Genomic DNA, 113,320 nt, shown 5'->3' with positions numbered 1-113,320 from the left:
CGGCGGCAAGCCCGCCGTCTACGGTCATTTCCCCGCGCCCGAGGGGGCGCCGACGGTGCTGCTCTACGCCCACTACGACGTGCAGCCTACCGGCGAGCGCTCCGCCTGGACCGCCGAGCCCTTTCGGGCGACCGAGCGCGACGGGCGGCTCTTCGGCCGAGGCACGGCCGACGACAAGGGTGGGCTGGCCGTGCACCTGGCGGCGCTGCGTGCTTTTGAAGGCAGGCCGCCAGTGGGCGTCAAGGTCTTCGTCGAAGGCGAGGAGGAGATCGGCTCGCCCTCGATGCCTGCTCTGCTGGACACTTTCGCCGACGAGCTGTCGGCCGACGTCTTCGTGATCGCCGACTCGGTGAACTGGGAGGTGGGCAAGCCGTCGCTGACCACCTCGCTGCGGGGCACCGTCGACGCCGAGGTTACCGTCTCCACGTTGGCCACCGGCCTGCACTCGGGCCAATTCGGCGGCGTGGTGCCCGACGCGCTCACGGCGCTCTGCCGATTGCTGGCCACCCTGCACGACGAGAACGGCGACGTGGCCGTCGCGGGACTGCTGGGCAGCGACGACGTGTCCGTCGAGTACCCGGAGGACCGGCTGCGCGAGGAGACCGGCGTCCTGGACGGCGTCGAGTGGATCGGCACCGGCAGCCTTGCCGCCCGGATGTGGACCAAGCCGGCGGCCACCGTGCTCGCCATCGACGCCACCCCCGTGCGCGATGCCTCCAACACGCTGTCCCCGACGGCGCGTGCGAAGGTGAGCCTGCGGCTGGCTCCTGGCGACGACGCCGATCGGGCGGCGGTCGCGCTGGCCAGGCACCTGCGGGAGCACGCCGAGTGGGGCGTGCGCGTCGACGTGGTGCCCGGTCAAGCCGCGTCGGGCAGCGAGATCGCGATGACCGACGAACGCGCGGCCGCCTCGGTCGCCGCCTTCGACGAGGCCTTCGGCGTGACGCCGGTGCAGATCGGCTGCGGCGGATCGATCCCGATCGTGGCCGAGTTCGCGGCCCGCAATCCTGGCGCGTTGGTGCTTGTCACCGCGGTGGTCGACCCCACGTCGAGGATGCACGGCATCGACGAGTCGCTCGACCTTGGCGATCTGGCCAAGGCCGCTGCCGCCGAGGCCCTGTTGCTGGAGAACCTCTCGCAGCTGTAGCAGGAGGCGGACGCTAGTCGTGGAGGGTGAGATCCTGCTCGATGAGGCCCGCGATCCGCTCGACGGCGTCGGCGTTCGTTGACGTGACGGTGACCCGCGCACCGCACTCCGCGCCCAGCATCATGATGAGCAGGGCGGAGTTGGCGTTGACGCTTTCGTCGGTGCCGGCGAGCGAGAGCAGGACCGGTTCCTCGTACGCGGAGGCTTCCGATGCGATGGTCTGGGCGGGGGCCGCATGCAGTCCGATCCGAGATCCGACCACGACCGTCTTGCTCACCAACGCTGGCTCCTTCCGTGCGGGTTTCGCCACCCCGGCGCTGCACTGACACCGTGCGAAACCTGATCGCACGTCATCCTACAGAGTCATCCCAAGTCACACGCGGATAGGGCCAACCATCGGACCTTCCGGACAGCAAGGGCGTCGCAGGCCATCGGCGGAACCTCTTCGCCATGGGCGGCTTTCTGCCTCTATGCTGTGGGGGTGCTGCGACCCGACGGACGTTTGACCCTCGACCCCGGCTCCGACCGCGGCCCGCAGGATGAATGCGGTGTCTTCGGGGTATGGGCTCCCGACGAGGATGTTGCCCAACTCACCTACTTCGGCCTCTTCGCGCTGCAGCATCGCGGTCAGGAGTCCGCGGGCATGGCGGTCAGCAATGGTTCCCGGATCATGGTGTTCAAGGACATGGGCCTGGTGTCGCAGGTCTTCGACGAGGCCACGCTGAGTTCGCTGCCAGGCAAGCTGGCCATCGGGCACACCCGCTACTCGACGACGGGCGCCTCCGTCTGGCAGAACGCGCAGCCCACCTTCCGCTCGCTGTCCGACGGCACCGGTCTGGCGCTGGCGCACAACGGCAACCTGACGAACACCGCGGAGCTCGAGGAGTGGCTGCACGAGCTCGCGCCCAGCCAGCTGGTGCCCGCCAAGACCACCATGGACTCCACCAACGACACCTCGTTGGTCACCGCCATCATGACGTCCTTCAACAGCGTCGATATCGAGGACGTCGCGATGCAGGTGCTGCCGCGCCTGCGCGGGGCCTTCTGCCTCACCTTCATGACCGAGAACACGCTCTTCGCGGCGCGGGATCCGCAGGGCATCCGTCCGCTGGTGCTGGGGCGGCTGCAGGGCGGCTGGGTGGTGGCTTCCGAGAGCGCGGCGCTGGACATCGTCGGCGCCAGCTTCGTGCGCGAGATCGAGCCGGGGGAGTTCGTCGCCATCGACGAGCGGGGTCTGCGCACCAAGCGCTTCGCCGAGGCCAAGCCCAAGGGCTGCATCTTCGAGTACGTCTATCTCGCTCGGCCCGATACCACCATCGCGGGGCGCGGTGTCCATGCCACCCGAGTGCAGATCGGCCGCAAGCTCGCCGAGGAGCATCCCGTCGATGCCGACCTGGTGATCCCGGTGCCCGAGTCGGGTACCCCGTCGGCGGTGGGCTACGCGCAGGGCTCCGGCATCCCCTTCGGTCTCGGGCTGGTGAAGAACGCCTACGTCGGGCGCACCTTCATCCAGCCCTCGCAGACCATCCGGCAGCTGGGCATCCGATTGAAGCTCAACCCGCTGCGCGAGGTGATCGAGGGCAAGCGCCTGGTGGTGGTGGACGATTCGATCGTGCGCGGCAACACCCAGCGCGCACTGGTGCGGATGCTGCGCGAGGCCGGCGCCAAGGAGATCCACGTGCGGATCTCGTCGCCGCCGGTGGAGTGGCCGTGCTTCTACGGCATCGACTTCGCCACCCGCGCCGAGCTGATCGCGCCCGGGCTGTCGGTGGAGGAGATCCGACGCTCGCTCGGCGCCGACACCTTGGGCTACATCTCGCTGGACGGCCTCACCGAGGCCACCACCATCCCGGCCGACCAGCTGTGCCGCGCATGCTTCGACGGTAAGTACCCGATCGGAGTGCCGCCCGAGCAGGCCAAGCTATTGCAACTGGAGGAACGATGACCGCAGCCAAGTCCGCCTACGCCGCGGCCGGCGTCGATATCGAGGCGGGCGATCGTGCCGTCGAGTTGATGAAGGCCTCCGTCGCGCGTAGCCGCCGCCCCGAGGTGCTCGGCGGTTTGGGCGGCTTCGCCGGTTTCTTCGACGCCTCCGCCTTCAAGAACTACGAGCATCCGGTGCTCGCCACCTCCACCGACGGCGTGGGCACCAAGGTGGCCATCGCGCAGGCCCTGGACAAGCACGACACCATCGGCTTCGACCTGATCGGCATGCTCGTCGACGACCTGGTGGTGTGCGGCGCCGAGCCCCTCTTCGTCACCGACTACATCGCCACCGGAAAGGTGGTGCCCGAGCGGATCGCGGCGATCGTCGGCGGTATCGCCGAGGCGTGCATCGCCGCCGGCTGCTCGCTGGTGGGCGGCGAGACCGCCGAACACCCCGGCCTGCTCGGCCCCGACGAGTACGACATCGCCGGCGCGACGACGGGCATCGTCGAGCGCTCGAAGATCCTCGGTCCCGAGCGGGTTCGCCCCGGCGACGCGGTGATCGCCATGAAGTCTTCGGGCCTGCACTCCAACGGCTACTCGCTGGTGCGCCACGTGCTGCTGAACCAGGCCGGCTGGGCCCTGGACCGGCACGTCGACGAGCTGGGCCGCACCCTGGGCGAGGAGCTTCTCGAGCCCACCAAGGTGTACGCCCTCGACGTGCTCGACCTGATCGCCAAGGCCGAGGTGCACGCCATGAGCCACATCACCGGCGGGGGGCTGGAGAACAACCTTGCCCGCGTGATCCCCGACGGCATGACGGCCGTGCTGCAGCGCTCCTCCTGGACGCCGCCCGCGATCTTCCAGCTGGTGCAGCAGGTGGGTGGCCTCTCTCAGGCCGACGTCGACGCCACGCTCAACATGGGTGTCGGCATGGTCGCGATCCTGCCGCAGGACGAGGTTCCTGCTGCTCTCGCTGCCCTCCAGGCCCGAGGCGTCTGGAGTTGGATGCTCGGCGAGATCGAGGCCTCCGACGGCCCCGGCTCCGCTCGCCTCGTCTAGTCAGTTCTTCTCCCGTACCCGAGCGCGTGTTCGAGGTGCGGGCAGCGGAAGGTGCCGGCCGGATCGACGCGGTCGACGAGGTCGAGGAAGTCCGGCACTCGACGATAGGCCGCGGCTTGGTCGAAGACGTCGCTGCAGAGCTTTCCCCAGTGGGCGCGAGGGGAGAACGGGGCGAGTGCCGCCTCGATCTCGGGTAGGACGCGGACCACGTCGTCGGGGCGCTTCTGCCACGTGAAGTGGATGCCGAGACACGCTCCGCCTTCGCCGCCGCTCAGCCAGAGGTGATCCCCGGTGAAGGTGCGGAACTCGCTGACGTGCAGCACCGGGTCGATGCGATCGGCCAGTGCGCGTATGGCGCGCAGCGCCTCGACGGCCTGGTCGCGGGGCACGAAGTACTCGGACTGGAGCTCGTCGCCGCCGGCGCTGGGGGCCCGATCGAACCGGAAGTGCGCCAGGCGGGTCGCCCAGCTTCCGCGGGTGCCGATCGGGGTGAGGTTGTCGTCGGGCGAACCGCCGTCGGGGAGGGCCCCGACGCGCGGAGCCTGGAGCGCAGCGCCGAACCGGCTGGCGGTCGGCGTCGCGTCGTCGTTTCGGCACTTGAGCCACAGGGTCGAGAGGGTCGGCTCGCTCCAGCGACCCAGCACGCTGACGCTGTAGGCGGCGCTCATGACGTCGTCGAACTCGTCGAGGAAGCGGTCCCAGAGGAGGTCGGTGTAGATGTGCTGGGTGATGTCGTAGGTGGGTTCGATGGCCAGCTCGAGGCGAGTCGTGATCCCCAGCGCGCCGAGCGCCACCACGCTGCCCTCGAAGTCCGGCTCGCCAGCACGCACCCAGCTGAGGTCACCGTCGGGCCCGATCCGTTCAATCCCCCGAACAGCGGTGGCGAGGACGCCGTTGCCGTCGCCGGAGCCGTGGGTGCCCGTCGCGATGGCTCCGGCCACCGAGATATGCGGCAGCGATCCTAGGTTGTGCAGTGCCCAGCCCTGCTCCTGCAGGAAGCCTGCAACGGCGCCGTAAGGGACGGCTCCCGGCACCGTCACCGTCCGGGCCTGCTCGTCCAGCGAGAAGGGGAGGTCGACGGCGTGCATCGAGATGAGCGCGTCGGAATCGGCGATGGGGTTGAACGAGTGCCCGGTCCCCAGCGCGCGAATCCGACGCGCCCCGGCCACCATCGCCTGCGCGTCCTCCAGAGTGCGCGGCACAAGGACGTCGTGCGGGGTGAATGTGACGTTGCCCGCCCAGTTGGTCACTGCCATCCGCTCATCCTCCCACCCCGCCCCCGCCACCAATCCGACAATCCGACAATCCAGGAAAATCGGCCAATGGCCGATTTTGCGGTGTCTAGCGCCGAAAATGGGCCAACGCCCCAACAACCGTCGCCGGAGAGGGCGAGACGGTGGTCGATTTTCCGTTGTCTGTTGCCGAAAATCGGCCGTTGGCCGATTTTGCGGTTTCTCCGGCTGATCGGCGGCGGGACGCAGAGTCTGGGGAAGTACGACGAAAGCGCCCCTGCCGGGATGGCAGGGGCGCTTCGGTTGTCGTCTCAGAGCGCGTCGATGATCGCGTTCAGGGTTGCCGACGGGCGCATCACGGCGCTGGCCTTGGCGTCGTCCGGGCGGTAGTAGCCGCCGAGATCGGCAGGGGAGCCCTGCACGCCGAGCAGCTCGGCGACGATGGTCTCCTCACCCTCGGCCAGCGCCGCCGCGACGGGGGCGAAGGCCGTGGCCAGCTCCGCGTCGTCGGTCTGCGCCGCCAACTCCTGGGCCCAGTAGGTGGCCAGGTAGTAGTGCGAGCCGCGGTTGTCGATGCCGCCGAGGCGACGGGTCGGCGACTTGTCGTTGTCGAGGAACGTGCCAGTGGCGCGGTCGAGCGTCGTGGCGAGGACGGCGGCGCGGGCGTTGTCCTCGGTCTGCGCCAGGTGCTCGAACGACGCGGCCAGCGCCAGGAACTCACCCAGCGAGTCCCAGCGCAGGTAGTTCTCGGCCACCAGCTGCTGCACGTGCTTCGGGGCCGAGCCGCCGGCGCCGGTCTCGAACAGGCCACCGCCTGCCATCAGCGGAACCACCGACAGCATCTTGGCCGACGTGCCCAGCTCGAGGATCGGGAACAGGTCAGTCAGGTAGTCGCGCAGCACGTTGCCCGTCACCGAGATGGTGTTCTCACCGCGGCGGATGCGATCCACCGACAGCTTCGCGGCCTCGACGGGGCTGAGGATCTTGATGTCCAGGCCCTCGATGTCGTGCTCCCGGACGTAGGTGCCGACCAGCTGCGCGATGTTGCGGTCGTGCGCGCGCTCCGGGTCGAGCCAGAACACGGCCGGCCAGCCGGTGATCCGGGCGCGGGTGACGGCCAGCTTCACCCAGTCGCGGATGGGCGCATCCTTGGTCTGGCAGGCGCGCCAGATGTCGCCGGCGCTCACCTCGTGGCTCATCAACACATCGCCCGCGGCGTTGGTAACCTCGACGACGCCGTCGGCCTCGATCACGAAGGTCTTGTCGTGCGAGCCGTATTCCTCGGCCTTCTGCGCCATCAGGCCTACGTTCGGGACGGTGCCCATGGTGCGCGGATCGAAGGCGCCGTTGGCGATGCAGTCCTCGATCACGGCCTGGTAGACGCCGGCGTACGACGAGTCGGGGATGACAGCCAGGGTGTCGGCCTCTTCGCCGTCGGGGCCCCACATGTGGCCCGACTGGCGGATCATGGCCGGCATCGACGCGTCGACGATCACGTCGGACGGCACGTGCAGGTTGGTGATGCCCTTGTCGGAATTCACCATCGCCAGCGCCGGGCCGTCGGCCAGGCCCTTGTCGAAGGCGGCGCGGATCTCCGCGCCGTTGCCCAAGGCGTCGAGGCCGGCGAGGATCGCGCCCAGGCCGTCGTTGGGGGAGAGGCCCGCGGCGGCGAGGTCGTCGCCGAAGGTGGCGAACACCTCGGGGAAGAACGCCTTGATGACGTGGCCGAAGAGCACCGGGTCGGACACCTTCATCATGGTGGCCTTCAGATGCACGGAGAACAGCACGCCCGACTCCTTGGCGCGGGCGACCTGCTCGGCCAGGAACGCGTCCAGGGCAGCGGCGCGCATGACGGTGCCGTCGACGACCTCACCCTCCAGCACCTTCAGCCCGTCCTTCAGCACGGTCTCGGTGCCGTCGGCGGCGCGGTGCACGATCCGAAGCGTGTCGGCGGCGGGCATCACCACGGACTGCTCGTTGTGCCGGAAGTCGTCGGCGTCCATGGTGGCGACGGCGGTCTTCGACTCTGCCGACCACGCGCCCATGCGGTGTGGGTTCTTCTTGGCGTAGTTCTTCACCGACTCCGGTGCGCGACGATCCGAGTTGCCCTCGCGCAGCACCGGGTTCACGGCCGAGCCCTTGACGCGGTCATAGCGTGCGCGGATGTCGCGCTCCTCGTCGGTCTGCGGATCCTCCGGGTAGTCGGGCACCGCGATGCCTTGCGCCTGGAGCTCGGCGACGGCGGCCTTGAGCTGCGGCACCGAGGCGGAGATGTTCGGCAGCTTGATGATGTTCGCCTCGGGGGTCTTGGCGAGTTCACCCAACTCCGTCAGCGCGTCGGAGGCCTGCTGTTCGACGGGCAGTCGATCCGGGAACTGGGCGACGATGCGAGCGGCCAGCGAGATGTCTCGTGAGTCGATCTCGACCCCGGCCTGCCGTGCGAATGCCTCGATGATCGGCTTCAGTGAGTAGGTGGCCAGGAGTGGTGCCTCGTCCGTGAGGGTGTAGATGATGGTGCCCATGTGCCGGGTTCTCCTCCAAGGTCTCGGGTGGGCACTACTCTAGTGGTCGGCTGCACATGACGTGGGGCAGGCGACGCCCGGTGGGCGCGGTTGGCCAAAGTGCGTTCATTGGGTAGCCTGTGCGTCACGAAGAACTGACAGATTTCCGCGGCAACCCGCGAGGACAGAAGCAAGGGGGTCGACCCGATATGGGACGCGGCCGTGCAAAGGCAAAGCAGACGAGGGTCGCACGCGACCTGAAGTACCGCTCCGTAGACACCGATTTCGCCTCACTCGAGCGCGAGCTGCGTGGTTACAGCAGCGACAGCAGCAACGATGAGGTTCCCGACGCTTACTCAGACCCGGGTGATCCTTACGCGGATGACGACGACTCCTTTACAGGTGACGACACGCGTCCCTGACGTCCGGCGCTGAGGCAAGGGCGATGGTCGAGTGGCTCCCAGACGCGGAGCTCGCAGGATACGAACTCACCACTATTCCGCTGCCGGACGAACCCACCTATGACTTCGAGCCCGCCGGCTCGCTAGTAGCGACGGTCGTGCGCAGGAATTCCCCGACGGGGCCTCGTGCACTGCTTTATGTGCACGGCTGGAACGACTATTTCTTCCAGACTCATCTGGCAGATTCTGTCGCGCGTGATGGTTTCGACTTCTATGCCCTCGAATTGCGCCGTTATGGTCGCTCTTTGCGAGGTGGTCAGCTGGCCGGATATGTCGCTGCTCTCGAAGACTATTTCGCGGAGTTCGACGCCGCATACGAGTTGCTTCGAGATCAGGGCTATCGGGAGATCGTCTTGATGGGGCATTCGACGGGTGGTCTCGCTGCCGTTTTATACGCCCATGAGCGTCCGGGGGCCTTTTCGGCCGTCGTGCTCAACGCGCCCTGGATCGAGATGCAGGGCTCTCCGGTCCTCCGACCGGCGGCGCAGCCTGTGTTCAACGCGATGAGCGCCGTGGCGTCCACCAGGACGCTCGTCATGAGCGATGGCGGCTTCTACGCGCGCACGATCTCCGCGGCCTTGGAGGGGGAGTGGGACTACAACCCGAAGTTCAAAGGCGATCCCGCCTTCGGCATCAGGATCGGGTGGTTGAAGGCCATCATGGCTGGTCAAACCCGGGTTGAGCACGGACTGTCCGTCGATTGCCCAGTGCTCGTGCTGACGGCTGAGCGCAGTGATTTCTCGCGTAAGTGGCACGAGGGACTCAGGACGGCCGACGTCGTGCTGGACGTCGAGCGGATCGCGTCGCGTGTGCATCGTCTGGGCCACCACGTCACGCTAGTGCGCATCCCGGACGCCGTGCACGACATCGTCTTGTCGGCCGCTCCCGCACGCGCGATGTTCTTCGACGAGGTGAGTAGATTCCTCGGTGCCTACAGCAGGGTTCCTGAGCCGCGGGAAGAGCGGGAGGAAGAGCCCGAAGCGATCGAAAAGGTAACCGAATAAACAAAAGCCCCACCGTGGTGGGGCTTTGATTTTGCTTTTGTGGCCAGGGCCGGGGTCGAACCGGCGACCTCTCACTTTTCAGGCGAGCGCTCGTACCAACTGAGCTACCTGGCCGACCGAGTGGCTTTCACCACTCTAGCGACCCCGACGGGACTCGAACCCGCGACCTCCGCCGTGACAGGGCGGCGCGCTAACCAACTGCGCCACGGGGCCAATTTCTTGGCCTGTCGGGCGAACCCGACTCGGTAAACCTTACTGGCAGATTGGGCTGATGTAAAATCCGCCGTTCTCTGCCGATTTACCGGCATTCTTCGGTCAAGAAGAATGAGTCGTCCGAAGACGTCTCGCATCCCCAACGGGATTCGAACCCGTGCTGCCGCCGTGAAAGGGCGGAGTCCTAGGCCGCTAGACGATGGGGACTAGCTCGGAAAAGTTTAGGGGGCGAGCGGGGTGCTGTGCAAGCCAGCGGGCCGGCACCTTGCGGGTACCGGCCCGTGCGGGCGTGCGGGAGATGGCTCAGTAGGTGTTGATGTGGACGTGGTCCTTGTGGTTGGCGGTATCGCCGCCGCGGCTGGCCATGTGGCGCCAGCCTTCGCTGTTGCGCGCGACGCTCCAGATCTTCTGGTCCCAGATGATGTAGCTGACGCCGAACTCCTTGGCGTTGTCGCGGAAGAACTGGGCGATCTCGTCGCCGACGCGATTGTCCTTGCGGTAGTTGGGGATCATCACGTCGATGGCGCGGCCGGCCGGGTGATCGGGGGTGACGTCGCGGCGCCAGCCGTACATCGTCCTGATCGCGGGGTAGTTGTCCCAGACGTACCAGGCGATGCGCTTGGCGTCGTCGTTCACCTTGTCGAGGCCGCTGGAGTAGCCCTTATTGATGTTGGCGCGATCGGTGGTGGACGACGGACCCTTGACCAGGCCACCGCCCGCCGCTGGGGGAGTGGTCGTCGGCTTGGTGGTGCTGGTGTAACGCGAGGTGACCCAGCGGCGTGCACCGTTGTGGATGATCTCCGCGCGTCCGTTCTCGATGGTGCCCGTGACCTGGATCTTCGATCCTCGCGGGATCTCGGTCGAGTGGGACAAGCCGCTGCTCTTCGCCCACACGTTGAGATCGGCGGTGGCGTATCGGGTGGACGTCTTGGGCTGCGACGACGGGGCCTCCGGCGTGCTGTCCTCTTCGACCGCCGTCAGGTAGCGGTTGTTGACCCAGTGGACGTTGCCTTCCCAGATCACCTGGGCCATGCCGTTCTCGACCTTGCCGGTGAGGTCCAGGATGGTGTTGCGGGGCACGTCTCCGAGGGATTGGAAGGAACTCGTCGACGTGGTGCGAATCATGAGGGCGGTGGTCGCCTTGCCCTTGCTCGTGACCTTGGGAAGCGTGGCAGGATTCGATGGCTTGCTCTCAGAGAGGTAGGAGCTGGCGACCCAGTGTTCCTTGTCTCGCCACAGGATCTGGGTGAAGTTCCCGCTGATCTTGCCGGTGAGCGTCAGGGCGGTGCCCTTGGCGGCCGTGCCCACCTTGCTGTAGCTCGTGCCCGGGCCGGTTCGAACGTTCAGTGTGCCGGTGGTGTAGGCGGTGCCCGTCGCGCCGGAGTCCTGCACGGGCGCCGAGGTTGTCTTCCCGCTGAGGTACTTGCCGAAGACGTAGGCCTTCTGCCCCTGGTAGGTGACCTCGGTCCAGCCGTCGTCCGAGGTGCGGCCAGCCGTCACTTCCTCGCCCGAGCTCAGGATGGTGAGGCTCTTGGCTGATGTGGAGGGTTCGCTTCTCACGTGCACGCGGGTGGTCGCCGTCATGGTGGTGTCGGCATCGGCGAGTGGTCCCAAGACCAGCGACCCCGTCGTCTGCAGAAGCAGCGCCAGTCCTGCCGCCGCACCGCACGCTCGTAGGCTTCTTACTGCCCTCATGAGTCCTCCTCAGAACCCCCGGCACTTCCGATGTGCTCGGGAGGTCTCCCTCGCTGGTCCTTGATGGTTTCCCCCACCTGCACCCTGGACATTAGGAGGGGCGCTGCTTGGCCACAAGGCTGGATCTGAGAATTTCCTGAATGGACAAATGACTATGGTGAAATCGTGCAAAATATGCTATGCCTACGGTGGTAGCGCTCTGACTAGGTGCAATGCGCCAGATGTCGACTAGCCAAACGTCGAATGTCCCTTTGTACCTAAGACAAAAGTGAGTACGACTTAAGTATACCTAAACCTGAAGTTTAGGTTCAGGGTTTCGGGTCGTCGAGAGGCGAGGGAGGCTAGTCCTCGTGTGGGAAGGCGGGCTCCACCCAGCTGCCTCGTGCCTCGCTGATCCAGCGGCGAGCCCTGCCGAGAGCGGCGGCGGGAACGTAGCCTGCGGACAGGTCGCTGGGTGAGAGTATCTCTGCCCCGCACCAGGTCGCGAGTTCGGCCACATCGGTCTCCGACGCCGTGCAAGCAAGGACCGGCATGTTCAAGGCGCGTCGGTTCGCCGACAGGGTCGCGAGCACGTCGGGGGAGTACGACGGTGCCACGAGTGCCAGCGGGGCGTCGATGGTGGCGCGCCCGAGCGGGCCGACGAGCTGGCGCATATCCAGGACAGGCCCGTCCACCACCAGCACGACCGCGTTCTCCCATTGGGCCGTGGTGCCGTGGGTACGGAAGTCTGGGTGGGCGTACCCGAACTCGAATCGTCGTCCTTGCTTCGGCCACGGATTAGCTGAGGCCTGGGGCTCGGGAAGATGGTCGATGTCCTCCTGCGTGAGGAAGGCGGGCGAGGAGTCGCCTGGTGCTGCCGACTGCGATGGTCCCTCGGTGCGGCGTCGCCGTCGCAGGTCGACGACGACCGCTCCGGCAAGCAGGGGGATCCCGATGCCAAGGGCTATCAGTAGCCACATCCAGTCCGCCATGCCTCCAAGTGTCCCTCACCTGCTGCCCGCCGCTATGCTGGACGGGCCCCTATAGCTCAGTTGGCAGAGCAGTGGACTTTTAATCCATGGGTCGCGGGTTCGAGCCCCGCTGGGGGCACTCAATGCGCGATGTTCGAAACTGCGACACACGAGACAGCGTCGCGGTTTCGTTCTCGCCCCCTGTGCCGTCGCCGTGCTCGTCGCGCGCGAGGGCTTCCTGCTGGACGCTCGGGTCCAGCAGCACCGTGAAGGGCTTCGCGAGTTCGGCCTCAAGTTGCTTGTACTCGCCGATGCGGATGCGAGTGAAGAACGCCTGGTTCGCCAGGCGGCGGTTCTGGTCGTTGCAGCCCGCGTAGATACGTCCGATGTCGGTGGCGAGGTCGAGGCAGTCGTCGATGTGGTTGCGGGCCTCGGTGTAGTCGTTGTTATGTTCCGCGAGCCGCTCGTCGAGGTCGGCGCGGAGCCGATCCTGGTACTTCTTGAACTGCTCGAGGCTCAGCGCGTCTTTCAGATGCGACTCGAGGAGACGGTCTTGCTCGGCCAGGTTCTCGGTGCGCCGAAGCGTGAGATCTGCGGCCTCGGTCGACGCGGCTTTCGTGAGGCGATCCAGTGCATGATGGAGCATGCCGCGCAGCGCATCTCGAGTCGCCGGGTTGATCTGACCGGTCTTGACGGCACCTCTGTCGCCTGCGCCAGCACCCTGAGCGGGACACCGACACCAGCGAACAGGGCCTCCTCCGACAGCAACGTGGTCACGATATGAGCTCCTACTGGCTCCGCATCTGCCCGCGACCGGCAGGTGTGCTCATGTCCGCCGCTGTCACCGTGATGGTCTCAGTGGCTACAAGCGTTTTGTCCAGTCGAATTATTGGCACTCGAAGCGCGATGGCCCCTAAATGTTCCTGTGCTTCGGACCGCCTCTTGATTGCTGGGTTCATGAGGCTTCGTCCTTGCTCCTCGCGTTCGCTGCTCTTGCTCGCCGTCACGAGAAAGCGAGGCCACTCACCACGGCGAACACCAACACGAGCACGACGACCCCTTCGATTGCGTGCAAGATCACCGCGAACCAGATGGTGCGATACCGCCGAGCTGCCCAACTGAAGGGCAGTGCTGTGAGGAGCACGATCGGCAAAGTCCAGAGCTTCTGCGTGTGGTAGATCGTGAACAAGACAGCGTTTGCGAGCCAGTCCCACCGGCCGAACACGCCCTGCATGCGTGGTAGCAGCACCCCGCGGAAGAACAGCTCCTCGCCCAGTGCGTAGTTAAAGACGAAGCTGATCACTGCAACGGCGAAGATCCACCATTGACCGGTGAACGCAGGATCGGCGAGTCCGCTGATGCTCGCGCCTGTGAGTTCGGTGAGTCCGACGGCCTCCATGAGTGACGTCAGCAGATCACTGGTGAGGGTGAGAACAGCGAAGGCCGCGGCGATTGGGATGAGCATCCACCACAGGCGGGGTCGTGGGTTGCCGGTTCGAGGATCGCGAGGCTGTTGCGCCCAGATCCTTGGGGCGATGACGGACCATCGCAGGGTGCCTAGCTCTTGGTGCAGCAGGATCAGTGAGAACACGAATTGCCAGATCATGCCACAGGTCATGAGCAGCCAGAACAGCATGCCCGAGTTCATCGAGGTCACCGTGCTGAGCATCGGCCAGACGACCCAGACGAGGATCGCCATCGGCCCTGCGACACCGAGCCAGACGAGCAGAGTGTTTCTCAGTGAGAGTTGCTGAAGCCCGCCCTGCGCTGCTGCGCGAGCCCCAGGATCCTGAGGCACTAGTGCTGCAGGAGCTGTCTGGGAGAACTCGCTGATGGTATGGGTACGGGGCGTGTGCCTGGAGTTTGGCATGAAATTGCTCTCTTTCCGCGCTCAGTCGTGCTTCTTGTTTCCTGTTCGGCCGCTCCATTCGAGTAGCCAGATGAACAGCACTACCTCGCCGATGAAGACGAACTCTTCGCGACCGACAGGTGTGCAAATCTCCGCCGCTATCACCGTGATGGTCTCAGTGGCTACAGGCGTTTCGTACAGTCGAATTTCTGGAACTCGTGGAGCGATGGCCCCTACGTGTTCCGGTGCCTCGGACTACGCCGATGCGATCCGAAGGACCACGCTCCCGCGTTTGCGGCCCAGGTCGACGTAGCGATGGGCTTCGACGATGTCGGCGAGGTCATACGTTCGATCGATCGTCGGCTTGAACTGACCGCTCTCGGCGTGGGCCACAAGGTGGGCAAGGTCCTCTGCGCGATACTTCCCGACCATCGCGGTGCAGAACTTTCCGGTGCGGCGAGTGCGCCACGCCGACAGTGCGACTGCGGCAAAGTCTGCGGCGACGTGAAGCACAGCACCGCTTGGTTTCGCAACGCCCGCGAGACGTGCGAACGGCACGTTTCCTACGCAGTCGATGACAGCGTCGTAGCTGAGGCCCTGAGTCGTGAAGTCTTCGCTTTCGTAGTCGATCACATGATCGGCACCGAACTCCGTGACCAACTCTCGATTCTTCTCGCTCGTCACCGCTGTCACCTCGGCATTCAGCTGCTTCGCGAGCTGCATGGCGGCAAGGCCGACGGCGCCGGATCCGCCGTTCACGAGAACCGTGTCGCCCGGAGCGATCTTGACCTGGTTCATGAATCCGAGCGCCGTGATCCCACCGAAGATGAGAGATGCCGCCGCGTCGAAGTCCAAGTTCTGTGGCTTCAAGGTGATCGCGCCGTCGGCTCGAATGATCGCGTACTCCGCGTGTCCGCCATATGCGCTGCCAGGCATGGCGATCACTTCGTCGCCGATACTGAGGTTCGTGACGTCATCGCCGACAGCGTCGACCACGCCTGCGAAGTCCATGCCGAGCACGGGGCGACTCGGGCGGCGGAAGCCGATTGTGAAGCCTGAAAGAAGTCGCAGGCCGGAAGGAATGTCGCGGCTCCGTGCGCGGTGATCAGCGGCGCTGACTGTGCTCGCCAATACCCGCACCCGCACTTCCCCGGCCTGGGGTGCGGGTCTCGCAACCTCTGCAACCGTGACGACCTCGGGTGCTCCAAAGTGATGGTAGGTCGCGGCTCGCATGGTCTCGGAATGCGACTCTGCACCTTCTGCTCGTTCGACGCCCGCCTGGACATATGCGCGAGTAGATCCCTCTCGGGATCCCGCAGCCGTCGATCGGCGGCGTCGGCGGAGGATCGCGAACTCCGCCACGAGCAGGTTGACCACCCAAGCCGCGGCCATCGTCGCAGCGCGGGCAAGCTGATCCACTGACCCGAACGCCGCTGTCACCGGCATCAGCAGAATCGCCTGCGTGCCGGCACCGAGCCCAAGAGCGTATGCCCGCGTCATCCAATCGCCATGTGTTGCGAGGTCGCGTCGGCGGATCGCGCCGAAGGCGATCAGGAGACTGGCAACCATGGACCCACCGAAGAAGAGGCGCACGAACAGCAGGACAGTGCCGTCATGCGCGGGCAGGTCGTAGAAAACGGCCATCCACATCCCTGACAATGCCGAGAGGAGCCCGACTGGAACGATCACGCGACCGGCCATTCGATGCCAGCGGCGCTGGCGACGCAACGCGGGAACGAACTGAAACGCGCCGAGCAGGCAAAACAGCGTCGCGGTGACGATATGAACGACTACGGGTACCGGCGAATCGAAGAAGCGAGCGTTGCCCGGCGTGACCACCGCGCCACCGGTCAACTCGGCAAGGCGCAATGATCCGGCAATGATCGGGATCAGGCTGACCAGGATCAGACCCACCGGCACGAGCCACTGGGTGCGGGACGGTCGAGTGCCTCCCGTGAGTTCTAGGGGGACTGTGGAGGCGTTCATGGATTCCTGCTCCTTCACTCCGACGTGTACACCGTACACATTGAGTGTCAGGCTAGTGTGTACGTTGTAAACTTGTCAAGTCGAGCCCGGGTGGAGCCGAAGGTTCGCCAGACTCTCTGAGTGGAGGTGCCAGATGGCGAAGGACGACAGCCAGCATCGCGTGCGCCTGAACCGTGACCGCGTGCTGCAGGCAGCCGTGACACTTGCCGATGAGATCGGCATTGATGCGCTCAGCATGCGCCGCCTCGCTCAGGAACTCGATGTGGTGCCGATGGCCCTCTACAGGCACGTCGCCAACAAAGAGGAGCTGCTCGACGGCATGGTGGAAGTGCTGATCGGTGAGATCAATCCCGCTCTTGAGGGTGCGGATTGGAAGGCGACTGTGCGGCATCGCGTGCTTTCCGCGCGGCGCGCGCTCCTGCAGCATGCGTGGTCGCGGCAGGTCATCGAAACTCGCACGAACAAGACCCCTGCGGTGCTCGCATATATGGAGTCGATGATCGGCATGTTCCTTGCCGGCGGGTTCTCCGCCGACCTCACGCACCACGTCATGCATGCGCTCGGCGGGCGGATGTGGGGTTTCACCCAGGAGCTCTTCGATGAGTCGCGCGTCCCGTCCCAGGAAGCAGCGAGCACCATCTCGCCGGAGATGCAGGCACAGATGATGCAGCAGATGGCACAGGTCTATCCCAACATCGTACTGATGGCGGGTGTAGCCCAGCACGACGATTCCGTCGTGGGCCACGGATGCGACGATGAGTTCGAGTTCGCGTTCACCCTCGATGTGATGCTCGACGGCTTCGAACGCCTGCACGAGCACGGATGGACATCGAAGAGTGCGCGACAAACGAGGGGACGTCGGAACCGCCATCGTGGTCGGTCACATGAAGAATGACCTCGCGCTCCTTCAGAACAGCGAGCAGACGGCTGATGTTGTCGGCATCCAAGCCACTCACGATGAGATCCGTGTAGATGGAGGCTTCGCGCACTCCGATTCCACCCCGCGCACCTCTTCTCTGCCGCACAGCCACGGAGCATGAGAGCGGTTCAGCACGATCCCTTCATCGGGCAGGTTCTTCAAGTTCCGGGCTCTTGGACAGCGCACGAGCTCGAACCAGTGGCGGGCGAAGCTCCACACCGCGCTCTCGCGATGCACATTGAACGCCGCAGCGACCTCGCGTATCGAAGCGCCAGCCTCGTAGCGGGCGACCATGTCGACAGCCATCTGCGGGGTGACCGAGTTTTGAACCTTCTCAATCGCGGCGACCACACGTCCTCGTGGGTCAGTAATCTGGGTATAGGTGCCCGGACCGCGATCCAGTTCGATCCCGGCCTTTGCCCGAGAAATCAAGGCTTTCAGGGCACGGGACGACTTTCGAACATTATCTAATATGGAGCACGGGCTCTACGAGGGGAAAGTGGGGCGTCGATGAGGCAGGGGTAACGGATTCAGCGCAGCCTGCCGGTGTCGCTCGTCTACAGGTCGAACTCCGCCAGGATGTCGTCCATCTCCTGGTCGGTGGCGCTCCACGGGCGACGGATCTCAGCGAGTTTCACAAGGCCGAGCACGGCAACGGGATCTTCCGCGTAGAAAGTGGCGCTGCCGGACCTGGCCAGGAATCCGCCGGCGTTCTGCTCGATCGACATTCCTAGCTCTCGGAGGGCGAGGATCGCAGGAACCACGGTGTTTCCGGTCTGTGAGAGATCGACTCCGCCGACGCGGGCGGCGAAAGAGGCTGCGGAGAGGCCGCCCGCGGGGCACCCGCCTGCGCCGCACTCTTCGTCGGGGTCGTCACGGTGCTCGAAGGAGTAATGGAAGCACACCTGGTGCATCTGCTCGAAGACGTCATAGAACTCGGCGTTGACGCTCACGCGCTGGCCGCACCGGTGACAGATCGGTGTGGGGGAATCGTCCATCGCAGAATCGTAGCCCGCGCTAGTGAGGGCATCGATGCGGGGCTCAATGGTCTGATCCAGGATCCCGGGCGCTCGCCGCATAACCGGGACTCGGACTGCGGCGATCTCTACTCCGTCGCGATCCGTTCGAGTTCGTCGATGAACGACTGCCAGCCCGCGATGAGGCCTTGCTGCTGCTCCGGCGTGAATCCTGGGGTTTCCTGCATGAAGTGCAGCCGGGTTCCATCGGCGATAGCGGTCAGTTCGACGACGATCTTCGCTCGGGTGGGCTCGGCAGGGCGATCGGTGAGGGTGAACACGAGACGCCTGTCGGGGACGACCTCGATGAAGTCGCCGGCCCAATCGATGGTGGCTCCGTTCGGCAGAACCATCTGTGCCGCCCAGGTGCGACCTGGCTCGGCGACGAACTCGAGCGTGGTGAGCGGTACTTCGACGTCTTTTCCACCGAACCATCGTGCGAAGTGCTGAGGCGTCGTCCAGGCTGAGAATACTGCTGCGGGTTCTGCGGCGAGGTCGCGGTCGATCTCGATGCCATCGATGGTGATTCCGGTCATGGTTGAGCATCCATTGCGGAACATGGCCTGTCAACTGCGCGCATGCAGGCCGCCCGAGAGCTGTCGCTCGACGGCCCGCCCTCGTGGTCTGTCAGCGCATCGACCGAGGTCGTCGAACGCGCTTCTTCTCGAGGTTGGCCGCGCGCAGCCTGCCGATGTCGCTGGCGAGGGGATCGATGGCGTCGACGGCTTGAACCAGGATCCCGAGGGCGCGCAGAACCTGGGTGACATTCCAGAAGCTGACACCGGGGTTGCCGGACTCGATCTTGCGGAGCCTAGAAGTAACAAAACGCGGGGCTCGGAACTAACAAAACGCGGCTGCTTAGTTCAAAAACGCGGGCGGCCGGTCCGCTGGCAACGCGAAAGCGGAGCCGGATGTGCAACTGGCGACCGCGAACGTCACCGCGATGCGACGCCTTTCGGCTCCGGACTCTGGATCTGTCTCAGTCCTTCGTGAGGTGCTGTTCCTGGTACTCGCGCGGTGAGAGGCCGTGGAAGCGGGAGAAGGCGGTGCTGAAGGTGGGGAGGTGGGTGTAGCCGACGCGGCGGGCCACGGCGCTGGGCTTCGCGCCGCCGCCGAGCAAGTCGCGGGCGATGCGCATGCGAGCCGCGTAGCACCAGCGGGCGAAGGTCATTCCGGTCTCGGCGACAAAGATGCGCTGGATGTCGGCCGGCACGTCGAGTCTCGACGTGCCGATCCGTCGCAGGTAAGTCATCGCGAGTTCGCGCGCATGTGGATTGGTGGGCATCGGCACCGATAGCGCTCGTTGTGTGGCGACCTGGTCGGCGAACAGGTCGAGGACGTGTCGGGGGTCGTAGCCGTCGGGGCGCAGCAAGGAGCGGGCGCTGATCGAGCAGAACATCAGGTAGTCGTCCCATGCGGGGGAGAACCGTGCCTGTAACGGTCTGGTCAGTTGTAGGTCGGCGGTGCTGGCTTCTCCGAGTGGGAGGGAGATGGAGTCTTGGTGTAGCCCTGTGACGTGCTCGACGCCGGCAGGGATCCAGGTTGCGACGCCTCGTCGCCGCTCGTAGCGCCGACCCCTGATATCCAGGTATCCGCTACCGCGATACATCCAGCTGAGCACATGTGTGTCGTTGGTGTGCGAAGGCGTCCGAGCCGCGGGCAGCATGTGCGGTGCCGCAGCGGAAACATCACCTCCTCGTATCAGGCGCGCCAGATTGTCCGCTTGACGTGCCGCAGCTGCGCGGCCATTGTCGCGATCATCGGCCAGACGAGCGGAGAGCTCCCGACTGAACCGATAGGGAGTCGACCCGAACTGACGCTTGAAGGCGTCGTCGAAGCCTCCCCGGCTGATGAAGCCCACCCGCGCGGCCACCTGAGCGATCTCATAGCCCGCCACCAGGAGTTCGACTGCCGCGTGCAATCGGCACCGCTGCCGCCATTGCATGAAGGTGAGCGCTGTGTCGGTGAGGAACTGACGTAGCAGGGTGCGCGGGCTGGAGAGCACCTGCGTCGCCCATTCTTGGATGGTGAAGTCGAGCGCAGGGTCACGGATCAGTTCCTCGGCGACCCTCCGGGCAGCCCCGGTCCTTGGCATCGGCGGCGGGCCGAGTGTCAGCGGCGAGAGGGCCTCCTTTGTGTGCCTTGGCGGTGCCGCTTGAGCACCGGGATGACGGAACAGGCCGGTGATCGTGTCCTGAGAGTATCCGCGCCCGCTGAACGGCGTGACCTGCAGATTGAAGTACTGGATCAGCCAGTCGCGCCAGCCGTCCGGAACCTCGAAGCGAGTCGGCTCGGTCGGCAACCCGCCGCCGGGTTCGAGCCAGAGCGGAAAGGCGACGGAGCCCGGCTCGGTGACGATGCCTCGATGCCGATACCCACCCACCGTGAGCAGAGCTCCCTGCCCGGCAGAAAGGTGGAAGGCCACCGCGTGATCGACAACCGCGTGCGCAGAGCCAGCATGCACCCAGACCAGCAGTGGGTGGAGATGGACCCCCGTCCAGTCCAGCCGCGCCGCGGGGATCGATGGCGGACCGTCGTCGTTGAATGCGACTGCCGGAGAACCCACCATCTCCTAACTATATGGCGTTTTCTCCGTACTATTTAAGATTAGGTTTCCCTAACCTTACTAGGGCGACCTGCTGCCGATCGTGCGCGGGCGCCCCCCTCGATCTGATCGGAAACGGATTGCGTCCGTATGCCGACGACCTCAGTAAGGAACATCACAACCATGACCTCACTCCGCCGCCGCAGGGCGGCCTTTGCTGCCACACTGCTGAGTGCGACCCTTGCCCTCACTGCCTGCAACGGAAACCCAGGCTCCGGTGAGCCGGAGACCGGTGCGCCAACCGTCGGCCAGACGACGACCGCCGAGGCGACGGCTGCCCAGGCCAAAACGGTCGATGCGGACAACGGAACGATCGAGGTGGCCGCTGACCCGCAACGAGTCGTCACACTCGGCTCTGCGACGGTGCCGTACATCGACCTGGGCGGAGCGCCTGTGGGAGCGACGGAGTTGAGCGGCTTCCTTTTCGACAAGTTGAGCGCGGAACAGCAGGCGGCCTATGGAGGCGCGACGATCGTCGGGACGAGTGCCGGCGAGGTCGACCTTGAGAAGATCGCGAGTCTCGAACCGGATCTCATCCTGATGTTCCTTCAGCAGGAGGACTACGACGCGATAGCCACAGAGCTGCAGGCGATCGCGCCGACGGTGTTCTTCAGCCTCGCGACCGACGGCACCACCGCCGCGGCTGGAATGGCAAAGGCCAGCAACAAAGAGGTTGTCTTTGGTGAGCAGAAGAACCAGTTCGAGGAGAAGGTTGCGGCGATTAAGGGCACTTATTCGGAGCTCATCGCCAGCACGGCGTTCGTCAATCTCAATCGCTGGGCGGCGACCGAGCCCGGGATGTTCGTCGTCGATAACAGTGGATGCGCCGAACTCGCGGTGTCGGAACTCGGCATCACACTCCCAGAACTCGCCGATGATGCGGCCTTCGAGGCCCGGTCTTTTGAACAGCTTGCGGAGTTGTCGCAGTACGACGCGATCCTGTACCCCGTCGATAAGGAGGGTCAGGTGCAGGTCGACTTCAAGCCGGTGGTGGAAACCAACACCTGGCAGGCGCTTCCGGCGGTCGAAGACGGCCACGCTCTGGGAGTTTTCTGCGCCAGCAATTCCTCCTATGGACTGGCTACGAAGTACCTGGACTCGGTCGAGGCCGCATTGGCGGCTCTGTCCGCTAAGGAATGACGGTCCCGCCTCAACGGGAGAACGGTCCGGGCGCCACGACGGCGCCCGGACCCCGTCGTAGACGAGCGCCGACGGGTCCTCCGCGGTCTGGGGCGTCAGGTGCCGTCGGTCTCGCGTTCTTGGTACTCGCGGGGTGACATTCCGTGGAAGCGGGAGAAGGCGGTGCTGAAGGTGGGGAGGTGGGCGTACCCCACCCGGCGGGCGACGGCGCTCGGTTTGGCTCCTCCGGCCAGGAGGTCGCGGGCGATGCGCATGCGTGCAGCGTAACGCCAGCGGGAGAAGTTCATGCCGGTTTCTTCGCGGAAGGTCCGCTGGAGCTCCGTGCTGAGGTCGTGAGCGGGTGATCCGCCCGATGAGCCGATGCGGCGGAGATACTCCATCGCCACCGCACGTGCGCGTGGATCGGCGGGCATCGGGACCGACAAGGCACGCTGCGCGGCGAGCTGCTCACTGAACAGGCCGAGGATGTGCCGTGGGTCGTAGCCGTCGGGGTGGAGGTGTGTGCGGGCGCTGATGGAGCAGAACATCAGGTAGTCGTCCCATGCGGGGGAGAACGGCACCTGCAGCGGTTCGGTCAGCGAGAGGTCGGCAGGGCTGGCGTCTCCGAGGGGCAGCGATACCGAGTTCGCGCGGAGACCTGTGACGTGCTCCAGCCCTGCGGGGATCCAGGTTGCGACGCCCCGCCTCCGCTCGTAGTGGCGATCGCCGATGTCCAGAAAGCCGCTGCCTCGGTACATCCAGCTGAGCACGTGGAAACCGTTTGTATGCGGGGGCGTGCGCATCGCCGGCAGCAACTCCGGCGCGGCGGGGCCGTGATTCCTCCGCACCATGCGCATCAGGTCGTCTGTCCGGCGTGCCGCTGCGGTGCGCTGCTCCGCGTTGGCGCCGGCAGAGATCTTCTTGGTGAGCTCGTGGGGTGTCATCCCGTACTGCTGTTTGAACGCGCGCGTGAAGCCGTTTCGGCTGCCGAAGCCCACCAGTGCCGCCACCCGATCGACGCTGTACCCGGCGGCCAGGTGCTCGACGGCTGTCGTCAGTCGGCAGCAGAGTCGCCACTGCTGGAACGTGAGACCGGTGTCGGCGAGGAAGGCGCGGAGCAAGCTGCTCGGGCTGGTGAGCGCCCGGGTCGCCCACTGCTCGACGGTGAGGTCGAGGGCGGGGTCACGGATCAGTTCCTCGGCCACCGCCCTGGCTCCTCGGGCCTTCGGTATCGGGGGTGGCCCGAGCGTGGTGGGCGAAGGTTCGGTGTTCCCGTCTTGGGGCGGTATGGGCGAGCGTCGGCCGGGGTGGCGAAGCAGGTCGGTGATCGCGTCAGGGGAGTACCCGCGACCGCTGAATGGGGTGGATTGCAGGTTGAAGAGCTGGATCAGCCAGTCCTGCCAGCCGTCTGGAACCTCGAATCGCGTGGGTCCCGATAGCGACTCCACGCCCAAACCGGAGTGGAACCATAGCGGAAAAGCGACGGTGCCCGGTTCCGTGACGACCTCGTGGCGATCCCAGGTGTCCTCTGGGATCCAGAGGCCTTCGCCGGCAGTGAGGAGGAAGGTCGCAGCATTGTCGATGCGCACGCGCGCGTCGCCGGTGCGCACCCAATACAGCGCCGGGCGGCGGGGTGGAGGAGTCGAATCTGATCGTGTTCCCGGAATCGTCGGCGGCTCGCTGGTGCCGACGGGGCCGGGATAGCTGCGCGACATTGCCTAAGTATATGACGTTTCCCGCACACCAAACCAGATGAGGGTTGCCTAACCTTATCACTGGCCATTTCGCCGACACCGCGCGGCCTCGTCGCCCACGGAGCAACCCAGAGAAAGAAGAACACCACCATGACCATGACGCTCCCGAGGTGGCGGAGTGCATTCCTTGCCGCTGCGACCGTGATCGCTGGGCTCATCCTGACCGCTTGTTCGCCCGCCACCACACCTGCCCCGTCATCCGACGCGACGTCGGCGACGGCGTCGTCTGACCCGACGGCTGCTCCGTCATCCGATGGTGCGACGCGCGTGGTATCGACCGCTCAGGGGGACGTCACCATTCCGACGAATCCCGAGAAGATCGTCGTGGTGAACGCGGACCTCACGGGCTACCTCTACGCGCTGGATATCCCCGTGTACGCGAGCTACGGTCAGGCGAACATCTCCGACAGCGGGTACCCCAGCTGGGCCGAGCATGCGGAGCGGGACGCAACTCAGGTGATCGAGGGCTTCTCGGAAGACGGCATGAACGTCGAGGAGATCCTCGCGCTGGACCCCGACCTCATCGTCGGGGGCGGGCAGGGGCTGATCGGGAGCAACGCGCGAGACGCCTATGACGAGTTGAGCAAGGTTGCGCCGACAGTTCTGGTCGGCACCGATGCTCTGACTTGGCAAGATCACCTTTCCTTCTTCGCGGACGTCTTCGATGTCGCGGATCGCGAGGCTGAACTCGTCAACACGTTCAACGCACGTGTGACGGAGGTCTCCGCCGCGATCACGCTTCCGGAGAACCCCGTCGCCTACCTCATGTTGCTGGAGAACGGCGACCCCTTCCTGTTGCCCGAGGACTCCGATCTCCCGCAACTGCTCGCGCAGCTCGGCTTCGAACCGGACACGGTCGTCGCCGATCATCCGGAGTACGCCGATGCCGCCTTCGGTTCAGGGGACACGATCGAGCTATCCCGAGAGCAGGTCATCGAGGCGTTCACCGCGCCCACGTTGATCTACCTGGGCTGGCAGGGCGGGGACATCGTCAAGCCCGCGCCCGACGCGCTCACCGGGGATCCGATCTACAGCACCCTTCCAGCCGTCAAGAGCGGAAATGCCTTTGAGCTGCCGTACTGGGCGTTCAGGACCGACTACCTGCGCAGCCTCGCGCTGCTCGATCTCATCGAGGAGCAGTTCTCATAGACCCCGGGGCATCGTCGGCCTCGCGCCGGGTCGTCGGGCTCGTGGTCTTGACCAGCGCATTGCTGCTGGCCGTTCTCTTGAGCCTCGCGCTCGGCACGAGGCAGCTGACGTTGGGTGAGGTGTGGCTAGGGCTATGGCACCAGGACAGTTCCGAGGCGTCGGTGATCTTCTGGTCGCTCCGTGTGCCGCGGACCGTGGTCGGCATCGCCACCGGGGTTGCGTTCGGTGTGGCCGGTGCGTTGATCCAGGCCATCACTCGCAACCCGCTTGCCGACCCCGGCGTTCTCGGGGTGAACGCCGGAGCCGGATTCGCCGTCACCCTCGGCGTCGGCCTGTTCGGTGTGTCCAGCATCGAGGGATACATCTGGTTCGCGTTCGCCGGCGCCGTGATGGCAACCGTTCTCGTGTATCTCATCGGTTCCGCCGGGCGAGCGGCCGCGTCTCCGGTCCAACTGGTGCTTGCCGGGGTCGCCTTGGGCGCTGTGCTGGGTGGGTACTCGACGTTTCTGACGCTGATCGACGAGAGCACCTTCACGTCGATACGGAACTGGGCGCTCGGTTCCGTGTCCAACACGTCATTGGGGGACACCGCTGCGGTGCTGCCGTTCCTCGGCGTCGGATTGCTCCTGGCGGTGCTCGTCGCCGGCTCGCTGAATGCTGTTGCGCTGGGCGATGAGCTCGCAGCGTCGTTGGGGGCGAGCGTGGCACGAACCCGTGTGCTCGGGATCGTCGCCGTGACGCTGCTCGCCGGTGGCGCGACGGCGCTCACCGGCGGAATCGCTTTCGTCGGCCTGATGATTCCGCATGTGGCGCGGTGGTTCGTCGGCCCGGATCAACGGTGGATCATCGCGTATACCGTCATCGCTGCCCCGACGCTTGTGCTCACCGCCGACGTGATCGGTCGTCTGATAGCGCGCCCTGGTGAGATCGAGGTCGGCGTTCTTGCCGCGGTGATCGGCGCGCCAGTGCTGATCGCGCTCGTGCGACGAGGAAAGGCGAGCGGTCTGTGAAAATCGAGGAACGGCGGCCGATTGATTTCGGCTACGCGCATCGCGTCCTGCGGTGGGGCCGGGCGGTAGCGATGCGGGTACGAGTGCGCACCACCGTCGTGAATGCCGTGCTCGGTGGCGTCGCCGTCGTGCTTGCGGTGCTGGCGATCGGCATCGGGGAGTACCCGATGTCTCCGGGAGAGGTGATCGGGACTCTCCTCGGGCAGGGGGATGACCGCCACTGGATGGTCGTCGTCGAGTGGCGCCTTCCGTCCGCTGTTGCCGCTGTCTGTTTCGGCGCACTGCTGGGGGTGGGCGGAGCGATCTTCCAGTCGCTCACCCGCAATCCCTTGGGATCGCCTGATGTGATCGGCTTCGACGCCGGCTCGTACACCGCCGTCGTGGTCACCATCGTCTTGGTCGGGTCAACCGGGTACTGGTCGATTGCTTCTGCGGCGATCGCCGGGGGACTCCTGACTGCCTTCTTGGTCTACGTCCTCGCCTATCGGCGCGGAGTGCAAGGATTTCGGCTCATCGTCGTGGGTATCGGAGTCTCCGCCGCGCTCGGCTCGCTGAACTCCTATCTGATCACCCGAGCCGATATCGAAGATGCGATGGCCGTCGGGTTCTGGGGTGCGGGATCACTCTCACGCGTCTCCTGGGAAAGCCTCGTCCCGTCGCTGATCATCGGGCTTGTCGTCCTCGCCGTGGCAGGGTTCCTCTCGCCCGAGCTACGGCAGCTAGAGCTTGGTGACGACGCCGCGCTCGCGCAAGGCGTACATGCTGGCCGTTGCCGGCTCGCCTTGCTCGTGACCGGCGTGGCAAGCACGGCGTTGGTGACTGCTGCTGCCGGGCCGATCGGGTTCGTCGCCCTCGCCGCTCCACAACTCGCGCGCAGGATCACTCGCACGCCGGGGGTATCTGTCATATCAGCGGGTTGCATGGGAGCCGCGCTCCTGAGCGGTGCCCATTTTCTGTCCCGAGTGATTGCGCAGCTCTATCGCGCAGTGCCAGTGGGCCTCGTGACGGTCTGCCTCGGCGGGCTGTATCTGATCTGGTTGCTCATCCGCGAGGCTCGGAAGGCTGGGTGATCATCGAAACTGGGCCAACGACAGCGGACATCGACCCAGCCGGTCCGATTCTGGGGCGGTCGGAGGTCTTCCGCCTTGACCCTCTGCTCAGCTCTCGACCAGGTGGTGCTCCTGGTACTCGCGGGGCGAGAGGCCATGGAAGCGGGAGAACGCGGTGCTGAACGTCGGGAGGTGGGCGTAGCCCACTCGGCGGGCGACGGCGCTCGGTTTTGCGCCTCCGGCCAGCAGGTCTCGGGCCATCCGCATCCGGGCGGCGTAGGACCAGCGGGAGAAAGTCATGCCGGTCTGCTCACGAAAGACTCGATGCACGGGGGCCGGTACGTCGAACGCGTCTGATCCCCATGACGTGCCGATGTGGCGTAGGTACTGCGTGGCCGCTTCCCTCGCGCGGGGGTCGGTGGGCATCGGCACCGTCAACGCGCGCTGCGTCGCGAGTTGCTCTTCGAACAGGCCAAGGATGTGGGTGGGGTCGTAGTCGTCCGACCGCAGCCGTGACCGAGCGCTGATGGCGCAGAACATGAGGTAGTCGTCCCAGGCTCGGGAGAAGCTCGCCTGGAGCGGCTCAGTCAGCTGTAGAGCGTCGGTTCCGACGGTTCCGATGGGCAGTGAGATGGACCCTTGGTGAAGGCCGGTGACGTGTTCGACGCCGGCCGGGATCCAGGTGGCGACGCCTTGCCGACGCTCAAGGCGCCGATCGCCGATATCCAGGTAGCCGCTGCCGCGATACACCCAGCTGAGCACGTGCACGTCGTTGGTGTGCGGCGCCGTGCGGGTGGGTGGGATCGTCTCCGGTGCGACGATCGGCGTGTCACGCCACCGCACCAGTTGCAGCAGGCTGTCGGCCTGACGTGCGGCCAGCACGCGTTGCGATGGCCCGCCGACAGTCGGGTGGGCAGGTAGCTCGCGGCTGAACTCGTGCGGGGTTGCGCCGAACTGCTGTTTGAATGCGCGAGTGAAGCCGTTGCGGCTGGCGAAGCCCACTCGCGCGGCCACCTGGTCTACGCCGTAGCCCGCCACCAGGAACTCCACGGCCGCGCTCAGCCGGCAACGCTGCCGCCACTGCTCGAAGGTGAGGCCGGTGTCGGCGAGGAAGGTGCGGCGCAGCGTGCGAGGGCTGGATAGCACCCGCGCCGCCCACTCGTCGACGGTGAGGTCGAGTGCCGGGTCGCGGAGCAGTTCCTCGGCCGCAGCTCTCGCGCCACCGGTTTTCGGCATCGACGGCGGCTCGAGTACGGAAGCCGGGGGGCTTCCGCGATGCGGTGCCCCCGGCGGTCGTGTACCAGCACCACGAAGGAGGGCAAGGAGCCGATCTTGGGAGTAGCCGGTGTCCCGGAGAGGCGTCACCATGAGGTTGAAGTGCTGGATCAACCAGTCCTGCCAAGCGTCGGGAACGTCGAACGCCATCGGCTCGGCACCCGATACCGGAGCGAGCGGGGACGCCAGTGGGAATGCGACGGTACCTGGCTCGGTGACGATCTCGCGATGAGTCCAGCCGTCTGCGGGAATCCAGATGCCCTCACCAGCGGTGAGGCGAAATGCCCCAGCATCGTCGAGGCGCACATGGGCGGCGCCGGTGCGCACCCAATACACCATCGCGCGGCGTCGATACCCATCCCATACCGAGCGTGCCCCTGGAATGGGTGGTGGCGTGCCGGTGCCCGGGAGGAAGTGGTTCGAAAGCATCGTTCCCTAACTATACGGCAGTTTTCGCACACCATTTGAGGTAAGGGTTACCTAAGGTTAGCAGGGCGCTCCGCTGACGGTGGGGCGCGGCCCACGCCCGACGTAGATCAGAAAGGCTCGCCTTCACCATGCCGAAGACTTCCCGCCGGCTCACCGTGCATCCCCTGACGTTGCGGGAGGCCGAGGTGGTCCGGGTCATTGATCTGACCCCTGGGATGCGCCGGGTCACGCTGGCTGGCGAGCAACTGCGTGCGTTCACTTCGGCCAACGGGTTCCCGCAGCCCGCCTTCGATTCGCCGGGGTTCGACGACGACCTCTCGCTGTACTTCCCCTATCCGGGGGAGAGCGAGCCGGTGCTTCCGGAGCAGGGGGCGGTCAAGCTGATTGCCCCCAAAGATCGCCGTCCGTTGTCGAGGGACTACACGGTGCGCCGCTGGGATCCGGCTGCCGGTGAGTTGGACGTGGACTTCGTCAAGCACGGCGTGGGCACCGGGACCACGTGGGCGTACCGCGCACAGCCTGGCGACCGCGCCTACTTCAGCGGTCCCAGCAGCTCCAAGTCGTTCCCGACGGACGTCGACTGGTTCCTTGTCGCCGGCGACGACACCGCGCTCCCGGCGATCGGCCGTCTGCTCGACGAGCTTCCTGCCGACGCCCGAGCGCAGGTGTTCATCGAGGTCGCCGAGGACGATCACCGGCAGCGGCTGCGCGAGCTTCCCGGCGTCGAGGTGACCTGGCTCGTGCGTCACGGTGCCGAGGCGGGCACGGTCACGCTGCTGGTGGACGCCGTGAAGTACACCGATTGGTGGGAGGGGCGGCCCTTCGCGTGGGTGGCAGGGGAGCGCACCGCCGTGCGCGACCTGCGTCGCCACCTGGTCGAGGAGCGCGGCATGCCGAAGCCCGACATCGAGTTCACCGGGTACTGGCGCCGCGGCGAGGTCATCCTCTCCGAGGAGGACGCAGCCATGCCCGACCCGGAGAAGTACAAGACCCCGTTCCAGCAGATCCACGACCTCACCGAGTTGATCCCTCCGGTCGCGATCCGCACCGCCGTCGAGCTCGGGATTCCCGACCTGATCTCGCGCGGGGTGACTACCGTGGCGGAGCTTGCCGCCAAGGCTGGGGCCGACGAACGGGCGCTCGGAAAGCTGCTGCGCTACCTCCACACGCTGAGCCTGGTCACTGAGGCCGAGCCCGGACGCTACCGCTTAAGCGCACTGGGCGAGGTGCTGACCAACGACTTCACGGTCGACTCCCTGCATCCCGCCGGCGTGCTGGGCCGCGAGACGCTGGGCATCTTCGGGCTCACCGAGTCGATCCGCACCGGACGCGCCTCCTACCAGTCGGTGACCGGGCAGACGTTCGCCGAGGTGCGCGCCGAGCAGGAGTACGAGGATCGCTACCTGGACCGCCTGGCGGGGTTCCAATCCGCGCTGGCCGTCTCGATCGCCGAGTCCGATCTGCTCGCCGGAGTTCAGCAGCTGGTTCTCCATTCTGCTGGCGCGAGCATCCTGAGCCAGGAGTTCGTGGCCGCCCATCCAGACCTCCAGGTGACGATCTGTGCGCTGCCCGCCCAGGCCGACTGGCTGCGTCGCGACCTGCCCGACACCATCCCTGACGAGGCCCAGCGCGGGCGGGTGAACGTGGTGGAGCAGTCCCTCTTCGAGCCCAGCCCGGCCGCCGATGCGGTGTTCATCAGCCGTGTCCTCAAGCCCCTGCCGGACGCCGATGCCGCCCACGCGCTGCGTCGCGCGGCCGAGAACCTCCTGCCGGGAGGCCGGGTGCTGCTGATCGAAGACCTGTTCGACACCGAAGACCTGGACGAGCACGACGGCGAAGCCGATCTGCTCGCCCTCACTGTGCACGGCTCGGGCCTGCGCACCGCGGAGGAACTCGACGCCGTGATCGCCCGGGCCGGGCTTGTCACGAAAACCACGCACACCGTCGGCTGGGGCACCGCCATCTACGAACTCGTGCCTGCCGACACTCACTAACCCCACCCACATCAAGAGAAGGAAGACCCTCCATGACCACTCCCCGTAGAACCCAGCGTGCCGCTGCGGCTGCTGCGATCCTGAGCGCAACCCTCGTTCTCACGGCTTGCGGAAGCGGCCCCGAAGAGACTCCCGCCGACCCCGCCGGAACCACGTCGCAAACGCCCGCCGGCACCGCGAGCGAAACCCCGAGCGTGAACGAGACCCGCACCATCGAGGCCGACAACGGCTCCATCGAGGTTCCCGCCGACCCGCAGCGGGTCGTCACGATTGGCAACACGACGCTCACCTTCATCGACCTGGGCGGCAAGCCTGTGGGTGTCACTGAGGTGCGTGAGTCTGATCTCGGCATTCTTCCCGACGACCAGAGGGCCACGTACACGGCGGCGACCGTCCTCGCCTCCAGCGCGGACGAGGTGGATATGGAGCAGCTCGCAAGCCTGGAGCCGGACCTCATCCTTGCGCAGTTCCCAGCTTCTGAGTTCGAGCCGCTCCAGAAGCAGCTGGAGGCGATCGCCCCGACAGCCTTCTGGGGACTGGACGTCGAGTGGAAGGCCCTCGCCGATGCACTCGCTGAGGCCGGCAACGTCGGGGACACGCTGAGCGTACAGAAGGCGGAGTTCGAGGAGCGCGTCGCCAAGATCCAGGAGACCTACGGCACGATCATCGCCGAGACGTCGTTCGTCGAGGTCACCCGCTGGAATAACGCCGATCCCGGCACCTTCTCCATCACCGACTTCGGTTGCGTGGAGATCGCCCGGGACGACATCGGCATGGACTTCCCCGAGGCGGCTGAGGGCGAAGACCCGTTGGGTTGGACTGCCTTGCCGTTCGAGCAGCTCAGCAGCTTGTCCGACTACGACGTGATCACCTACCCCGTCGACGCCGAGGGCAATCCGACGGAGGCCTTCCAGCCGGTGGTCGAGACCAACACCTGGAAGGAGTTGCCCGCGGTGAAGTCCGGTCGTGCGCTTGGAGTCTTCTGCCCCGGTAACAGCACCTACGGGCCTGTCCTGCAGTACCTCGACTCGCTCGACGCTGCGCTGGCGACCCTGCCCGCCAAGGAGTGACAGCTCTCACCCTGCGACAGGACGGTCCGGGCGCCAAGACGGCGCCCGGACCGCGTCGCCGTGTGCTCGGGCTGGTTGTCGCATCGGTGGCACTGCTTGTCCTGGTCGTCCTCAGCGTGATGATCGGGTCGAAGGCGATCCCGCCGTCTGTGGTATGGGATGCGCTGTTCCATCCGTCCGCGGAGATCGACCAGTTCGCGATCCGCGACTACCGGCTGCCGCGCACCATCGTCGGCCTCGTGGTGGGGATCGCGCTGGGGGTCTCGGGGATGTTGATCCAAGCGCTGACTCGGAACCCGCTGGCCGATGCAGGCATCCTCGGCGTTCACGCGGGTTCCTCGTTCGCGGTGACGGTGGCGGTGGGCCTGCTCGGCGTCCGCGATATCTCTGGCTACATGTGGTTCGCGTTCTTCGGTGCGCTGGTCGTGACCCTCATGGTGATCGCTCTGGGGTCGACGAGACGCGGCCAGTCGCCGGTGGTGATGGTGCTCGCCGGGGTCTGCGTCGGGGCGGTGCTCGGCGGCGCAAGAGAGGCGCTGCAGCTGACCAACTCTGATGCATTCGATGCGATGCGCTCGTGGAACGCCGGTTCGATCGTGGGACGCCCGCTCGACGTGGTGTGGCCGATCCTGCCGTTCTTCGGGGTGGCTCTGATCCTGGCCTTCGTGGTGTCGAGTTCGCTCAATGCCATGGCGCTCGGTGACGAGGTGGCCACGGCCCAGGGCGTGAGCTTGGCGCGCACCCGGGTTCTCACGATCATCGCGCTCACCCTGCTGGCGGGCGGGGCGACGGCGATCGCCGGGCCGATCGGATTCGTCGGGCTGATGGTGCCGCACGTGGCTCGGTGGTTCGTCGGGCCCGACCAGCGGTGGATCCTCGTCTACAGCATCCTGCTCGCTCCGAGCCTGCTGCTGGCCTCGGACATCCTGGGCCGGGTCGTGATCCGTCCGAGTGAACTCCAGGTCGGCATCGTCACTGCGTTCGTGGGCGCCCCGGTGCTGATCGCGCTGGTCCGACGGAAGAGAGCGAGCGGACTATGAACGACGGTCGGACTGCGCTGGGTCCACGTCTCGCGTGGCGTAACGCATGTTCAGGAAGTGGCGGACGAGTCGCTGGTGAGCCGGTTGAGTTCTGCCCGCAGAGTCTGCTCGAAATCGGGGAGGTCATTGTTGACGCTATCGATGATGATCTCTGGGTCGGTCGTCATGTAGCCGTGGGCGATCCGGTTGCGCATGCCCCAGATGTCTTGCCATTCGTCTTTGAAAAGGCGGATCCCCAGCGCAGGGTCGCCGTCATGTATCGCGGCGATGGCGGCGGACAGTCGCATGCTGACGGCATCGGTCACTACTTCGTCGTTGAAACTGCCCGCCGCCAGGTGCCGGTGGAGCACGTTCAGATGTTCGAGCGCCACCATGATCCGCTGGGTCTCGGTGGCACTCACAGCCGCTCCGCATCTGTCAGGGCCGTTGCGCGAACCGTCGTGAGCAGTGAAGCATCGGGAACAAGATCCACCGCTACGCCGAGTACATCCGAAATCTCTCGTTCGACGCGACTCATCTTGCGCAGGCCCATGCCGTCGGGGCGCTCGAAAAGCAGGTCGATGTCGCTGTCATCGTCGGCCTCTCCGCGTGCGACCGATCCGAAAAGCCTGACGTTCTTCACGCCGTACCGGTCGAAGACCGCGTTCAGTTCCGCGCGGTGTTCTTCGAGCAGCGCACGCAGTTCCACACTGCGGCGGGTCGGGGTGAGCGTTGTCATAGTTCCATCGTACGGCGCCGGTCCGACGGTGCGGAAGGGTGTCGGATGAGCGCGGTGGACTTCGGACGACGGATGCTGGTGCTCCGGCGCGGTGGCGTCGCGGTGCGGCTCGAGTGGCGCTCGATCGTCGTCTGTGCGGCGCTCGCGATCGTGGTGGCCGGCATGGCGGTGCTCGCGCTGATGACGGGCTCGTACCAGCTCAGCCCCGGACAGGTGATCTCCGCGTTGGCCGGGGACGAGACCGGGCTGGTGCACGAGATCGTGGTGGAATGGCGGCTGCCCCGGGTGACCGCCGCCGTGGTGTTCGGTTCCGCGTTGGGTGTGTCCGGCGCGGTGTTCCAGTCGTTGATGCGCAACCCGCTCGCGTCGCCGGATGTGATCGGGTTCTCGTCGGGCTCTTATACCGGAGCGCTGATCGTGATCCTGGTCATCGGCGGCACCTACCTGGAGGTCGCTGCCGGCGCGCTGCTGGGTGGCATGGCCACGGCCCTCGTCGTTTATCTGCTGGCTTACCGGCGCGGGGTGCAGGGGTTCCGGCTGATCATCGTCGGCATCGGCGTCTCCGCCATGCTGGGATCGGTGAACACCTGGCTGATCCTCAAGGCCGAACTGGAGGAGGCGATGTCCGCCGCCGCGTGGGGTGCCGGGTCGCTCAACGGCGTGTCGTGGACCCAGGTGGCGATTGGTGGGATCTGCATCGCGGTGCTCCTGGCGCTGTCCGCTACGTTGGGCCGGCCGATGCGGCAGCTGGAACTCGGCGACGACGCGGCCGCGTCCCAGGGAGTGCGCGTGTCCGCGGTTCGGCTTGCGCTCATCGTGGTGGGCGTCGCGCTGACCGCAACTGTCACCGCCGCGTCCGGGCCGATCGCATTCATCTCGCTGGTCGCGCCGCAGATCGCCCGACGCCTCACCCGCACGGCGGGGATCACGCTCGCGCCCGCCGCCTTCGTCGGTGCGCTGCTGTGCCTGACGGCGGACTACATCGCCCAGCACATCGCCCCAACCCCGCTGCCCGTCGGCATCATCACGGTCATGCTCGGCGGCGGCTACCTCGGATACCTGCTCTTCACCGAAGCGAGGAAACGCCTATGAATGCACCCCAGACCGACGCCGCACGCCTCCAGGTGGACGCGGCGACCATCGGCTACGACAAGCGAGTGATCTCCCAGAACCTGTCGGTGTCCATTCCGGACAAGTCGTTCACGGTGATCGTCGGGCCGAATGCGTGTGGCAAGTCGACGCTGCTGCGCGGACTGTCGCGGTTGCTGAAACCGAGCGTCGGGCACGTGGTCCTGGACGGGGCGGACATCCAGTCCTACAAGACCAAAGAAGTGGCCCGCCGGATCGGACTGCTGCCGCAGACGTCGATCGCTCCGGACGGCATCACCGTCGCTGATCTGGTGGCCCGTGGCCGCTATCCGTACCAGGGGATGTTCCGGCAGTGGACCGAAGACGACGAGGAGGCGGTGGCTCGGGCGATGGAACAGGCCACGATCACCGAGCTCTCCGGTCGCCTGGTGGACGAGTTGTCGGGCGGTCAACGGCAACGAGTGTGGGTGGCCATGGCGCTCGCGCAGCACACCGACATCATGCTGCTCGATGAGCCCACCACCTTCCTGGACATCACGCACCAGATCGACCTGCTGGAGCTGTTCACCGACCTCAACCAGGTGGGCCACACCTTGGTCGCGGTGTTGCACGATCTGAACCAGGCGGCCCGTTTTGGCACGCATCTGATCGCGATGAAGGACGGCGCGATCGTCGCCGAGGGGCCTCCGGAGGAGATCGTGACCGCGGAACTGGTGGAGGAGGTCTTCGGCCTGCGCTGCGTGGTGGTTCCCGATCCGGTGGTTGGCAGCCCGCAGGTGGTGCCGCTCGGTCGCGACCGCACCCGGCCGAGATCCGCAGGCCATAGCGTGCACTCGCCCGTCGAGCAGGACGAGCAGGCGTGAGTCCGCGCGACGCGGCGACGACGGTGGACACGGCCAGCGCCGCCGTCCAGAAGCTGTCATTCGGAGAATGGGATCCGGAGCGGTTCCGCCACCATCTCGCGGAGGCGGGCGTACCGCTCATCGAGCGGGTCGCCGATGGCGAGGTGGAGGTGACGTTCGTCGATGAGCCCGGGTCCGACACGACGACCCGCCTCTCGCTGGTGATCGGCCCGATCATCGGCCGCAACACGATCGAGGAGGAGTTCGCGGCGGTGGCGGGGACACCGTTTCGCGTCCTCACCCTGCGGATGCGTTCTGATCTGCGCTTCGGCTACGTGTTCACGCGACAGGGACCGACTGGCGAGGACGAACAGGCTCCCGACCCGTTCAATCCGCCGCCGCCGTTCTCCGAATACTCCGAGCCGAGGTTCTCTGGCTCGTCGGTGCTGACGCTGCCCGACGCGGAGCCGTTGCCCTGGCTCGATCGTGCCGAAGCGCGGCCTGCCACGATGCCGAAGCCCGCCGTGCTGGCGAGCGAGATCCTGGGAAACGAACGCCGGATCTGGGTGTCGATGCCGCCGGGCGCATCTTCTGATGACGGCCCGCTGCCGTTCGTGATCCAGCTGGACGGGACCCCGGAGCATAGCGCGCCGAGCGTTCGCGACGCGCTCGTCGAGGCTGGCGCGATCCGGCCCTGCGCGGTGGTGCTCGTCGACCAGCTCGGGTCGGAGCGATACAAGGAGTTGCTGTGCAACGCCGATTTCTCTCGGATGCTGGTCGACGAGCTGCTGCCGTGGCTCCGCAGCCGGTATCCGCTGTCGCGGAACCCCGCCGACGTGGCGCTGGCCGGCGAGAGCTTCGGCGGTCTGTGCGCCGGATGGACGGCGCTGCACCACCCGGAGGCGTTCGGCAACGCCATCCTTCAGTCGCCGTCGTGCGGCTACCATCCTGACCTCAGGTGGGGAACCGGCGCAGGCGAGCTGCGGCGTCGCGTTCCCATGCCGACGCTGATGGCCGACTACAAGGCCGCTGATCGCGCGCCCGTCCGCGTCTTCCACGACGTGGGCGAGTTGGAGGGTTCTCTCACGCACAGCCGGTGGCTGGACCAGGTGCTCGTCGACAAGGGCTACGACACCTACTACCGGGAGTTCGCCGGCGGCCACGACTACGCCTGGTGGCGAGGGCTCTTCGGCGACGCACTGCGCTGGTGTTTCCCCGCCCCCGCGGACGTCGCGAGGCCATCCGGAGGCGCGGCGTGACCCGTCGCCGTGACGCCGACCCAACCGGGCTGGGGCGGGGGCCTTTGACGCGCTGGCTGCCGGTGTTCTTGGACGGCCCCGCTGAGCCGCTCGAGGCCCGACCTTTCGAGGCCGGTGAGGGGACGACGCCGGGCCGGTTCTTGGCTCGCGTGATCTTCTCGCTGCCTCGGGTCACCGTCCCCGCGATGCTGCTGGCGATCGTGTGGCAGGTGGGAGAGTCCGCCGTCCCTGTCGTGATGGGGCTCGCGATCGACCGTGCCCTGGCCACCGGCGACGCGGGGCAGCTGGCGTTATGGACCGGTGCGCTGGTGGCCCTGTACATCGTCCTGACGGTGGCGGCGAAGTTCACGAATCGACTCACGGCCTACGCGGTGCAGGTGCTGCAGCACCGGCTGCGCAGCACCCTCTCGACCCGCGTCTTGCATCCGATGGGCCGGAGCGCTCAGGCGCCGGACGGCACCATCGTCTCCCTGATGACCAACGACGTCCTGCGTCTGGCCAACGCTGGAATCCTGGTGGTGCTGCCGGTGTCGAGGATCGTGGCCATCGGGTTCATCGCCGCCTCGCTGCTGGCGACCCACTGGCTCCTCGGGCTCGTCGCATTGGTGGGAGCGCCCGTCGCGGTGTGGCTGATGGGCATCCTCAGCGAGCGGTTCTCCCGCGACACGCGCGAGTACCAGCGCCTGCTCGCCAGCACCGTCGGACGGGCGACGGATCTGGTGACCGGCTACCGCGTGGTCAAGGGAGTGCAGGCTGAGGCTGAGACCACCAGGCGCTACCGGGATGCGAGTCAGGAGACGCTCGTCGGGGCCATCCGCAACGCCGGCCTTCTCGGCCGGTTCCTGGTGGGCTCGGGCGTCGTCAGCGGCGCCTTCGTGGCGACGGTGATGGGGCTGGCGGGCTGGCTCGCCGTGGGCGGGTGGCTGACCATCGGCGAACTGATCGCCGCCATCGGCCTGACCCAAGCGCTGCTGCCGCAGGTCGAGGCGATCGCGCGCGCGTCGATCCCCAACTTCGCCGGTGCCCGGGCCTCGTCCGCGCGCATCCTCGATGCCCTGCGTGTCCATGGCGTCGTCGCCCCCGGAACGGACGACGTCTGGCGGCCCGGGGACACGTTGATGCCAACGCTGGATGTCGCCGTCTCCGGTGCGAGGATTCGGGTGGCTCCGGGGGAGGTCGTCGGGTTGCGCGCCGACGACCTGACCGCCGGGCGCGTCGCCACCGTCCTGCTGGATCCATGGTCCGCCGACGAGGGCGAGGTGCTGCTCGACGGGACTCTGCCGAGGGAGCTGAGCGTGGCCGACTACCGTTCTCGGGTCACCGTTGCGCCACACCGGGCGACGCTGTTCACCGGCACGATCCGCGACAACCTGGCCATGTCCGCCGGTGCCTTCGGGGCGTTGGAGGACGCAGCGAGAGCGGCGGCCTGCGACGATTTCGCGGCCGATCTGGACCTTCCGGTGGGCGAGAACGGCAACCGTCTCTCCGGCGGCCAGCGTCAGCGGGTCGCGCTGGCTCGGGCGCTGGCGACCGACGCGCCCGTGCTGGTGCTGCACGATCCGACCACGGCGGTGGACTCCGTCACCGAGCAGGTGATCGCGGCGCGGTTGCGCGGCGTCCGCACGGGTCGCTCGACGGTGCTGATCACCGGATCGCCAGCGCTGCTCGCCGTCTGTGACCGCGTCGTCGACGTCCTCGATGACGTGCCCGCGTCCGCGTCCGGAAGGGCGAAACAATGAGCGGGGCATCGGGGACGACGGATCACGCGCTGCCCGTCGCCGGGGCGCGGGAGACGGCGGTCGAGGTCTGGCGGCTCACCCGCGGATACCGGGCCAGGCTCGCCGCCGTCGGGGCGCTGGGCGTCCTCAGCACCACGGTCGATCTCCTCCCGCCGGTGGCCGTGGGGTATCTCGTCGATCGGGTGCGGGAGGGGGCCGCCGATATGGGCACCGTGCTGACGGTCACGGCGGTGATGCTGGCCTCGGCGCTGCTCGGCGCGCTCGGCACCGCAGCGACGATCGTGCTCGCCACTCGCGCCTACCACGCCATGCTCGCTACGCTGCGGGAGCAACTCGTCAGGCGCGCCATGGTGCTTCCGCAGCACCTCGTCGAGCGGGCCGGCACCGGGGATCTGATCTCCCGATCCAGCGACGACGTCACCGCCGTCGCCGACGCGGCGCCCACGGTGATCCCGGTGCTCGGCGTCACCGTCTTCACCATCGTCGTCTCACTCGGCGGGCTCGCGGCTTTGGAATGGCCGTACGCGTCCGCGTTCGCCGTCGTGCTGCCCGTCTACGCGCTCGCGATGCGGTGGTACCTGCGCGTCGGACCGCAGGCGTATCGAGCGGAGCGCGAAGCGATGAGCGCTCGGGCGCAGCAGATCCTCGAGTCCCAGCGCGGCTTTGCCACCGTGCTCGGTTTCGGGCTGGGAGCGCAGCGGCACCGCTCCGTGATGACCGCGTCGTGGGCCGTCGCCGTGCGGTCGCTGAGGGCGCGCACCGTGCAGAGCATGCTCAACGCGCGCCTGAACGTGGGCGAGTGCCTGAGTCTGGTCTCGGTGCTGGTGGTGGGCTTCGTCCTCATCGATCGCGGCGCGTCGACCGTCGGCGGTGCGACCACCGCGATGCTGCTCGTGCTGCGCCTCCTCGGGCCGGTCAACCAGCTGATGTTCGTCATAGACACGCTGCAGTCCGCCCTCGCGTCGCTGAACCGGATGATCGGCGTGGTCACCATCCCGGATACCGCGGAAGAACCGGCGATGCCTGCCGCCCCGGGCGTGGCCGTTCGCCTCCACGACATCGGTTTTCGCTATGGCGATGGTCCCCGGGTGCTCGACGGCGTCACGCTCGACATCGCGCCCGGCGAGCACGTCGCGGTGGTCGGTGCCTCAGGAGCAGGTAAGACCACGCTGGCCGCCGTGCTCGCCGGCATCCATCCGCCTGACTCGGGGACCGTGGCCCGGCCCGGCCGCACCGTGGTGATCACTCAAGAGGTGCACGTGTTCGCGGGCACCCTCCGCGACAACCTCACCCTCGCCGCACCCGAGGCGTCCGATGGTGAGATCCGTGCGGCGATGGAGGCCACCGGTGCCGCGGCGATCCTCGATGTCGTCCCCGACGGGCTGGACACCGTCGTCGGGCTCGGGGGCCACACCCTCACCGACGCGCAGGCGCAGCAGGTGGCACTCGCTCGTCTGCTCCTCGCCGACCCCGATCTCGCGATCCTCGACGAAGCCACCGCAGAGGCGGGTTCCGCGCACGCCGGGCAGCTCGACCGGGCGTCCGAGGCGGTGCTCGCCGGACGCACGGGCCTCGTGATCGCGCACCGGCTCTCGCAGGCCGCCGGCTGCGACCGGATCGTCGTCATGGAGGCCGGGCGCATCGTCGAGGCCGGCACGCACGACGAACTGCTCGCCGACGGCGGCACCTACGCTCAGCTGTGGGCGGCATGGCGCGCGAGATAGCGCTGGGGGCGGCTGGTTTCAGAGGGTGCGCACCGAGTCGCGGGTGACCAACGGCATGGGGACCAGCTCGTGCGCCAGATCGCGGTGGCCGAGCACCATGTCCATGCCGATCTGGGCCATCTTCTTGTAGGGCAGGCGTGCGGTGGTGAGTCCGGGGCGCAGATAGCTGGCCAACTCCTCGTCGTCGAACGAGACGATCGAGAGATCGCCGGGAATGTCGACGCCCAGGCGGTGTGCGGCCTGGTAGATGCCGAAGGCGATGCTGTCGTTGGCGGCGATGATGGCCGTGAGTTCGGGGTGCTCTCCGAGCAGGTGAAGAGCCTTCTCGTAGCCGATCCCTGGGGTCCAGTGCGGCACGGCAACCCGCTCCGCGAGGATTCCGGCAGAGCCCAGCGCGTCGTCGATGCCGCGGAAGCGCTCGGGGATGGCGGCGGAGGCCCGCAGATTGTCGGCCACCGACGGAAGGTCGCCGATGATGCCGATGCGCGTGTGGCCGGCATGGATGAGAGCCGAGGCGACGCTGTGACCGGCGTTGTATTCCTCCGGGAGCACGCTGGGATGGTCGCTGGCCGTGAGCCCGTTCACGATGACCAGGGGCACGTCCTTCGGAATCTTGGGCACGTCGATCAGCCGCGCGGCCATCAGCGCCACGACGATCCCGTCGACGCGCCGGTCCACCATCGAGACGATCTCTTCTTGGATCCGGTCGTGCTCGCCCTCCGTCTCGGCGATCAGCACGGTGTGGTCGTGCGAGCGCGCCACCTGGAGCGCGCCGTTGATCATGCCCGAGGCGAAACGGGTCACCGTCACCATGTCGGAGACGAAACCGATGGTGCGGGTCTTGCCCCAGCGAAGGCTCTGCGCCGCCGGGTTGGCGCGATAGCCGAGTGACTCCGCCGCTTCCTTCACCCGCGCGGTGGCTTCGGGGGACAGGCGGGAGCCGGGCCGTTCGTTCAAGATCATGCTGACCGCCGACTTGGACATGCCGGAGGCGGCGGCCACGTCGGCCAGCGTCGGGCGACGGTTGGTCCCTGGCATGGCACCCCCCTCGTCGCTGGTCGTTTCCGCACAGCCTACGCAGGGCGGCAAGCACAACGCCGACGTGTTCAGAAAACGGTTGACCGAGGCACTCACAGCTGTTAGGTTCGTCGTGCTGAATGCATTTAGCGTTTGGCCTCACTACCGGCTCACCAGGGCCGGTTCTCCAACGAAGGAGGCAACAAGGTGGTTGACCTAGGTCGCAGGGCAGTCATAGGACTGGCCGGGCTGGGTGCGATTGGAACAGCGATTTCCTGGCCACGGCTCACGGGAGGCGATATTCCCGGGCGCCGTGACGAAGCGCTGACCATCGCGCTTTTCGGCACGCAACAGGACGCGGCAGCGCGCCAGGGGCTTGTCGACGGCTTCCGGGCACTGCACCCCAATATTGCCGTCAGGCTCGTGGCCATCCAAGGGCAGGACTGGGGCGATTACTTCGCCAAGATCCTGACCATGATCGCGGCAGGCACCCCGCCGGATGTCGTGACCGTCGCGACGGAGGGCACGCAGCTCTTCGCCTCGCGGATGGCCTACCCCATCGACGAGTTCGTCCAGCGGGACGCTGCCGATATGCACGAGTACTTCGACGACGTGCACCCATCGCTCATCGAAGCGTTCATGTACAAGGGCAACCTGTTCCAGTTGCCGGACAACTTCAACGCCGCGAACGTGTTCTACAACACGAAGGCGCTGGAGCGCTCCGGCATGGGCAGGCCCGATGACAACTGGACCATCGACGATTTCTTCACCCTGGCCAGGGCCATGAAGGACGGCGCGGAGGGAACCTTCCTTCCGTACTTCTGGAACAACCGGCTCTGGGGCGGCGTGGTTCCGTGGCTCTACATCAACGACGCCAGCTTCGTCACCGAGGAGAAGGCTCCCGGTGGCGAGTGGCTGTGGGAGAAGTTCTACCCGAATGAGACCCCGCGCGGCGGTGGCTACCTCTGGGAGGGCGCCAACGCGACGAATGAGCGCACGGTCGAGACCTTCGAGGTGCTGCAGGCTCTGGTGGAGGAGCGGCTCGCCGCCAATCCGGCCCAGGGTGGCGGCAACGAGCTCGTCGCGCTGTTCTCGCGGGGATCGGTCGGCATGACGGCGGCCGGCGGCTTCTGGGCGCAGGGCCTCCATGACGCGGGCTTCGCGAATGAGGACTACGACGTCACCTTCTTCCCGAAGATGCGCAGCCAGCGTCACCAGTTCGGTGCCGGCGGCTACGCGATGATGGAGACATCGGAGCGCAAGGAAGAGGCGTGGCAGTGGATCAAGTACTGCGTCTCCGTCGAGGGAATGTCGATCGCACATCCCAAGCCGGATTCGTCGCTCCCACGCAAGTCGCTCAACGACAAGCTCTACGGTGCGGGCATCGGTCCCAAGCACTGGCAGGTCTTCTACGACACGCTCGAGAAGTTCCCGACCACGGGCCCCATGCCGGCCCCGCCGCAGCAGGCGGCGGTCGAATCGGCTCTGGTCAAGAACGTCGTTTCGACGATCACCAACGGCAAGGCCGGCGTGAAGCGTGGTCTGGACACCATGCAGCGTGACCTTGAGATCGCATTGGGAGGACGCTGATGTCTGCGACTGCAACCAACAACCGTCCCAAGCGTGACGCGCTGTCGCGTAAGAACGGCAAGCTGATCTGGGTGTTCCTCGCGCCGACCCTGGTGGGCCTCGGCCTATTCAGCTTCGTGCCGATCATCGGGTCCACGGTCCTGGCCTTCTTCCGCTGGGACATCATCACCTCGCCCGAGTTCGTCGGCTTCGACAACTTCGCGCAGATGGCGACCAACCCGACCATCCGGGTGTCGTTCCTCAACACGATCGGCTTCGTCGCCGTCGCGGTGGTCATCCAGTTGCTCGTGGCGCTGATGCTGGCGCTGCTCGTCCAGTCCAAGATGCCGGGCTGGTTGCGCAACTTCTTCCGTTCGGCGCTGTTCTTCCCGCTGATCCTGTCGGCCGCGTCGGTGTCGTTGATCATGAGCTACCTGTTCAACCAGGAGTTCGGCCTGATCAACCACTTCCTCGGCTGGTTCGGCGTCGCCCCCATCGGGTGGCTGACCACCGGTTTCGGTGCCAAGGTCGTCGTGCTGATCGTCTACGTGTGGCAGAACTTCGGCCTGACGTTCCTGCTGTTCATCGGCGGCATCGCGGGCATCCCGAAGGAGGTCTACGAGGCATCGTCGATCGATGGGGCGACGGGCTGGTCCCAGTTCCGTCACATCACCATCCCGCTGATCAGCCCCACCACGCTGGTCGCGTCGGTGATGGCGATCATCAACGCGCTGCAGATCTTCGACCAGCCGTGGGTTCTCACCCGTGGCGGGCCCGGTGACGAGACGCGAACCGCAGTGATGGTGATCTACGAATCGGCCTTCCGGCAGCTCGATTTCGGTGGCGCCTCCGCCATCGGCATCGTGCTGACGCTGCTGATCATGGTTGTCACGGCGGTCCAGTTCAAGCTCAGCCAGCGTTACGTCTTCTACGGGTGAGGGGTCCGACATGTCAATCGAAGCAGTAGACAAGAAATCGCCCGCGCTCAAGCTGGGCAAGGTCGGCAAGTACCTCCTTCTCGCCATCGGCGCGTTCCTGACGCTCGGCCCGATGGTGTGGACGGCCTACACGGCGCTCACACCCACCGACGTGGAGACCGGCAAGACCATGGTCGGGTTCTCGGCGTTCCAGGACGTCTTCGACCGGGTTCCGTTCTGGCTGTTCTTCTGGAACAGCGCCCTGGTGACGTTGCTCGTCGCCGTCGGACAGATGCTGAGCGCCGCCATGGCGGGCTACGTGTTCGCGCGGTTCCAGTTCAAGGCCAAGAACCTGTTGTTCGGCCTTGTGCTCGCCACCATGATGGTGCCGATGCAGGTGACGATCGTGCCCGTCTTCATGTTGATCCGCGGAATGGGCCTGGCCGACACGCTCCTGGCGCTGATCATCCCCGCTCTGCCCACCGCGTTCGGCACCTTCCTCATGAGGCAGTACTTCATGGGCCTGCCGGCTGAGCTGGGCGAGGCCGCGGAGATCGACGGCGCGGGCCCCTGGAAGACGTTCTTCAGCATTTACATGCCGTTGGCGACTCCTGGCCTGGCGATCGTCGGGATCCTGGCGTTCAACTACCACTGGAACGAGTTCTTCCGCCCGCTGATCATGACCATCAGCGAGCAGAACTTCACCCTGCCGCTCGGCTTGGTGTCGCTCCAGGGCAACCTCGGCACGGGCAGCGTCTCGACGGTGCTCGCCGGTGTCGTGCTCTCGATGATCCCGGCTCTGATCGTGTTCATCTTCGGGCAGAACCCGCTTCGCGAAGGCCTCACGGCCGGCGCGGGCAAATAAGAGATTCCGCAGGCAGGTGGCACCTACTGCGGCGCACTGGATGGCGACCTGGCTTCGTTGTCGAACTCACTGGCATGTCCAATGGCAGTTTCGTTCTCCGTCTTGCCATGTCATCCATCCAGCACGTCCTCGCTACGGCACCACCTACCTGCGGAACCTCTAACCCACCCCTAGTACAGGACCCGGTCGGCGGCTCGCGCCGGCCGGGTCCGTCATTTGACCCGACGCCATTCGGGTAGGCTCGCTCCGCAATCGCCCGATCCTGGTCTTACCTCTTCCTCGCGACATCGAAAGTAGGTCATTGTGACTACCGCGCCCGCCCGCCTCGCCGTCTTCGGCGGCATGCCGCGCATCCATTTCTCGCCGCAACGCAACTGGATGAACGACCCCAACGGACTCGTCTTCCACGAGGGGCGCTACCACTTGTACTACCAGTACAACCCCAACGGCTGCGACCACGGATACATGAGCTGGGGCCACGCCTCCAGCGCCGACCTGGTCACCTGGGACGAGCACCCCGTCGCCCTGCGCTACGACGACGAGCGCGAGGTCTACTCCGGATCGATCGTGTGGGATGAGAACGGCGTGGCCGGCTTCGGACCTGCCCTCCTCGCCTTCTACACCGCGCACGCGCCGAACCGCCGGCACCAGGCGCAGGCCATCGCTTACAGCCACGACGGCGGATACACCTGGACCGACTACGAGGGCAACCCCGTGCTCGATCGTCAATCGGGCGACTTCCGCGACCCGAAGGTGCTGCGCTACCGCGGCGAGGCGGGGGAGTACTGGGTGCTGGCCGCCGTCGAAGCCGTCCAGCAGCGCGTCGTGTTCTACCGCTCCGACGACCTGCGGGAGTGGAGCCTGCTGTCGGAGTTCGCCGCCCCCGAGGTCGGCGAGGGCATCTGGGAATGCCCGGACCTGTTCCCCCTCGTCGTGGACGGGGTGGAGAAGTGGGTGCTGATCATCAGCCTCGGCATGGCGCCAGTGGTGGGCGGTTTCGGCAGCATCTACTTCGTCGGATCGTTCGACGGGACGACCTTCGTTCCCGACGGCGGCTCCACCCAGCTGGACTACGGTCGCGACAACTACGCGGGCGTCACCTTCTTCGGGCTGCCCGACGAGCAGCGCACCTTGATCGGGTGGATGTGCAACTGGATCTACGGCCGGGAGCTGCCGGTGATTCCGGAGGAGCCGCGTCGGGGCACCATGACGTTGGCGCGCCGGTTGTCGCTGGCTTCCGTCGACGGGCGCGTCGCGCTGCGTCAGACCCCCATCGCGCCTGAGGTGGAGACGGTGGCCGACGCCAGGGAGCCCGTCGGGGCTGCCCCTACGCGGCTGCCCCTGTCGGTGCCTGAGTGCGCTCTAGTTGAGATCACGCTCGATCTTGGCGACGCCACGGGCGCTCGCGTCCGACTGCGACATGATGCCGACGGATACGGCGGCGTCGTGCTCGGCTACGACCGCGGCACCGGCGAGGTCACGCTCGATCGCTCGGCCGTCGGCCCCCAGTTCCCCGACAGCTTCCGGGCCATGCAGATGATGCCCACTTCCGGTGGCTCTCTGATCCAGCTCACCCTGTGGGCGGACGTGAACTCGGTCGAGATCTTCGCCGACGACGGCCTGGCGACGCTCAGCAGCGTGGTCGACGTCGCAGCCGGCGATGGCGTCACCGTCGAAGGCGTGGGCGGTCAGGTGGTCGCGAGCGTCACCGTCGCGGTTCCTGTCGCCTGATCCCGCTCAGCTTCGCCAGAGTTCGAGGCCGTCGCGATCTCGGATGACGACCTCGGCGGGGTCGTGGTCGAGCAGCAGCTCGACGGTCAGCAGCTGGCCGTCGGCCTCGGCCTGATACACGTAGTGCGTGTTGGTGAGCGCCAGCGACCGGGTGGTCGCCCGGGTCAGCCAGTGGTTGCGACGGCGTAGCCCGATCAACTCCTGGTAGGCCCGGTGCGCGTGCCGGCCGAAGGGCAGCAGATCGGCGGGGGAGTCCGGCAGCGGCGGGCGCACTGCGTCGTCCCCGTCGGCCCGCTCCTCCTTGACGCCGGTGAAGCCCTGCTCGTCGCCGTAGTAGACCGACGGGATGCCTCCCACCGTCATCAGGATCGCGAGCGCGAGGATGGCGCCGTCCTGGCCCACCGTCGACGCGATCCGGGTGACGTCGTGGTTGCCGATGAAAGTCTGGGGCACGAAGGTCTGCAAGAACTCGTTGTGGCGCTGCAGCGTCCAGTCGAGCTCGAAGAAGTTGCGTTCCTTGAGGCTCGACCAGATCGCCTTCCACAGCTCGTACTGGGTCACCGTGTCGACGGTGGACTGTTCGACGAAGGCGGGGTAGTCGCCGTGGATCACCTCGCCGAGGAACCACGCGTGCGGATGGCGCTCGCGCACCCGCGGCAGGACGTCGGCCCAGAAGGCGTTGTCCACCGAATAGGCGGCGTCCAGCCGCCAGCCGTCGGCCCCGCGCTCGATCCAGTGGTTCATTACGTCGACGGTGTAGTCGCGGGCTCGCTGCGACGCGTGGTTGAGCCGTACCAGGGCGCCATGGCCCTCGAAGACGCGCGGCTGCGGGCCATCCGGGTGCTGCCAGTCGATGTCGAACAGCTCGGCCTCGGGGGAATCCGGACCGTTCGCCAGCGCAGCCGCGACTGCGGGATGCTCGCGTCCGACGTGACTGAACACCCCGTCGAGCACCACCTTCATGCCTCGGGAATGGCAGGCCTCGATGAGGGCGGCGAAGTCGGCGTCGTCACCCAGTCGGGGATCGATGCGGAACTGATCGGTGGTGTCGTAGCCGTGCGTCGATGAGGCGAAGACCGGAGCCAGCAGCAGACCGGAGGTGCCGAGCTCGGTGGCGTAGTCGAGCCAGTTGAGCAGCCTGTTCAGCCGGTGCCCGGGCTCCGGATGGGGCTCGCGGATCGGCGCGCCGCAGGCCCCCAGCGGGTAGACGTGCCACCAGATCGCGTGCTCGCTCCATGACATGGCTGTGACCTCCGACGATTCCGAGTGTGACGGGATGCATCAGCCTATCCCTGGAGACAAGGGTCAGGGGCTGACACCACCTGGGTCCTCCCCAGGGCGGAGACGATGGGGACTCTGGGTGCTTACGAACTGTCGGTGGCGCGCCGTAGCGTGAGCACCGTCGAGAACCAGACGAGGAGGCACGGGGCATGAGCACAGAAATGAATGCGACTTTGCCCGCTGGATCTGTTGTCGTGGCCGATTTTCTTTTTGTCAGCGCGTCGTGCTCCGTTAAAACAAAAGCGCGGCTTACCATAAAACCCAATCTCCCTCAACGTCGATTTTCCAGCGTAGATAGGGCGTCACGATGACAGGGATCCCGTTTCCAGCACCAGGTCCAGTCCGACGATCTTCCACCGGTCGTGCGGTTGCGCGCGTCATCGCCCTGCTGAGCCTGATCGGCGTGTGTATCGCCTTTGTCCTCGTCGCGTATTCATCCATTCCCGACGCGGCCGGGCCGGTCCACTACACCGGCCAGCAGATTTCCGCCATGCTGGCGAATGCCGTGCGGGCATCCGCCTCATAGGTGGGGGAATTCGGCCTACTCGGGAACGATTCCTGCCGCCTCCAGCGTCGCGCTCCATTGATCTGCGACATCGGATGAGGGGTACCAGGTTCCGACCCAATCCCAAGGTTTGTTGGCGTTGATGAGAACGCCGCCGTCGCGGCTGATGCGGTAGGTGACGGGATCCCCGGCCTCGTTCAACAGCACGAGATAGGCCTCAAGAATGGGCTCGTCAGTGCGTTCTTGCGGCGGGGCGGCGAGTTCTGCTGTTGTGAGTTCCGTTAATACTTGGTCGGGCAGCCACATCTCGCTCACGCCGAGGACCGAGGGGATCGTGTCGTCGAAGTCAACGCCGCAGAGCACGCCTCTGGTCAGCGTCTCCCTGGGTACCCGATGGAAGAAGCTCCGGTTTCCCCAGCCGAGGAAATTGATGTCCATCGTGACGAAGTTGAGACGCGCGATATCCGCAAAGTTGCAGATGCCTTCGGTTGAGGTGAATGTCGGGGGAGCGGCTGTCCGCTGGGCGTCCCACAAGGCGGTGAGGTCATTCATGAACTCCTCGCCTCCTCGACGGTCGCCCACGGTCTGGCAGTTAGCCACGGTTCCGTCGAAGGCGATCCGCTGGTCGGGGTAGTCGACCACGACTCGATATCCAAGCCCAGCATCGCCGTCGCAGCCGAGGTGGGCGTCCGTGCCGGGGAGGGTGTTGTAGACGCGCGCAACTCGGTCGGGGTCGGTCGTCAGTGCTTCCTGCGGACCTATCCAACTGGCGTCGCCGGTGACGCTGGCCGGATCCCCGCAGAGCCAGACTCGGTCGGCACCCGTAGGTAGCCCGTCGGCGGGTGGCGGTGAGAAGGCCTCTGGCGAGTCGGTGAGTGCGGCGCAGGCCTCGGGTATCAGCCCGTTCGGCTGGGCGAGCAGCTCTTCGGAGGTGAGCTTATGGTTTGGCGGGACGGCGGTCGTGGCTGAGGGAGATGGTGTCGGTTGCTCGGTCGAAGCAGGCGCCAAGCTCGTCTGGGATGGTCCGGGTGTGGCGATGAGTGGGCCGTGGGTGCCGAGCGTGTTCGACAGGGCGACCGCGGTGCCGAGGACGGCCACGGTCATAGCTATGCCTCCCAGGGCACGACGCCGGGTCTTCGCGCGGCGCACGCGCGGACCCCAGCTAGAGGGGTCAGGGCGTTGGGGGACCAAGCCCAGCAGGTCGTCGGTCAGTGGCTTGTTCATGGCGCGCTCCTCAGCTCCTCGATCCCATCGGCGGCGCGCAGGGCGGCCAGCGCGCGCCGGGTGTGGGAGGCGACGGTGTTCTCGGGCATGCCGAGGATGCGAGCGGTCTCGACGGCGGTCTTGTCCTCGACGTAACGCAGCACCAGCACGGCTCGTTGCGCTCGTGGCAGCGCGGTCAGGTGCCGGCGCAGATCCTCGCGCAGATCGGCATCTTCGGCCGGCGTGGCGCCATGGGCGTCGGGGCGCACCTCGGCCGGCACCTCTGAGCGCCAACTGCGCCGTCGCCACCACGACACGTAGGTGCGGTACATCGTCGTGCGCAGGTAGGCCTCAAAAGCCGACTCCGCGTCGAAGGATGAGAACCGTCCGTAGCACTTGAGCAGCGCCGTCTGGACCAGGTCTTCCGCGTGCTGCGCGTCACCCGTCAGCAGCCAGGCGGCAACCCACAGGTCGCCCCCGCGCGACGCGACGAACCGGTCGAACCGGGCCGCCGTCTCGCGCATCGCCACCTCCATGCCCTATAAACGCTCTGAGCCCCCAGTTTCCTTGCACCTGGGGGGCGCTGGTCCAATGCTGGTGGATAGCGCTGGCTATCCGGCGAGGCGTGGGAAATAGGTACAGGCCGCGCCATATTCCCAGCGTTATCCACGGCACCGGGCTCAGCTGGTGCTCTCAGTGCCGTAGGTGAGCATCAGGGCGTCGAGTTGTTTCTTGTGTTCGTCGATGAAGCGCTGCTCGAAGGCCACCAGGATCACGGAGTGGCGCTTCTTGTAGTCCATACCCTCGGCGCAGGTGGCGTCGGCCACCGCGACGGGAAGCTCCCGTTCGGTGAAGAACCGTTCCAGCTCCTGCTCGCTGGGTTCCCGGTCGTCGTCGGGCTTGCCGTCTGCGTCTCGCGGCCACAAGGCGTCGGCCTCTTCCTCGATGGTGAAGGCGGCGTCCTGGCGAGAGGTGAAGGAGAAGCCATCGGCCGCCATGCACTGCGACCATTCCTTCTCCAGCGTCGCGAGGTCTTCGTCGTTGTCAGGGGTGGCTGTGGCGTTGAAGATGGCGTCGATCAACTCGGCGAACTCAGGGTCGTCAATGGCCTTCATCTTGCCGCCAGTGGCTTCGTGCTCGGCCCAGCCCCGGCAGCCCTCCGACTTCCAGGCATCAGGGTCGGGCGTCTCGCCGTTTTCGCTCGGCTGCCGGCTCTCGGGGTCGCCGTACAGGGCCGCATCCCAGGCCTGACGGTCTGACTCGCTCAGCGATTCGAGGTACTCGGTCTCGGGGTCCGGGCCTTGCGGGACTTCGACATCAGGGACGGATTGTTCCTCGACGTCGGGGTAGTGGACGGAGCCATAGCCGTACTTTTTGGCGAAGGTCACCGTGCCGTAGTCGTCCCATGTCGTCGGTGCCGCTTGCCTGGAACGGCCCAGTTCCCACAACACCTCTTCGGCGGTGGCTGGGGTGTAGAAGTACTCGAAGCCCTGCTCGCGCATGCACTGCGCGCGCAGCTCGTTCTCTCGGGTGAGGTCGGCGGCGATCTTCTCGGCGTCGAGACTGGCCAGGCTGCCGGTGACCGCACGGTACGGGTCGAGCGGCATGGTGAACAGCTCATCGACGGACTCGGGCGCCGTCTCGGTCGCTGTCGCTGTCGCCTGCGGGGTCGATGGCTCCGGAGAGTCCGTCTTTTCCTGGGGCGCGCTGGAGCAACCAGCCAGCCCGATGCTCAGTACGGCCGCCGCCGCGATGCCGAGACGGAGACAATGAGGCGTGTTCATGGCACGAACCTAGCCACGCGGCACCGGAGCCCACCTCAGCCCTGGGGCTGGACTCAGAATCCGCTCACTCGCCGTATCGGAGGACCAGGTCGTCGAGCTGGTCCTGGTGTTCCTTGATGAAGCGCTCCTGGAAGGCGACGGTGATGTCGCGAAGCCGGTCGTCGTAGTCGATGCCCTCCGCGCAGGTGGCGTCGGCGATCGCGACGGGCAATTCGTACTCGACGAAGAACCGCTCGAGTTCCTCTTCGGTGGGCTCCTGTGCCGGATCGGGTTTGCCATCGGCGCCGCGCGGCCAGAGCGCGTCTTGCTCGTTCTCGACAGTGATCGCTGCGTCCTGGCGCCGCGGGAAGGAGAACCCTTCGTCGGACATGCAACTCGACCACTCCTTCTCCAGCGCCGCAAAGTCCTTGTCGTTGTCGGGGGCGGGCTCCGCGAAGGAGAGCGCCTCGAGGAGATCGGTGAAGGCCGGATCGTCGTAGACGTGGACCTCGTCGTCGTCGATGGCTTGGTATCCCTCCCCGTAGCATCCTTGAGTGGTCATGTCCCAGTAGGCGTTGCCGTCCTCGTCGTAGAGGGGGTTGCTCATATCTCCCGACAGCGCTGTTTCCCAGGCCTCGCGTTCGGACTGCGTGAGAGAGTCGAGATAGGCCCACTCCTTCTCCAGGATCGGATTGATGCGGGGCTCCTCCCTCGTGTCCTCGTCATCGGGGAGATCAGGACTCCCATATCCGTACTTCTTGGCGTAGTCCACCGTTCCGTATCCAGGGGGACGACCGTAGGCATCGGTGCCCGCCTCGGCCGCGTCGCGCTCGGCTTCGCTGGCTTCCACGTCCTCGACGGTGACGACCTTGGGGAGGTACTCGAAGCCTTGCTCGCGCATGCACTTCGCGATGGTCTCCTCCATGAGATTGGTCTCGTCGGCTATCTCCTGATGGGTTTGCTGCCTGGACGAGTCAATGACGGCGAGGTAGGGGTCGAACGGCATGCTGGGCTGCTGCTCCGCGCTGGGATCCGAATCCGGCGATGCTGAGGGAGCGGCCGACGAGACCGATCCCGTCGTTGCTGGCGGCGTGTCCGGCGCCGCCGGGTCTGGGGACGAGCAGCCCACGAGCCCGATGAGGAGAACCGCAGCGGCGGCGAGGCGAGGAAGATGCATGAGGTCTCCTAGTAGCAGGGAGTCTTGTTTCATAGGTCAACACGCTCTGGAGGTCAGAAGCCGTTGCGGTCCGATCAGCGGGTGACGATTCTGATGGGATCGAGGGATGTGCCCACGGGGGTCAGGACGAAGTCGACGGTGAGGGTGAAGCTGTCGAGCTTCTCGAGCTCAGGGCTGTGCAAGGCACGAAACCACCCGGCCAGGTCGGCGTCGTATCCCCAGATGGTGACGGCGACGCGCGCCTCTCCCGGCTCGTTGAGCGTTCCGACTCCAGCAACGTGTGCGGCCGGCATGGAGGTCTCAAGGAGCCGTGAGACCGCTTCTTCGGCCTCCGCGCCGAGTCGGGTGCTGATGCCGACGCAGATCGGCCCACCCCAGGCGGCGCCCAGCTCGTTCTCAAGGGCGCGGACGTCGGTGCCGGGCTCGACCTCGACGTTCAAGTAGTCGTTGGCACCGAGCCACCATTCGACGTACCCACTGGACTTCTCAGCCACCTCGATCGCGTCGGTGAAGGCCCAGGTGCCCACCTGCCAGTCCTCTTCATGGCCTGTTTTCGTGCGAACCGGATCCCCGCAGAGAGACAGGGGGTGGTAATACGTGCTGGTCGGCTGCTCGTGGCTCTTGCTGCTGGGCGAGGTGGCCTCTACGGCAACTGGGCCGGCTAGCGTGAACGAGCCGAGCGGGCCATCCATGGGGTCGTAGTAGCCGTAGACGCGGATGTCCTTTTCGGTCCAGCTAACGCCGGAGTCGTGGGAGACGGTGTAGCCCGCCTGGTGAAGGTCGTCCCAGGAGAAGTCGCCCTTCAGGGTGGGGCCCTCGCAGACGGGCGGGTCTCCGCCGTCTGGGTACTCGATGTCCACGGCACAGAGTTCGGCTTCGTCGGTGCCCTCCACGGAACGGATCGCGACGACGCCAGTCATCTCGTCGACGGGCGGCAGGACGATCTGGGTGCTAGGAGGCGGAGTGCTCTCGATGACCCCGGGGGCATCCTCGCCGGGCGACGTCGGGGTGAGTTGCGGGATGTGGGACGGCGTGGCCAGCACGTCAGGAGCCACCGGACGGTGCCCCGACTGCCAGGCGTTGGCCAGGTATAGGCCAGGCAGTCCCAGGCCTACGATCAGCACCGCGGCGGCGGCCACGCCCCGTCGGGTCTGGCTGGTGCGGCGGGCGCGTTTCGCCCAGCCGTCGATCTCGGGATCCTGCGGAGGAAGGGCCTCCAGCGCGTGCCTCAGCTCTTCGTCGTTCATCGGGCTTCCTCCTTCAAGTGAACCGATTGCCGCAGCGCCTCGCGCGCCCGGAAGGAATGGGATTTCACGGTGCCCTCGGACATCCCCAAGCGCTCCGCCACCTCGGCGACGGTGCAGTCCTCGAAGTAGCGCAGCACCAGCACCGCGCGCTGGACCTTGGGCAGCTCGGCCATCGCGCGCAGCAGGTCGAGGCGAGCCGAGCGCGACGCTTCGCCCATCTCGGGCGATTCCGGCAGCTCCTCGCTGGGAACCTCGCCTTTCCAACGCCGCCGCCACCAGGACACATAGGTGCGATACAACGCGGTGCGGACGTAGCCCTCGAACGCCCCATCGTCGCCGCGGTAGTGCGGATAGGTCTTGGCGAGCACCGTCTGGACGAGATCCTCCGCCTTGTGCGAATCTCCGGTCAGTAGAAAAGCGGCACGCCACAGCGCACGCCCGCGTTGCCGGACGAAGTTGTCGAAACCCGTGGGTCCGCTATGCACCGTTTCCTCCCTGGTAGGTGAAACGCGCATGCCCCTAGGTTAGGTTGCAGGTCACGCTCTTCGACCATCGGGGGCTCTCCTCGAGGCTCCGCTGCGCTCCGCACCTCGAAGAGCGTGAGTGGGGGGCGCCCTCAAAGGGCGTGGCGAGTGGGGATCCAGAACGGCTGAGCGTCGATGGGGTCGGGGTGGGCCTCGAAGCCGGTCCACCAGGAGTCGGCATGCGGGGGCAGGGCTCCGGTGGTGGAGCCGGTCACCAGCTGTCTTAGGTCACGTTTGCGGCGGCCCACCTCGGCGAGGGCCTCAGGGGTGGGGTCGATCGCGTAGCGCTCCTCCCACTGGACGCACTCGACGCGATGCCTGGTGATCGCCGCGTGACGCTCGCGCTCAGCCGCACCCAGGCCGAGAACCCGTTCGGCGGCTCGCATCCAGCCGTAGTCGCGGTTGATCTGGATCAGCCCGGGGTGCACCGTCATCGACGAGTGCACGGAGATCTCAGGGTGGATCACGACGGCGCCGGCGGAGTAGGCGTAGGCCAGCTCGTCGCGGCCGGCCTCATCGATCAGGATCTCCGTGGAGCGCATCACGATGCTGAACAGGTCGGCGGTGGCCATGCTCCGGCCGCGCTCCAGACCGATGGTCTGCGAGGAGACGACGTAGTTGCGCGATGCACCCAGATGGCCGATGGCCAGCTCGGCCGGCAGGTTCTCGCGCGCGCCGCCGTCGACGTAGTGCTCGTCGCCGATCGGAACAGGGCGGAACACGGCGGGAATGGCGCAGGAGGCCAGCACGCCGGTGGTCAAGAGATCCGCTTTGGTGCCGATCGGACGGTTATCGCGATCGACCAGCTCGCCGGTCTCCGTCATGAACCTAAGCTCGCCCGACTCCAGCGCCACCATCGCCAGGCGCAGCGTCATGCCGGAGGACGCCACCTTTTCTGGATCGAAGGTCTCGGGCTCCAGCAGGCGCTTGAGCACGGGCCCGGGCTGGTAGAGGGAACGCGAACGCTCGGCGCCGTGCCAGATGGCGTTGAGGTCGGTGCCGATGCGCGGCAGCTGTCGGAGCCCGCCCATCAGCGAACTCAGCGTCTCCAGCGACCACTCGGCCCGCAGCTCCTTGTCGGGAGAGAGAGCCCACTCCCATGGATCGGTAGGCGTATCGGGGGAGAGGGGGAGCGGCGTCTCGGGCCGGAGGAAGGGCAGCAGCGGCTTGGCCGGTGCTTTGGGTGGCTCCGGAGGCTTGGGCGTCACCAAGTCGAGCCACGACGGGCCGTCGGTCTGGAGTTTCGCGAACCACCGGCGCGGGGTGAACATGTCGTCCGACGACGTCATGGCCGACCACACGTCGTCGATGCGATGCACCCATGCGAGCTGGTCGGCGCGCTTCGCGTACTGAGACAGGCCCGCCGCCAGGATGGAGCCGGCCGAGGTGCCCACGAACACCGTCGGGGTGAACAAAGGATCGTGCCGGTACAGGTACTCCAGGGCGCCGATCTGGAAGCTGGCACGCGAGCCGCCGCCGGACAGCACGCAGGAGACCACTTCCTCCTGGGGCTTCACGCCGAACCACGGTAGTCCGAACCATCCCTGACGATGCTCACTGGCCATGCATCGAGTCTAGGTGGCGGGACCGACAGTCGACGAGGCTTGCAGGCGCTGGCGGCGTGCGCGAAGGTTGAGCAGTGAATCAAACCACCTCGGCCGTCGACCTCACCAAGTTCGCCTGGCTGTCCATCGCCACCGCGGTGGTCACCATCGTGCTGAAGGCGGGCGCCTGGTGGGTGACCAGCTCTGTGGGTCTGCTGTCGGATGCGGCGGAGTCGCTGGTCAACCTGGCGGCCGCGATCATGATGCTGATCGTGCTCCGGATCGCGGCGCGCCCCGCCGACAAGAACCACCACTTCGGGCACACCAAGGCCGAGTACTTCTCGTCCGCCATCGAAGGCGCGCTGATCTTCGTCGCCGCGATCTTCATCATCTACTTCGCCGTCCAGCGATTGCTCAGCCCCCAACCGCTCGAGGCGCTGGGCCTCGGCATGGTGATCTCGCTGGTGGCCGCGCTCCTCAACGGCGCCGTCGCGCTGGTGCTGCTCCGGGCCGGCAAGAAGTACAACTCGATCACGCTGCGCGCCGACGGTCACCACCTGATGACCGACCTGATCACCTCGGTGGGAGTGCTGGTGGGCATCGGCCTGGTGGTGCTGACCGGCTGGGAGATCCTCGACCCGATCCTCGCGATCCTCGTCACGCTGAACATCCTGTGGATGGGGTGGAAGCTGCTGCAGGAATCGTCGGAGGGTCTGATGGACATCTCGCTGCCCAAGGAGGACAACGACCGGCTCCGGGCGATCCTGGCCGAGCACAGCTCCGAAGAGATCCAGTTCCACGCCTTCCGCACCCGCGAGAGCGGACGCTGGCAGTTCATGGAGATGCACATGCTGGTGCCGGGGAGGTGGTCGGTTCAGAAGGGCCACGACGCCATGGAAGACCTGATCGACGTGATCCACCAGGAGTACCCCGACCTCAAGATCTCAGGCCACCTGGAACCCATCGAAGACCCGCGCTCCTATGACGACATGCACCTCTGACGCTCTTCGAGGTGCGCCCCCACCTACGCTCTTCGAGGTGGGAGGCCGCCCGCGGCCGAGCCTCGAGGAGAGCCAGCGCGAGGTAAGGCAGGGATCAAGCGACGAGTTGGTTCCAGTGGGAGAAGTTCCCCCGTCTGTGGTGGAACTTCTCCCACTGGAGCGTTTTTGCTGATCGGCGTGGTGGCTGGGTTTCTGCGGATTCTTGCGGTGGCTCTTTTCGAGGCTTCGGCTTCGGGGCTCGTTCCTCGCCCGGAGCCTGCGCACCTCAAAGAGCGCGGTGGGCCGCAGGGCCGGGGCGGGTGACGAGGGTGGTGGCGCGGGAGCCGGGTTCCGGGAACTGGGCTTTGTAGGCGGCCAGCCAGTGGGCGGCGAAGTCTTCGGCTTTGTCGGTCTCGATCAGGGCCCAGACGGAGCCGCCGAAACCGGCGCCGAAGCCCGCTGCGGCGTGTGCGCCGAGTCCGCGGGCCAGCTCCTGGAGGGCGTTGGTCTCGGCGATCTGGTTGCCCAGCGTCGCATCGGCGTTGCGGTGGGACAGATCGGCGGCGTCGCCCAGGGCCTTCAAGTCTCGGGTCCGGAAGGCTTCCATCGCGCGGGGGATGGCCACCTCGGACTCCGTCACGAAGGCGTTCAGACGGGCCACCAGTTCGGGGTCGGAGGCGGCGATGGCGCGCATCCCCTCCAGGCCGTCTTCGGTGGCCAGAGCGTCGGCCAGCACGGCGTCGTCGCGACCGGTGGCCGAGTTCCATTCCTCTACGAGTTCGCGGGCGAGCAGCGAGGCGTCGTTGTAGGCCTCCAGCGCGTCGCCGGTCTTCTCGGCCAGCACCCCGGAGACGGCGACGACGAAGCTCCACTCGTCGGGGAAATCCACTGCCCCGCGCTCGACGATGGGGCAGAAGCTGAACTCGGACAGCTGATTCTCCCGGCAGCACAGCATGGCGGTGTGGTCCTCGGACCCGCCGAAGGTGCCCACCCCCTTGAAACCGGCCAGCTCCTTGAAGGGCATCCCGTTCTCGAAGCAGGCCATGTAGCCGGCCAGGTCGACGTCGTCCAACACAGTGGCCAGCCAGCGGGGATCCTCGCGGAGACCGTTGTGGTCGATCAGGGCGAGCGCGACCGCCACCACCAGCGCCGACGACGAACTCATGCCGGAGGCGAGCGGCAGCGTCGAGTCGACGGCGATCCTGGCCGGCTTGATCTCGCCGAAATTCAGCACCAGCCGATCGGCGACGGCCTTGATGTAGTGCCCCCAGTGGCCGGCCGGCAGATCCAGATCCTGGTGCGGGAGCACCGTGATCTCGCCGGACACCGCCGTGGACGTGGCGACGATGCCGGGGCCGTCGAAGTCACTCAACTCGATGGTGACGCCGCGATCCACGGCGGCCAGGATCGAGCGTCCGCCGGCGTAGTCGGTGTGCTTGCCGAACACCTCGAGTCGGCCCGGCACGAACCAGCGGATCACAGGATCACGTCCTGATCGCCCAGGGCATCGGCAACGGAGGCGATGTCGCCGCGGTTCGACATGTCCAGCACGCCGACGGCGGCGCGCACCACGCGGTAGGGGTCGCCGGCCGCGATGGCGGCACGGACGGCGTCGGTGATCTCGTACTCGCCGCGCGCCGACAACGGGATGGCGCGGGCGGCAGGGAAGATGGCGGGCGTGCAGAGCCAGCAGTTCATCGAGATCACGGCGTCGGCGCCGAGTCGCTCGATGGTGGCCTGATCGGGCTTCTCCACCAGCTCGTCGAGGTTGCCGTCGGCGTCGGCGGTGGCCAGCGCGAAGGCGGCGATCCGGTCAGGGGCGATGTTCGACGAGGCCAGCATGGCCTCCCGCTCGAAGCCCACCAGGGCCGAGCCCGGTACGTCAGCCAACAGGGTGAGGGCCTCCGTCGGGTAGTAGTTGTCGGAGTTGATCACCAGGATGCGATCGTCGCCCGCGAACTCCTCGGCCGCGAGCACGGCGTTGGCGGTGCCCAGCGGCTCCTCCTGCACGGCGTAGCTGATGCTGACCCGAGACTTCTCGAGGGCGTCGTAATAATTGCGGATGACGTCGTGCTCCGGGCCGATCACCAGGCAGATCTCGACGAAGCCCGCGTCGGCGAGCGCGGAGATGACATGGTCGAGGAAAGGACGACCGATGGAGATCATGGCCTTCACGCCGGCGTCGGCGGCGGCCTGCTGCTCGCTGCTGAGGGACACACCCTCTGCGTCTTTTCGCATCCGGGAGCCGAGGCCACGGGCGAGGATGACGGCCTTGCGGGGGGTGCCATACGCGTTGCTCATGGCCCCAGCCTAGAACCGGGCAGGGTGCTCAGGCGAAGTTGGCAACACCAAATGAGCGGGTGTACTGATCGGGAGGTTCGGCGAGGATCAGCGCAGCCCGCGCAGGAAATCGTCGTCGTCGTCCGGGGCGTGGTAGCCGCCAGGAGGGGCCTGACGGACCGGCCGCCCGGCCAGCAGCCAGCAGATCGGCCCGATCACGGGAATGGCGATCACGGCGAAGGCCCACAACCACTTCGGCATCACGCGCACGGCATACCTCGGCGACTGCGCGACTTCGACGGTGCAGTAGATCGTCAGCATGACGACGGCGAGGATGAGCAGAACGCGGGCCATACCCCGAGTCTAGTGCCCGCCTCCGACTGCGGCTGTGGCGCCGCTTATCCGCGCCACCTCATATGCTGTTCCGATGCCGACCATCCCCGCCATCGACCGCGCCGTCGCGGAAATGCTGCGCGGTGGAGACGGCGTGTGGCTGGCCGACGGTGCGCCCGAGTCGGGGGCGGCTGGTTACGGAGCGGTCGTCCAGACCTCCGGATCCGCGGGCGCCTCGAAACTGGTTCTGCTGTCGCGGCGGGCGATGATCGCGGCTGCGGACGCCACGACCGCCTGGCTGGGCGGCCCGGCCACCTGGCACCTGGCGTTGGCTCCGCGGTATGTGGCGGGCTTGATGGTGCTGGTGCGGGGTCATCTGGGCCGCGGAGTGAGGTTCGCGTCGTCGGACCTGGACGATCTGAGCCCAACGCCGGGGCTGAACGCGATCTCGGTGGTGCCGACCCAGCTGTACCGGGCCGTGCGTGAGCCGGCACGCGCCGCCTCGCTGGCTCGCTTCGACGCGGTGCTGGTGGGGGGAGCAGCGCTCGCGCCCGGGCTGCGGGCGGCCGCCCAAGCTGCCGGCATCCGGGTGGTCGAGACCTATGGCATGAGCGAGACCTGCGGCGGCATCGTCTACGACCGGGCACCGCTGCCCGGGGTCGAGGTCGGCATCCTCCCCGACGAACGCGCTCCCGAGGGTGCGGGCCGCGTCACTCTGAGCGGCCCCACCCTGTTCGACGGCTACCTCGGGCGCGAGGATCTCACGGCGGAGGTGCTCGTCGACGGGGCGCTGCGCACCGGCGACTGGGGGCGCATCGTCGACGGCCGGCTGGAGATCGGCGGACGCCTCGACGACGTGGTGATCACCGGAGGCACCAACGTCGACCTCGCCGCCCTGCGCGCCGCCGCCCAGCGGATCGACGTCGACACCGAGGTGATCGCGGTGCCCGACGACGAATGGGGCGTGCGGATCGTGCTGGCCGCCACCTCCGGTGACCTCGCCGCCTGGCGGGAACGGCTTAGCGGGGCGCTGCCCCGGCCGGCGCTGCCGCGGCAACTGCTGCGACTGCCCGAGTTGCCGCGCACCGAAGGCGGAAAACCCGACCGCGCGGCGCTGCGGGAGGAGGCCGAGCGTGGGAATGTCCGGAGCAGTCAGTAAAGTGCTCCTGCCATGACTGACTCCATTCGTCCCTGGGTGATGGGCGCGCGACCGCGCACCTTGCCCGCCGCCGTCGCCCCGATCCTCGCCGGCACCGCGCTCGCGGCGCTGGAGGATGCCGTCGATCCGCTGCTGGTGGCGCTGTGCCTGGCGGTGGCGCTCGCGCTGCAGGTGGGAGTCAACTACGCCAACGACTACTCCGACGGCGTGCGCGGCACCGACGACCAGCGCGTCGGCCCCACCCGGCTGGTCGCGTCGGGGCTGGCCTCGCCCAAGGCGGTGAAGGCCGCGGCCTTCCTCAGCTTCGGCGTCGCCGCCCTGGCGGGGTTGATCGTGGTGGTGCTGATCGGGCAGTGGTGGCTGCTGGCGGTGGGCGTCGCCTGCATCCTCGCCGGCTGGTTCTACACCGGAGGCAGCAAGCCTTACGGCTATCTCGGGCTGGGCGAGATCTTCGTCTTCGTCTTCTTCGGGCTCGTCGCGACGGTCGGCACGGGATATGTGCAGACGCTGGGCGCGCCGCCGCACGCCTGGCTGGCCGGCTCCTCCGTGGGAGCCTTGGCCTCCGCGATCCTGGTGGCCAACAACCTGCGCGACATCCCCACAGATCGCCAGACCGGCAAGAACACGTTGGCGGTTCGGCTGGGCGACCGGGGCACGCGGCTGTTCTTCGCCGGCCTCTGCGTGCTGTCGGTGCTGAGCGTCGTCGGTGTCGCCGCGCTGACGTCCTGGTGGTGCCTGCTCGCCCTGGCCGGCTGCGCGCTGCTGGCGAAGCCCTTGCGGATCGTGCTGGGCGGGGCCATGGGGCGCGGCCTGATCCCGGTGATCCAGTCCACCGGTTTCGCCGAGATCGGCATCGGCCTGGGCCTGCTGATCGGGGCGCTGATCGCGTGATCCGTGACGTCGTGGTCTACGACATCCCGCTGCGCGTGCCGTTCCGCGGGATCGATCGGCGCACGGGCGTGCTCTTCCGCGGCGAGGCGGGATGGGCCGAATGGAGCCCCTTTGAGGAGTACGCGGATGACGAAGCCGCCACCTGGCTGCGGGCCGCCCTGGAGGTTGCGCATCGCGGCTTTCCCCCGCCGGTGCGCCAGGTGGTGCCGGTCAATGCCATCGTGCCGGCCTTGCCGCCCGAGGCCGCGGCTGAGCGAGCGCGCGCGGCGGGGTGTCGCACGGCCAAGGTGAAGGTGGCCCAGACTGGGCAGAGCCTCGACGACGACGTGGCCAGGGTGGCGGCGGTGCGCGCCGCGCTGGGGCCGGGGGCGCGGATCCGGGTGGACGCCAACGGGGCCTGGAGCCTCGCCGAGGCGACGCAGGCACTGCGCGAGCTCTCGACGTTCGGCCTGGAGTACGCAGAGCAGCCCTGCGCCACCGTCGAGAAGCTGGCCGAGTTGCGTCGTGCGCTGAGCGCGCGCGATATCGCGGTGCCGATCGCTGCCGACGAGTCCATCCGGCGGGCCGAGGATCCGCTGCGGGTACGCGCGCTCGACGCGGCCGACCTGGCCGTGCTCAAGGTGCAGCCCATCGGGGGAGTCCGACGGTGCCTCGAGGTGGCCGAGCAGCTCGCGATGCCCGTCGTGGTGTCCAGTGCGGTGGAGACCTCGGTGGGGCTGTGCGCGGGGGTCGCGCTGGCCGCCGCGCTCCCGGAACTGCCCTTCGACTGCGGGCTGGAGACGGCCAACCTGCTGAGCGCCGACGTGACGCGCGCGCCGCTGGTGCCCGTCGAGGGCTCGCTCCTGGTGGGGCAAGTGGTCGTCGACGACGATCGCCTGGCGGCCGTCCGTGCGACAGGCCCGACGAAGCGCCGCTGGTTCGAGCGGCTCTGGCGCGTGGCCCGTATCGTGGGTGAGGAGATCGAGGGGGGCCGGGGTGAGTAGTCCGAGACTGGCGGCGGTGGTGGTTGAGACACTGATCGGGTGCGGGGTCACCGATTTGGTGGCTTCGCCCGGGTCGCGCAATGCGCCCCTTCTGCTGGCCGCACATCGCGCCGACGCTGAGGGCAGGCTGCGGCTGCACGTGCGCGCCGACGAGCGCGTCGCGGGATTCCTCGCCTTGGGTCTCGCCAAGGCCTCCGAACGCCTGGTCGCCGTGTGCGCCACCTCCGGCACCGCCGTCGCCAACCTCGCGCCCGCCGCCATGGAGGCTCGCGCCGCGGGCGTTCCGCTGCTCGCCGTCACCGCCGACCGACCGTCGTATCTGGTGGGCACCGGAGCCAACCAAACCGCCGATCAGGCGGGGACGTTCGGGCCGTCGGCGCTGGGCGTCGTGCGGCTGTCGTCCGCCTCCGGCGACGATGCGTCCTGGAGCGCGGGGGTGCAGCGCGCCGCGGCCCTCGCAGCCGGCGCGCGAACCCGCCAGCCAGGGCCCGTGCAGCTCAACGTGGAGTTCGAGCCGCCGCTGGCCGGCCCCATCCCCGACGTGTCGCCGCGCGTGGCCAGGATCGCCCGCTCGCAGCCCGGCCCCGTCGTCGAGCTGGAGGATGCGCCGCGCACCGTGGTGCTGGCCGGCGACGCGACTCCCGCCGTCGGCGCAGAGGCCCGGGCGCTCGCTGAGGTGTGCGGGTTCCCGTTGCTCGCGGAGCCTTCGAGCAACGCGCGGCTCGGCGAGGCGGCTATCGCCAACTACAAGACGCTGCTGAGCGAAGATCTGGGAGATCGGATCGAGCGGGTGATCTGTTTCGGGCATCCGACGTTGTCGCGCCCGGTCTCCGCGCTGCTGGCCCGGCCGGAGGTGGAACTGATCGTCGTCTCCGCCCAGGCATACTGGAACGATCCCGGAACCAACGCCGCGCTCGTCGCGGACCGCGTGCTGGCCGAGCCCGGCGATCCCGGATGGCTGGAGGAGTGGCGGGCGGCTGATCGTCTCGTCGCCGCCGATCGGGACGAGGCCGGGTTCCACGGTCCCGTCGTGGCGCAGCGCGTGCTGACGGCGCTGGGGAGCGACGAGAACCTGGTGCTGGGCTCCAGCAACTGCGTACGCGATGCCGACCAGGCCCCCATCTCCGAGAACCGCTTCCCCGTCTACGCCAACCGCGGGCTGGCCGGCATCGACGGCGTGGTGGCCACCGCGTCGGGCATCGCGCTGGCGACGGGGCGTCGCACGACGATGCTGCTCGGGGATCTCACCCTGCAGCACGACCTCGGCGCCTTGGTGCGCCCGCCGCTCGAGCATCGAGCGGAGCTCAGGATTGTGGTGCAGCACGACGACGGCGGCTCCATCTTCTCCTCGCTCGAACAGGGCGCGCCCGAATACGCAGATGCCTTCGAGCGCGTCTTCGGTACCCCGCAGGGGCTCGATCTGGCCTCGGTGGCGCGCTCGCTGGGTTGGGACGCCGTCGAAGTGGACGATGTCGTGGCGCTGGATCGCGAGTTGGCCGGGCGCCGCGAGTTCATCGTCGCCCGCGTGCCTCGCGAACGTCGGTAGCGCGGTCACCGTTTGTTCATCCATCCGTCCGTCCACCGTCACGCGGAGACGAACGAGCGTTAGCCGGGCGAGGTTTGCATGAGAGTGCTCAAGCAACCGAGTGCGAAAGGCGCTTATATGTCACCCTCACCCACCAGGCTTCTGACGGGGGCCCTCACGGCCTCTGCGATCGTCGCCGGTTCTGCGTTCGTTCCGTTGACCGCCTCCGCGGCCGGACCCGTGTCCCCGAAGAACGTCATCGTCCTGATCGGCGATGGCATGGGCTACAACCACGTCGACCTGGCCAACGAGGTGCTCACCGGCAAGACCCACTACCAGGTGATCACCGGCGGCGATCACAAGGTCAACCCGGCGGGCAGCAACTCGCCGCGCCCGACGACCGGCTTCCAGAGCTGGGATCTGGTGGGCATGTCCACCCACTGGGTTGACGGCCCGGTCTATGACCCCAGCAAGGCCTGGACCGACTTCGAGTGGATCAAGGACAACCCGACCGACTCGGCCGCTGCCGGCACCGCCATGGCCACCGGCCACAAGACCTACAACGCCGGCATCGGCGTTGACAAGGATGGCAAGGTGCTCGAGAACCTCTCGCAGCGGGCCAAGTCGCTCGGCAAGTCCGCCGGCGTCGTCTCCAGCGTTCAGTTCTCGCACGCCACCCCGGCCGCTTACTCGGCGCACAACGAGTCGCGCCAGAACCTGCAGGCGCTCGCCAACGAGCAGCTCTCCGGCTTCATGGACGTCGTGATCGGAGCGGGCCACCCGTACTTCGACGACAACCACCAGCCCACCGCCGACAGCGACTTCGGCTACGTGAGCCAGGCCGACTGGGAGCGTCTGACCACCGGGAAGACCGACTACACCTTCATCGAGGACAAGGCGGCCTTCGAGGCGCTCACCACCGGACAGACCCCCGAGAAGGTCTTCGGTGTGCCCCAGGTGCGCTCCACCCTGCAGCAGGCCCGCGCCGTCGGCGCCGAGCGCAACGACGTGCCCGAGCTGGCGACCCTCACCGAGGGCGCGCTCAACGTGCTCGACGACGATGAGGACGGCCTGTTCCTGATGGTCGAGGGCGGTGCCATCGACTGGACCGGCCACGCCAACCAGACCGACCGCAACGCCGAGGAGACCATCGAGTTCTTCGGCGCCGTCGAGTCCGTCATCGACTGGGTGGAGACCAACTCCAGCTGGGACGAGACCCTGGTCGTCGTGACCGCCGACCATGAGACCGGCTACCTGAACGGTCCCACCGCCGGCACCTGGGATGCCATCAAGCAGTACCCGGACGTGTCCTGGAACTCGGGCAACCACACCAACCAGCTCGCGCCCTTCTTCTTCCACGGAGCCGGGTCGGACGCGCTGAACACGCTCGCGGACCAGCGTGATCCCATCCGCGGCCACTACCTCGACAACACCGAGATGGCCCAGTGGCTGCTGACCTCCGCCTGGGCTGACAAGGAAGATCCCGAGCCCGAGCCGGAGCCCGAGGTCAAGACCTTCAGCAAGGCCTCGGCTCCGACGATCTTCGGAACGGCTACCGTCGGAAAGACGCTTCGCGCCACCGTCAAGTCCTGGAACCCGGCTGCGTCCTACGCCTTCTCGTGGCTGCGCGACGGCAAGGCGATCTCGGGTGCCACTGGTACGGCGTACAAGCTGACCTCTGCTGATGTGGGTAAGAAGATCAGCGTGAAAGTGACTGGTTCGAAGGCTGGTTACGCGTCGGTGTCGAAGACGTCGACGTCGGTGAAGGTGTCGAAGGCTGTGGCGTCGGTGAAGGTGTCGGTGCCGTCGTTGGTGGCCAAGGGCAAGCAGGCCACGATCAAGGTTGCGGTGTCTTCTGCGGCGACGAGCAAGCCCACGGGCAAGGTCACGGTGAAGGTGAACGGGAAGACGGTCACCAAGTCGGTGTCGTCGTCTGCGAAGGGTGCGGTGTCTGTGAAGTTGCCGAAGATCAGCAAGAAGGGCTCGTACAAGGTGACGGTGTCGTTCAAGCCTTCGGGCGATACGGCGAAGTCGACCTCGTCGTCGAAGTCGGTGACGAAGACGCTGAAGGTTTCGAATAGCACGAAGCTCAAGTAGCAGACGCTCTCCTCGAGGCTCGGCCGCGAGCGGCCTCGCACCTCGAAGAGCGTGACCATCCCGACGCTCTTTGAGGTGCGAGGAACGAGCCTCGACAGTTAGGGCGAGCGCGAAGCACTGATGACGCTCTTTGAGGTGCGAGGAACGAGCCTCGAAAAGAGCCGGCTGGCAGCCAAACGGCAGTCTCTGCCAAAGGTCACGCCAGCTCTTTTCGAGGCTTCGGCTTTGGGGCTCGTTCCTCGCCCGACGCCTCCGCACCTCAAAGAGCGTGAGGGGTGACACCGGCTCGTGTCCTGAGGGGTGTGTGGGGTGACACTGGCTCGTGACGAGGGGGGCGTCAGGCGTCTGCGTCGATGTGGTCGAACCACTCGCGGAGGGCCAGGGTGGCGCGGACGTCGTCTTCGTTGTACTGCATCACCCGAATCCGGGCGGCCTCGCGGACGGCCGGGTCGGGGTCGCTGATGGCCTGGGTGAACCAGGCGATCGATGCCAGTCCGCCGGGTTCCTCGTCGCGCCAATGGAAGCCGGCCCCTTCGGTGGCGACCACCTTCAAACCCAAGCCATCGACCCCGACGAAGTTGTCGCGCGTATAGCGGAACAGATCGACGAAGTGGTCGGGGATGAGCGTGACGGCCTCCTTCAAAGCAGGGTTGCGCGAGCGCTGCGAGAGCTGGCGCAGGTGCACCGTCTCGTAGTCGGAGTAGTGATAGACCAGGAGATCCGGGTGCTCGTCGTGCAGCGCGCAGAGCCATTCCGCGAACTCCTCCGCAAGACGCACCTCGTCGCTGTTGCGCAGGGCCTCGAAGCGGGAGAACGCAACGTAACGCGGCGACTCTCCGGGAGCAGAGACCAGGGCGCCCCACAGATAGACCAGGCCGTCGTCGTTGGTCTCGATGTCCAGATCCACCTCGACGGTGGCGCGCGGCACCGCGATGGGTTCGGTGGAGATACGCTCCAGCGAGACGTTCTTGGCCAGCATCCGGGCGCGGCGCGCGGCCTGCCGGAGGCGCTGCTCGGAGCGGTCGCGGTGCGTGGTCTGGGGCAGATAGGCGGGAAGGATCGCGTCGATATCGGCCTCGGCCAGCTGAGGGACCGTGTGAATGCCCAAGCCGGCGAGCGTCTGGAGTTCCCGCACGTCCAAAGGCGCCTTGGAGATCCGCAGCGACAGGTCGTCGCGGTCCATCCGCGGCAGACACACCTGCCACCAGGGGCACCACTCGCATTCCTTCACTCGGATGGGGCGCACCACGGGCGGAGCGTCGTCGTCGGGTGTGTGCTGGATGGCGCTCTCGGCGACGTGCAGGCGGAAGCGGAACTCGTGGTCGTAGCGCTCGAGCGGTGAGCGCAGTTTGTATCCGGCGGTGCGGGAGAAGGTGCGGATGAACTTGTTGCTGAGCAGCAGCCAGGTGCCGCGCGGCTTCGAATCGGGGTTGCGAGACTGCCCGACGACGCACGCCCACGGCGTGTGGGTCGCGTAGCCCAGTGCCTCCAGCATGCGCCAGTGGTGGGCCAGTTCCAGCAGCACGCCTTCGCGGTAGGAGCGGAACCGCAAGCCGGGGGTGGGGGAGCGACGGGCGATGGAATCGGCGACCGAACCCAGCAACTGCGTGGAGCCGGTCTCCTTCTCGGTGACGCGATAGGGCTTGACCTTCAGCGGCCAATAGCCGGGCGCCTCGTCGGGAGCGCCGTCGTCGCGCACCAGGGCATCTGGCTGGCCCGATCGCCCGCCCTCACGATCGGCCGGCAGCTTGGGAGCCACCACGACGCTCGCCCCCGCGGCGAGGGCAGCCAGGGTCTGCGACTGGCGGGCAGCCGGATCGCACTCACGCAGATCCACGGCATCGGGGTTGGCGGCCAGATGGTCGAGCACCAGCTCCCGGTACGCCCGCCCGCCCTGAAAGGACTCCCGTAGCGACTCGTCGTCGGGCACCGAGGGCTGTTCGACGAAGGGGTCGAACGCGTTGTAGGTCTTGACGGGGCAGCTCCTCGCGGCATACGCGTCCAGCACGATCCGGGGATCCAAGGCTCAGCGCTTCCAGCCGCGATGCAGGGCCACGATGCCGCCGGACAGATTGCGCCACTCGACGTCGACCCATCCGACCTCCGCCATCACGACGGCAAGCTCGCGCTGGCTGGGCCACGCGAGGATCGACTCCGCCAGGTACTCGTAGGCGACGCGGTTGCTCGACAGCTTCGCCATAGCGGGCAGCGCGACGGGCAGGTAGTGGTCGTAGACGTAGCGGAAGGCGCCGTTGGTGGGGGTGGAGAACTCGTTGACGACGAGACGCCCGCCCGGCTTGGTGACGCGGCGCATCTCGGCGAGCGCGGCCGCGGTGTCGTCGATGTTGCGCAGGCCATAGCTGATGGTGACGGCGTCGAAGACCTCGTCGTCGAAGGGCAGCGCCAAGGCGTCGGCGTTGACGAAGTCGAGGTGGGGGAACTGCTCCAGGCCCTCGTGCAGCATGCCGTAGGAGAGATCGGCGGCCGTCACCCGCGCGCCTTGTTCGGCGATGGCAGCGGACGACTTGGCCGTTCCGGCGGCCAGATCCAGCACCAGTTCGCCCGCACGCGGGGCGATGGCCTCCACGGTGGCGCGGCGCCACGCGCGATCCTGCCCGGCACTCATCACGGAGTTCATGAAGTCGTAGCGCTTGGCCACGCCGTCGAACATGCGCTGCACATCACCGTGGCGCTTTTCCAGGGTCGCCCTCGCCTCACTAACCATGAGAAGCAGCCTAACGCCCCTCACCGACAACGGGCATCCGAGGACGCGCGGACGCTCGGTTCGTCAGCCTTGGGAGGATGGGGGAGAATAGGGCCCGTGGCTAAGAAAGACGTCGTGCTCGAGGTGACGAACCTCAAGAAGGCCTACGGGCCGGTAACCATCGTCGAGGGATTCAACCTCACCGTCAAAGCAGGGGAGGCGGTGGCGCTGACAGGACGAAACGGCGCAGGCAAGTCCACCGTGCTGCGCTGCCTGGTGGGGGCGGACCGACCCGACGAAGGCACCGTGATGGTGTGCGGGAACCGGATGAACGAGGCGAACCCCCAGATCCGGCAGGACGTGGCCACCGTCATCGACGACCTCGACTTCTTCCCCGACCTCGCCGTCGTGGAGCACCTCGACCTGCTCGCCCGGGCGCACGGCCTGGAAGACCCCGATGCCCTCGTCGACGAGGTGCTCGACGAGGTGCAGCTCGTTCCGCAGGCGGGCCAGCTGCCCACCACCCTTTCCTCCGGTCAGCGCCGCCGTCTCGCGCTGGCCACGGCCCTGGTCCGACCGCGCCGGCTGCTGGTGCTCGACGAGCCCGAGCAGCGCCTCGACGTCGAGGGCGTGGAGTGGCTCGGTCGCCGGCTGAAGAACGACATGCGCGATGGCTTGGCGATCGTGCTGGCCAGCCACGAGCCCAGCCTCATCAAGGCGATCGGGGCCCGCGAGGTGCGGCTGGAGGGCGCCCAGTGAGCGACGATCAACTCGAAGCGATCTCCGACGAGGCCAAGTTCGGCCCCATCGGTCAGGTCCACGAGAAGGAGCTGAAGCTCCTGATGCGCGACTGGCGGCGCGGGCGCGCCGACCGCTCGATCTGGCAGGCCCTGTCCGACGGCTACGTGATGGCCTTCTCGGTGATCGTGCTGGGCGCGATGCTGGTCAACGCGATCATCCAGGCCCAGAGCAACGCCGCCGCGTGCGACACCGACGGCTGCGTGGCTGCCCGTGGCCTGCTGCCGTGGGCCGCCGTCGCCGCGGTGCTGGCCATTACGCTGGCCGCCTGTCACATGTTCGGCCCCATCCTGGCGAGCGCTGCTGAGGGCTTCTGGTTGATGGATGGCACCGCCGATCGACGCCGCCTGCTGGCCGGACGCCTCGTCTCGGCCATCGTCGTGGCCTTCGCCGGCGGCGCGGTGCTGGCCGCTTTGGTCGCGGCCCTGGTCGGCTCGTCGCTGGTTCAGGTGGGGCTGTGGGCATTGGCCACAGGCTTGGGGGCCGCCGGCCTCGCGGCGCTCGCGGCAGCCGAACAGGGCATCGAGCGACGATGGCTGGTGCGGTTGCTGCAGTGGCTGCTGGGCCTGCTCGTCGTAGGCACCTTGAGCCTGTTGGTGCTGGCCGCTGCCGGTCGAGTCGACGCCGCGCACCTGCCGTCGCTCAACCTCGAACTCGAGCTGATCGTCGGAGGCGTGGGCCTGGTGCTGCTCGTGGTGGGCGGCATCGTCGGCTACCTGCGCCTGCGAGGCATCCGTCGTCAGCGCCTCACCTCCGGTGGCGCGCTGCTCTCCGGCATGCAGGGTGCGGCCTTCGCCCTGGAATTCGCGCTGATCCGCGACATCCTCGTCGAGCACGAGTCGCGCGAACGCGGCCATGTGCGTCCCACCCGGGGCTCAGGCAAGGGGGCGACGGCGTTGGTGATGCGCGACGTGCAGCGGCTGTGGCGCTATCCCAAGCCGTTGCTGATGCTGGCGCTGTCGGCGGTGGCGCCCTATGCGGTGCACGCGCTCGGCATGACGACGATCAACGTCACGATCTCCGCGATCGTGCTGATGATCGCGCTGGTGCCGTTCATGAACCAGCTGCGCGTGATGAGCCGCACGAAGGGCCTCCAGCGCTGCTTCCCGTTCTCGGCGGCCAAGGTGCGCCAGGCCTGCATGGTTGTTCCTGGGGTGCTCGCCCTGGTCTGGGGCGGTGCCATCTCGCCGGCCTTCCTCGGAGTCGCGGGCGGCGCCCAGGGCTCCGTCTACGAGGCCATCACCTCGTCCCTGGTGGCGGCCCTCGGCGGCTTCCTCGGCGCGGTGCGCTGGATCTCGGCCAAGCCGGCCTCCTACCAGGGTCCGCTGGTGACGACGGGCTTCGGCGCCATGCCCCCGGGCCTGATGTTCTCGATGCTGCGCGGCATCGACATGATCGCGCTGGTGACGCTGCCGCTGGTGCTCGGGCTTCCGCTGTGGGTCAGCATCCTGATCGCGGCCATCGCGTTCAGCATCCTGAGCTCTGGCATGGACCGCGAGTCGATGATGGACCAGCAGGAGGAGAGCAAGCGGATCCTCGCCGAGCAGAAGGCCGCCCAAGCGGGTCTGGCCGCCGACCGGAAGAAGATCCAGGTCCAGCGCAACAAGCGCTGACAGCTGAGCTGATCGAACGAAGATGAGGAGCCGGGCTGCGTGCCCGGCTCCTCATCGTTACACGAGCGACTAGGGGGCGAGGCCGAGGGCCTGGAGCATGGGGACCAGCTTGGCGTTGGTCTCGGCGACCTCGGCATCCGGGCGGGAGTTCGCGACGATGCCGGCGCCGGCGAACAGCCGGATCTCTTCAGGGGAGGTCGGCAGCACCTGGCCGCCGCGCAGCGCGATCACCCACTCGCCGTCGCCCTGGGTGTCCATCCATCCGACGGGGCCGGCGTAGCGGCCGCGATCGAGGCCTTCGAGCTCGTTGATCAGATCGAGCGCGAGGTGGGTGGGGGTGCCGCACACCGCGGCGCTCGGGTGCAGCGCCCCGGCCAAGGCCAAGGAACTGACGTCCGGCGAGGCCACGCCCGTGATATCGGTGGCGAGGTGCAGCACGTTCGGCAGCGGCAGCACCGACGGCGTCTCTGGCACGTTCATCGCGGGGCAGTAGGGGGCGAGCGCCTCGGCCACGGACTTGACCGCGAACTCGTGCTCGGCCATGTCCTTCTCGGAACGCGCGAGCTCGGCGGCCTTGTTCAGCGCGTCGGTGCGCTCTGGCTCCACCGAGATCGTTCCCGCGAGCACGCGGGAGGTCACGAGGCCGCCGATCCGGCGGACCAGCAACTCCGGCGTGGCGCCGATCATCCCGTCGACCAGATAGCACCAGGTGGTGGGGTAGCCCTCCAGCAGGCGACGGTACGGGTGGCGGAGATCGATGGGCTCGTCGGCGGTCACGAGCAGGTCGCGGGCCAGCACCACCTTGTGCACCTGGGCGCCGCGGATCCGGTCGATCACGTTGCTGACGATGTCCGCCCAGCCGCGCTCCGACAGGGATCCGTCCCGGAGGGTGACGCCGACGGGGGAGATCAGCGGCTCGCCGACGGGCGGCAGCTGAATGCTGCCTTGGGGCTCCATGACGGTCAGCCAGGCCTGCCCGTCGCGCTTACCGACGATGGTGTGCGGCACGCTCAGCACCGAGGTGTGCTGCGAGCGGTCGGGGTCGAAGGTGAAGCTGCCGAGGGCCAGGGGACCGGTCCCGGCCATGCCGAACAACTCGGAATCGTGGTCGATCTGCTTGCTGATCTCGCTCCACCAGACGTCGGCGGCAGCGGCGAAGTCGGTCTCGAAGCGCGCCACCTCGCCGAGTGCGATGAAGCCCTCGCCGCGTCTGATGAACGCGGCGTACGGGCCGGACTCGGGCAGGAAGCGCTCGAGGGGTCCGGGGTCGTCAATCGCCACGGTGGTGGCACGCACCCGAGAACTACCGAACTCCAGAGTCACTTGACCGACCTTATAGGGCACCAGAGGCATGCGCATCCCGGGGGCGGTGGGCATCTGGGAGGGTCTCCTACGTAAACTAGTAATAAGCAATGAAAATGTGGCGAAAATACGGCCGGCAAAGTCCTGGCTGTAGGGGTAAAAGCCCTAGTCGGATAGGAATTAACCGAATTGTTCGTGGGTTGGCTGAAATCCTGGCCGAGCCCTAGACTGGGCAGGTCGTAGCCACTCGCAAGAGACGAAGCTGTTAGGAGTCTGCATGTCCAACCCCAAGGCACCCGCCGGGGAGACGACCGAAGCGGATGTCGTGATCGTCGGAGCGGGACCAGGCGGCTCCACGGCCGCTTCTTACCTGGCGCAGCGCGGGGTGAACGTCGCCCTCCTCGAGAAGTCCCACTTCCCTCGTGAGAAGGTCTGTGGCGACGGTCTTACTCCGCGCGCCACCCGTGCGCTGACCAAGCTCGGCATCGACACCTCCGTCGAGGCCGGCTGGCTGCATAACAAAGGACTGCGTATCTACGGCGGTCGCGAAGAGCCTTTCGAGCTCGAGTGGCCCGACCTCACCGACTTCCCGCCCTACGGGCTGTGCCGCAACCGCGGCGACTTCGACAACCTCCTTGCCGATCATGCCGTCGCCGCGGGGGCGACGCTGCACCAAGGGGCCAACGTCACCGAGCCCATCCTCGACGAGCGCACCGGCCGCATCGTCGGCGTGACCACCAAGGACGGCGCCCGGTTCCGGGCGCCGATCGTCGTCGCCGCCGACGGCAACTCGTCGCGGCTGTCCGTGGCCATGGGCATCAACAAGCGCGAGGACCGCCCCATGGGCGTCGCCGTGCGCACCTACTACACCTCGCCTCGCCACGACGACGAGTACCTCGAGTCCTGGCTGGAGCTGTGGGACGGCAAGCGCGGAGAGTCCAATCTGCTGCCCGGCTACGGCTGGATCTTCCCCATGGGCGACGGCACCATCAACGCCGGCCTCGGCGTGGTCAGCACGTCCACGGGCTTCGGCAAGACCGACTACCGCGCCATGCTCAAGCAGTGGCTCGACGGCACCCCCGAGGAATGGGGCTTCCGCGACGAGAACCGCGTGGGCAAGGTGCAGGGCGCGGCCATCCCCATGGCCTTCAACCGCAAGCCGCACTACGGCAGGGGCCTCGTCTTGGTGGGGGATGCCGGCGGCATGGCCAGCCCCTTCAACGGCGAGGGCATCTCCGCGGCGATGGAGTCCGGCGAGTACGCCGCCGACGCCATCTCCGAGGCGCTCTCGCGGGGCGTGAACACCGCGTCCGCCGAGAGGGCGCTGCAAGGCTACCCCACTCGTCTCGAGGACGAACTCGGTGGCTACTATCGGCTCGGCACGATCTTCGCGAAATTGATCGGGGAACCCCGAATCATGAGCCTTTGCACGAAATACGGCCTGCCGCGCAAGACGCTGATGCGCTTCGTGCATAAGCTGCTGGCCAACCTGACCGACGCCCGTGACGGCGACGCGATGGACCGCATTATCAACGCACTGTGCAAGGTCGCACCGTCGGTCTAGCTGGATGAATCAGGGAAAGGTCTGAGCGACGTGAATCTATACATCCCGATTGTGGGAATGGTGGTCCTGGCCACGGCTTTCGTGGTGGTGTCGATCATCTTGAGCGTGAACGTCGGCCCGGCTCGATACAACCGCGCCAAGTACGACACCTATGAGTGCGGCATCCAGCCCACCCCTCAGCCCGTCGGCGGCGGTCGTTTCCCGGTGAAGTACTACATCACCGCGATGCTGTTCATCGTCTTCGACATCGCGCTGGTGTTCCTTTTCCCCTGGGCCGTGGCCCACAACATCCTGGGCACCTTCACGGTGCTCTCCGTGCTGGTGTTCATCCTGGCGGTGTTCGTCGCCTACTTCTACGTCCTGCGCCGCAACGGCCTCGACTGGGAATGATTCTTTAGGAGTATCGATGGGACTCGAAGACAAGATTCCGCAGGGCATCCTGCTGACCACCGTCGAGGGCGTGGCCGGCTGGCTGCGCAAGGCGTCGTTCTGGCCGGCCACCATGGGCCTGGCCTGCTGCGCGATCGAGATGATGGCCTACGGCACGCCGCGCTACGATGCCGGCCGCTGGGGCCAGGAGGTCTTCCGCGCCTCGCCGCGCCAGGCCGACCTGATGATCGTCTCGGGCCGCGTGAGCCAGAAGATGGCCCCCGTCATCCGCCAGGTCTACGACCAGATGCCCCACCCCAAGTGGGTGCTGTCGATGGGGGCCTGCGCGTCCTCCGGCGGCATGTTCAACAACTACGCGATCATCCAGGGCTGCGATCACTTCCTGCCCGTCGACATGTACCTGCCGGGCTGCCCTCCGCGCCCCGACATGCTCATCGACGCGGTGTTCAAGCTGCGTGAGATGGTCCAGCACGATCCCATCGGCGGCCACCGTCTCGAACTCGAGGAGAAGGCCGAGCAAGAGGCTCTCGTCGCGCCCGCCACGATCGAGATGAAGGGGCTCATGCGATGACCGAGCAGAACCTTCCCGAGGTATCCGGCTCCGGCGACTCCCGGCCGGTCTTCGCCCGCAAGCAGGGCATGTGGTCGCGGGGCAGCGGCGACACCTCCGGCTACGGCGGCCTGCGGCGCGAGTTCTCGATGCCTGGCCGCACCGAGCCGCCGTTCGACGAGCCCTCCGATGCGGTCTACTCTCGCGCGATCGAGGTGGTTCCGGCCCTGGCCGATGCTCGCGTGCTCTTCGACCGCGGCGAGCTGACCATCTACGTGCCGCGCGAGCAGCTGCTGGAGACGGTGCAGCAGTTCCGCGACGACGCGCATCTGCGCTTCGAGGCGTGCGTCTCGGTCTCCGGTGTGCACTACCCGCAGGAGACCGGCGCCGAGCTGCACGTCGCCTACCACCTGCTCAGCATCACCCACAATCGCCGCGTGCGCCTCGAGGTGACCTGCCCCGAGGAGGATCCGCACGTGCCCTCCGTCGTCGCCACCTACCCGATGGCCGACTGGCACGAGCGCGAGACCTGGGACATGTTCGGCGTGATCTTCGACGGGCACCCGTCACTCACCCGCATCCTGATGCCCGACGACTGGTCGGGTCACCCGCAGCGCAAGGACTACCCGCTGGGCGGCGTCGACGTTGAGTACAAGGGCGCCAAGGTGCCCGCTCCCGACAACCGGAGGACCTACTCGTGAGCACCGAAGCCAACACCACCGCCGATCCGTTCGCGGCCCCGGGTGAGAAGCCGGCCGATCACGTCTACTTCTCCCAGGGCGGCGACTGGCAGGAGATCGCCAACGAGCAGGCCGAGCGCGGCGACGAGACCATCGTCGTCAACATGGGGCCGCAGCATCCGTCCACCCATGGCGTGCTGCGCCTGATCCTCGAGATGGACGGCGAGACCGTCACCTCGATCCGCCCCGGCATCGGCTTCCTGCACACCGGCATCGAGAAGAACATGGAGTACAAGACGTGGACGCAGGGCGTCACGTACTGCACCCGCATGGACTACGTCGCTCCGCTGTTCAACGAGGCCGCTTACTGCCTCGCCGTGGAGAAGCTGCTGGGCATCACCGATGACATCCCCGAGCGGGCCAGCGTCATCCGCGTGCTCGTGATGGAGCTCAACCGGATCGCCTCGCACCTGGTCGCCATGGGCACCGGCGGCATGGAGATCGGCGCGCTGACCGTCATGACCATCGCCTTCCGCGAGCGCGAGATGATCCTCGACTTCCTCGAGGCCCTCTCCGGCCTGCGCATGAACCACGCCTACATCCGCCCGGGCGGCGTCGCCAACGACCTTCCCGACGACGGCATCTCGCACCTGCGCAACGTCATCGACTGGCTGAAGCGGCACCTGCCCGAGTACGCCACCTTCTGCAACAAGAACCCCATCTTCATCGGCCGCATGAAGAACGTCGCCAAGATGGACCTGACCGGCGCCATGATGCTCGGCGTCTCCGGCCCGCCGCTGCGCGCCACCGGCTTCCCCTGGGATCTGCGCAAGGTGCAGCCGTACTGCGGCTACGAGACCTACGACTTCGAGTCGATCACCTGGGAGGGCAACGACGCGTACGCGCGCTTCCGGATCCGCCTGGCGGAGTGCTGGGAGTCGCTCAAGATCGTCGAGCAGTGCGCCGACCGTCTGGAGAAGACCCAGGGCCAGCCCGTCATGGTGGGCGACCAGAAGATCGCCTGGCCGGCTCAGCTGTCGCTGGGCTCCGACGGCCAGGGCAACAGCAACGAGCACATCAAGCACATCATGGGCGAGTCCATGGAGGCGCTGATCCACCACTTCAAGATCGTCACCGAGGGCTTCAAGGTGCCGGTGGGCCAGGTCTACCAGGCGATCGAGTCGCCTAAGGGCGAGCTGGGCGTGCATCTGGTCTCCGACGGCGGCACGCGTCCCTACCGGGTGCACTTCCGCGACCCGGGCTTCAATCACCTGCAGTCCGTTCCCTACATGTGCGAGGGCGGCATGATGTCCGACGTCGTGGTGGCCGTGGCCAGCCTCGATCCCGTTCTTGGAGGTGTCGACCGATGAGCGGTCACTTCGAATCCCATTTCCCCGAGTCCGGTTCGGTCGACTACTCCGATCAGTCCACCAACATCGACGAGACCGCCATCGCCGAGCTGCAGGAGCTGGCCGGGCGCTACCCGCAGGCCCGCTCGGCGCTGCTGCCGATGCTGCACCTCGTGCAGTCGGTCGACGGGCGGATCAGCCCCCGGGGCATCGAGGTGTGCGCCGACATCCTGGGCATCAGCACCGCTCAGGTCTCCGGCGTGGCCACCTTCTACACCATGTACAAGCGCCGCCCGGCCGGCAAGCACCACCTGGGTGTGTGCACCACCGCGCTGTGCGCGGTGATGGGCGGCGACGAACTGATGGAGCGGGCCAAGCAGCGTCTCGGCATCGACGAGAACCAGACCACCCCGTGCGGCAAGGTCTCGCTGGAGCGCCTCGAGTGCAACGCCGCCTGCGACTACGCGCCGGTGATGATGGTCAACTGGGAGTTCTTCGACAACATGGACCCCGCCAAGACCGACGAGCTGATCGACCGGTTGCTCAACGACGAAGAGGTGGTCTCCTCGCGGGGCGCCGTGCTCACGTCGTGGCGCGGAGCCGAGCGCGTGCTCGCAGGCTTCCCCGACGGCCGCGCCGACGAGGGCCCGTCCGCGGGTCACGCGTCGCTGGCCGGCGTCGAGATCGCCCGGGAGCGCAATTGGAGCGCGCCGAATCCGGCCGAGGTCTTGGCCGCCGTCACCGAGGAGGCGAAGTGACCGACCTGCTGACCCCCGTCCTGAGCTCCCAGTGGGGCCAGGACAAGAGCTGGAAGCTCTCCCGCTACGAGGCCTCCGGCGGCTACCGGGCGCTGCGCAAGGCGCTCGCCATGCAGCCCACCGACGTGGTGAACCTCGTCAAGGACGCCGGTCTCCGCGGCCGCGGAGGCGCAGGCTTCCCGACCGGCATGAAGTGGTCCTTCGTGCCGCAGGACAACCCCAACCCGAAGTACCTCGTGGTCAACGCCGACGAGTCGGAGCCGGGCACCTGCAAGGACATGCCGCTGCTGATGGCCAGCCCTCACACCCTGGTGGAGGGCGTGATCATCGCGTCCTATGCGATCAACTCCAACCACGCCTTCATCTACTGCCGCGGCGAGGTGCTGCACGTCATCCGCCGCCTCCAGCAGGCGGTCCAGGAGGCCTACGACGCCGGCTACCTCGGTAAGAACATCCAGGGCACCGGCTACGACCTCGACGTGATCGTGCACGCCGGCGCCGGCGCTTACATCTGCGGCGAGGAGACAGCGCTGCTCGACTCGCTCGAGGGCCGACGCGGCCAGCCGCGTCTGCGCCCGCCGTTCCCGGCCGTCGCGGGCCTGTACGCGTCGCCGACGGTGATCAACAACGTCGAGTCGATCGCGTCGGTGCCCAGCATCGTCGACAACGGCAAGGAGTGGTTCCAGGCCATGGGCACGGAGCGCTCGAAGGGCATGACGCTCTACTCGCTCTCCGGCCACGTGAAGCGTCCCGGCCAGTACGAGGCGCCGATGGGCATCACGCTGCGCCAGCTGCTCGAGCTGGCCGGCGGCATCCGCGACGGGCACCAGCTCAAGTTCTTCACCCCGGGTGGCTCGTCCACGCCGATCCTGGTGGAGGAGCATCTCGACCTTCCCCTCGACTACGAGGGCATGGCCGGCGCGGGCACGATGCTCGGCACCAAGGCGCTGCAGATCTTCGACGAGACCGTCTCCGTGGTGCGCACCACGCTGCGCTGGGTCGAGTTCTACAAGCACGAGTCCTGCGGCAAGTGCACCCCGTGCCGCGAGGGCACCTGGTGGCTCACCCAGCTGCTGATGAAGTTCGAGGCCGGCACGGCCGAAGAGGGCGACGTCGACAAGGTGCTCGACCTCTGCGACAACATCGGCGGCAAGTCGTTCTGCGCCCTCGCCGATGGCGCCGTCGCCTGCGTGACCAGCGCGATTCGCCACTTCCGCTCCGAGTTCGAGGCGGGTTATCACACGCCGGCTCGGGAGCTTTTCCCCTACGAGAAGAGCGCCCTCTGGGCCACCGAGACGGAAGGAGCTGTGCGATGAGCGTCGACACCAGCAAGTCCGCCGGCCAGGTCGTGCCTAAGCCCGATCTGGTCTCGCTGACCATCGACGGGGTGGAGGTCAGCGTCCCGAAGAACACGCTGATCATCCGCGCCGCCGAGATGATCGGCACCGCGATCCCGCGCTTCTGCGATCACCCGCTGCTCGACCCGGTCGGCGCCTGCCGCCAGTGCCTGGTCGATATTCCCGACGCCGGCAACGGCCGGGGCTTCCCCAAGCCGCAGGCCTCCTGCACGATGCCGGTGGCCGAAGGCATGGTCGTCAAGACCCAGGTGTCGTCGCCCGCCGCGGAGAAGGCCCAGAAGGGCATCCTCGAGCTGCTGCTGATCAACCACCCGCTGGATTGCCCGATCTGCGACAAGGGCGGCGAGTGCCCCCTGCAGAACCAGGCGCTGGCCAACGGCCCCAGCGAGTCCCGTTTCCACGGCAACCTGAAGCGCACCTTCCCCAAGCCGGTCAACGTCTCGGCGCAGATCCTGCTGGACCGCGAGCGCTGCGTGCTGTGCGCGCGTTGCACCCGCTTCTCCGAGCAGATCTCGGGCGACCCGTTCATCGCGCTGGTCGAGCGCGGCGCGCTGCAGCAGGTGGGCCACTACGAAGAGGATCCCTACGACTCGTACTTCTCCGGCAACGTGGTGCAGATCTGCCCGGTGGGCGCGCTCACCTCGGCGGCCTACCGCTTCCAGTCGCGTCCGTTCGACCTGAAGTCCACCACCACCACGTGCGAGCACTGCGCGGGCGGTTGCGAGCTGCGCACCGATCATCGTCACCATCAGGTGAAGCGGCGCCAGGCAGGCAACAACCCCGAGGTGAACGAGGAGTGGAACTGCGACAAGGGCCGCTTCGGATTCATGTACGGCCGCGGTGAGGACCGGCTGACCCGTCCGCTGGTGCGCCGCGACGGCGTGCTGCAGTCCGCGAGCTGGCCCGAGGCTGTCGACGTGGCTGTGCGCGGCCTCAAGGCTGCTGGCTCCGCGGTCGGCGTGCAGACCGGCGGTCGCCTGACCGTCGAGAACGCCTACGCCTACTCCCGGTTCGCGCGCGCCGTGCTCGGCACCAACAGCATCGACTTCCGCTCCCGCCCGGCTTCGGGCGAGGAGGCCCAGTTCATCGCCGCCCGCGTGGCAGGCAAGGAACTGGCCGAGTCGGTCACCTACTCCGATCTCGAGCAGGCCAAGCAGGTCGTTCTGGTCTGCTTCGAGCCCGAGGACGAGGCCGGCATCGTGTTCCTCCGCCTGCGCAAGGCGGTCCGCAAGGCCGGACTCAAGGTGATCACCCTCGCGCCGTTCTCGTCGCGGGGCTCCGACAAGCTCAAGGCCACGCTGGTTCCCACGGTTCCCGGCGAGGAGGCGCACACCCTGCGCGCGCTCAAGGGGCTCGGTGCCGACAGCGTGATCATGGTGGGGGAGCGGGCCGGGACCATCCCGGGCGTGCTCACCGCCGCAGGCGAGGTCTCCGACGCCACCGGCGCTCGGCTGGCGTGGATGCCGCGCCGCGCGGGCGACATGGGCGCCATCGCCGCCGGCTGCCTGCCCAACCTGCTGCCGGGCGGACGCCCCGCGGAGGCGGCCGACGCGCGCGTCGACGTCGCCTCGCACTGGGGTCTCTCCGCTCTTCCCGCGGGCAAGGGGCTCACGGCCGACGAGCAGTTCCGCGCCGCAGCCGCCGGAGAACTCAAGGCCTTGGTCGTGGCGGGCGTCGAGCCCGGCGACCTGGCCGATCCCGCCGCCGCGTTGGCCGGTCTCGAGGCCGCCGACTTCGTGGTCAGCATCGAGCAGCGCACCTCGGAAGTGACCGAGCGGGCGGACGTCGTCTTCCCCGCGGCGCTGATCGAGGAGCAGGCCGGACACTTCCACAACTGGGAGCATCGCCAACTGCCGGTGCGCCTGGTGACCAAGGCGAAGCTGACGCCCATGACCGACCTGCGCATCCTGGCTGCCTTGGCCGACGCACTGGGCTCGGAGCTGGGCTTCCGCACCTCCGTCGAGGCGATGGCCGACCTGGAGGAGTTGGGTACCTGGGACGGTCAGCGTGCGGCTTCGCCGCAGGTCGAAGCGAGCCGCGCGGCCGAGGGTGTCGTGCTGGCCACCTGGCACGAGCTGATCGACGCCTCCCGCGGTACCGACTACGAGCTGGCGCTGCGGGCCACCGCGCGCCCGGCGATGGCCAAGCTCAGCCAGGCCACCGCCGACAAGCACGGCATCACCGAGGTGGTGCAGATCACCGCGAACGGCCGCCAGCAGCTGCTTCCCGTCGGCATCACCGAGACGATCCTCGACGATGTCGTCTGGGTGCCCATGAACGCGGGAGGCGCCTTCGGGCGGGCTCCTGCCGCCCCAGGCGCGAGCGTATCCATCGCCGCCGTCGCCATCGATGAAGGAGACCAGGAATGAACATCTTCTTCCAGGACCCGTGGTGGCTCGTCCTGATCAAGGTCGTAGCGCTCTTCGTCGTCCTGCTGCTGTGGACCATCTTCAACGTCTGGTACGAGCGTCGCCTCGTCGGCAAGATGCAGCACCGGCTGGGCCCGATCATGAACGGCCCCTTCGGCCTCGGGCAGGCCCTGGCCGACGGTGCGAAGCTGATTCTCAAAGAGGACTTCCGGCCTAACAAGGCCGACAAGTTCGTCTTCAACCTCGGCCCCATCCTCACCGGCGCCGCCGCCTTCACCACCTGGACGGTGATCCCGTTCGGCGGTGAGGTCACCATGTTCGGCATCGAGACCCGGCTGCAGGCCACCGACCTTCCGGTCGCGGCGCTGTTCGTGATGGCGATCGCGTCGATCGGTATCTACGGCATCGTGCTCGCGGGCTGGGCGTCGTCGAACACCTATTCCTTCCTCGGCGCGGTGCGCTCGACGGCTCAGATGATCTCCTACGAGGTCGCGATGGGCCTGTCCATGGTGGGCGTGTTCCTGATGGCCAACTCGATGTCCACCTACCAGATCGTCGAGGCCCAGCGGGTCACGCTGCAGGGCCAGATCCCGTTCACCGACATCACATTCAACACGGGCCTGCCCGGTTGGTACGCGCTGCTGCTGTTCCCCGCCTTCGTGATCTACTTCATCTCGATGGTGGGCGAGACCAACCGCGCGCCCTTCGACCTGCCCGAGTGCGAGTCCGAGCTGGTCTCTGGTTACCTCACCGAGTACTCCGGCTTCCGCTACGCCATGTACTTCCTCGCGGAGTACATCAACATGGTCACCGTGTCCGCGCTCTGCGTGACGCTGTTCCTCGGCGGCTACCTGATGCCGTGGCCGCTCAACCTGATCCCGTTCCTTGACAACGCCTGGTTCGGCCCGATCGTCTTCATGGTCAAGGTCCAGCTGGTGTTCTCGGTGTTCGTGTGGCTGCGCGGCACCCTGCCTCGGTTCCGCTACGACCAGTTCATGAACCTCGGCTGGAAGGCGCTGATCCCGATCTCGCTGCTGTGGATCGTGCTGGTGGGGCTCGCCCCCGACTACACCATGCCGATGGCGATCATCCTGATCCTCGCCGTCTACCTGCTGGTGGGCAGCCGCGATCCGCAGGAACTCGAGCCCGAGCCCCAGGTCTACGACAACGAGACCTTCGATCCGTTCGAAGGCGGCTATCCCGTGCCACCGCGGCCGGGTCAGGTGCTGCCCGAGTTCGCGGGCGTGGTCAAGGGCTCGCACGACGAGGCCGACGCCGTCGCCGTCTCCGATGGGAAGGAATCCTGATGGGACTCTTCGATCCGTGGGCCGGATTCGGCGTCACGCTCCGGACGATCTTCCGCAAGCCCTTCACGCAGGGCTACCCCGAGAAGGGCAAAGAGAAGGTCACGATGCCGCGCTTCCACGGCCGGCATCAGCTCAACCGCTGGCCGGATGGCCTGGAGAAGTGCGTGGGCTGCGAGCTGTGCGCCTGGGCCTGCCCCGCCGACGCGATCTACGTCGAAGGCGCGGACAACACCGACGACGATCGCTTCTCGCCGGGGGAGCGCTACGGCCGCGTCTACCAGATCAACTACCTGCGCTGCATCTTCTGCGGCCTGTGTATCGAGGCCTGCCCGACGCGCGCGCTGACGATGACCAACGAGTTCAAGCTGGCCGACTCCACGCGCAAGGATCTGATCTACGAGAAGCAGGATCTGCTGGCGCCGCTGCTGCCGGGCATGGAACAGCCGCCGCATCCGCGCCGGCTGGGCGACGACGAGAAGGACTACTTCCTCGGCCTGCCCGCCACCGGTGAGCCCGACACCCGTAGCGCCACCTCAGGAGCGACGAAATGATCACCCTTACTCCGCTGGTCACCGGCGCCGACGTGGCGTTCTGGGCGACGGCGCCGATCATCGTGATCTGCGCCCTGGCGCTGCTGCTGTCCCGCAAGCCCGTGCATTCGGCCATCGCGATGGCCGGCGTCATGGTGGGCCTGGCGGTGCTGTACGCCGCCCAGGATGCGCCCTTCCTGTTCGTGATCCAGATCATCGTCTACACCGGCGCGATCCTGATGCTGTTCCTGTTCGTCGTGATGCTGATCGGCGTCGACGCCACCGATTCCGTGGTGGAGACGATCAAGGGCCACCGCGTCGCCGCCACCGTCGCGGTGATCGGCTTGGGCATCCTGCTGATCGCCGCCGTCGGCCAGCTCGCGGTGCTCGGCGAGCCGGTCGGCCTGGCTGAGGCCAACGCTGCGCAGGACGGCAACATCCCGTCGATCGCGGCCCTGCTGTTCACCGACTACGTGCTCACCTTCGAGATCAGCGGCGCGCTGATCATCGTCGCGGCCGTCGGCGCCATGGTGCTGGCCCACGGCGAGAAGCTCAAGGAGAAGAAGACGCAGGAGGATCTCGCCGCCGAGCGCGTCGAGGCCTACGTCGAGGAGGGAACCCACCCGGGCCCGCTGCCCAGCTCCGGCGTCTTCGCCCGACACAACGCCATCCACATCCCGGCCCTGCTTCCCGACGGCTCCGTCGCCGAGAAGTCGCTGTCCAAGACCCTCATGGCTCGTGGCGTGGTGGTGGATGTCGACGAGTTGCGCGCCCCCACCGAGTCCACGCTGAAGGCGCTCACACAGGCCGACGCCGACGCTGAAGGAGAGCAAGCATGACCACCGGATCCCTGCTGGTGCTGTCGGCGATCCTGTTCGCCATCGGCGTCGCCGGCTTCCTGCTGCGCCGCAACGCGCTGATCGTGTTCATGAGCATCGAGATGATGCTGAACTCGGCAAACCTCGCCTTCGTGGCGTTCGCCCGCCAGCACGGCAACCTCGACGGTCAGATCGCGGCGTTCTTCGTCATGGTCGCGGCCGCCGCGGAGGTCGTGGTGGGCCTGGCCATCATCGTGGCGGTCTATCGCGCACGTCGCACGGCCTCGGTCGACGACGTCAACCTGATGAAGTACTAAGGGGAAAACTCCAGTGCATCTCCTCGAAACCATCACCACCGCGACGCCGGCCACCGGGCTGTTCAGCCTGGCCTGGCTGATGATCGCGATTCCGCTCGCCTCGGCGGGCCTGCTCCTGCTGCTGGGCAAGGCCACCGACGCGTGGGGTCATCTGCTGGCCACGCTGGCCCCGATCGCATCCTTCACGATCGGCGCGCTGCTCTTCATCCAGATGCTCGGCGCCCCCGAGGACGCGCGCGCGGTCTCCGTGCCCGTCTACGAGTGGATCGCCACGGGCAGCTGGACCTTCAACGTGTCGCTGCTGGTCGACCAGCTCTCGATCCTGTTCGTGCTGCTGATCACGGGCGTCGGCTCGCTGATCCACATCTACTCGATCGGCTACATGTCGCACGACCCGCGCCGTCGCCGGTTCTTCGCTTACCTCAACCTGTTCATCGCCGCCATGCTGCTGCTGGTGCTGGCCGACAACTACCTGGTGCTGTTCGTCGGCTGGGAGGGCGTGGGCCTGGCCTCGTACCTGCTGATCAGCTTCTGGGCGCACAAGGATTCGGCCGCGGCCGCCGGCAACAAGGCGTTCATCGTCAACCGCGTCGGCGACCTGGGCATGGCGATGGCCGTGTTCACCATGCTGGCCTGGTTCGGTTCCTCGTCCTTCGCCGATGTCAATGCCGGCGCTGCCTCGCTGACCCCCGCCTGGGCCACCCTGCTCGGCTTCATGCTGCTGCTCGGTGCCTGCGGCAAGTCGGCGCAGGTGCCGCTGCAGTCCTGGCTGCTGGACGCCATGGAAGGCCCCACGCCGGTGTCGGCCCTGATTCACGCGGCGACGATGGTCACCGCGGGCGTCTACCTGGTGGTGCGCTCCAACGCCATCTACGCGCAGACCGAGATCGCGACCACCGCCGTCGCGATCGTCGGCACGGTCACGCTGCTGGCCGGCGCCTGGATCGGTACCGCCAAGGACGACATCAAGAAGGTGCTCGCCGGATCCACCATGTCGCAGATCGGCTACATGATGCTCGCAGCGGGCCTCGGCCCGGCGGGCGCGGCGTTCGCGATCTTCCACCTGATCACGCACGGCTTCTTCAAGGCCAACATGTTCCTCGGCGCCGGCTCCGTGATGCACGGCATGAACGACGACGTGAATATGCGCCACTACGGCGCCCTGTCGAAGCCGATGCGAATCACCTTCCTCACCTTCGCCGCCGGCTACCTGGCGATCATCGGGTTCCCGTTCACCGCGGGCTTCTACTCGAAGGACCACATCATCGAGACGGCGTTCCATGAGAGCACCACGCTCGGCGTGCTGGCCCTGATCGGCGCCGGCGTCACGGCCTTCTACATGACGCGCCTGATGATGATGACCTTCTTCGGCGCCAAGCGCTGGGAGGAGGACGTGCATCCGCACGAGTCGCCGCTGACCATGACGGTGCCGCTGATCATCCTCGCCGTGCTGTCGCTCGTGGCGGGCCTGTTCATGAACAACTGGATCCAGGGGTGGCTCGCCGCTCCCACCGGTTCGCACCCGCATGAGACCAGCCTGATCAACTTCACCCCGGTGGGCCTGGTCGCGCTGGCGGTGGTGGCGATCGGCGTCGCGATCGGGTGGTACACCTACAAGGGCACCGTCCCGCGGGATCAGCCGCGCACGAGGAGCGCCCTGGTGCTCGCCGGCCGCGCCGACCTCTACGGCGATGCGTTCAACGAGCACGCCGTCATCCGTCCCTACAAGGGTCTCGCCGACGGCCTCGCCTGGGCGGATCGCAAGGGCGTCGACGGCATCCCGATGGGCGGCGCGACGCTGGCCGAGGGTATCGGTGCGGTGCTGCGCAAGACCGAGAACGGCTACGTGCGCAGCTACGGCCTCATCCTTGTTGTCGGATCGCTGGTGCTCGCCACCGTGGTCGCGCTCGGACAGCTGGTCTAAGGAGTAATGGAGATATGCCTCTACTGACTATCCTCGCGCTGCTGCCCCTGGTGGGTGCGCTGTTGCTGACGGTGCTTCGCGGCCACACCGCGCGGCTCGTGGGCTTCGGCTTCGCGCTGACCACGCTGATCATCGGCGTCCTGGCTTTCGTGATGTCGGTCACCGGCGCCAACCTCAGCGAGGGTGTGCCGTGGATCGAGGCCATCGGCGCGCACTACGCGCTGGAGCTCGACGGCATGAGCGCCATCCTGGTGCTGCTCACCGTGATCCTGGTGCCGATCGTGATGCTCGCCGAATGGCGAGTGGGGGAGCAGGAGACTGCGCGCTGGAGCACCGGCGCCTTCTTCGGCCTCACCCTGATGCTGCAGAGCTTCGCCCTGTACGTGTTCATGGCCTCCGACGTGCTGCTGTTCTACATCGCCTTCGAGGCGACGCTGATCCCGATGTACTTCCTGATCGCCGGCTACGGCGGTGCGAAGCGCAGCAGGGCCGCCGTCAAGTTCCTGATCTACTCGCTGGCCGGCGGCCTGGTGATGCTGGTCGCGGTCGCGGGCCTGTACGCGGTCGGCGTGCAGCAGGGCCAGGTCAGCTTCCTGCTCAGCGATCTCGCCGCGCTCGACCTCGCGTCGACCACCGGCAAGTGGCTGTTCGTCGGTTTCTTCTTCGCGTTCGCGGTGAAGGCACCGATGGCGGGTCTGCATACCTGGCTGCCCGACACCGCCGAGCAGGCCACCGGCGGCTCGTCGACGCTGCTCGTCGGCATCCTCGACAAGATCGGCACCTTCGGCATGATCAAGATCTGCCTGATGGTGTTCCCGGAGGCCACCCAGTGGGCGGCGCCGGCGATCCTGCTGTGGGCCGTGGTCTCGGTGCTCTACGGCGCCATCATGGCCTTCGCCTCCACCGACATCATGCGGCTCATCTCCTACACCTCGGTCAGCCACTTCGGCTTCATGGTGTTCGGCATCTTCGCCTTCACCCAGGCCTCGATGAGCGGGTCGATCTTCTACATGATCAACCACGGCTTCTCGACCGCAGCGCTGTTCCTGATCGCGTCGTTCATGATCCGGCGACGGGGCAGCCAGGACATCAACGCCTTCGGCGGCGTGCAGAAGGTGGCGCCGGTGCTGGCCGGCACCTTCCTGGTCGCCGGGCTCTCGGCGCTGTCCCTGCCGGGCCTGTCCACCTTCGTCAGCGAGATCATGGTGATGGCCGGAGCATGGCAGCGTCACCCGGTGCTCACTGCCGTCTCCACGCTCGGCATGGTGCTGGCCGCGGTCTACGTGCTGCGCCTCTACAAGACCACCATGACCGGTCCTGTCACGAAGCAGACCTCTGAACACATCACATCCGACCTCAACCTGCGCGAGCGAGCCGTGGTGGCGCCGCTGATCGTGCTGCTCCTGGTGTTCGGCTTCTTCCCGAAGCCGCTCATGGAGCAGGCGAACGAGACGGCCAACGCGTCGCTCGCCGTCGCCGGTATCGAGGATCCGACCCCGCAGGCTAAGGAAGGCGGACGATGATCAACCTCCTGGAGATCGCAGCTCCCACCCTGGAGTGGTTCCAGCTTGCTCCGTTGCTGATCGTGTTCATCGGCGCGGCCGTCGGCATCGTCGCGGAGGCCGTCGTGCCCCGCTCGGTGCGCTACCTCGCCGGCTGCTTCATCGCGGGCATCACGGTGCTCATCGCCCTCGGCTTCGTCGTGATGAACGGCATCGAGTTCGAGGCCGGCCGGCTGATCGGCATGGGCATCATCGCCTTCGACGGGCCCACCCTGCTGTTCTGGGGCCTGCTGCTGCTCGTCGGGCTCGGCGGCGTCGCGGTGTTCGCCGAGCGGGGTGTGGGCGACGGCACGTCGGCCTTCGCCGCGTCGGCCGCCACCGTTCCCGGCTCCCCGTTGGAGCGCGAGGCCGTGAAGCTCAAGCGCGAGCACACCGAGGTCTTCCCGCTCCTGCTGTTCTCGCTGCTGGGCATGATGGTCTTCGCCGCTGCGAACGACCTGATCACGATGTTCGTCTCGCTCGAGGTGTTCTCGCTGCCGCTCTACCTGCTCTCCGCCATGGGCCGTCGTCGCCGGCTGCTGAGCCAGGAGGCCGCGCTGAAGTACTTCCTGCTGGGCTCGCTGGCCTCAGCGTTCTTCGTCTACGGCGTGGCGCTGATGTACGGCTTCTCCGGCGGCTTCAAGCTGGTCGACATCGTCGACGCCATCGACCGCGGCACCGGCAGCAACGTGCTGCTGCTCACCGGCCTGGTGATGCTCGCCGTGGGCCTGCTGTTCAAGATCGGCGCCGTGCCCTTCCACACCTGGGTTCCCGACGTCTACACCGGCGCTCCCACCCCGGTCACCGGCTACATGGCCGTCGCCACCAAGACCGCCGCGATCGCCGCGCTGCTGCGCGTGTTCTTCGTCGGCCTCGGCGGTGCGCGCTGGGATTGGCAGCCGCTGTTCGCGGTGGTCGCGGTGATCACCATGTTGGTGGGTGCCACCATCGGCCTGCTGCAGACCGACGTGAAGCGCCTGCTGGCCTACTCCTCGGTGGTGCACGCCGGCTTCCTGCTGGTGGCCGTCACCGGTGCCGTCGCGGGGGCCGACCTTGGCGTCACCTCGGTCAGCGCGATCGTGTTCTACCTGCTCACCTACGGCCTCGCCACGCTGGGAGCGTTCGCGATCGTCACCATGGTGCGTCGCTCCGGCGGCGAGGCGAACAACCTCGACGCGTGGCGCGGGCTGGGCAAGTCCAACCCCTTCGTCGCGGCGATCATGACGCTGTTCCTGCTGAGCCTCGCCGGGATCCCGCCGACGGCCGGTTTCATCGGCAAGCTGACGGTCTTCCAGGCCGCTGCCGCCGGTGGCTTCGGCTGGCTGGTGTTCGCCGCCGTGGTGTGCAGCGTCGTCGCGGCCTTCTTCTACCTGAAGGTGGTCGTGGTGATGTGGTTCCGCGAGCCGGATCCGGAGCTCGCCGCCACCGTCGCCGTTCCCTCCCTCTGGACGTGGACTCTGGTTATCGTGGGCGCTGCGGCTACGCTGGTGCTCGGCCTCGTGCCGGGCGGCGTGCTCGACCTGTTGGCCGGCATGTCGCAGTTCGTTCGCTGAGCCCATAAGGAGTGTTCGTGGGGGATACCCACCTGTCAGAGCGCCTAGACGCCCTGCTGGAGACCTTTGAGACGCAACTGCTGGAGGCGGCCCAGGCCGACTCCCAGTTCGTCAGCGAGGCGTCGACCCACATCATCGCGGCGGGCGGCAAGCGCTTCCGCCCGATGCTGGTGTTCCTCTCGGCAGAGGTGGGGGAGCGTGAGGCCGACCAGGCCGACCTGCTGCGGGCCGCCATGGTGATGGAACTCACCCACGTCGCCAGCCTCTACCACGACGACGTCATGGACGAGGCCGATGTGCGTCGCGGCACCCCGTCGGCCAATCGGTACTTCGGCAACTCCGTGGCGATCCTGGTGGGAGACTTCCTGTTCGCGCAGGCGTCGAAGCTCGTCGCCCTGCTCGGCAAGGACTACATCCTGCTGCAGGCCGAGACCTTCGCCCGGTTGGTGCAGGGTCAGATCGCGGAGACCCGGGGCCCCGGCGAGGGCGAGGATCCGCTGGCGCACTACCTCAAGGTGATCGCCGACAAGACCGGTTCGCTGATCGCCGCCTCGGCGCAGTTCGGTGGCATGGTCGCGGACGTCTCAGACGAGGTGCGCTCCGCGCTCGCCGCCTACGGCGAAGAGGTGGGCTTGGTGTTCCAGCTCAGCGACGACCTGCTTGACATCCTCTCCGACGACAGCGGCAAGACCCCCGGCACCGACCTCCGCGAGGGCGTGCCCACGCTGCCGGTGCTGATGCTGAGCGACTCCGACGACCCCGCGGATCGTGCGCTGCTCGCCCGCATCCAGGGCGACCTCAGCGACGACGCGGTGCTGGCCGACGTGCTCGCCGACCTGCGCGCCCATCCGGTGATCGACCGCGCTCGCGCCGAGGTTCGCCGTCGGGCGGACATCGCCAAGGCACACCTGGCTGCCCTTCCCGACGGCGAGGTCAAGGACACGCTCTCGCGTGTCCCCGACACCCTCGTCGACCGCACGACGTAGTCACACAGACGAAACGACCCCGCCACGGATGAATCCGTGGCGGGGTCGTCTCTGTGCGGGGCTCAGCGGAGGAAGAGCATCTCGCGGTACTTCGGCAGCGGCCAGGCAGCGTCGGCGACTTCCTTCTCCAGTGCGTCGGCATGAGCGCGGGCCTGATCCATCAGCGGACGGATCGTGTCGGCACAGTGCCTCATGTGGTCGGCCACGCTGTCGAAGTCGTGGACGCCCAGTTCGCTCTCCAGCTCGGCGACGACGGCCAGCAGGCCCTTCGCCTCGGCGGCGATCGTCGTGATCGGCGTCGCGTCCAGCTCGGCGCCGAACGTCGAGAGATCCTTGTAGGTGGACGCCAGATCGGAGACGTAGCCGAGCGCCGCCGGGTAGATGACGGTCTTCGCGAGGTCGATGACGAGCTTCGCCTCGACGGCGATCGAGTTGATGTACTGCTCGGCATACACCTCGTAGCGGCTGTTGAGCTCCAGCGGCGACAGGACGCCCGTCGACTGGAAGAGCTCGACCACCGCCGGCTCGGTGAACACCGGCAGCGCGTCGGCGCTGGTGGGCAGATTGCGCAGCCCGCGTTCGGCCACGGCGGCCTCGTGCCACACGCTCGAGTAGCCGTCGCCGCCGAAGACCGCGGCGCCGTGCTCCTGCATGATCTCCTGCAGGATCGCCGCCACCACGGCGGGGAGTTCCTTGCCGGTGGCCAGCTCGGTTTCCATCCGGTCGGCGATCCAGCTGAGGGAGTCCGCCAGGATCGTGTTCATCGCGACGAGCGGGCCGGAGACCGACTGCGACGAGCCGACGGCGCGGAACTCGAACCGGTTGCCGGTGAAGGCGAACGGGGACGTGCGGTTGCGGTCGCCCGGGTCGCGCTCGAAGGGCAGGATCTGCGCCAGGCCGAGGTCCATCAGACCGCCGTTGCTGGTCGTCGCCACCTCGCCCGCGCCGATGTCCCGGAACACGCCCTCGAGCTGGTCGCCGAGGTAGACCGACATGATCGCCGGGGGCGCCTCGTTGGCGCCGAGCCGATGGTCGTTGGATGCCGTGGCGACAACGGCGCGAAGGAGCGGGCCGAACAGGTGGACGCCGCGGATCACGGCGCCGCAGAACACCAGGAAGTGCAGGTTCTCCTCGGGCGAGCTGCCCGGATCGAGCAGGTTGCCCTGGGTACTGTTGCCCACCGACCAGTTCACGTGCTTGCCCGAGCCGTTGACGCCGGCGAACGGCTTCTCGTGCAGCAGGCAGACGAAGCCGTGCTCGGCGGCGGTGGCCTTCATCGTCGTCATCATCAGCTGCTGGTGATCGGCGGCCACGTTCGCGCCCTCGAAGTAGGGGGCGATCTCGAACTGACCCGGAGCAACCTCGTTGTGGTGCGTCTTGGCCGGGATGCCGAGGCGGTAGAGCTTGTCCTCGAAGTCCTGCATGAACACCTGGACGCGCTCGGGAATCGCTCCGAAGTAGTGGTCGTCGAATTCCTGGCCCTTGGCCGGCGGTGCGCCGAAGAGGGTGCGCCCGGCGAGCAGCAGGTCGGGGCGCGCCGCCACGAAGTGCTGATCGACGAGGAAGTACTCCTGCTCGGCGCCGCAGCTGGAGTTGAGCGGCGCGATCTCGGTCTCGCCCATCAGCGTGAGCACCCGGCGGGCCGCCTTGTCCATGGCCGCGTTCGAGCGCAGCAGCGGGATCTTCTTGTCCAGGGCCTCGCCGGTCCACGACATGAACACGCTGGGGATCATCAGCGTGGAGCCGTTCTTGGTCTGCATGATGAAGGCCGGGCTGGTGGGATCCCAGGCCGTGTAGCCGCGAGCGGCGCTGGTCATGCGCAGGCTGCCGTTGGGGAACGACGAGCCGTCGGGCTCGCCCTTGATCAGCAGGCTTCCCGTGAACTCGGTGATGGCGTTGCCGTCGGGATTGGTGACGATGAAGCCGTCGTGCTTCTCGGCGGTGATGTTGGTCAGCGGGTAGAACACGTGCGAGTAGAACTTGGCGCCCTTGCGGATCGCCCAGTCCTTCATCGCTGCGGCGACGACATCGGCCGTAGCAGGGTCGAGGAGTTCCCCGGTCTGGACGGTGCGCTTCATCGCCTTGAAGGCGTTCTTGGACAGCGCCTCCTCCATCGCGGCGAGCCCGAAGACGTCGCTGGCCCAGATCTCGTTCAGCGGCCGGATCTCGTTGGTCTCTGCCGGCGTTCGGCCGAGCACCTCGGTGATGGCGTGTCGACGGACGTTGTTTTCTGTCATGGGTTCGCTTGCCCTTCATTCGTAGTGGCTCGCCGCCACAGTAGGCGGCGCCCATTTCAGTCGAGTTTCGTAGCGGTTTCGGTCCCGGACAGAACTTTGTGCGTGACTACTTGATCTCCTTTTTCCAGGCTCCGATGTAGGCCACCGGTCGGAAGCCCATCTTCACGCTCTTCGAGGTGCGACGAGCTCTGCGAGGAGCCTCGAGGAGAGCGCGACGGTGCCGGGGGACTACTTGATCTCCTTCTTCCAAGCGCCGATGTAGGCGACCGGCTTAAAACCCATCGCCTCGTTGACATTCAGCATGTGCCGGTTCTCCTCGGCGTTCCAGGTGAGCACTCGCCGGGACTCCGGGACGATCTCCTGCCACGCCAGCAGATTGGCGCACTTGATCCACTGACCGAGCTTGTGGCCTCGGTGCTCGCGGAGCACTAGGGTGTCGACCTGGCCCGTGGGTGCCGTCTTGTCCTCGCCGATGGACAACTCCGTGAAGGCCACCAGCTCACCGCTGGCGTCGTGACGGACAGCCGTGACGAGCACGGTGTGACCACCGTCGATCCAGTGCTGGTCGTGACGGGCAATGCGTTCCGCGTCCCACGTCTCCTCGTCGAACTCCATCGCCCCGGCGGGGACGTCCGTCGACATTCGGCTCTTCATCCACGCGTAGCCGGCCATGTGCTCAGCCGGCGTTGGTAGCGTCCAGCTCACCAGGCAGTACCCGTCGGCCCGGGAGTCCTCCAGCATGCGCTGCACGAGGGGCAGTGACCCGGTCAGGTCGAGGCCGCTCTTGCGTTCGATCTGACCGAGCTCGTAGCCGTTGCGCAGGTAGTAGCGGGCGATGTGGTCGCGGGGGATCGCACCGAAGCCGGTGGGGGAAGCGAGCAGGTCGTCGGCCTTCTCGCCCTCCTGCGGGTCCAGGTGCTGAGCCCACGACTGGAGCAGGGTGCGCCCCTGCTCCCTCGCCGTGTGTTCGACGAGCTGCAGCGCCTTGGTGCCGATCCCTCGGCCCCAATGCGTGCTGAGGAGCTCGACGAGCCAGAACGCGCTGCGAGAGCCCTCGTCGAGGGGGATGTCGACGCCGATCCGCCCGATCGTCTGGCCGTCCTCCAGGATCAGCCAGGCGAACCGGATCTGGTCGGGATCGGGCTGGTAGTACGGCAGCAGCTCGGCTGCCGTCATGGTCTCGTCCTCGTTGCCGTTGATCTCGCGGTAGATGACGTTGCGCACGTCGACCATCGCTCGGAAGTCCTCGGCGTCGCTGGAATCGATACTCGTCGGGATGACGAGCGTGCGGAACTCGATGCTGTTATTGCTCATTTTCTTTTCGGTTTTCTCGTGAGTAGTGATGTCAGTTGAGAGGCAGGCGCAGGTGACGCAGCTGCCAGTTGGTTTCGCGAGATTCGCGTTCTTGTTCATTGCGAATGCGCTCGGTTTCGTCGCTGTACGACGGCTCCTGTACGCGGGTGCTTCGGATGAGCAGCCACAGTGCGATCCGCAAGGTGATTCGGTCGAGCAAGGAGGTGCGGGGCACGCGGCCCGGAGGCAGCACCTGCTCGTCGATGGTGGTTCGCCGTGCTGCGATGACGGTAGGCATAGTTGAGCTTTCGGTGTGATCTAGCTGGTTGAGTCAGCGTCTCTCGTGTCAGGCCTTGTCAACTGAGTGTCGGCAGCAAGATCGTCGCTGCGAAGTCGTCGAAGGCGGGTCTGAGAGACAGGAGGGAGATCGTTCATGCCAGGCGTGGAGACGCCAGGAAAGCAGTGAGCGATCAGCCCTGAGGATGCAGAGGGGTGCCCTGAAAATGGGCAGAGTTATCCCGGGAAGGGATCAGAGGCCCGCGATGACGCGGTAGGCAGTATCGAAGGAGACGGCCCCGCGACGCGCGGCGGTATCGAGCGCGGTATCAACCAAGACTTGAATCATTTCGGGGCCTCCTTTCTCGACTTCGAGTTCCAATTGCACACATTAGCCACCGGACTGCGCGAAAGTCAAGGCATTTGATGAACTCGTGGTCGAGCATTGATTCTTCACGGCCGGCGGAGGCTTCCGTCGATCCGCCGAGGATCAGGCTCGTGTGCTCGCGGGGAGGTGGCTCATGCGCCGTCCACCGGCTGGTCGCAGCACGGCGAGTGCGATCGCCCCGGTCAGCGCAGTGGTGCTGACGACGTACAGCGGGCGCCCGAGCGCGACGACGGCGTCCATGTTCCCGTCGTAGAAGGTGTCTGCCAGCGACATCAGATTCCAGAAGCTGGCGGCGAAGTATGCGGGCGCTCCCAGCGTCAGAGCGACGCACCAGCCGAGTGTCACCTCGCACGCGCCGAGGTCGAGGCGTCTGGGAGCGATGATCGTCCAGGCTGCGGCGAGAGCGATCCCGGCTACCAAGAACAGACGTCCGGGGATCATCGATACCGGTTGTCCCGACGCGTCCATCGCGAGGATGGCCTCGTCGAGTGACATCCCGCTTCCCGCGACCAGCCCGAGGTCGTTCACGACGACCATGCCCCAGAGCGCATACGCGACGACAGCCGCCGCTTCTGCCGCCGTCACGACCCTCTTCATGTCCGCCACGCTATCCGCGTCGACCGTCAACTGCCAGCCCGCGGGGACGCGTCGTGCCCACGGTCGGATGGTGCCGAGACCGTCGTCGTACTTGGCCCGGTGGCGTCACCAGATGGTGATGCGTTCTTCCTTGGGGAGCCAGAGCGCGTCGCCGTCGGTGGTGCCGAAGGCGGCGTGGAAGGCGTCGAGGTTGCGCACGATCTGGTTGCAGCGGAACTCTGCGGGCGAGTGCGGGTCGACGGCCAGCAGCATCTTGGCGCTCTCGGGACGTCGCTTGGTGCGCCAGGCCTGGCCCCAGCCGTAGAAGAAGCGCTGGGCGGGCGTCAGTTCGTCGATGGGCTCGCCGTCCGGATCGCCGCCGGCCAGCAACCAGGCGTCGTAGGCGATACCGAGGCCGCCGAGGTCTCCGATGTTCTCGCCCAGGGTCAGCTGACCGTTGATCGTCTGACCGTCGGTGCCCTCGGGGGAAAGCACCTCGAACTGCTTGATCAAGCCGGCGGTGAGTTGCTCGAAGGCCGCGCGATCGTCCTCTGTCCACCAGTCGCGCAGACGGCCATCGCCGTCGCAGGTGGACCCCTTGTCGTCGAAGCCGTGGCCGATCTCGTGACCGATCACCGCGCCGATGGCGCCGTAGTTGACGGCGGCGTCGGCCTCGGTGTTGAAGAATGGCGGCTGCAGGATCGCGGCAGGGAAGACGATCTCGTTGCGCAGGGGGTGGTAGTAGGCGTTGACCGTCTGCGGGTACATCAGCCACTCGTCGGGATCGACGGGGCCGCCCACCTTGCTGAGTGAGTAGTCGGCGTCGAAGGCGTTCGAGGCGAGCACGCTGGCCACCAGATCTCCAGGGACGACCGCGAGGTCGTCGAAGGTGCGCCACTTCTCCGGGTAGCCGATCTTGGGGCGGAACTTCGAGAGCTTGTCCAGTGCCTCGGCCCTGGTGGCCTCGGACATCCAGGAGAGCTTTGCGATCGAGTTCGCGTAGGCCTTGAGCAGGTTGGCCACCAGCGTGTCCATGGCGGCCTTCGCCTCGGGCTGGAAGTGGCGCTCCACGTAGATCTTGCCGACGGCCTCGCCCATCACGCCTTCGACGAAGAGGACGCCCCGCTTCCATCGCGGACGCTGCTCTTGCGCGCCGCCAAGCGTCTTCTCGTAGAAGTCGAAGCGGTTGGTGACGAAGGCGGAGGAGAGATAGGCGCCCAGTCCGGAGACCGCCTTGGCGCGCGCCCAGGACTTCCAGTTCTCCAGCGGCTCGGAGGTGAGCAACTCGGCGGCGCCGGTGGTGAAGGAGGGCTGCTGCACCACGACGGTGGCGAGCTTCTCGGCCGGCAGCTCGCCGCCGTCACGGTACGCCTCCCAATCGAGTCCAGGTGCCGACGCCGCGAGTTCGTCGTAGCTCATCGGGTTGTACTGTGCGCGCAGATCTCGGCACCTCACCTTGTCCCAATGGTGCGACGCGATCTTGGTCTCGAGCGCGAGGACGGTGGCCGCCTCGGCGGCGGCGTCCGGCGAGCCGATCAGGTCGAAGTTGCGGGTGAGGAATGCCAGGTAGGCGTCGCGGATCGCGGCATGCTCGTCGAGGCGGTAGTACTCCTCGTTGGGCAGCCCCAGCCCTCCCTGGCCGGCGAACAGTACGTAGCGCTCGGGGTTGCCGGGATCGGACTCCTCCTCCAACCCCACCAGAGACGACAGTCCGTGTCGCAACGACCAGCCCAGATGGCGAGAGAGCGCCTCGACGCCGTCGATGGCCTCGATGCGTGCGAGCACGGGATTCAGGGGAGCGGCGCCCAGCTCTTCGATACGCTCGGCGTCCATGAAGTCGCGATAGAGGATGGCGATCTTGCCGGCCTCGGTGGTGGCCTCGTCGGCGCTCAACGACTCGACGATTGCGCGCACGTCTCGCTCGGCTTGATCGCGCAGATCGCTGAACCCGCCCTCGGCCGTCTTGTCCGAGTCGATCACGACGGTGTCCAGCCAAGCGCCGTTGACGTGGCGGAACAGGTCGTCCTGCGGACGGATGGCGGGGTTGCGGTGCGAGAAGTCCAGGGCGTCAGTCACGCGGGCCAGTGTATCGACGCGGCGAAGCAACTCTGGGTTGTCGCGCGACCACTCGTCTCTGCTGCTTCGTAGAACTCCCGAGCCTTCTTCAACCTTCCGTGGCGTTCTACTTGGCCTCCGTCACGCGGGACCATGGCAGTCCCATGAGACGGCGGAACTCATGACGCGTGCCGACGATGAATGTCGCGTCGCGTTCGATCTCGGCGAGTAGTGGGAGGGTGGCGGCTTGCTCGGCGATCTCATTGTCCAAGTAGTCCACGATCTCCGCGTCGTTTCCAGTCCACAGTTCGATGCTGTGGATAAGTCCGTCGAGTTGGATGCTCCAGGTTGACTCGTCGCCGTCGCTCGCACGGGTGAGCAAGAGATCGATGTCGGACTCGTCTCGCATTTCCCCGCGTGCGGCGGACCCGAACAGGGCGACGAAAGAGGGGGCGATTCTCCAAACGGACACCAGGTCGAGGATCCGCTGACCCAAAACACGGGCGGAGTCGGCGATGCTGATGATCGCCTCCGCCGCCAGGTGGTTTCGGTTGAGCTGGTAGAGGCGTGTTCGCCCGCTGCCTAGCTCACTCACGATCCCTTGCTCTACGAGCCGCGCGACGGCGTTCCGGACGCCGTGGTAGGACCGCCCCGGGATGAGACGGGAAAGCTGAGGGAGCGAAAGCGCTGTGTCTATCCGCGCCAGTCGCGTCAGGACATCACCATCGACGGTGGGCGTGATCGTGGCGAGCGGATCCTGGAGCCTCATGCGACTATAATAGATAATAATCAAGCTATTGTGAGAATAGTCAAATAGTGAGCATTGTCGTGGCTTCGCCGAGTCTGACTCTTGTCTACGATGGGGGCATGTCGAAGGAGACGATCGATCGCATCCGGTTCGCGGTGATTCCCGCTACCACCGAGCACGTCGGTGGGTACGAGGTGCAGGTGTTCGTCAACGAGGTCGAGATGACGTCGAGGGGTGCCGGCATGGGGATGGACCCGTTTGAGTTGCTGTATCCCGTCAACCTTCTGCGGGCGACGCCGGAGCCCGTGCGGGTTCCGATCGCCCGGTGTGGTTGCGGCGTCTACGGCTGTAGCGAGACGGACGTGATCATTCAGCGCGACGAATGGAGCGTGACCTGGATCTGGGACAAGAAGGTGCCCGGGCCTCACGCGCGCATCTTCGCTGACGAGTACGACGCGGCCGTGCAGGAACTGCTGGACGACCATTCCTGGGAGGAGCCGGTGGACACCGCGATGCGTTTGATCAGCACCGGGCTTGACCATAGAAAGCTGGCGGCTGAGGGCTTCGCCTTGGAGTGGCAATGGCCCGACGTGGACGCCGACCGGTTGCGCGTGGCGCTGAGTTGGGGTGACTACCAGGTGTTCTTGGACGTGAGGCACGTCGGACGCGAACCGGGTGACATCGTCGACGAGGTTCTGCAGCTGCTCGCTGAGCCCGCGTATAGCTGGCCCGTGTCCTACCACCACATTCCTGGTGGTACGGCTCGCCCGGCAGTCGCCGGCCCCGGCTGGATTCCGTTCAGGTTCGAAGGAGCGTCATGACGGCGCAGCTGCCCAAGGTGGTGATCACCACGACGGCGTCCATCGACGGACGCATCGCGATCAGCCGAGACACTCTGCTCATGGAATCGGACGCGGCGGCTCGCTGGGCCGTCATAAAACCGGAGGGCACTGATGAGATGCTCGGCGCGCGCCGTGGCGAGCATGGCGCCTCCGTCACGCTCGAGGGGAGCGGTAGCTTCATCCGCGACGACGCCCCAGCGGTCACGCTTCCGGATCCGCGCTTGTCCGACGTGGAACTGCGCCAGGACTGGGTTCCCCGACGCGCACCCTCCTGGTTCGTCGTGGCGGACAGCCGTGGTCGTGTGGATTGGTCGTTCACCGGCGACAAGACGACGGCGCTGCTGATCCTGGTCTGTGCCGGGACGCCCCTGGGATACCTGCAGCTGCTGCGGGATCGAGGCATCGGATACCTGTGCGCGGGTCTTGATCAGGTCGATCTCACCGAGGCGTTGGCGAGGATCGCGACGGTTCTCGACGCGCGCACCGTCGTCGCTGATTCCGGAGGCACGTTCAACGCCGCGCTGCTGCGAGCCGGCCTGGTTGATGAGATCGACGTCGTGACGCTGCCCGGCCTGATCGGTGGCGTCGGCACCCCGTCTATCGTGGACGGCGCACCGCTCGACGACGCCCAGGTGCCGATTCGAGCGGAGCTCATCGATTGCCAGGTCACGCCCGCCGGCCTGGTGCGCACGCGCTACCGGGTGCTCAACGAGTCGGGGCCGAAGAGCCGCTCGCGCTAGCGCAGGACCGTGCTCACCACGAGCGAGACGGTCAGGGCGACGACCACCGCGTTGAAGACGAAGGCGAGAACCGTGTGCGTGCGCTGCGCCTGAAGCGCAGCTCTCGTTCGCGGGGTCGCGGCCGCGCTGCCGAGGGTCGAGACCATCAGCGAGTGCGACAGGTAGTCGGTGAACCGAAGCGGGCGTTCGACCACGAAGTCGAAGCAGGGGCTTTGGGCGTCGAGTCGGAGGTAGCGCAGCGCGAAGGAGTACGCCATGGTGGCCCAGGACGACGCGGCCATGCCGACCGCCAACACAGGTGCGACCAGGTGGGGCAGCCGGTCGGAGAACACCATCAGCGCCAGCGACGCGAGGACGGCCGTGAACGCGGCGTTCACCGACCACGACGACGCTCCGCCCAGACCAGTCAGCTCGTCCCTCAGTTTCGCCTTGGTCCGCCCCTGGATAGCTGCTACTTTGCGAAGTCTGCCGGGTGGCATGCGGGCGAAGAGCCGGTGCGTCCAAGCGAGGTACAGCACCGTGAAGATCAGCCACATGAGTGCGAACACGATGACCAGCAGATCGGCGATGGCGAGCAGACGCATGCTGCTGTCGGTCGTCTCCGGAAGCTTGCGATCCTTGGAGAGCAAGAGCGACGCCGGCAGTACGAGCACGATCGAGACGAGGGATGCCCACTGCGCACGGACCGAGTCCTGGAACGCACGGGGCAGCGGCGCGTTGTCGGGTTCAGCCATGCGCCGACCCTACCGGTCGCGCGACGCACCTTTTGCCCCATCATGCGGGAAGGCGGCGTACTTATAGCTGGCTCTGTTGGTCGCACTGTACGTATGGCACAGTGCGACCAACCCAGCCAGCTACAAATCCAGAACACGACCCTGCTGCCGCTCCAACTCCGAGTCGGGTGGCGGGTCGCCCGGTTCCTGGTCGGATAGGGTCGCGGGATGAAGAAGAGGGGTGTGGCGGTCGTCACCGGGGTCGGGCGTCGTCGGTCGATCGGAGCGGGGTTGGCTGTCGGGCTGGCGCAGGACGGCTGGGATCTTGTGCTCGGCTACTGGCAGCCGTACGACGATCGGGTCGGGCTGGAGCGCACGCCCGACGATCCCCAGTTGATTGCCGAGGAGTGCCGAGCACTAGGTGTTGCTGTGGAGCTGGTGCCGTGTGACCTCGCGGACCCCGAGGTGCCGGAGTCGCTGATTCGGGCCGTCCGTGAGGTAGGGCCGGTGAAAGCGCTGGTGATGTCGCACTGCGAGTCGGTCGACAGCTCGATCCTGACCACCAGCATCGAGAGCTGGGACCGGCACTTCGCCGTCAATGCCCGAGCCACCTGGCTGCTGATCAAGGCGTTCGCGGAGCAGCTGCCCACCACCATCGCGCCCGGTGAGGTGGGCGGGCACATCGTCGCGCTGACCAGCGATCACACCGCACACAACCTTCCCTATGGAGCCAGCAAGGGCGCGCTCGACCGGATCGTGATCGCTGCGGCCGTTGAGCTTCTGGATCGTGGCGTGCGCGCCAACGTGATCAACCCCGGCCCCATCGACACCGGCTGGATGAACGACGAGATCCGCGAGTGGGGTATTCAGGAGACGGCCGCACGGCGTCTGGGCACCCCGCAGGACACCGCCAACCTCGTGCGCTTCCTGCTCTCGCCGGAGGGCTCCTGGATCAATGGCCAGCTGCTCTACAGCAACGGCGGCTTCCGTATCGGCTGAGGCCCTCTTCCACGCTCTTCGAGGTGCACATACCACGCTCTTCGAGGTGCGGGGCCGCTCGCGGCCGAGCCTCGAGGAGAGCATGACACCCCCACGGTCGTTGAGGTGCGACGAAGTCGCCTCGAAGCGACCCGGCCGCCAGCCGAAGAACAGTCCCAGCCAAGGGTTGCGCTGGCTCTTTTCGAGGCTCGCTTCGCTCGCACCTCAAAGAGCGTCGTCAGGGCCTCGCCGTGGGATCTCTCAGGACTCGTCGGCCAGCCAGGTGGAGTTGCCGGTGATGATCGACTGCAGGGTCTTGCCGTTGCTGCCGCTCTGGGCCAGCGTGATCTGGTCCCGCGTCAGGTCGTCGTAGGACGGGCGCTCGACGCGGCGGAAGATGCCGACCGGTGCCTGGTCCAGATGACCGGCCTCGGTGAGCCGCGAGATGGCGAAGGCCTGCGACGGATCGTCGCGGGTCTCGTCGTGGATCACGATCTGCGACGGATCGGCCTCGGCGGCGGGCACGATGGCCAGGTCGCCGTCGGCCTTGCGGATCAGCGCACGCGGATTCTCGGTGCCCCAGGTGATCGGCTCGCCCTGCTTCAGGCGGATCAGCGTCTCGGCGGCGCGCGGGCCCTTCAGATCCTCGAAGGCGTCGTCGTTGAAGATGGGGCAGTTCTGGTAGATCTCCACCAGGGCCGCGCCGCGATGGTTGGCGGCGGCGGTGAGGATCTCGGTGAGCTGCGCCCGGTCTGAGTCGACGGTGCGGGCCACGAAGGTGGCCTCCGCACCCAGCGCCAGCGAGATCGGGTTGAACGGCTGGTCCAGCGAACCGTAGGGGCTCGACTTGGTGACCTTGCCGATCTCGGACGTGGGCGAGTACTGGCCCTTGGTGAGGCCGTAGATCCGGTTGTTGAACAGCAGGATCGTGAAGTTCACGTTGCGGCGCAGCGCGTGGATCAGGTGGTTGCCGCCGATCGACAGCGAGTCGCCGTCGCCGGTGATCACCCAGACGTTGAGGTCGGGCCTGGCCATGGCGACGCCCGTCGCGATCGCCGGTGCGCGGCCGTGGATCGAGTGCATGCCGTAGGTATCCACGTAGTACGGGAAGCGCGACGAGCACCCGATGCCCGAGACGATGACGCTGTTCTCGCGCTTGAGCCCGAGATCGGCGATCATCGCTTGGAAGGCCGACAGGATCACGTAGTCGCCACACCCGGGGCACCAGCGGACCTCCTGGTCGCTGGTGAAGTCCTTGCGGGTGAGCGGTTCGATGGCCAGGGGAACCCCGGCGAGGCCGGAAGTGATCGTCATGACAGCTCCTTCGAGGCGAGCGCGTCGAGCTCGGCGATGAGGTCCGCCTCGAGTTCGACGATGGAGATGGGGAGGCCGCGCACGCGGCCGTAGCCCTCGACGTCGACCAGCGTGCGGGCGCGCAGCAGCGCCGCCAGCTGGCCGAGGTTCATCTCGGGCACGATGATCTTCTTGTAGCGACGCAGCACGTCGCCAAGATTGGCCGGCATCGGGTTGAGATGGCGCAGGTGGGCGGTGGCCACCTTGCGGCCGGTCTTGCGCACGCGACGCGACGCCGCAGCGATCGGACCATAGGTGGAACCCCAGCCGATCACCAGGATCTCCGCCTCGCCCGACGGATCCTCCACCTCGAGATCCGGGATGTCGCGCGCGATGCCCTTGATCTTGGCGTGGCGCAGCTTAGTCATCTTCTCGTGGTTCTCGGGGTCGTAGGAGACGTTGCCGGTGCCGTCGGCCTTCTCGATGCCGCCGATCCGGTGCTCCAGCCCGGGGGTGCCGGGGATGGCCCATTCGCGGGCCAGCGTCTCGGGATCGCGCTGGAACGGCAGGAAGACGGGGTTGCCCTTCTCGTCGAGGCCGTTGGGGCCGGTCGCGAAACCGGGCTCGATGGGCTCGATCTCGTCGAGGTTGGGGATCTTCCACGGCTCGGCACCGTTGGCAAGGTAGCCATCGGAGAGCATGATCACGGGCGTGCGGTACTTCACCGCGATCCGGCAGGCCTCGAGCGCGGTGTCGAAGCAGTCCGTCGACGACTTGGCGGCGATCACCGGAACCGGCGACTCGCCGTTGCGGCCATACAGCGCCTGCAGCAGGTCGGCCTGCTCGGTCTTGGTGGGCATGCCCGTCGACGGTCCGGAGCGCTGCACGTTGACGATGACCAGCGGCAGTTCGGTCATCACGGCCAGACCGATCGTCTCCGCCTTCAGCGCCATGCCGGGGCCCGACGTGGTGGTCACGCCCAGCGCACCCGCGAAGGACGCGCCGACGGCGGCGCCCACGCCGGCGATCTCGTCTTCGGCCTGGAAGGTCATCACGCCGACGTCCTTGCGGCGCGACAGCTCGTGCAGGATGTCGGAGGCGGGGGTGATGGGGTAAGAGCCGAGGAATAGCTGGAGGCCGGCCTTATGCGCGCCGGCCATCAGCCCGTACGCGGTGGCGACGTTGCCCGACACCTGCCGGTAGACGCCCTGCGGCATCGGGGCGGCCGGTACGTGGTAGCGCACCTCGAAGGTCTCGGTGGTCTCGCCGAAGGCGTAGCCGGCGCGGAAGGCCGCGATGTTGGCGTCGCGGATCGCCGGCTTGGAGGCGAACTTCTCGGCGAGGAACTTCTCGGTGCCCTCCGTGGGGCGAGAGTACAGCCAGCTCAGCAGGCCGAGCGCCAGCATGTTCTTGGTGCGCGACGCGTCCTTGCGGGTGAGGCCGAACTCGGCGACGGCGCCCTGAGCAAGGCCGGTGAGGTCGATCTTGTGCACCCGGTAACCCGCGAGGGTGTCGTCGTCGAGCGGGTTGTGCAGCCATCCGATCTTGGCGAGGTTGCGCTTGGTGAACTCGGCGGTGTCGACGATGATCACGCCGCCCTGACGCAGGTCGCGCAGGTTGGCCTTGAGCGCCGCTGGGTTCATCGCCACCAGCACGTCGGGCACGTCGCCCGGGGTGACGATGTCGAAGTTCGCGAAGTGCAGCTGGAAGCTGGACACGCCGGGCAGGGTGCCCTGTGGCGCGCGGATCTCAGCAGGGAAGTTGGGCAGCGTGGCGATGTCGTTGCCCAGCGTGGCGGATTCGGCCGTGAACCGGTCGCCCGTGAGCTGCATGCCGTCGCCGGAGTCGCCGGCGAAGCGAATGACCACGCGGTCGAGCTGCTGAGACAAGATGCATCAGTCCTTGGAGTAAGTGAATGGGCACGCCCGGCCCATTCTAGGGCCGTTCGCGAAAGGAACTCGCGCTCAGCCGTTCAGCCCTGAGCGAGTTTGTCCGACCACCCGGCGGTCCTCGTCGTCCTCATCCATCGACTGGCTGAGCTCGTGGGAGTGGGTGATCCAGTACACGGCGCCCGCCAGCAGCACCGCCATCATGCCCAGCCCGTTGCGGATGCCGAAGTTGGCCGCCCCGTAGGCGAGCAGGATCACCGTCATCACGATCGAGCTGCGCAGCAGGCGCTGCGACGGGCGGGTCATGGGCAGCAGCACCGCGCCCCACAGCAGATACCAGGAGTGGATGGCCGGCGCGCAGAGCGCGAACCAGATCAGCGACCACGAGACGAACCGCAAGGGCTGCTTCCCGAGGTATCTGACGGCGAGCGCGACGATGCCCGCCGCTCCCACGACGACGCCGATGCCGCGGAAGACGCGCACCACCGCGCGCCCGGAGGAATCCAGGCCGAGCGCGTTGACCGGGAACTGGACGATGTGGCCGAGGATGGTGAACGGGGACACCGTGTCCACCATGCCGGGCACGTTCACCGCGTTGATCCAGCCGAAGCCCAGTCCGGTGGCCCAGGTGATGCCGGCGAAGACGGCGACCGCGATGCCGAGCGAGAGCAGTGCCTTCACGGCTGCGAGAAGCGTCGGGCGCAGCGTCCACGACGTCCACGGTTTCACCAGGAACGGCAGCGCGACGGCCGCGAGGAAGGCGGGCTGTTTGATCGACGCGGCCACCCCGATCGCCACCGCGCCCCACCACCAGGCCCGGTGCCGCGCCGCGATCCAGATGCCGAGCAGCATCAGCCCGGTCATCAGGGAGTCGTTGTGGGCGCCTCCGACGTAGTCGATCACCAGGATGGGATTGAGGGTGACGAACCAGCTGGCGGCCTCGGGTGCGACGTGCATCCGGCGGGCGAGCCGCGGCACGAGGTAGCCGATCAGCCCGACGCCGATGAGGGCGGGGACGCGCATCAGGATGGCTGACGCGAACGGCTCGTAGCCTGCCAGCCACACCAGCGGTTGGCTCATCTTCAAGGCCAGTGGGCCGTACGGGGCCGGCGTCTCGCGCCACACCCATGACACCTGGTCGGCGTAGTAGCCGGGCAGCACGCCGGGTCCGACGTCGTAGGGGTTCAGGTGGTTGTGGATCAGCCAGCCGTGGGCCGCGTAGGAGTAGGCGTCGTGGGAGAAGATCGGGGGGCCGAGGACGAACGGGGCGGCGATGATGAGCAGCACGGCCCAGTGCCTCAGCTGGGGCTGACCCAGCGCGACCCGACGGGACGGACGCAAACGGAACCAGGACTCCAGCATCAGCGCCAGTCCGAGCAGGGTCAGGATGGTGCCGACCCACTTCACCACCGGCCCGTCGATCGACAGCGCGCGAAGGACGTCCCAGATGGGGGAGGCCTGTGGAAGGTAGGCAGGGCTGAGTGACCCGATCAGGATGCAGAACGATCCGAGGAAGCCGAACCAGACGGCCCGCGTGGAGGCCGCCAGCCGGAGATCGCCGGCGGCGCGTCGCAGCCTACTCACCACGGGCTGCCAGCTCCGCGCGGCCGTGCGCTAGGTCGGGTAGCGACTCCGCGGCTCCGACGTGGTGCTGTTCCCACGCCAGCGCGTCGGTGGGGCACTGCTCGATGCAGACGCCGCAGTACATGCAGAGCGACCAATCGATCTCGAAGGTGTCCAGCACGTTGTGGGTGCGGGGGCGGGCGCCCGGCGCGGGCACCGTCTTCTCCTGGTGCGAGGTCAACGAGATGCACCAGGTGGGGCACTCGCGGGCGCAGATCATGCAGGAGGTGCAGTTCTCCTCGATCAGCCGGATGGATCCGTGGGCGCTCATCGTCGCCTCCTCACCCGTGTGCCGGTGGCGGAGAGGGCGATGTCGGCCGGTGTGGCCTCGGGGTCGTCGAGCACGGCGGGGTCGGGCACGCCCGCGGGCAGCAGCTTGCGTCCCGACGGGGCGGCCTGCGATTCGCCGGGCTCCAGCGCGCCCGGCCACCGCTTCTCGACGCGAGGCGTCAGCAGGGCGTCCTTGCGCAGCGGCGCTCCGCCGTCGTGCACGATCAGGGGGCGCTGGTCGTTGCCGAGGAACTCGACGCCGAAGAAGTCGTGCACCTGCCGCTGGAGCCACGAGGCCCCGGCGAAGACATCCGCGATCCCGGCGAGGCGGGGCTCGTCGCGCGGCACCTCGGTGGCCAGGACGAGCGACGTGTGGTCGTCGACGTTCTCCAGACGCAGCAGCACCCGGATCTTGTCGTCGGCGATTTCGTCGATCGCGGTCAGGTTGTTCAGAAAGCCGTAGCCCTCGTCGCAGGCCCCGATGACGCGCTCCCGCCACCGGTCGGCGGCCACCATCTCAGCCACGGCGCACCTTCTCGAACACCTCGTCGAGAGCCTCAGGAGGTGGCGGACAGCCCGCGATGAAGTAGTCCACCGGCATCAGGTGCTCGGTTCCCTTCACCACCGGGTAGGAGTCCCAATAGGGCCCTCCCGCGCAGGCGCAGGAGCCGAAGGCCACGACGGTGGGCGACGGCAGCTGTGCGGCGACCTCCTCGATCGCCGGCAACACGGGTGTGGTGATGGTGCCCGACAGCGTCAGCACCACCGGAGCGCCCTCGGGGATGACGGCGGTGTCGACGACGGGCCGTCCGTGCGCCGCGCTCTGGGTCTCCAGTGCGCAGCAGGCCAGGGGGAGATCGACGACGTACAACGACCCGTCGCTGTACCAATCCCGCGCCTGAAGCATGGGGGTCAGTCTAGGAGATGTCGTAGTCGACGATCACCGGAGCGTGGTCGCTCATCCGGGCCTCGTAGCTCTCCTCCCGCGCGACGAAGGCGCGGGTAGCCAGCTTGGCCAGCCCCGGGGAGGCCAGGTGGTAGTCGATCCGCCAGCCGGAGTCGTTGACGAAGGCCTGGCCGCGCCACGACCACCACGAGTACGGGCCCTCGACCTCGCCGTGCAGCGCGCGCATCACGTCGACCAGCGTCCTCGGGCCCAGCTGCGCGCCCAGCCACTCCCGCTCCTCGGGAAGGAAGCCTTCCGACTTCTGATTGGAGCGCCAGTTCTTCAGATCCAGTTTGGTGTGCGCGATGTTGAAGTCGCCCATCACCAGGAATTCGCGGCCCTCCGCGGCGGCCTCGCGACGCGACGCGGTGAGTTGGCGGGCGAAGCCGCGCATGAAGCGCATCTTGCGGTCGTACTTGTCTTTGGCGTCCGGCTCGTACGGCCAGGCCGCGCCCTTCGGTAGATACAGCGACGCCACCCTCAGGGGTGCGTCGGCCAGATCCACCTCGACGTAACGCCCCTCGCCGGCGAAGGCAGCCAGGTCGCGGTTGACGATCCGCTCCGCCTCCGTGGCCAGTGGGATGCTGCCCGGCTCGATGGTGGTCACGGGCTCGCCCAGCGTGCGGATCCGTGCCGGCGGCGTGCGGGTGAGCAGGGCGACGCCGTTGCGGCCGGCCAGCAGCCCCGCGTCCAGTGTGACGTGATAGTCGCCGAAGGCCTCGGGAGGCAGGTCGCCGACGCGGCAGCGCACCTCCTGCAGGGCGATCACGTCCGCCCCGGACGCGTCCCAGAACTCTCGGAAGCCGCGCCGCAGCGTCGCGCGGATGCCGTTGACGTTGTGCGTGCCGATTCTCACCAGGAGATCTCCAGTTCCGAGACGGGCCAGGGATCGGTGGTCAGCCGGCCATAGGTGAGCACGTCGATGCGCTCACCGTCGATCAGGAACTTGCCGCGCTCCCGGCCCTCGCGGATGAATCCTGCGAAGCCCGCGACATTTCCAGAGAGGGGATTGTCCGCGCGATGCCCCAGCTCCAAGCGTTCGCAGCCACCCGCCCGTAGCGCCCAGTTGGCCACCGTGGCAGCGGATGCCGATGCCCAGCCGCGTCCCCGGTGCGAGGCGTTCATCCAGTACCAGAACCAGCCCACCTTGTTCACCGGATCGACGGTGACGCAGATCAGCCCGACCAGACGGTCCTCGTCGGCGATGGCGAAAGGGTACTGAGTGGGGGTGCCGAGCAGGTCGGAGACGTAGCCCTCCGCCTCGTCGAAGGTGCGCACGGTGCCCTGGCGGGCCATCCGGGGATCAGATTGGAAGGCTGCCAGGACATCGGCCGCGTCGCTCGCCCGCAAGGGGCGCAGGTTCAGTTGGGTCATGGAGTCCCCTTTTCGACGGTGTGGCTGGGATCAGGCTACCGGCACCGTCGGGGGCTCTCGTGCTACCGCGCCGCGAAGAAGCTGAGGATGTCGTCGGCGAGCAGCTGGGGCTCCTCCAAGGCGGCGAAATGGCCGCCTCGGGGCATGATCGTGAAGCGTTCGACGGCGAAGAACTTCTCGGCGAGTTCACGCGGGGCCATGCCGAGGTCGGACGGGAACAGGGCGAAGGCCGTCGGCGCCTCGACCCTAGCGGGCACCCAGTCCGTAGCCCAGTCGGCGGCGTCGCCGTCGCCACCCCAGTCCTGATCGCCCCCGTCCTCCGCGTTCCAAGAGTCGTCATCCCAGCTGGCGGCCGGCTCGGAGTAGAGCCGCATCGAGGAGCGGACGGTGCCGGTCAGGTACTGGAGCATCGCGTTGGCGATGATGTGATCGTCGGCGATTGGGGTGTCGGACCACGCGTCGTAGAGGCTGCCGATCCAGGTGGCGAGGCCGAACGGCGTGTCGGCCAGCACGGTGGCCACCATGTTGGGCTGCATCAGGTTGGCGTTGAGGTACAGCGCCTCCTGGCCGAACTTGTCGATCGCGACCTGGTAGGCGAGTTCCGCCGGCGACGCCGTCTCCTTGACGATGGTGAAGACCAGGTCGAACGGCACATCGGTCAGATGCAGCGCGACGACGGCCTCCGGGTGTCGCAGCGCGATCGACTGCGCGACCGCGCTGCCCCAATCGCCCGACTGCACTGCATAGCGCCCGTAGCCGAGTTCGAGCATGAGGGCGTGGAAATCGTCGGCGGCCAGATCGCGGGACATCTCGCCCTCGGGCTCGTAGCTGCGCCAGAACCCCGGGATGGCGGGGGCGACGACATCGTGGCCGGCGGTGGTGAGCAGGGGGATGAGCTCAAGGAAGCGCAGCGGGGAGTCGGGCCAGCCGTGGACGAGCAGGATCGGCACGCCGGTGGCGTTGTCCGCTCGCGAATGGATGGCGGCGAGCCGGCGACCGTCGGCGGTGGTGGACTCGTGGTAGCCAAGGGCGTCGACGCGGTCCTCGACGGCGCGCCAGTCGAACCCGTTCTGCCAGCGCTCGAGAAGGGAACGCTGCCTCGTCTGGTCAGGCCCCGGGGCTGCGGCGGCGCTCGGCACGAGGCGCGGGAGTCGGACGTCGCGCACCCGGGCGGCGACGGCGTCGAGGTCGCTCTGCGGGATGCGGGGGAGTGCGGTGGTGGTGTTCATGATGAGCTCCTCGTGGGATCGGGCTGGCTGGGACAGCACCAGCATCCGCCGACGAGCCCCCTCAGGGATTGGAAGAATCGGCCACATCCCGGCTGTCGAACGGAGATGCCTCGCCGCCTCGCAGGATCCGGCCCGGAGTGGAGCCCGCGAACAGCCGGAAGTCTCGGGTCATGTGGGACTGGTCGGTGTATCCGGCCGCGACGGCGGCTTCGGCGGGCGGCATTCCGGAGTGCAGCAGCCGATACGCGTGGCGCGCTCGCCGCAGCTGCTCGACGTTCTTGCGCCCGATCCCCGCGGTCTCCGAGATCATGCGGCGCACGGTCCGTTCGGCGCCGGGCACGGGCCGGCCGTCCAGGGCGCGTTCGACCAGCGGCTCCGACACCAGGACGCCCTGCGCGGCCAGCGCTCCGACCAGTCGCTCGAGGTCGTCGAGTCCCGGCACCGGATACCGGGTGCCGGCCAGCACGAACCACTGGCCGTCGGTGTCCAGCGACCGCAACTCGTCGATGGGTTTGAGACGCAGCCCTCGCACGAATACGTGTGGCGCGAACTCGACGCCCCAGGCCCGCTCTCCAGCGCGCATCTCCAACGTGCGGGGTCGCGTCGACGGCCCGATCAGCGTCGCGGAGGGCGCACCGTCGGCGCTGATGCCGAACGACAGCCCCCAGAACTCGTTGGCCGCGTCGGTGTACGACCCATCCCTGTCGACCCGCGCCCACCACACCATCGTCGCGAAGGGTGTGCGGGCGTCCCGGTAGCCGTAGCCGGGTGGGAGATCCCCGGTCTCCGGAGCGGCGGCGCCCATGGCGGTGACGGTTCTACCGGTAGTTCACGAACTGGACGGCGAAGTCGTAGTCCTGGTCGAGGATCAGCTTCTGGGTGGCCTGGAGGTCGTCGCGCTTCTTCGACGAGATCCGCAGTTCGTCGCCCTGGATCTGGCACTTCACGCCCTTGGGGCCTTCGTCCCGGATCAGCTTGGAGACCTTCTTGGCGTTGTCCTGCGAGATCCCCTCCTGCATCGTCGCGCTGATCTTCCAGAGCTTGCCCGACGGACGAGGCTCGCCGTCCTTCAGCGCTTTGAGGCTCACGCCACGGCGGGCCAGCTTCGACTGGAGCACGTCGAGCACGGCCTTGACGCGCTCCTCGGAGACGGCCTCCATCTCGATCGCCTCGCCGTTCAGCGCGATCTTGGCGTCGGTGTTCTTGAAATCGAAGCGCTGGCGCACCTCCTTGGCCGCCTGGTCGACCGCGTTGGTGACCTCCTGTCGATCAACCTTGCTCACCACGTCGAACGAGCTGTCTGCAGCCATCTCGGATCCCTTCTCACTTGTCCTTGCGCCTGCCATTCTGCCAGCCATTGGCGTGCCCGGAGGCCCGCTTTGCCGTGCGGGTCGTTGCCCTGGTAAGGTTCCCTGTCGCTGGAGAAATCCAGCACGGCAGGTTGCCCGAGCGGCCAAAGGGAGCGGTCTGTAAAACCGTCGGCATCGCCTACGTTGGTTCGAATCCAACACCTGCCACCAGGCCCCAGATCGGATTGATCCGGGGCCTGAGCATGTGGGAAACGCTCGCGTTTCGGCTCGGCTCGCCTGATTTGGCAGCCCGGTCCGGGGTCGTGTAAGTTAATCCCTCGCTGGCCCCTATAGCTCAGTCGGTAGAGCGTCTCCATGGTAAGGAGAAGGTCTGCGGTTCGATTCCGCATGGGGGCTCTGTTCTTTGCCCGTCAGGGTGTGAGAACATCGACGGGGTAGCTCAGTCGGTAGAGCAAGCGGCTCATAATCGCTGTGTCGCGGGTTCAAGTCCCGCCCTCGTCACCGACCAAGTGTCAAACGCGCTCATCCGGCGCGCACCAGGCAAGGAGTTAGAACATGGCCAAGAAGGGCGGGGACGTTCGTCCCAAGATCACGCTTGCTTGCACCGAGTGCAAGGAGCGCAACTACATCACCAAGAAGAACCGCCGCAACGATCCCGATCGGCTGGAGCTCAAGAAGTTCTGCCCGCGCTGCCGCACCCACCAGGCGCACCGCGAGACCCGCTGATCTCGGCGTAACAGACATCAAAAGGGCCGTCCCGCAAGGGGCGGCCCTTTGTCGTTCCTGTTGTCGTGTCTGACGCTTGCCGCCAGCGAGTAACCTAGCCTGCATGCCCATCACCACCGAGCATGTGGGGCGCAGCTATCCGCCCGCCGCCCCGTACGAGGTCAGCCGAGCCAAGATCGCCGAGTTCGCGGCGGCCCTCGGCGACGACAACCCCCGATACGCCGGCGAGAACCCCATCGCCCCGCCCACCTTCGCCGCGGTCATCGCCGCGCAGGCATGGGAGTCGATCTTCAACGACGACGAGTTGGGTCTTGCGCTCAATCGCACCATGCACGCCGATCAGGGCTTCGAGGTCGTGCGGCCGCTCGTGCCCGGTGACCTCGTCTACGCCCATCTCACGATCGAGAAGGTGCGCAATCGCGGTCTGCTGGACATGGTCACCCTGCTGGTCGACCTCAAGGTCGACGGACGGACGGTGTGCGAGGCGCGTTCGCAGCTGATGCACACGAGGGAGGACGAGAATGCCTGAGCTTTCCGAGGTCTCGGTGGGCACCGAGCTGCCCGAGCTGCGCGTGCGTATCACCCGCTCCGGCGTCGTGCGTTACTCCGGTGCATCCACCGACTTCAACGAGATCCACTTCTCCGACCGGCATGCTCGGGCGATCGGCCTTCCTGGCGTCGTCGCGCACGGCATGTGGACCATGGGCGCGGGCCTGCGCATCGTCACCGACTGGGTGGGCGATCCCGCCCGGGTCACCAGCTATTTCGTCCGCTTCACCCGGCCCGTCGTCGTCCCGGACGACGATGAGGGCGTCGAGGTGGTCTACCGGGCGAGCGTCTCGGCGGTCACCGAGACCGGCGCCAAACTGTCCCTCACCGCAACCTGCGGCGACGACACCGTGCTCGGGGCGGCGCGCGCGGAGGTGCGCCTTGATTGAGATCGTTCCTGAAGAGGCCTCGTGCAGCGTGGAGCAGGTCTCGCGCGACGGCGATGCCCTGGAGATCTCGGGTTCCACGGCGCTGAGCGCGCACACCACGTTGCGGGTCGGTGGCCCGGCACAGCGGTTCGTGGTCGCCCGCACGGAGCGCGAGCTGATCGACGAGATCTCCGCCGCCGACGCCGCAGGAGTTCCGGTGCTGGTCCTGGGAGGCGGGTCGAACGTGCTCGTCTCCGATGAGGGCTTCCCGGGAGTGGTGGTGCGGGTCGCGCTCACCAGGATCGACGCCGACGTGTCGGCCTGCGGCGGAGCCGTGGTCCGCGTCGGCGCGGGGGAGAACTGGGACGACTTCGTCGCGTACACCGTCGAGCAGGAGTGGGGCGGCGCCGAGGCGCTGTCCGGCATCCCCGGCAGCGTGGGCGCCACGCCGATCCAGAACGTCGGGGCCTATGGTGTCGAGGTCGAGCAACTGGTGTACTCCGTGCGCACCTACGACCGCCAGACGGGTCAGGCCCGCACCTTCGCCGCCGTCGACTGCGGATTTGCCTACCGCAGCTCCTTGTTCAAACGCGAGCCTGGTCGCTACGTCGTGCTGAGCGTCACCTTCCAGCTCACGCTGGCCTCGCTCAGCGCTCCGATTCGCTACGCCGAACTGGCCCGCGAACTCGGCGTCGAGCAGGGGCGACGCGCCGACGCACGCGCGGTGCGGGAGACCGTGCTCCGGATCCGTGGTCGCAAGGGCATGGTGCTCGACGACGCCGACCACGACACCTGGTCGGCCGGTTCTTTCTTCACCAACCCCATTCTGAGCGCCGACGACGCCGGACGGCTTCCGGCCGATGCACCCCGATTCCCGACGGCCGACGGTCGCGTGAAGACCAGCGCGGCGTGGCTGATCCAGCACGCCGGCTTCGAGCGGGGGCATCGGGTGGGGGAGGCGTCGCTCTCGACGAAGCACGTCCTCGCCCTGACCAACCGGGGCCGGGCGAGCGCAGACGACATCGTCGCTCTGGCGCGAGAGGTGCGCGACGGCGTGCAGCGAGCCTTC

The 113,320-nt window shown here is 67.1% G+C and carries 103 protein-coding genes and 7 tRNA genes (2 of these 110 running past the window's edge); 59 read left to right on the top strand and 51 right to left on the bottom strand.

Annotation, left to right across the window (positions count from 1 at the left end; all coding sequences use genetic code 11):
• Window positions 1–1,147, top strand: partial view of a dipeptidase gene (locus P0D62_RS02035; protein ID WP_275700935.1) — the 3' portion only. Its footprint begins 185 nt before the window's first position; only the last 1,147 of its 1,332 coding nucleotides appear in the window; the start codon falls outside the window, past its left edge; the stop codon is at window positions 1,145–1,147.
• Window positions 1,148–1,160: 13 nt separating this feature from the next.
• On the opposite strand, the gene P0D62_RS02030 is transcribed toward P0D62_RS02035, so the two are convergent.
• Window positions 1,161–1,424, bottom strand: coding sequence for an HPr family phosphocarrier protein (locus tag P0D62_RS02030; protein WP_275700934.1), 264 nt, complete (start codon window positions 1,422–1,424; stop codon window positions 1,161–1,163).
• A gap of 204 nt (window positions 1,425–1,628) precedes the next feature.
• Between P0D62_RS02030 and purF the strand changes: the two genes are divergently transcribed.
• Together purF and purM are read left to right on the top strand one after the other, a co-directional pair.
• Window positions 1,629–3,092 carry an amidophosphoribosyltransferase gene (gene purF, locus P0D62_RS02025; protein WP_275700933.1) on the top strand — a complete coding sequence of 488 codons (1,464 nt, stop codon included), beginning with the start codon at window positions 1,629–1,631 and terminating at the stop codon, window positions 3,090–3,092.
• A complete protein-coding gene (gene purM, locus P0D62_RS02020) occupies window positions 3,089–4,135 on the top strand; it encodes a phosphoribosylformylglycinamidine cyclo-ligase (protein WP_275700932.1) in 1,047 nt (348 codons plus the stop codon). Before purF ends, purM begins: the two co-directional genes overlap by 4 nt.
• On the opposite strand, the gene P0D62_RS02015 is transcribed toward purM, so the two are convergent.
• A complete protein-coding gene (locus tag P0D62_RS02015; RefSeq protein WP_275700931.1) occupies window positions 4,132–5,391 on the bottom strand; it encodes an FAD-binding protein in 1,260 nt (419 codons plus the stop codon). The genes purM and P0D62_RS02015 overlap by 4 nt on opposite strands.
• 287 nt (window positions 5,392–5,678) lie before the next feature.
• On the bottom strand, window positions 5,679–7,889 hold the full coding sequence (locus P0D62_RS02010) for an NADP-dependent isocitrate dehydrogenase (protein ID WP_275700930.1): 2,211 nt from the start codon (window positions 7,887–7,889) through the stop codon (window positions 5,679–5,681).
• Window positions 7,890–8,077: 188 nt separating this feature from the next.
• Between P0D62_RS02010 and P0D62_RS02005 the strand changes: the two genes are divergently transcribed.
• Both P0D62_RS02005 and P0D62_RS02000 read left to right on the top strand, forming a co-directional pair.
• On the top strand, window positions 8,078–8,290 hold the full coding sequence (locus P0D62_RS02005) for a DUF3073 domain-containing protein (RefSeq protein ID WP_275700929.1): 213 nt from the start codon (window positions 8,078–8,080) through the stop codon (window positions 8,288–8,290).
• Between the two features lie 23 nt (window positions 8,291–8,313).
• Window positions 8,314–9,333, top strand: coding sequence for an alpha/beta hydrolase (locus P0D62_RS02000; RefSeq protein ID WP_275700928.1), 1,020 nt, complete (start codon window positions 8,314–8,316; stop codon window positions 9,331–9,333).
• A gap of 40 nt (window positions 9,334–9,373) precedes the next feature.
• Here the strand turns inward: P0D62_RS02000 and P0D62_RS01995 are convergent.
• From P0D62_RS01995 to P0D62_RS01975, 5 genes are all read right to left on the bottom strand, one after another.
• Window positions 9,374–9,447, bottom strand: a tRNA-Phe gene (locus P0D62_RS01995).
• Window positions 9,448–9,472: 25 nt separating this feature from the next.
• Window positions 9,473–9,546, bottom strand: a tRNA-Asp gene (locus tag P0D62_RS01990).
• A gap of 134 nt (window positions 9,547–9,680) precedes the next feature.
• A tRNA-Glu gene (locus P0D62_RS01985) sits at window positions 9,681–9,753 on the bottom strand.
• A gap of 96 nt (window positions 9,754–9,849) precedes the next feature.
• Window positions 9,850–11,241, bottom strand: coding sequence for an SH3 domain-containing protein (locus tag P0D62_RS01980; protein WP_275700927.1), 1,392 nt, complete (start codon window positions 11,239–11,241; stop codon window positions 9,850–9,852).
• A 341-nt stretch (window positions 11,242–11,582) separates the two neighbouring features.
• On the bottom strand, window positions 11,583–12,212 hold the full coding sequence (locus tag P0D62_RS01975) for a hypothetical protein (RefSeq protein ID WP_275700926.1): 630 nt from the start codon (window positions 12,210–12,212) through the stop codon (window positions 11,583–11,585).
• Between the two features lie 45 nt (window positions 12,213–12,257).
• On the opposite strand from P0D62_RS01975, the gene P0D62_RS01970 reads away from it, so the two are divergent.
• Together P0D62_RS01970 and P0D62_RS01965 are read left to right on the top strand one after the other, a co-directional pair.
• A tRNA-Lys gene (locus P0D62_RS01970) sits at window positions 12,258–12,330 on the top strand.
• Window positions 12,331–12,405: 75 nt separating this feature from the next.
• Window positions 12,406–12,975: a hypothetical protein gene (locus P0D62_RS01965; RefSeq protein ID WP_275700925.1), complete on the top strand. Its 570-nt coding sequence runs from the start codon at window positions 12,406–12,408 to the stop codon at window positions 12,973–12,975.
• Between the two features lie 219 nt (window positions 12,976–13,194).
• Here the strand turns inward: P0D62_RS01965 and P0D62_RS01960 are convergent, their stop codons facing one another.
• Window positions 13,195–13,890 (bottom strand): CPBP family intramembrane glutamic endopeptidase, encoded by a 696-nt coding sequence (locus P0D62_RS01960; RefSeq protein WP_275700924.1) that lies wholly within the window; start codon window positions 13,888–13,890, stop codon window positions 13,195–13,197.
• Window positions 13,891–14,295: 405 nt separating this feature from the next.
• Window positions 14,296–16,026, bottom strand: coding sequence for a DUF2306 domain-containing protein (locus P0D62_RS01955; protein ID WP_275700923.1), 1,731 nt, complete (start codon window positions 16,024–16,026; stop codon window positions 14,296–14,298).
• Window positions 16,027–16,159: 133 nt separating this feature from the next.
• Here P0D62_RS01955 and P0D62_RS01950 point away from each other — a divergent pair, with 133 nt between their 5' ends.
• Window positions 16,160–16,921: a TetR/AcrR family transcriptional regulator gene (locus tag P0D62_RS01950; RefSeq protein WP_275700922.1), complete on the top strand. Its 762-nt coding sequence runs from the start codon at window positions 16,160–16,162 to the stop codon at window positions 16,919–16,921.
• Between the two features lie 57 nt (window positions 16,922–16,978).
• Here the strand turns inward: P0D62_RS01950 and P0D62_RS01945 are convergent, their stop codons facing one another.
• From P0D62_RS01945 to P0D62_RS01930, 4 genes are all read right to left on the bottom strand, one after another.
• Window positions 16,979–17,377: a hypothetical protein gene (locus P0D62_RS01945; RefSeq protein WP_275700921.1), complete on the bottom strand. Its 399-nt coding sequence runs from the start codon at window positions 17,375–17,377 to the stop codon at window positions 16,979–16,981.
• A gap of 125 nt (window positions 17,378–17,502) precedes the next feature.
• Window positions 17,503–17,943 carry a hypothetical protein gene (locus P0D62_RS01940; protein WP_275700920.1) on the bottom strand — a complete coding sequence of 147 codons (441 nt, stop codon included), beginning with the start codon at window positions 17,941–17,943 and terminating at the stop codon, window positions 17,503–17,505.
• 107 nt (window positions 17,944–18,050) lie between these two features.
• Complete coding sequence (locus P0D62_RS01935; RefSeq protein WP_275700919.1) at window positions 18,051–18,497, bottom strand: SRPBCC family protein; 447 nt, start codon at window positions 18,495–18,497, stop codon at window positions 18,051–18,053.
• 443 nt (window positions 18,498–18,940) lie between these two features.
• On the bottom strand, window positions 18,941–20,530 hold the full coding sequence (locus P0D62_RS01930) for an AraC family transcriptional regulator (RefSeq protein ID WP_275700918.1): 1,590 nt from the start codon (window positions 20,528–20,530) through the stop codon (window positions 18,941–18,943).
• A 159-nt stretch (window positions 20,531–20,689) separates the two neighbouring features.
• Between P0D62_RS01930 and P0D62_RS01925 the strand changes: the two genes are divergently transcribed.
• Complete coding sequence (locus P0D62_RS01925; RefSeq protein WP_275700917.1) at window positions 20,690–21,706, top strand: ABC transporter substrate-binding protein; 1,017 nt, start codon at window positions 20,690–20,692, stop codon at window positions 21,704–21,706.
• 95 nt (window positions 21,707–21,801) lie between these two features.
• Here P0D62_RS01925 and P0D62_RS01920 read toward each other — a convergent pair whose 3' ends face one another.
• Entirely contained in the window at window positions 21,802–23,400 is a 1,599-nt protein-coding gene (locus P0D62_RS01920) for an AraC family transcriptional regulator (protein WP_275700916.1), read from the bottom strand.
• A 129-nt stretch (window positions 23,401–23,529) separates the two neighbouring features.
• Between P0D62_RS01920 and P0D62_RS01915 the strand changes: the two genes are divergently transcribed.
• Genes P0D62_RS01915 through P0D62_RS01905 form a run of 3 tightly spaced genes read left to right on the top strand, consistent with a single transcriptional unit; the run spans window position 23,530 to window position 26,668 of the window.
• Entirely contained in the window at window positions 23,530–24,588 is a 1,059-nt protein-coding gene (locus P0D62_RS01915; protein WP_275700915.1) for an ABC transporter substrate-binding protein, read from the top strand.
• Between the two features lie 41 nt (window positions 24,589–24,629).
• The gene (locus tag P0D62_RS01910) at window positions 24,630–25,598 is read left to right on the top strand and encodes a FecCD family ABC transporter permease (RefSeq protein WP_275700914.1); all 969 of its coding nucleotides are present in this window, start codon (window positions 24,630–24,632) and stop codon (window positions 25,596–25,598) included.
• The gene (locus P0D62_RS01905; protein ID WP_275700913.1) at window positions 25,595–26,668 is read left to right on the top strand and encodes a FecCD family ABC transporter permease; all 1,074 of its coding nucleotides are present in this window, start codon (window positions 25,595–25,597) and stop codon (window positions 26,666–26,668) included. The genes P0D62_RS01910 and P0D62_RS01905 overlap by 4 nt, the downstream gene beginning before the upstream one ends.
• An 87-nt stretch (window positions 26,669–26,755) precedes the next feature.
• On the opposite strand, the gene P0D62_RS01900 is transcribed toward P0D62_RS01905, so the two are convergent.
• Window positions 26,756–28,351 (bottom strand): helix-turn-helix transcriptional regulator, encoded by a 1,596-nt coding sequence (locus P0D62_RS01900; RefSeq protein ID WP_275700912.1) that lies wholly within the window; start codon window positions 28,349–28,351, stop codon window positions 26,756–26,758.
• 128 nt (window positions 28,352–28,479) lie between these two features.
• On the opposite strand from P0D62_RS01900, the gene P0D62_RS01895 reads away from it, so the two are divergent.
• From P0D62_RS01895 to P0D62_RS01885, 3 genes are read left to right on the top strand one after another with little or no spacing between them, the layout of a single operon-like run.
• Window positions 28,480–30,345 (top strand): siderophore-interacting protein, encoded by a 1,866-nt coding sequence (locus tag P0D62_RS01895; protein ID WP_275700911.1) that lies wholly within the window; start codon window positions 28,480–28,482, stop codon window positions 30,343–30,345.
• A gap of 32 nt (window positions 30,346–30,377) precedes the next feature.
• On the top strand, window positions 30,378–31,415 hold the full coding sequence (locus tag P0D62_RS01890) for an ABC transporter substrate-binding protein (RefSeq protein WP_275700910.1): 1,038 nt from the start codon (window positions 30,378–30,380) through the stop codon (window positions 31,413–31,415).
• Entirely contained in the window at window positions 31,412–32,455 is a 1,044-nt protein-coding gene (locus tag P0D62_RS01885) for a FecCD family ABC transporter permease (RefSeq protein ID WP_275700909.1), read from the top strand. Before P0D62_RS01890 ends, P0D62_RS01885 begins: the two co-directional genes overlap by 4 nt.
• Before the next feature lie 50 nt (window positions 32,456–32,505).
• Here P0D62_RS01885 and P0D62_RS01880 read toward each other — a convergent pair whose 3' ends face one another.
• Window positions 32,506–32,856 carry a HepT-like ribonuclease domain-containing protein gene (locus tag P0D62_RS01880; RefSeq protein ID WP_275700908.1) on the bottom strand — a complete coding sequence of 117 codons (351 nt, stop codon included), beginning with the start codon at window positions 32,854–32,856 and terminating at the stop codon, window positions 32,506–32,508.
• Window positions 32,853–33,173 (bottom strand): nucleotidyltransferase family protein, encoded by a 321-nt coding sequence (locus P0D62_RS01875; RefSeq protein ID WP_275700907.1) that lies wholly within the window; start codon window positions 33,171–33,173, stop codon window positions 32,853–32,855. The genes P0D62_RS01880 and P0D62_RS01875 overlap by 4 nt, the downstream gene beginning before the upstream one ends.
• Window positions 33,174–33,218: 45 nt before the next feature.
• Here P0D62_RS01875 and P0D62_RS01870 point away from each other — a divergent pair, with 45 nt between their 5' ends.
• The 5 genes from P0D62_RS01870 to P0D62_RS01850 are packed head-to-tail and all read left to right on the top strand — an operon-like array spanning window position 33,219 to window position 39,826.
• Complete coding sequence (locus P0D62_RS01870) at window positions 33,219–34,265, top strand: FecCD family ABC transporter permease (RefSeq protein WP_275700906.1); 1,047 nt, start codon at window positions 33,219–33,221, stop codon at window positions 34,263–34,265.
• Complete coding sequence (locus tag P0D62_RS01865; protein ID WP_275700905.1) at window positions 34,262–35,125, top strand: ABC transporter ATP-binding protein; 864 nt, start codon at window positions 34,262–34,264, stop codon at window positions 35,123–35,125. The genes P0D62_RS01870 and P0D62_RS01865 overlap by 4 nt, the downstream gene beginning before the upstream one ends.
• Window positions 35,122–36,363 (top strand): alpha/beta hydrolase-fold protein, encoded by a 1,242-nt coding sequence (locus P0D62_RS01860; RefSeq protein WP_275700904.1) that lies wholly within the window; start codon window positions 35,122–35,124, stop codon window positions 36,361–36,363. Before P0D62_RS01865 ends, P0D62_RS01860 begins: the two co-directional genes overlap by 4 nt.
• Complete coding sequence (locus tag P0D62_RS01855) at window positions 36,360–38,102, top strand: ABC transporter transmembrane domain-containing protein (RefSeq protein WP_275700903.1); 1,743 nt, start codon at window positions 36,360–36,362, stop codon at window positions 38,100–38,102. Before P0D62_RS01860 ends, P0D62_RS01855 begins: the two co-directional genes overlap by 4 nt.
• Window positions 38,099–39,826 (top strand): ABC transporter ATP-binding protein, encoded by a 1,728-nt coding sequence (locus P0D62_RS01850; protein ID WP_275700902.1) that lies wholly within the window; start codon window positions 38,099–38,101, stop codon window positions 39,824–39,826. Before P0D62_RS01855 ends, P0D62_RS01850 begins: the two co-directional genes overlap by 4 nt.
• 18 nt (window positions 39,827–39,844) lie before the next feature.
• On the opposite strand, the gene P0D62_RS01845 is transcribed toward P0D62_RS01850, so the two are convergent.
• Complete coding sequence (locus P0D62_RS01845) at window positions 39,845–40,864, bottom strand: LacI family DNA-binding transcriptional regulator (protein ID WP_275700901.1); 1,020 nt, start codon at window positions 40,862–40,864, stop codon at window positions 39,845–39,847.
• 186 nt (window positions 40,865–41,050) lie between these two features.
• On the opposite strand from P0D62_RS01845, the gene P0D62_RS01840 reads away from it, so the two are divergent.
• From P0D62_RS01840 to P0D62_RS01825, 4 genes are all read left to right on the top strand, one after another.
• Window positions 41,051–42,433, top strand: coding sequence for an ABC transporter substrate-binding protein (locus P0D62_RS01840; RefSeq protein WP_275700900.1), 1,383 nt, complete (start codon window positions 41,051–41,053; stop codon window positions 42,431–42,433).
• Window positions 42,433–43,350, top strand: coding sequence for a carbohydrate ABC transporter permease (locus P0D62_RS01835; protein WP_275700899.1), 918 nt, complete (start codon window positions 42,433–42,435; stop codon window positions 43,348–43,350). Before P0D62_RS01840 ends, P0D62_RS01835 begins: the two co-directional genes overlap by 1 nt.
• Before the next feature lie 10 nt (window positions 43,351–43,360).
• Window positions 43,361–44,194 (top strand): carbohydrate ABC transporter permease, encoded by an 834-nt coding sequence (locus tag P0D62_RS01830; RefSeq protein ID WP_275700898.1) that lies wholly within the window; start codon window positions 43,361–43,363, stop codon window positions 44,192–44,194.
• Between the two features lie 303 nt (window positions 44,195–44,497).
• The gene (locus P0D62_RS01825) at window positions 44,498–45,925 is read left to right on the top strand and encodes a glycoside hydrolase family 32 protein (protein ID WP_275700897.1); all 1,428 of its coding nucleotides are present in this window, start codon (window positions 44,498–44,500) and stop codon (window positions 45,923–45,925) included.
• 6 nt (window positions 45,926–45,931) lie between these two features.
• On the opposite strand, the gene P0D62_RS01820 is transcribed toward P0D62_RS01825, so the two are convergent.
• Window positions 45,932–47,167 (bottom strand): alpha-amylase family protein, encoded by a 1,236-nt coding sequence (locus P0D62_RS01820; protein ID WP_275700896.1) that lies wholly within the window; start codon window positions 47,165–47,167, stop codon window positions 45,932–45,934.
• A gap of 346 nt (window positions 47,168–47,513) precedes the next feature.
• Here P0D62_RS01820 and P0D62_RS01815 point away from each other — a divergent pair, with 346 nt between their 5' ends.
• Window positions 47,514–47,732, top strand: coding sequence for a hypothetical protein (locus P0D62_RS01815; RefSeq protein WP_275700895.1), 219 nt, complete (start codon window positions 47,514–47,516; stop codon window positions 47,730–47,732).
• Between the two features lie 15 nt (window positions 47,733–47,747).
• Here P0D62_RS01815 and P0D62_RS01810 read toward each other — a convergent pair whose 3' ends face one another.
• The 7 genes from P0D62_RS01810 to P0D62_RS01780 form a co-directional block, all read right to left on the bottom strand.
• The gene (locus tag P0D62_RS01810) at window positions 47,748–48,935 is read right to left on the bottom strand and encodes a hypothetical protein (RefSeq protein ID WP_275700894.1); all 1,188 of its coding nucleotides are present in this window, start codon (window positions 48,933–48,935) and stop codon (window positions 47,748–47,750) included.
• Window positions 48,932–49,438 (bottom strand): SigE family RNA polymerase sigma factor, encoded by a 507-nt coding sequence (locus tag P0D62_RS01805; protein WP_275700893.1) that lies wholly within the window; start codon window positions 49,436–49,438, stop codon window positions 48,932–48,934. Before P0D62_RS01805 ends, P0D62_RS01810 begins: the two co-directional genes overlap by 4 nt.
• A 156-nt stretch (window positions 49,439–49,594) precedes the next feature.
• Entirely contained in the window at window positions 49,595–50,698 is a 1,104-nt protein-coding gene (locus P0D62_RS01800) for a hypothetical protein (RefSeq protein WP_275700892.1), read from the bottom strand.
• Between the two features lie 64 nt (window positions 50,699–50,762).
• Window positions 50,763–51,854, bottom strand: coding sequence for a hypothetical protein (locus P0D62_RS01795; protein ID WP_275700891.1), 1,092 nt, complete (start codon window positions 51,852–51,854; stop codon window positions 50,763–50,765).
• Window positions 51,855–51,928: 74 nt separating this feature from the next.
• Window positions 51,929–53,101, bottom strand: a complete 1,173-nt coding sequence (locus tag P0D62_RS01790; RefSeq protein WP_275700890.1) for a hypothetical protein — start codon at window positions 53,099–53,101, stop codon at window positions 51,929–51,931.
• The gene (locus tag P0D62_RS01785) at window positions 53,098–53,616 is read right to left on the bottom strand and encodes a SigE family RNA polymerase sigma factor (RefSeq protein ID WP_275700889.1); all 519 of its coding nucleotides are present in this window, start codon (window positions 53,614–53,616) and stop codon (window positions 53,098–53,100) included. The genes P0D62_RS01790 and P0D62_RS01785 overlap by 4 nt, the downstream gene beginning before the upstream one ends.
• A 101-nt stretch (window positions 53,617–53,717) precedes the next feature.
• Window positions 53,718–55,190: a patatin-like phospholipase family protein gene (locus P0D62_RS01780; RefSeq protein WP_275700888.1), complete on the bottom strand. Its 1,473-nt coding sequence runs from the start codon at window positions 55,188–55,190 to the stop codon at window positions 53,718–53,720.
• Window positions 55,191–55,264: 74 nt separating this feature from the next.
• On the opposite strand from P0D62_RS01780, the gene P0D62_RS01775 reads away from it, so the two are divergent.
• Window positions 55,265–56,170: a cation diffusion facilitator family transporter gene (locus P0D62_RS01775; RefSeq protein WP_275700887.1), complete on the top strand. Its 906-nt coding sequence runs from the start codon at window positions 55,265–55,267 to the stop codon at window positions 56,168–56,170.
• A gap of 265 nt (window positions 56,171–56,435) precedes the next feature.
• On the opposite strand, the gene P0D62_RS01770 is transcribed toward P0D62_RS01775, so the two are convergent.
• From P0D62_RS01770 to P0D62_RS01760, 3 genes are all read right to left on the bottom strand, one after another.
• Window positions 56,436–57,629: a GHMP family kinase ATP-binding protein gene (locus P0D62_RS01770; RefSeq protein ID WP_275700886.1), complete on the bottom strand. Its 1,194-nt coding sequence runs from the start codon at window positions 57,627–57,629 to the stop codon at window positions 56,436–56,438.
• Window positions 57,626–58,450: a nucleotidyltransferase family protein gene (locus P0D62_RS01765; RefSeq protein ID WP_275700885.1), complete on the bottom strand. Its 825-nt coding sequence runs from the start codon at window positions 58,448–58,450 to the stop codon at window positions 57,626–57,628. Before P0D62_RS01765 ends, P0D62_RS01770 begins: the two co-directional genes overlap by 4 nt.
• A gap of 87 nt (window positions 58,451–58,537) precedes the next feature.
• Window positions 58,538–58,783 carry a PLD nuclease N-terminal domain-containing protein gene (locus P0D62_RS01760; RefSeq protein ID WP_275700884.1) on the bottom strand — a complete coding sequence of 82 codons (246 nt, stop codon included), beginning with the start codon at window positions 58,781–58,783 and terminating at the stop codon, window positions 58,538–58,540.
• Between the two features lie 73 nt (window positions 58,784–58,856).
• Between P0D62_RS01760 and P0D62_RS01755 the strand changes: the two genes are divergently transcribed.
• The 5 genes from P0D62_RS01755 to P0D62_RS01735 all read left to right on the top strand — a co-directional run bounded on the left by P0D62_RS01755 (window position 58,857) and on the right by P0D62_RS01735 (window position 65,417).
• Entirely contained in the window at window positions 58,857–59,921 is a 1,065-nt protein-coding gene (locus P0D62_RS01755; RefSeq protein ID WP_275700883.1) for an AMP-binding protein, read from the top strand.
• 12 nt (window positions 59,922–59,933) lie between these two features.
• Window positions 59,934–60,812: a 1,4-dihydroxy-2-naphthoate polyprenyltransferase gene (locus tag P0D62_RS01750; RefSeq protein ID WP_275700882.1), complete on the top strand. Its 879-nt coding sequence runs from the start codon at window positions 59,934–59,936 to the stop codon at window positions 60,810–60,812.
• The gene (locus tag P0D62_RS01745) at window positions 60,809–61,795 is read left to right on the top strand and encodes an o-succinylbenzoate synthase (RefSeq protein WP_275700881.1); all 987 of its coding nucleotides are present in this window, start codon (window positions 60,809–60,811) and stop codon (window positions 61,793–61,795) included. Before P0D62_RS01750 ends, P0D62_RS01745 begins: the two co-directional genes overlap by 4 nt.
• Window positions 61,788–63,341 (top strand): 2-succinyl-5-enolpyruvyl-6-hydroxy-3-cyclohexene-1-carboxylic-acid synthase, encoded by a 1,554-nt coding sequence (gene menD / locus P0D62_RS01740; RefSeq protein WP_275700880.1) that lies wholly within the window; start codon window positions 61,788–61,790, stop codon window positions 63,339–63,341. The genes P0D62_RS01745 and menD overlap by 8 nt, the downstream gene beginning before the upstream one ends.
• Before the next feature lie 117 nt (window positions 63,342–63,458).
• Window positions 63,459–65,417: an alkaline phosphatase gene (locus P0D62_RS01735; RefSeq protein ID WP_275700879.1), complete on the top strand. Its 1,959-nt coding sequence runs from the start codon at window positions 63,459–63,461 to the stop codon at window positions 65,415–65,417.
• 337 nt (window positions 65,418–65,754) lie between these two features.
• Here the strand turns inward: P0D62_RS01735 and P0D62_RS01730 are convergent, their stop codons facing one another.
• Entirely contained in the window at window positions 65,755–67,425 is a 1,671-nt protein-coding gene (locus P0D62_RS01730) for a TM0106 family RecB-like putative nuclease (RefSeq protein ID WP_275700878.1), read from the bottom strand.
• A gap of 18 nt (window positions 67,426–67,443) precedes the next feature.
• Window positions 67,444–68,142 carry a demethylmenaquinone methyltransferase gene (locus P0D62_RS01725; RefSeq protein WP_275700877.1) on the bottom strand — a complete coding sequence of 233 codons (699 nt, stop codon included), beginning with the start codon at window positions 68,140–68,142 and terminating at the stop codon, window positions 67,444–67,446.
• A gap of 114 nt (window positions 68,143–68,256) precedes the next feature.
• Between P0D62_RS01725 and P0D62_RS01720 the strand changes: the two genes are divergently transcribed.
• A complete protein-coding gene (locus P0D62_RS01720) occupies window positions 68,257–68,880 on the top strand; it encodes an ABC transporter ATP-binding protein (protein WP_406708210.1) in 624 nt (207 codons plus the stop codon).
• Window positions 68,877–70,532, top strand: a complete 1,656-nt coding sequence (locus tag P0D62_RS01715) for a DUF6297 family protein (protein ID WP_275700875.1) — start codon at window positions 68,877–68,879, stop codon at window positions 70,530–70,532. Before P0D62_RS01720 ends, P0D62_RS01715 begins: the two co-directional genes overlap by 4 nt.
• A 69-nt stretch (window positions 70,533–70,601) precedes the next feature.
• On the opposite strand, the gene P0D62_RS01710 is transcribed toward P0D62_RS01715, so the two are convergent.
• On the bottom strand, window positions 70,602–71,909 hold the full coding sequence (locus P0D62_RS01710; RefSeq protein ID WP_275700874.1) for an isochorismate synthase: 1,308 nt from the start codon (window positions 71,907–71,909) through the stop codon (window positions 70,602–70,604).
• Between the two features lie 202 nt (window positions 71,910–72,111).
• Between P0D62_RS01710 and P0D62_RS01705 the strand changes: the two genes are divergently transcribed.
• From P0D62_RS01705 to P0D62_RS01630, 16 genes are read left to right on the top strand one after another with little or no spacing between them, the layout of a single operon-like run.
• Complete coding sequence (locus P0D62_RS01705) at window positions 72,112–73,398, top strand: geranylgeranyl reductase family protein (protein WP_275700873.1); 1,287 nt, start codon at window positions 72,112–72,114, stop codon at window positions 73,396–73,398.
• Between the two features lie 30 nt (window positions 73,399–73,428).
• Entirely contained in the window at window positions 73,429–73,788 is a 360-nt protein-coding gene (locus P0D62_RS01700) for an NADH-quinone oxidoreductase subunit A (protein ID WP_275700872.1), read from the top strand.
• Between the two features lie 16 nt (window positions 73,789–73,804).
• Entirely contained in the window at window positions 73,805–74,359 is a 555-nt protein-coding gene (locus P0D62_RS01695; RefSeq protein ID WP_275700871.1) for a NuoB/complex I 20 kDa subunit family protein, read from the top strand.
• Window positions 74,356–75,039, top strand: a complete 684-nt coding sequence (locus tag P0D62_RS01690; protein ID WP_275700870.1) for an NADH-quinone oxidoreductase subunit C — start codon at window positions 74,356–74,358, stop codon at window positions 75,037–75,039. Before P0D62_RS01695 ends, P0D62_RS01690 begins: the two co-directional genes overlap by 4 nt.
• Window positions 75,036–76,388, top strand: coding sequence for an NADH-quinone oxidoreductase subunit D (locus P0D62_RS01685; RefSeq protein ID WP_275700869.1), 1,353 nt, complete (start codon window positions 75,036–75,038; stop codon window positions 76,386–76,388). The genes P0D62_RS01690 and P0D62_RS01685 overlap by 4 nt, the downstream gene beginning before the upstream one ends.
• Window positions 76,385–77,125: an NADH-quinone oxidoreductase subunit NuoE gene (nuoE, locus tag P0D62_RS01680; protein WP_275700868.1), complete on the top strand. Its 741-nt coding sequence runs from the start codon at window positions 76,385–76,387 to the stop codon at window positions 77,123–77,125. The genes P0D62_RS01685 and nuoE overlap by 4 nt, the downstream gene beginning before the upstream one ends.
• Complete coding sequence (gene nuoF / locus P0D62_RS01675; protein WP_275700867.1) at window positions 77,122–78,441, top strand: NADH-quinone oxidoreductase subunit NuoF; 1,320 nt, start codon at window positions 77,122–77,124, stop codon at window positions 78,439–78,441. The genes nuoE and nuoF overlap by 4 nt, the downstream gene beginning before the upstream one ends.
• Window positions 78,438–80,852, top strand: a complete 2,415-nt coding sequence (locus P0D62_RS01670) for an NADH-quinone oxidoreductase subunit G (protein WP_319946977.1) — start codon at window positions 78,438–78,440, stop codon at window positions 80,850–80,852. The genes nuoF and P0D62_RS01670 overlap by 4 nt, the downstream gene beginning before the upstream one ends.
• Window positions 80,849–82,159, top strand: coding sequence for an NADH-quinone oxidoreductase subunit NuoH (gene nuoH, locus P0D62_RS01665; protein ID WP_275700866.1), 1,311 nt, complete (start codon window positions 80,849–80,851; stop codon window positions 82,157–82,159). Before P0D62_RS01670 ends, nuoH begins: the two co-directional genes overlap by 4 nt.
• Entirely contained in the window at window positions 82,159–82,710 is a 552-nt protein-coding gene (gene nuoI / locus P0D62_RS01660) for an NADH-quinone oxidoreductase subunit NuoI (protein WP_275700865.1), read from the top strand. Before nuoH ends, nuoI begins: the two co-directional genes overlap by 1 nt.
• Window positions 82,707–83,528 (top strand): NADH-quinone oxidoreductase subunit J, encoded by an 822-nt coding sequence (locus tag P0D62_RS01655; protein ID WP_275700864.1) that lies wholly within the window; start codon window positions 82,707–82,709, stop codon window positions 83,526–83,528. Before nuoI ends, P0D62_RS01655 begins: the two co-directional genes overlap by 4 nt.
• Window positions 83,525–83,824: an NADH-quinone oxidoreductase subunit NuoK gene (gene nuoK, locus P0D62_RS01650; RefSeq protein ID WP_275700863.1), complete on the top strand. Its 300-nt coding sequence runs from the start codon at window positions 83,525–83,527 to the stop codon at window positions 83,822–83,824. Before P0D62_RS01655 ends, nuoK begins: the two co-directional genes overlap by 4 nt.
• A gap of 13 nt (window positions 83,825–83,837) precedes the next feature.
• Window positions 83,838–85,748, top strand: coding sequence for an NADH-quinone oxidoreductase subunit L (nuoL, locus tag P0D62_RS01645; RefSeq protein WP_275700862.1), 1,911 nt, complete (start codon window positions 83,838–83,840; stop codon window positions 85,746–85,748).
• Between the two features lie 14 nt (window positions 85,749–85,762).
• Window positions 85,763–87,271, top strand: a complete 1,509-nt coding sequence (locus tag P0D62_RS01640; protein ID WP_275700861.1) for an NADH-quinone oxidoreductase subunit M — start codon at window positions 85,763–85,765, stop codon at window positions 87,269–87,271.
• Window positions 87,268–88,842, top strand: coding sequence for an NADH-quinone oxidoreductase subunit NuoN (gene nuoN, locus P0D62_RS01635; protein ID WP_275700860.1), 1,575 nt, complete (start codon window positions 87,268–87,270; stop codon window positions 88,840–88,842). Before P0D62_RS01640 ends, nuoN begins: the two co-directional genes overlap by 4 nt.
• Window positions 88,843–88,853: 11 nt before the next feature.
• A complete protein-coding gene (locus P0D62_RS01630; RefSeq protein WP_406708203.1) occupies window positions 88,854–89,828 on the top strand; it encodes a polyprenyl synthetase family protein in 975 nt (324 codons plus the stop codon).
• 62 nt (window positions 89,829–89,890) lie between these two features.
• Here P0D62_RS01630 and P0D62_RS01625 read toward each other — a convergent pair whose 3' ends face one another.
• The 6 genes from P0D62_RS01625 to P0D62_RS01600 all read right to left on the bottom strand — a co-directional run bounded on the left by P0D62_RS01625 (window position 89,891) and on the right by P0D62_RS01600 (window position 97,422).
• A complete protein-coding gene (locus P0D62_RS01625) occupies window positions 89,891–92,065 on the bottom strand; it encodes a glutamine synthetase III family protein (RefSeq protein ID WP_275700859.1) in 2,175 nt (724 codons plus the stop codon).
• 228 nt (window positions 92,066–92,293) lie between these two features.
• Entirely contained in the window at window positions 92,294–93,379 is a 1,086-nt protein-coding gene (locus tag P0D62_RS01620) for a GNAT family N-acetyltransferase (RefSeq protein WP_275700858.1), read from the bottom strand.
• Between the two features lie 31 nt (window positions 93,380–93,410).
• On the bottom strand, window positions 93,411–93,656 hold the full coding sequence (locus P0D62_RS01615; RefSeq protein WP_275700857.1) for a hypothetical protein: 246 nt from the start codon (window positions 93,654–93,656) through the stop codon (window positions 93,411–93,413).
• Window positions 93,657–94,124: 468 nt separating this feature from the next.
• The gene (locus tag P0D62_RS01610) at window positions 94,125–94,619 is read right to left on the bottom strand and encodes a hypothetical protein (RefSeq protein WP_275700856.1); all 495 of its coding nucleotides are present in this window, start codon (window positions 94,617–94,619) and stop codon (window positions 94,125–94,127) included.
• A gap of 105 nt (window positions 94,620–94,724) precedes the next feature.
• Entirely contained in the window at window positions 94,725–96,674 is a 1,950-nt protein-coding gene (locus P0D62_RS01605) for a M13 family metallopeptidase (protein WP_275700855.1), read from the bottom strand.
• Between the two features lie 106 nt (window positions 96,675–96,780).
• Window positions 96,781–97,422 (bottom strand): nucleotidyltransferase family protein, encoded by a 642-nt coding sequence (locus tag P0D62_RS01600; RefSeq protein WP_275700854.1) that lies wholly within the window; start codon window positions 97,420–97,422, stop codon window positions 96,781–96,783.
• Between the two features lie 98 nt (window positions 97,423–97,520).
• Between P0D62_RS01600 and P0D62_RS01595 the strand changes: the two genes are divergently transcribed.
• Both P0D62_RS01595 and P0D62_RS01590 read left to right on the top strand, forming a co-directional pair.
• Window positions 97,521–98,222, top strand: coding sequence for an ATP-binding protein (locus P0D62_RS01595; RefSeq protein ID WP_275700853.1), 702 nt, complete (start codon window positions 97,521–97,523; stop codon window positions 98,220–98,222).
• Entirely contained in the window at window positions 98,219–98,983 is a 765-nt protein-coding gene (locus P0D62_RS01590) for a RibD family protein (protein ID WP_275700852.1), read from the top strand. Before P0D62_RS01595 ends, P0D62_RS01590 begins: the two co-directional genes overlap by 4 nt.
• On the opposite strand, the gene P0D62_RS01585 is transcribed toward P0D62_RS01590, so the two are convergent.
• Window positions 98,980–99,717, bottom strand: coding sequence for a DUF1345 domain-containing protein (locus P0D62_RS01585; protein WP_275700851.1), 738 nt, complete (start codon window positions 99,715–99,717; stop codon window positions 98,980–98,982). The genes P0D62_RS01590 and P0D62_RS01585 overlap by 4 nt on opposite strands.
• Window positions 99,718–99,924: 207 nt before the next feature.
• Here P0D62_RS01585 and P0D62_RS01580 point away from each other — a divergent pair, with 207 nt between their 5' ends.
• Complete coding sequence (locus P0D62_RS01580; protein WP_275700850.1) at window positions 99,925–100,695, top strand: SDR family oxidoreductase; 771 nt, start codon at window positions 99,925–99,927, stop codon at window positions 100,693–100,695.
• A 240-nt stretch (window positions 100,696–100,935) separates the two neighbouring features.
• Here the strand turns inward: P0D62_RS01580 and P0D62_RS01575 are convergent, their stop codons facing one another.
• From P0D62_RS01575 to P0D62_RS01525, 11 genes are all read right to left on the bottom strand, one after another.
• A complete protein-coding gene (locus P0D62_RS01575) occupies window positions 100,936–101,988 on the bottom strand; it encodes a 2-oxoacid:ferredoxin oxidoreductase subunit beta (protein ID WP_275700849.1) in 1,053 nt (350 codons plus the stop codon).
• Window positions 101,985–103,856 (bottom strand): 2-oxoacid:acceptor oxidoreductase subunit alpha, encoded by a 1,872-nt coding sequence (locus P0D62_RS01570; RefSeq protein WP_275700848.1) that lies wholly within the window; start codon window positions 103,854–103,856, stop codon window positions 101,985–101,987. The genes P0D62_RS01575 and P0D62_RS01570 overlap by 4 nt, the downstream gene beginning before the upstream one ends.
• Before the next feature lie 75 nt (window positions 103,857–103,931).
• A complete protein-coding gene (gene mptB / locus P0D62_RS01565; protein ID WP_275700847.1) occupies window positions 103,932–105,440 on the bottom strand; it encodes a polyprenol phosphomannose-dependent alpha 1,6 mannosyltransferase MptB in 1,509 nt (502 codons plus the stop codon).
• Complete coding sequence (locus tag P0D62_RS01560) at window positions 105,433–105,750, bottom strand: 4Fe-4S binding protein (RefSeq protein ID WP_319946976.1); 318 nt, start codon at window positions 105,748–105,750, stop codon at window positions 105,433–105,435. Before P0D62_RS01560 ends, mptB begins: the two co-directional genes overlap by 8 nt.
• Complete coding sequence (locus P0D62_RS01555) at window positions 105,747–106,265, bottom strand: NADH-quinone oxidoreductase subunit C (protein WP_275700988.1); 519 nt, start codon at window positions 106,263–106,265, stop codon at window positions 105,747–105,749. The genes P0D62_RS01560 and P0D62_RS01555 overlap by 4 nt, the downstream gene beginning before the upstream one ends.
• 1 nt (window position 106,266) lies before the next feature.
• Window positions 106,267–106,656, bottom strand: coding sequence for an NADH-quinone oxidoreductase subunit B (locus P0D62_RS01550; RefSeq protein WP_275700846.1), 390 nt, complete (start codon window positions 106,654–106,656; stop codon window positions 106,267–106,269).
• Window positions 106,657–106,666: 10 nt separating this feature from the next.
• Entirely contained in the window at window positions 106,667–107,551 is an 885-nt protein-coding gene (locus P0D62_RS01545) for an exodeoxyribonuclease III (RefSeq protein ID WP_275700845.1), read from the bottom strand.
• The gene (locus P0D62_RS01540) at window positions 107,548–108,069 is read right to left on the bottom strand and encodes a GNAT family N-acetyltransferase (RefSeq protein WP_275700844.1); all 522 of its coding nucleotides are present in this window, start codon (window positions 108,067–108,069) and stop codon (window positions 107,548–107,550) included. The genes P0D62_RS01545 and P0D62_RS01540 overlap by 4 nt, the downstream gene beginning before the upstream one ends.
• 62 nt (window positions 108,070–108,131) lie before the next feature.
• Window positions 108,132–109,298, bottom strand: coding sequence for an epoxide hydrolase family protein (locus P0D62_RS01535; protein ID WP_275700843.1), 1,167 nt, complete (start codon window positions 109,296–109,298; stop codon window positions 108,132–108,134).
• Between the two features lie 61 nt (window positions 109,299–109,359).
• A complete protein-coding gene (locus P0D62_RS01530) occupies window positions 109,360–110,103 on the bottom strand; it encodes a helix-turn-helix domain-containing protein (RefSeq protein ID WP_275700842.1) in 744 nt (247 codons plus the stop codon).
• 13 nt (window positions 110,104–110,116) lie between these two features.
• Window positions 110,117–110,608, bottom strand: a complete 492-nt coding sequence (locus P0D62_RS01525) for a YajQ family cyclic di-GMP-binding protein (RefSeq protein ID WP_275700841.1) — start codon at window positions 110,606–110,608, stop codon at window positions 110,117–110,119.
• A 125-nt stretch (window positions 110,609–110,733) separates the two neighbouring features.
• Between P0D62_RS01525 and P0D62_RS01520 the strand changes: the two genes are divergently transcribed.
• The 7 genes from P0D62_RS01520 to P0D62_RS01490 form a co-directional block, all read left to right on the top strand.
• Window positions 110,734–110,818 (top strand) — tRNA-Tyr (locus P0D62_RS01520).
• A gap of 113 nt (window positions 110,819–110,931) precedes the next feature.
• Window positions 110,932–111,004 (top strand) — tRNA-Thr (locus P0D62_RS01515).
• 32 nt (window positions 111,005–111,036) lie between these two features.
• Window positions 111,037–111,109, top strand: a tRNA-Met gene (locus P0D62_RS01510).
• A 54-nt stretch (window positions 111,110–111,163) separates the two neighbouring features.
• A complete protein-coding gene (rpmG, locus tag P0D62_RS01505; protein WP_275700840.1) occupies window positions 111,164–111,334 on the top strand; it encodes a 50S ribosomal protein L33 in 171 nt (56 codons plus the stop codon).
• Window positions 111,335–111,437: 103 nt separating this feature from the next.
• Complete coding sequence (locus P0D62_RS01500) at window positions 111,438–111,863, top strand: FAS1-like dehydratase domain-containing protein (protein ID WP_275700839.1); 426 nt, start codon at window positions 111,438–111,440, stop codon at window positions 111,861–111,863.
• Window positions 111,856–112,272 (top strand): MaoC/PaaZ C-terminal domain-containing protein, encoded by a 417-nt coding sequence (locus P0D62_RS01495; protein ID WP_275700838.1) that lies wholly within the window; start codon window positions 111,856–111,858, stop codon window positions 112,270–112,272. The genes P0D62_RS01500 and P0D62_RS01495 overlap by 8 nt, the downstream gene beginning before the upstream one ends.
• On the top strand, window positions 112,268–113,320 hold the 5' portion of the coding sequence (locus tag P0D62_RS01490) for a UDP-N-acetylmuramate dehydrogenase (RefSeq protein WP_406708209.1). 48 nt of this gene lie beyond the right edge of the window; the window shows 1,053 of its 1,101 coding nt (coding positions 1–1,053); it begins with the start codon at window positions 112,268–112,270; its stop codon lies beyond the right edge, outside the window. The genes P0D62_RS01495 and P0D62_RS01490 overlap by 5 nt, the downstream gene beginning before the upstream one ends.

The sequence above is a fragment of the Tessaracoccus caeni genome (assembly GCF_029211185.1).
Lineage (GTDB): Bacteria > Actinomycetota > Actinomycetes > Propionibacteriales > Propionibacteriaceae > Arachnia > Arachnia caeni.
Note: the sequence above shows the minus strand (reverse complement) of the source record. Positions and strands in the feature narration are given on the sequence as shown.

What these genes read in the sequence shown, in the direction of transcription:
- purM (WP_275700932.1), top strand. Translation starts at nt 3,089, where the DNA reads ATGACCGCAGCCAAGTCCGCCTACGCCGCGGCCGGCGTCGATATCGAG.
- P0D62_RS02015 (WP_275700931.1), bottom strand. Translation starts at nt 5,391, where the DNA reads ATGGCAGTGACCAACTGGGCGGGCAACGTCACATTCACCCCGCACGAC.
- P0D62_RS02010 (WP_275700930.1), bottom strand. Translation starts at nt 7,889, where the DNA reads ATGGGCACCATCATCTACACCCTCACGGACGAGGCACCACTCCTGGCC.
- P0D62_RS02005 (WP_275700929.1), top strand. Translation starts at nt 8,078, where the DNA reads ATGGGACGCGGCCGTGCAAAGGCAAAGCAGACGAGGGTCGCACGCGAC.
- P0D62_RS02000 (WP_275700928.1), top strand. Translation starts at nt 8,314, where the DNA reads ATGGTCGAGTGGCTCCCAGACGCGGAGCTCGCAGGATACGAACTCACC.
- P0D62_RS01980 (WP_275700927.1), bottom strand. Translation starts at nt 11,241, where the DNA reads ATGAGGGCAGTAAGAAGCCTACGAGCGTGCGGTGCGGCGGCAGGACTG.
- P0D62_RS01975 (WP_275700926.1), bottom strand. Translation starts at nt 12,212, where the DNA reads ATGGCGGACTGGATGTGGCTACTGATAGCCCTTGGCATCGGGATCCCC.
- P0D62_RS01960 (WP_275700924.1), bottom strand. Translation starts at nt 13,890, where the DNA reads ATGGCGATCCTCGTCTGGGTCGTCTGGCCGATGCTCAGCACGGTGACC.
- P0D62_RS01955 (WP_275700923.1), bottom strand. Translation starts at nt 16,026, where the DNA reads ATGAACGCCTCCACAGTCCCCCTAGAACTCACGGGAGGCACTCGACCG.
- P0D62_RS01950 (WP_275700922.1), top strand. Translation starts at nt 16,160, where the DNA reads ATGGCGAAGGACGACAGCCAGCATCGCGTGCGCCTGAACCGTGACCGC.
- P0D62_RS01940 (WP_275700920.1), bottom strand. Translation starts at nt 17,943, where the DNA reads ATGGACGATTCCCCCACACCGATCTGTCACCGGTGCGGCCAGCGCGTG.
- P0D62_RS01935 (WP_275700919.1), bottom strand. Translation starts at nt 18,497, where the DNA reads ATGACCGGAATCACCATCGATGGCATCGAGATCGACCGCGACCTCGCC.
- P0D62_RS01930 (WP_275700918.1), bottom strand. Translation starts at nt 20,530, where the DNA reads ATGGTGGGTTCTCCGGCAGTCGCATTCAACGACGACGGTCCGCCATCG.
- P0D62_RS01925 (WP_275700917.1), top strand. Translation starts at nt 20,690, where the DNA reads ATGACCTCACTCCGCCGCCGCAGGGCGGCCTTTGCTGCCACACTGCTG.
- P0D62_RS01920 (WP_275700916.1), bottom strand. Translation starts at nt 23,400, where the DNA reads ATGTCGCGCAGCTATCCCGGCCCCGTCGGCACCAGCGAGCCGCCGACG.
- P0D62_RS01915 (WP_275700915.1), top strand. Translation starts at nt 23,530, where the DNA reads ATGACCATGACGCTCCCGAGGTGGCGGAGTGCATTCCTTGCCGCTGCG.
- P0D62_RS01900 (WP_275700912.1), bottom strand. Translation starts at nt 28,351, where the DNA reads ATGCTTTCGAACCACTTCCTCCCGGGCACCGGCACGCCACCACCCATT.
- P0D62_RS01895 (WP_275700911.1), top strand. Translation starts at nt 28,480, where the DNA reads ATGCCGAAGACTTCCCGCCGGCTCACCGTGCATCCCCTGACGTTGCGG.
- P0D62_RS01890 (WP_275700910.1), top strand. Translation starts at nt 30,378, where the DNA reads ATGACCACTCCCCGTAGAACCCAGCGTGCCGCTGCGGCTGCTGCGATC.
- P0D62_RS01875 (WP_275700907.1), bottom strand. Translation starts at nt 33,173, where the DNA reads ATGACAACGCTCACCCCGACCCGCCGCAGTGTGGAACTGCGTGCGCTG.
- P0D62_RS01870 (WP_275700906.1), top strand. Translation starts at nt 33,219, where the DNA reads ATGAGCGCGGTGGACTTCGGACGACGGATGCTGGTGCTCCGGCGCGGT.
- P0D62_RS01865 (WP_275700905.1), top strand. Translation starts at nt 34,262, where the DNA reads ATGAATGCACCCCAGACCGACGCCGCACGCCTCCAGGTGGACGCGGCG.
- P0D62_RS01850 (WP_275700902.1), top strand. Translation starts at nt 38,099, where the DNA reads ATGAGCGGGGCATCGGGGACGACGGATCACGCGCTGCCCGTCGCCGGG.
- P0D62_RS01845 (WP_275700901.1), bottom strand. Translation starts at nt 40,864, where the DNA reads ATGCCAGGGACCAACCGTCGCCCGACGCTGGCCGACGTGGCCGCCGCC.
- P0D62_RS01835 (WP_275700899.1), top strand. Translation starts at nt 42,433, where the DNA reads ATGTCTGCGACTGCAACCAACAACCGTCCCAAGCGTGACGCGCTGTCG.
- P0D62_RS01830 (WP_275700898.1), top strand. Translation starts at nt 43,361, where the DNA reads ATGTCAATCGAAGCAGTAGACAAGAAATCGCCCGCGCTCAAGCTGGGC.
- P0D62_RS01820 (WP_275700896.1), bottom strand. Translation starts at nt 47,167, where the DNA reads ATGTCATGGAGCGAGCACGCGATCTGGTGGCACGTCTACCCGCTGGGG.
- P0D62_RS01815 (WP_275700895.1), top strand. Translation starts at nt 47,514, where the DNA reads ATGACAGGGATCCCGTTTCCAGCACCAGGTCCAGTCCGACGATCTTCC.
- P0D62_RS01810 (WP_275700894.1), bottom strand. Translation starts at nt 48,935, where the DNA reads ATGAACAAGCCACTGACCGACGACCTGCTGGGCTTGGTCCCCCAACGC.
- P0D62_RS01805 (WP_275700893.1), bottom strand. Translation starts at nt 49,438, where the DNA reads ATGCGCGAGACGGCGGCCCGGTTCGACCGGTTCGTCGCGTCGCGCGGG.
- P0D62_RS01800 (WP_275700892.1), bottom strand. Translation starts at nt 50,698, where the DNA reads ATGAACACGCCTCATTGTCTCCGTCTCGGCATCGCGGCGGCGGCCGTA.
- P0D62_RS01795 (WP_275700891.1), bottom strand. Translation starts at nt 51,854, where the DNA reads ATGCATCTTCCTCGCCTCGCCGCCGCTGCGGTTCTCCTCATCGGGCTC.
- P0D62_RS01790 (WP_275700890.1), bottom strand. Translation starts at nt 53,101, where the DNA reads ATGAACGACGAAGAGCTGAGGCACGCGCTGGAGGCCCTTCCTCCGCAG.
- P0D62_RS01785 (WP_275700889.1), bottom strand. Translation starts at nt 53,616, where the DNA reads ATGCGCGTTTCACCTACCAGGGAGGAAACGGTGCATAGCGGACCCACG.
- P0D62_RS01780 (WP_275700888.1), bottom strand. Translation starts at nt 55,190, where the DNA reads ATGGCCAGTGAGCATCGTCAGGGATGGTTCGGACTACCGTGGTTCGGC.
- P0D62_RS01765 (WP_275700885.1), bottom strand. Translation starts at nt 58,450, where the DNA reads ATGAGCAACGCGTATGGCACCCCCCGCAAGGCCGTCATCCTCGCCCGT.
- P0D62_RS01760 (WP_275700884.1), bottom strand. Translation starts at nt 58,783, where the DNA reads ATGGCCCGCGTTCTGCTCATCCTCGCCGTCGTCATGCTGACGATCTAC.
- P0D62_RS01755 (WP_275700883.1), top strand. Translation starts at nt 58,857, where the DNA reads ATGCCGACCATCCCCGCCATCGACCGCGCCGTCGCGGAAATGCTGCGC.
- P0D62_RS01750 (WP_275700882.1), top strand. Translation starts at nt 59,934, where the DNA reads ATGACTGACTCCATTCGTCCCTGGGTGATGGGCGCGCGACCGCGCACC.
- P0D62_RS01735 (WP_275700879.1), top strand. Translation starts at nt 63,459, where the DNA reads ATGTCACCCTCACCCACCAGGCTTCTGACGGGGGCCCTCACGGCCTCT.
- P0D62_RS01725 (WP_275700877.1), bottom strand. Translation starts at nt 68,142, where the DNA reads ATGGTTAGTGAGGCGAGGGCGACCCTGGAAAAGCGCCACGGTGATGTG.
- P0D62_RS01710 (WP_275700874.1), bottom strand. Translation starts at nt 71,909, where the DNA reads ATGCCCACCGCCCCCGGGATGCGCATGCCTCTGGTGCCCTATAAGGTC.
- P0D62_RS01705 (WP_275700873.1), top strand. Translation starts at nt 72,112, where the DNA reads ATGTCCAACCCCAAGGCACCCGCCGGGGAGACGACCGAAGCGGATGTC.
- P0D62_RS01695 (WP_275700871.1), top strand. Translation starts at nt 73,805, where the DNA reads ATGGGACTCGAAGACAAGATTCCGCAGGGCATCCTGCTGACCACCGTC.
- P0D62_RS01690 (WP_275700870.1), top strand. Translation starts at nt 74,356, where the DNA reads ATGACCGAGCAGAACCTTCCCGAGGTATCCGGCTCCGGCGACTCCCGG.
- nuoE (WP_275700868.1), top strand. Translation starts at nt 76,385, where the DNA reads ATGAGCGGTCACTTCGAATCCCATTTCCCCGAGTCCGGTTCGGTCGAC.
- P0D62_RS01670 (WP_319946977.1), top strand. Translation starts at nt 78,438, where the DNA reads ATGAGCGTCGACACCAGCAAGTCCGCCGGCCAGGTCGTGCCTAAGCCC.
- nuoH (WP_275700866.1), top strand. Translation starts at nt 80,849, where the DNA reads ATGAACATCTTCTTCCAGGACCCGTGGTGGCTCGTCCTGATCAAGGTC.
- nuoI (WP_275700865.1), top strand. Translation starts at nt 82,159, where the DNA reads ATGGGACTCTTCGATCCGTGGGCCGGATTCGGCGTCACGCTCCGGACG.
- P0D62_RS01655 (WP_275700864.1), top strand. Translation starts at nt 82,707, where the DNA reads ATGATCACCCTTACTCCGCTGGTCACCGGCGCCGACGTGGCGTTCTGG.
- nuoK (WP_275700863.1), top strand. Translation starts at nt 83,525, where the DNA reads ATGACCACCGGATCCCTGCTGGTGCTGTCGGCGATCCTGTTCGCCATC.
- P0D62_RS01640 (WP_275700861.1), top strand. Translation starts at nt 85,763, where the DNA reads ATGCCTCTACTGACTATCCTCGCGCTGCTGCCCCTGGTGGGTGCGCTG.
- nuoN (WP_275700860.1), top strand. Translation starts at nt 87,268, where the DNA reads ATGATCAACCTCCTGGAGATCGCAGCTCCCACCCTGGAGTGGTTCCAG.
- P0D62_RS01625 (WP_275700859.1), bottom strand. Translation starts at nt 92,065, where the DNA reads ATGACAGAAAACAACGTCCGTCGACACGCCATCACCGAGGTGCTCGGC.
- P0D62_RS01620 (WP_275700858.1), bottom strand. Translation starts at nt 93,379, where the DNA reads ATGAGCAATAACAGCATCGAGTTCCGCACGCTCGTCATCCCGACGAGT.
- P0D62_RS01615 (WP_275700857.1), bottom strand. Translation starts at nt 93,656, where the DNA reads ATGCCTACCGTCATCGCAGCACGGCGAACCACCATCGACGAGCAGGTG.
- P0D62_RS01610 (WP_275700856.1), bottom strand. Translation starts at nt 94,619, where the DNA reads ATGAAGAGGGTCGTGACGGCGGCAGAAGCGGCGGCTGTCGTCGCGTAT.
- P0D62_RS01600 (WP_275700854.1), bottom strand. Translation starts at nt 97,422, where the DNA reads ATGAGGCTCCAGGATCCGCTCGCCACGATCACGCCCACCGTCGATGGT.
- P0D62_RS01595 (WP_275700853.1), top strand. Translation starts at nt 97,521, where the DNA reads ATGTCGAAGGAGACGATCGATCGCATCCGGTTCGCGGTGATTCCCGCT.
- P0D62_RS01590 (WP_275700852.1), top strand. Translation starts at nt 98,219, where the DNA reads ATGACGGCGCAGCTGCCCAAGGTGGTGATCACCACGACGGCGTCCATC.
- P0D62_RS01585 (WP_275700851.1), bottom strand. Translation starts at nt 99,717, where the DNA reads ATGGCTGAACCCGACAACGCGCCGCTGCCCCGTGCGTTCCAGGACTCG.
- P0D62_RS01580 (WP_275700850.1), top strand. Translation starts at nt 99,925, where the DNA reads ATGAAGAAGAGGGGTGTGGCGGTCGTCACCGGGGTCGGGCGTCGTCGG.
- P0D62_RS01575 (WP_275700849.1), bottom strand. Translation starts at nt 101,988, where the DNA reads ATGACGATCACTTCCGGCCTCGCCGGGGTTCCCCTGGCCATCGAACCG.
- P0D62_RS01560 (WP_319946976.1), bottom strand. Translation starts at nt 105,750, where the DNA reads ATGAGCGCCCACGGATCCATCCGGCTGATCGAGGAGAACTGCACCTCC.
- P0D62_RS01555 (WP_275700988.1), bottom strand. Translation starts at nt 106,265, where the DNA reads ATGGTGGCCGCCGACCGGTGGCGGGAGCGCGTCATCGGGGCCTGCGAC.
- P0D62_RS01550 (WP_275700846.1), bottom strand. Translation starts at nt 106,656, where the DNA reads ATGCTTCAGGCGCGGGATTGGTACAGCGACGGGTCGTTGTACGTCGTC.
- P0D62_RS01540 (WP_275700844.1), bottom strand. Translation starts at nt 108,069, where the DNA reads ATGACCCAACTGAACCTGCGCCCCTTGCGGGCGAGCGACGCGGCCGAT.
- P0D62_RS01535 (WP_275700843.1), bottom strand. Translation starts at nt 109,298, where the DNA reads ATGAACACCACCACCGCACTCCCCCGCATCCCGCAGAGCGACCTCGAC.
- P0D62_RS01530 (WP_275700842.1), bottom strand. Translation starts at nt 110,103, where the DNA reads ATGGGCGCCGCCGCTCCGGAGACCGGGGATCTCCCACCCGGCTACGGC.
- P0D62_RS01525 (WP_275700841.1), bottom strand. Translation starts at nt 110,608, where the DNA reads ATGGCTGCAGACAGCTCGTTCGACGTGGTGAGCAAGGTTGATCGACAG.
- rpmG (WP_275700840.1), top strand. Translation starts at nt 111,164, where the DNA reads ATGGCCAAGAAGGGCGGGGACGTTCGTCCCAAGATCACGCTTGCTTGC.
- P0D62_RS01500 (WP_275700839.1), top strand. Translation starts at nt 111,438, where the DNA reads ATGCCCATCACCACCGAGCATGTGGGGCGCAGCTATCCGCCCGCCGCC.
- P0D62_RS01495 (WP_275700838.1), top strand. Translation starts at nt 111,856, where the DNA reads ATGCCTGAGCTTTCCGAGGTCTCGGTGGGCACCGAGCTGCCCGAGCTG.